The following is a 101,255-nucleotide window of genomic DNA, read 5'->3' on the forward strand; positions in this document are numbered from 1 at the left end:
AAATTAAGGCTTTCAAGCAATAATGATGTTGCTTGAAAGCCTTAATTTTATCTATATATATTATTACTTATAAATCAGAAAAATACAAGGGATTTTAGCCAGATCGGGTAATTTACCCTTCCACTCTTTAATTGTCTTTGTGTGAATATATTCCCCTTCACAAGTGATATTGGCAGCAATACACAGCTTTGTCTGTGGTCGGCAGGCTTTTAAAATATCCTCCATCATTTTATTGTTACGATAAGGAGTTTCTATAAAAAGCTGTGTCTGGTTTTCGGTATAAATACGCTGTTCCAACTCTTTGATACGTTTCATTCGCTCGGAAGGTTCAATCGGCAAATAACCATGAAAAGCAAAACTTTGTCCATTAAAACCAGATCCCATCACCGAAAGAATAATAGAAGAAGGACCTACCAAAGGTACAACTTTCATATTGCGACGCTGGGCAATCGCCACCACGTCGGCTCCCGGATCGGCTACAGCCGGACATCCGGCCTCTGATATAACTCCCATAGCCTGTCCTTCTGCCAACGGCTTAAGATATCCGGAAATATCTTCCGGAGAAGTGTGCTTATTCAACGGATAGAATGTCAATTCATCAATATTGATGCCGGAATCTACTTTCTTCAGGAAACGACGGGCAGAACGCACATCTTCTACAATAAAATGCTTGATTCCTAAAATTATTTCTTTGTTATATGAAGGCAAAACCTTTTCGATAGCCGTATCACCTAATGTGACAGGCAATAAATATAAAGCAATATCCATGATTTGAACACTCGTTATAATCAGAATTTTACATTTCTAATATCTCTGAAATCAATGCGTGACAATAACTCTTCGATTGTCAAGTTGGGATGCTGTTGCATATACAAGTCCGTCAACTCCATTCCCATCCAAACTCCTATAAGAGGAGGAATCTTCTCTCCTTTAAACACCATACTGGGATCCGGATGTGTATAAGCTCGAATAATCATAGGATCTTTACTCCATAAATGTCCCTGATTGACCATCCAATCCCACAGTATTTTTTTATTTTTCCTGCACCAAAGTATTTCCTCTTTAGTATACCCCAAGAAGGACTCGTACGACTTACTTTTCTTGAGTAAACGACTTACAACCCAATGAATTTTCCCTCTATACATAATCACATCAAACAGGGTGCGATATTCCGTAAGCCATGGAAAAGGATACAAACTATACAGATAAGACGTCAGACAATCAGGAAGAATACGGTCGGGATTCATTGTACGACGCTGATAAGAATAATAATAGCGCTCATACAAAGGATAATCTTCACCAAGATACTTATCGATACTAAAGCCCAACAAACTATCCCCTACTACAACCGACTGATTTAACGCAGAAATCTGTGAATAAACAACCGGAATAGGGAAAGAAGGTATTTCTTTTTTTAATGTTTTAAATGCCTCGGTCAAGCCCTGTTCTATAGACTCCATATTTTTGAACTTACTTTCTGCGTCTGCCATCAACTGCAATAAAATTGTATCAGAATAATAGGCACACAAACGTTCATTAATATCCGGCTCGGATACATTGCCTATCATCAATACATCTTCTATCAGCAGTCTGGTAGCCTGCGGATACTCTAAATTCATTTTCTGTAAAGCCGAAAAGCTATTCAGAACCGAAGCTTCGTATTGTAAGCGATCGTAACGGACCACTTTAATATCCTTATTAAACAAAGTATCGCCCTTCTGCTTGTCGGACTGACAAGCAGAAAAGGCGATTATACTTAACAATAATATGGATACTATTCTAATCATCCGCAAAAGGGGATGGGATTATCCGTAAATAATATGACCGTTTTCGTCTTTGTATTCGTCAAGACCTTTTTCATATGTAGCCATTGCACGCAAACTCATACCGACGCTTGAGAAACCTCCATCGTGGAATAAGTTCTGCATAGTTACTTTACGAGTCAAGTCTGAGAACATTACGATACAGTAGTCAGCACATTCGTCTGCAGAAGCATTTCCCAGAGGAGACATACGGTTGGCAAAATCGAAAAGTTTATCCATACCTTTCACACCAGAACCGGCAGTTGTCATTGTAGGCGACTGAGAAATAGTGTTGATACGAACATTGTGTTCACGTCCATAAATATAACCAAAGCTACGTGCAATAGATTCCAACAATGCTTTAGCATCTGCCATATCGTTGTAACCGTAGAATGTACGCTGTGCTGCTACATAGCTCAAAGCCAAAATAGAACCGTATTCATTGATAGCATCCAACTTCTTGGCAGCCTGAATCATTTTATGGAAAGAAACAGCCGAAATATCCAATGTTTTATTCAACATATCATAATCCAAGTCATCATAAGTACGTTTCTTACGTACGTTTGGTGACATACCGATAGAATGCAATACAAAGTCGATCTTACCGCCCAATACTTCCATAGAACGTTTGAATACATTTTCCAAATCTTCTACGCTTGTAGCATCTGCCGGGATTATTTCACAGTTCAATTTTTCAGCCAATGCCGAAACTTCTCCCATACGTACAGCTACCGGAGTATTGGATAAAGTGATTATCGCTCCTTCTTCTACAGCCTTTTCTGCTACTTTCCATGCAATAGACTGTTCGTTCAGAGCACCGAAAATAATACCTCTTTTTCCTTTCAGTAAATTATAACTCATACCTTTTTTATTATAAATTCAGTGCAAAGGTACAAATTAATCTGTAACTAATTGAAAAAGTAACATTTATTTTTGTTTGCATACACTATAGTGAGGTTATATTCTTACTGTTTACAAGCTGTTTATTCATCTTTATTCAATAAAAAAAGTTCCGCAAGTCTTCTTTCCCAAGACTGCGGAACCTTTCACTTATCTGATATTATTCTACTGTTTTTCTCTTACTTTTCCGTACGAATATAGGCCTATTTGAAAAGTTTCTCCAAATCGTCTTCCTTCAGTACTGACAGAACAGTCTTGCCGTCCGGGGTATAGTTTGGAGTGGATACAGCAAATAATCCGTCCACCAAACTATTCATTTCTTCATTCGTCAGTACCTGACCTGCCACAATAGCTGCAGCCTTGGCCAACGATAAAGCCAGCATACTCTGCACTTCTTCTTTTACTTTACAGCCTTTCTCTATAGCAGTCTGCACCATATTGGTAACAAGTGTTTCCGGATTTAACCCTTCAATTCCTGCAGGAACTCCATTAATCGCATACGAACCACCTCCCAAACTGCTCAAGTCGAATCCTAAAGCATGAAGATCGTCCATTATTTCTTCGAGCACTGGTACTTCTGCCGGTGAAAAATGAACCATATCGGGGAATAACATTCGCTGTGAAGCATGTTGACTTTTCTCCATCTGCTCCATATATTGATCGTATAAAATACGTACATGAGCCCGATGCTGATCAATAATCATCAGTCCCGATTTTACAGAGGTCAAAATATAACTGCCTTTATACTGATAATGTTGAGCTGCTTTTTCTGCAATTGCTTCTTCTGGCTGTTCATCATACAAAGATGGAGCCTGAGGTTCTTCGACTGGTACTGCCGGCATTTCTTCTTCCGGGAAAGCAGAATATTGCCAGTCAGCTGAACCCGAACTCTTTTTATCAAGTCCCTGATAGAACGGCTCCCACCCTCCCTGCTGCTTAGGAGTATACGAAGCCGAAGAATAGGATGAAGGAGATACCGGTGAAGGGGTATTAAAGGGATTGTATGAAGGGTCATACGATGTTCTCGGAGGCTCTACCCCACTATACGGCAATGAATCGAACGCTGGAATATCTGGTTTTCCTTCCGTATCGAAATCAATAGAAGGAACTGCATTAAAACGTCCTAATGTTTCTTTCACTGCAGCCGAAAGTATCTGCCAAATCGCTTGTTCATTCTCGAACTTAATTTCAGTCTTTGTAGGATGAATATTCACATCGATATTGGCAGGATCTACCTCGAAGTAAATAAAATAAGAAATTTGCTCTCCTGTAGGTATAAGGTTTTCATATGCCTCGGCTACTGCTTTGTGGAAATAAGGGTGACGCATGTAACGACCGTTTACAAAAAAGAACTGACGTGCCCCTTTCTTACGTGCAGTTTCGGGTTTTCCAACAAAACCATGTATCTTCACCATCGTCGTATTGATATCAAGAGAGAGTAAATCTTGATTCAACTTTTTCCCAAAAACACCCATTATACGCTGACGGAGTTGAATAGCCGGAAGATTCAGCATTTCCGTATCATTATGGTGTAAAGTAAACGATACATCAGGATTTACCAATGCAATACGTTCGAACTCGGTAAGAATATTACTAAGTTCTGTTTGATTCGACTTCAGGAATTTACGGCGTGCAGGTATATTGAAAAAGAGATTCTTCACACTGAAGTTACTGCCTTTAGCACATGCCACAGCTTCCTGACTCTCTACTTTAGAACCGGAAATAATGATAGAAGTCCCCAATTGTTCTCCCTCTTGACAAGTACGTAATTCAACTTGTGCAACAGCTGCAATTGAAGCCAAGGCTTCACCTCGGAACCCCATAGTACGCAAAGAAAACAAATCGGCAGCCTCCCGAATCTTGGATGTAGCATGACGTTCAAATGCCAATCGGGCATCTGTTTCAGACATACCTTTTCCATCGTCTATCACCTGAATGCATGTCTTGCCGGCATCTGTCACTAACACATCAATGTGGTGTGCACCGGCATCTATCGCATTTTCGACTAACTCCTTTACAACAGAAGCCGGACGCTGTATCACCTCGCCCGCCGCAATCTGATTAGCTACGGAGTCGGGCAGTAAACGAATCACATCGCTCATAACAATCTTTTTAGAAAGAAAATTCTCCCGTCACCAAATAATGCAAAATATACAATAACACCGCAATAGCGATGAACAAAGCTCCATAGGTCAGCGGTTTTCGTCCACTTTCCTTACGGCGTTTCAGATACGTAGTACCTTCTATAAACTTACCCCGGATGTCTTCTGGAGAAAATTCTTTCGGAGGCGCCATACCTAAATCGCGCTTGGCATTCTCTTCTATTTTCTGCAATTTTTCTTTTCTCTCATCCACGTATATATATTCATGATGATATGCACGTGGTTTTCTCATCGTAAACATTCCCATAGCTACTGTTTCTTTTTGGAGTCAAACAAATGCTGATTTGGTAATTCAACTGGTTCTCTCGTATTCTTCTTCAACTGATCGCTAACTTTTTTAGCCCTCCAGTTGAATATATCCTCCTTATTCAACGGACGAATATAATCAAACCATACGAAATTCCCCAAACGGTCCGTACCTGGAGGTATCTGATTCATCGGATAAAGCGTACCATTTGATTTCGGACTCATCACCATTTTATCCAACTGCTGATTTACCAAATATATATCCAGTTTACTAGTCTCTGATACATTCATTCCAATCAATGTACTGTCTGAATCCATCGGATAATAAACAACACGCACAGAGCCTATCACTTCTGTTTTGTACATCTGACGATTCTTGAAATATGCCTTCATTTCTTTTCCAGTCACTTGATTGTAACGGGCAGAATCAAGTGCTTCTACCGAAAGTGCCTGATTGACGATATGAGCCCAGTCTATTGTACTATCGTTCATATACATCAACACCTTTTCACCCAACAACTGCTGATTATTATTCCAAAGGATTGGGTCCTTATACATAGTCAAGCAGCTGTCTTTCGAAGAAAAGACCAAAGAATCGGCTACACCTTGCAAATCAACACGATAAAAACGGACTTTATGAAAAGCTCTCATTTCCCGATACGTCGAATCTGTATCGAGTGCAAAAGTTTCCATCAATAAAGTATCAGCATGCAAGAATAAGCTATCACGCTGTGAATAATCAATTGCTACAGCACGTTTCGTAGCAAAAGCATATTTGGTCTTCTCATTGTAATAACCATAGTCACCCGTCATCATGTTTTTATTGATTGTATCCTTCAACTCCATGTTCCAGAAAGCCTCTCCCAATCCGTTATTACGGTCATAATATAAGGTATCTCCTGTCAACTGTTTTCCATCATTCATCAAAATAGAACGATCGAGCAATAACGCTTTTCCGGTAAAAGTATTATAAGTTCCTTTTTCCGAATAAATATGATTATTATCACTCCAAATATCCGAAGGTCCTACAATATTGGCCACTTTAGTAGCTGTATTATATTGCAATGTATCCGAAGTCAAGGTAAACTGTGCATTTACCAATTCCACATTATAATTAAACACCGACTGTTTTGTCGAAGGGTTATATTGTCCCCAGTCAGAAGTCAGTACATTCTGCTCATCCATCAATGTACCTCCATTGAAATAATAGCCTAAATTAAATACCCTGTCATAATTTAAGCTATCTGTAAGCAACGTTGTGGTACGGTTCTCCATACGCACATTCATACGCATCTCTGCAATCTGAGAGTTTCCATCATAATACAGATGATCTCCGTAAAGAAACAAAGTATCTCCCTGTTCCATACGCACATTGCTGAAAGCTTCAAATGAACTTATTTTATCATAATAATAAGCACTGTCGCAATACATATACACACTATCGTGGCGGAAAACTACATTCCCCACCACAACCTGTGCATCCGGATGTCGGGCATCCTTACGCAACAAATCCGAATGTATCAAATAAACCTTACTCTTAGGCTGTTTCTTTTTCTGAGTCGCAACTTGAGGTTCTTCTTTTTGCTGCACCGGTTGCTGTGCCAAAAGACAAAAGCCGAACAGGCACAGGATACTTAATAAAAGTACCCTATGCCCGCTCCAAATATATTTTCTATTTTTCTTTTCAAGCATATGGTATTATAAACATGCTGATTTATCACTTCTTAATCCATCCCGGATATTTAAAATCACAATTTCTCCAATTAGGATTAATGCGTACATATGTACTCTTCTGTTTATCTACAATCCACTTTTGGAGTTTTTCTTCGCTTCTTTTTGCAGTCACAATGCTCTTCAGACGCTGATAGTCTTCTGTAATAGTCGCTTTATGACCATCGATACGATTCTTCAGTTTCACAATAGCACAGACCTGCTTTCCGTTTTTTGCATTAATCATAGTAAAAGGTTTTGAGATTTCACCAATCTGCATACCTTCTACCACCTTTGCCAAATCTTGTGAAACCAAACCTGCCAATTGCTGCATTTCAAAACGAGATGTACTGGTCTGAGGATTTGCCAACAAACCATGGTTGTTTCTTGTATCTTTATCTTGAGAAATCCAAGTAGCAGCATCATCAAAAGAGAACTTCTCTTTACGGATATCATCTGCAATCGAATCCAAACGGCTCAAAGCAGCATTAATATCTTTCTCGTCTACTTTCGGTTTTATCAGAATATGACGGAAACTTACACGGTCACCACGCTTCTCTATCAACTGAGCAATGTGGTAGCCATATTCAGATTCGAACACCTTCGAAATCTTCTTATTATCTGTCATATTAAAAATCACATTCGCAAATGCAGGATCCAACTCTCCACGTCCGGTAAATCCAAATTCACCTCCACGACGTGCCGAGCCCGGATCTTCTGAATAGAAACGTGCCAAAGTAGAGAAAGTTGTTTCTCCTTTATTTATACGTTCAGTAAATTCACGCAACTGAGCTTTCACTCGTTCTATTTCTTCTTCCGGTATTTTAGGCTCCTGCGTGATGATCTGCACTTCTACCTGAGTTGGGACAAAAGGGATACTATCTTGCGGCAACTTACTAAAATAGTTTCTCACTTCAGCCGGAGTCAGTTTAATATCACCGACAATTTTCTGCTGCATTTGCTGCACGGTAAGCCCATCGCGGATATTCTCACGAAGCATTTCACGAATCTGGGTAGAAGTCTTGTTATAGTACTCCTCCATTTTTTCTTTCGATCCAATCTGATCAATCAACCACGCTGTACGTGCTTCCACCTGCTGAAGGACTTCCTGATCTGAAACGACCACACTGTCAATTTCAGCTTGGTGCAAAAACAATTTCTGCACAGCCAACTCTTCAGGTATCACACAATAAGGATCTCCTTCGAAACGACGGTTTTCATATTGGGCATTCAAACGTTCGTTTTCTACGTCCGATTTCAGGATAGCCTCATCTCCTACCACCCACACTACTTCGTCTATCACATTATCCTGTCCGTAAGCAGAAGCACCTACACACAACAGGAGCAGACACACACAGGTTCTGACAAACTTACATTTATTCATTTTGGATTCTAATAATAAATTACATCGTTATTTTCCAAAGCGTCCTGATACAAATCGTTTTTCATCCGATTAATAAAGGCAACCCGCTTCAAATTAATTAATATCTCTTTTATTTCACCTTTGGCATACTCCAACGGCAATTGCTGACCTTGCGGCAAGAATTTTTCCACATGCAAGAAATAACAAAAAGCAGAATCTTTCAATTCTATGTTCCGGTTACGATCCAAATACTCCAAGTCTGTATCCAACTGTTTCAAAGGCAATTTTACAGACAGTTCAGCTACAGGTTTCCAGGCATCATAAAAGTAATCATAACTAACCGCATGCCCAATACTGAATTTTTCCAGTTTATCTATCGCATCTGCCGAACTACTTTTATACCATAAACGTACCCTATTTAACTGAGGGGTATTAACCGGGACTTTCAAGAATAGGCCCTGAACATAAGGCTGATCTGCACGAAACATACCCACATTCTGCTGGTAATACTTTTCGATTTCCTCTTCTGTAATTTCTGTACCAAGCTGCTGATTCACCAATTCCTCCTGGTAAGTATGCATAATCAAAGCTTTCCGATAGGAAGCAACCTGTTCATCAATTTTCCGGCTATTAGGTATATTCCCTTCTGCTTTTTGGAAAAGAAGAGTTTCTTCTACCCAATTATGTATATATTTCTTAGCAAAAGAAGTACTGTCTTCCCCTCTTAACCCCACAGGTATTACTGCCTCCAAGTCCTCCTTATAAAGGAAATCCTTCCCGATACCCACCAATGGAGTTTTTCCATTGTGGTCTACCGCCTGGCTACACCCTGCCAATGTGATTAATCCGGCTACGACTATACTTAATTTTGTCATTTATTTCAATTACCTATAAATTAGTGAACGAAGATACATTATTCTTCATTATTTCTGTCACAATTAACTGTTTTTAAAACGTCTTGCTTTATTTCTACATGAAAACGCTGCATCAGATTTTCCAAAAAGACTGTTTCTTTTTCTTTCCGAAAATCTTTAACAACCTCATCGTATACATCCCGATAACTGTCCGGCCCCTTCTTCAACCGTTTTCCCATAACAAATGAATAAGCATAACGAGGATGTACAGGATACTCTCCACACTTAAAAGAGAGTTTATCGACATATGCATTCGTTCCTATCTGAAATAATCCCACTTCTATCTCCGAGCGGAAAATAGAGTCAGACTTTCCCCACCGTGACAGTTCATCCGCCCATTGCTCCATAGGAAGTTTCTTTAAACGCTTCTTTATCTTCGAAGCAACCTTTTTATTGGAACAATGTACAACGGCTCCCTTAAAATGAGGAAATTCCCATTGATACTTTTTCCGATTCCGATGAAAATAATCTTCCAGTTCCTGCTGAGGAAGTTCATCGGGCAAAACCTTTACTCGCTTGTCCCAATACGAAGCCAATAAGCCATCGTGTATTTCTTTCCAATATAGCGTATCCTCTTTTTCGGTTGAGTTTTCTACCGGCAAGCAGACAATATCCTCTCCCTTATGGCCTAAATAACGAATAATATGAAGCCCCATTGGAGAGAAGAAAGGGGAAGAAAAACATCCTTCGGAAAGAATGGACAACTGCTCTTTAAACTCATTCAGCAAACAAACCTCAGACTCCCAGACCTCTTTCCGGTAATCTATCCGATCCGACCATCGAGTGGCAATATCATCGAAAGAACCTCCCTGACGTAAAAAAGCATATACAGAATCCATACATGCACAAGCTTTTGCCTCTTCCTGTTTACTCCCCCGTTGTGGTAGCGGTAAAGTCAGACACGAAAAGCCTATTTTTTCTTCCTGTTCCACACTCTTCTGATACTTGCTACTCTGTTTCAACAAGTCCTCCCGAAGAGCCGTATACTGGCGTTTAAAGTCAGGCAATGTATCCCATCGATGCATTAATGCATCTGTTACTTTCAATTTGAAAAGGACAAAATCACTCAGATAATCCTGTGGTTTCACACGATGATGATAAGCCGCATATTTTTTCAAGTAACGGCCAAACTCATTCGTTGTCACATTTTCTCCGTTGACACGTAACAAGACCTCATTGTTTTCTCCATAAGCCAAACACGCCATGAACAATAACAATATTCCACATGATAAAGTCCGTTTCCACATAATCAGTCTAATATTCCTCTATGAACAAGCCATCCTGAACAAAACGGAAGCCTTTATTCAAACAATAAAGGTCACGCTTTATTCAGGATGACAAATATATAAAACTATAATATAATTCTATCCTTATTGCGGACGGCTATAGTTAGGAGCCTCGCTAGTAATAGCTACATCGTGAGGATGGCTTTCCAATACACCTGCATTAGTGATACGGGTAAACTTCGCATTATGAAGTTCTGTAATATTATGAGCACCACAATATCCCATACCGGCACGCAAACCACCCACCAACTGGTAGATTACCTCGTACAAACTTCCCTTATAAGGAACACGAGCAGCAATACCTTCTGGAACCAATTTCTTCACATCAGTAGTACCCCCCTGGAAGTAACGGTCTTTTGAACCATTTTCCATTGCTTCCAGCGATCCCATACCACGATAAGACTTAAACTTACGTCCGTTGAAGATAATTGTATCACCCGGTGATTCTTCTGTTCCAGCTACCAGTGAACCAATCATAACAGAGTAACCTCCGGCAGCCAATGCTTTCACTACATCACCAGAATAACGCAATCCACCATCAGCAATCAAAGGAACACCTGTACCTTCCAAGGCCTTAGCCACGTCGTATACAGCAGTCAGCTGAGGAACCCCTACACCTGCTACCACACGAGTTGTACAGATAGATCCCGGACCGATACCCACTTTCACTGCATCTGCACCAGCCTCAACCAAAGCTTTAGCAGCTTCTCCAGTAGCAATATTACCTACTACAATATCAATATTCGGGAAACGCTTTTTAGCTTCTTTCAGTTTTTCAATTACAGACAGAGAATGGCCATGTGCTGTATCAATTACAATAGCGTCTGCTCCAGCGTTTACCAAAGCTTCCATACGCTGTAATGTATCAGCAGTCACACCTACACCGGCAGCTACGCGCAAACGTCCTTTTGCATCTTTACAAGCCATCGGTTTATCTTTAGCCTTTGTAATATCTTTATAAGTAATCAAACCAACCAGTTTACCGTCTTTATCTACAACCGGCAGTTTTTCAATTTTATTTTCCTGCAGAATCTTTGAGGCAGTTTCCATATCGGTAGCCTGATCGGTAGTCACAATGTTTTCTTTTGTCATCACCTCATCGATACGCTTTGTCAAATCCTTTTCAAAACGAAGGTCGCGATTAGTTACGATACCAACTAGATAGTTTTCATCGTCTACCACCGGAATACCTCCGATTTTATAATCGGCCATGATATCCAATGCATCCTTTACAGTAGAACCTCTCTTTATGGTAACCGGATCGTAAATCATACCGTTTTCGGCACGTTTTACAATTGCTACCTGACGAGCCTGTTCTTCAATAGACATGTTCTTGTGGATTACACCGATACCTCCTTCACGAGCAATGGCAATAGCCATCTGTGCCTCGGTAACAGTATCCATGGCAGCGGTTACAAACGGAATTTTCAAATCAATGTTGCGTGAAAACTTTGTCGAGAGTTCGACAGCTTTAGGTAATACTTCAGAATAGGCAGGGATTAACAATACGTCATCGTAAGTCAATCCATCCATTACAACTTTATCTGCAATAAATGACATAGGGCTTTATGCTTTAGATTTTATTGCGTGCAAATATACATATTTTCTCCGATTTATAAAAATGCAGAAAAACTTTTTTATGTTATTTAAACTACAAGTTTAAATTGTAAATTATAGAATAATGACTGACATTTCTATATCCAAGCAATACTATTTCTTTATTAAACAACAAAATATCTTGTGGCTGCATACGAGAAGCAAACCGACGGTCTATTCTATACCAAAACAATACTAAAGTAAAACTAAACAATCCATATAAGAATATTCAGTAAACGCCTCTAAAACGTAAGATGGCATATTAAAGAAGATGGAATACTATCGCTTTATATGCCATTATTATCGTCATTTTTCAGTATTTTCTCATACAGTTCAATCCATCAAGACGTGAAGTTCCAAAACATTCGGAAAGTGTTTTGACAAAAAAAGAGCTGCAACTAAAAAAGGAGCAGCTCTTAATAAAATGTATTCTCTTAAATACTTAAAGTTTAATCTATTAAATAAACTTTTGTTTGTTATATTTAAATCCTATTAAAAACAAGATAATCAATTAGGACAACGAACCCCTTCCTTCCAAGTTATTTTACGATTATCTACCATATCATAGCCATGGCCTGTTAGATCTTTTACAATATCTCCCTCACCTTCATTAAATCTCCAATAAGCAATCAATCCATCGGCTGCCGGATCTACATAACACATGTTATTCAACAGATCACTTCCACTTAAAGCTTTACTCCATACCCGGACTTCACTAACCATACCATCCATATAGCGTCCTCCAGCAGACTTACCTACATTAAATCCATCGTGCAATCCCTCATTCAAAGCTATATTAATCGGACCACGAGGAGCATCTACAGAAGCATCTTCTACTCCATTGACAAATATGCGAATCTTAGCTCCATCATAGGTCACAGCTACATGATACCACGTATGTGTAGAGAATTTGAAAGGAGCAGTCACCTCATATCCACCACCGGCAAGATGCAACTGATTCATGTTATCCACAGTTCCATGACCAAAGCGCAGAAGGAAATGTTCTTCTATTCCAATTACAGAACTGATGTTAGGGAAGGAGCGCTGGAACTGATTCACATATACACGAGCCTCTAAAGTAAGATTCGGAACAGCACTCCATTTATTATCCTTGTCGAACGGAGCACGGAAATAATTCCATGTAGTAGAAGCTGCACTGGTTATGATCGTACGTACGAACTCTACATATACTGTTCGTGAAGACTCAAGCACAGGAGTTTCTCCATCAGTACTTACAATAGAAATCGGCATACAATATGTTACACCTTCTTCAAAGTCATCCAAAGAAGTAAGAGCCACCGTAACCTGTTCCGAAACAGTTTCTCCTGCAGCCAGATACAATTCATCTGTAGACAAATTATAGCTTCCCTCAGGCAAAGCCTTATAATTTTTCTTATACTTCATATTATACGCTTCCACCAGATCAGGATTTGCAGCAATCTTGATTCTTGTATCTGTCGGAGCCTTCACAGTAGAACTAACAGTAAGAGCAAAATCCGTAGGGCCTTCAACAGCTACTTTCATCAAAGGGTCTATTTCTGTTCCTGTAAAGTACAAGCCGGTATTTAAATCTTCTGCATTTTTACAGCCTGTTAGAAACAGTAATATTAAAAATAAAAAATTAAATATTTTCATAACTAATCTCTTTTAAAAAGTATTCTGATAATAAATAATTGGTTAATTATTTAGAAGCGGGATTGGCAATCTGTATACACTGACGCATATACTTGTAAGGTACATTATCATTATGATTATATTCATTTTCCATATGATAAGAACCAAATCCACCTTTTTTACCCTGCTCAGGCTGAAAACGCGCCATACCAATCAGTGAAGGCATATAATTTCCTTCGTTGTCTCTAAAATTTTCTCCACCTGTAGTCCAAAGTCTTTCAAAATCTTCAGTAAAAATATACTGCTCCGGCTTCCATCCTACTGCGGCAGCCTGATTAAAACGATACTGTAAGTTACTAGCGCTAGTACAATAATAAGCCTGAACTATACCATAATCAAACAATTCAGATAATCCTGGATTTAAATATCCTGGAACTCCATCAATACACAAAAGTTTTCCTGTTCCTGAAGCAGGCCCCACATATTTAGACATTTCACGTACAAACCGTTCCATATTACTCTTATTAATTAAGGGGCCAACACCACCAAACCCTGGTTCATAATCAAAGTCAATTCCGTCATAATTATACTTTACAATAGAATCATTTAAGGCTTTGGCATAACGTTCTATAACTCCCTCAGGAATATTATCATCCATAACATCTCCTTCTCCGTTTGGATAATATTCTACAGGAATCGTATGTGCAAATACTGTAAAAATCACCTTAGTTCCTTTTACTTCTTGTACAGTTCTCATATCCTCTCGCTGTCTATCAGTTAAGTCGTACCATTTTCCCCAAATAGAGATCAAATCCATACTATCAGGAGCTGATACCAAATACCTTGATTTATTCGGTCCAATGGCACTCCATCCTCCAAACCAACCAAAAGCCAGTTCATGCTTTGTCTTTTTGTAAGCTCTAAGGTTTTCATAATATTCAGCCGGACGTTCATAAGGAGTCAGAATTTCAATATTCTCAATCTCATTAGAACATGAATATCCTAACATAACAACCAACGATAGTACACAATATTTCAATAATTTTCTCATAATGCTTGATGTTTGATTATTTATAATTATTTCTTATCCCACCAAAGTTTAACACCACCATTATCAGCACCACCTAAAAGCCCTACAGCTTTTTCAACTTCAGCACGGTTATTATTATACTCCGTAGTAGGGAAAGGTATTCTTCGAATTTGTTCCTGAGTACTTACCACCCCGCTTTTATTAACAGCGACAGGGAAAATCTTAGGATAACCAGTTCGTCTAAACTCACTCCATGCTTCTTGACCATCAGGAAAGACAGCAAGCCACTTCTGCGTAATGATACGTTCTAGTTTTTCTTCAAAACCTGCACTTTCATTCCACTTTACAGTAATGGTAGGAAGAAGCGGATTTCCCTCTTTTATCGAATAAGACGGCTGTACAGCATCTTCAAAAGGTGCGGGAGTAGATTCATCATCAGCCAAATAGCCGCCTAATTCAGCTCCCCACTGAGCAAAAGAAAGTCTGATACCTTGTTCATAAAATTCTTGTGCAGTACCTCCCATATTCCATCCTCTCAAAGCTCCTTCCGCTCTTAAGAATGAAACTTCTGCTGCGGTCATAATCTGCACTGGAGTATTTGCAAAAATATTGGGAGAAGAATAATTCTTATAATTATTATGAGCTGTTGTATTAATCAAAATACCAGAACGCACACCACGATATTCTACATCATCAAAAGAAGATTTCGAAAAATATTTAGCTATACGGCTGTCATTATAACCTGTTAAATATGATTGAATGGTAGCCCCCATACGTATATCATTATAAGTATTCCAACATACAAAAATAGGATTAAACACTGATACACCGTTAGCAGAAGACAAAAAGACATTATCACCATTCTCAGTCATAATTAAACCCTTTACAGCTTCCTCTGCAAGACTCTTAGCTTTTTCCGGCTGTACATAAACAGTACGCATAGCAAGGCGAAGTTTTAAAGCATTAGCAAACTTAAGGCATTTACTCATATCACCTCCAAACATCAAGTCAAATTTCTTCAAAGGACGAGAATTGGGATACTTTGACACAAAATCCTCCAGTATTTCAATTGCCTCATTAAGTTCTTCAAAAAGATTATTGTAAACTTGCTCCTGAGAGTCATAAGCTGTAGTCAAAGAGCCTGTTCCAAATTTTGAATAAGGAATAGGACCATACATATCTGTTATACGATGCATAGCAGCAACTTTCAGAACTTGAACAAAAGCATAAGTAGAAGGATTTTGCCCTTTTGACAATTCAGCAACTTTTTTCCATGCAGGCATAACTTTTGTATAAGCAACACTAAATGCTTCATCCTGCCAACGAATAGAAAAATCATAAGTCGTTCCATTCGTATTACCATTGAAGCCTGTTATAGCTCCCATATAACCAGAATAAACATCACCAGCCAAATTCTGAGCACGCTGATATTCATTTGCACCTTCATCGCTTGTAGGAATAATATCTTTCTGAATCTGAGGTATAAAACCACCCACACGAAGATTATCGTAGTTCAACATTTCATCAGACACTTCCGTTTCATTCATATTATAATCCTTAAAATTGTCTGTACATGAATATATACAAGGAACAAATAATAAAGGAAGCAGATATTTACATTTTAGACTATATTTCATAATAATTGTCTTTAAACATTAATATTGGAATTTAAAGCTAAATCCGAAAGTACGAAGACTTGGCTGCATAAAGTAATCAAACCCCTGATAATATGTAGAGGTTGAAGCTGTAATTTCAGGATCAAACGGAGCTTTATGATAAAGCATTAGCAAATTTTTACCAATCAAAGAAATGGTTAAGTTCTCTATCTTATTATTGAACCATTTTTTTGGTAATGTATATCCTAATGTCATCTCCTGAAGACGTACATTAGTCATACTATATACATACTGTGATAAAACTCCTGTATGTCCACTTCCAACAACTTCATAATAAGTCTGAGCCGGATAAAGTTCCCCATTGACATAAGCTCCTCCTCGATCGCGAGCTTCAGCACTAGCTTGAGAAACGCCATATCTATCCATAAGAGCTTGAGTTGCCGATACTCCAACTCCACCGATACGGGCTGTTATCAAAAAGCTAAGATTTACCCCCTTGTAAGAGAAATTATTATTCCATCCCCAATTAAAACGAGGAGTAGCAGATCCTGCTTTAATCCACTTCGTATCATCTCTAGAGATTTTTCCAGTTCCAGCATTCACCAATATATGCCCTTGTTCATCCTGAACCAATCCTGTCACATAGATATCTCCCATTGTACCTCCTTTTTTCAGAAGCATTTTATACGACCCCTGCGGTCCAAATGGTTCCATCTCAGTTACATTCATGAGTTCACCCGTTATAGGGTTCTTTGTATTTTCCGGAAGCAGTTCTTTAATTTCATTCCTATTCATTGTAAAGGTTACATTAGAACTGAACTGAAAATCTTTATATTGTTTTTTTAGTCCAAGAGAAGCTTCAATACCCCAGTTGTTAACCTTACCTCCGTTGATATAGAACTGTTTGTATCCTGAGCTTGGAGGCATCACAAAAGTATAGAACTGATTGAATGTATTAGAATTATAATAAGTAATATCTAAATTGATAAGATCTTTAAACAAACGAATGTTTGTTCCAACTTCAATAGCCTTAGTACGTTCCGGTTTGAGGAATGTAGCAGGAATATTGGGGAGAGTTTCAATCACACCACCAGAAATAGGATAACTTAATGAAGTGATACCACGCTGTGGAGCATTACCCACTTCACTGTACGAAGCACGAATTTTCATGAAAGAAAGCGGAGTCTGAGACAAATCAAACATCTCAGTAAGCACAGAAGACAAACCAGTAGAATAATAGAAAAATCCTTTCTTCTCAGAGTCTGTATTTGCCAGTGATGAATACCAGTCATTACGTCCTGTCAAATCTAAAAAGGCCCAGCTTTTATATCCTAATTGTAATGTCATAAATACGCCTTGGTTTTCATCTGTATAACCTTTCTGGGTTGCAAACGTCTGAGCACCGTTACGGTCAATATTACTATATGTAAATAAGTTAGGTACAGTAAGAAGGTTTCCTTCATACCCGCTGAGATCCATACGCTGATGCGTAAAACTGGCTCCAATATTACTATCAATACGAAAATCACCAAAAGTTTTTTCTATTCTCGCAATAAAATCACCATAAGTATTTTTATATTCAGTACGCTGATCCATATAGTTACCATTTTCAGAAGAAAAAAGTAAGCTAGAAGAAGCAGATATCATACGCTGATAACGATCAATAGAATTATCAATTCTCAAACGAGCAGACAAACTTAACCAATCGGTAGGTTTATAATTCGCTGCCACAGTATACATATAGCGATGTTTCTTATTCATGAATTTCTCGCGATTAACAATCCAATAAGGATTCTGCATGGAAAGATCTTGTTCTCCATACGGCCAGAACTGAGTCAAGAAATTCCGCTCTGCATTATATCGCTCGTAAGCCTTATATTTATCAAAGTCATCACCACGGGGAAAAAGATATAAAGGAATCAAAGGATTATGATATTGCCCCTGTCCCAACATATTTTTAGAATCTGTTAAAATATAAGAAGCTCCCAAGTCAAGAGTCAGTTTATCTTCCAATAAATCGGTAGTATTTCGAATTGTGAGATTGTACCTATTGTATGTATTATTAGGAATAATTCCTCTGGAGTTATTGCTAGAAACAGAAGCATAAGTCTGATTATAGCTGTTACCTACAGATAAAGACAATGAATTTGATTCTACATACCCTGTTTGGAAAAAATCTTTGGGTTCAAATGAGGTTGGAGTATCAAGTTTATCTCCCCAACTTGAATAAGAACCTTTCACAGAGCCATAAGTGTTTTGAAACTTCGGCATGATAAAAGGATTCATAAACTGAGTATCGTTTGCATAATTCACACGAAGTTTCCCTTCTTGACCTTTCTTTGTTGTAATAAGAATAACTCCATTAGCTCCTTGAGTTCCGTATAGGGCAGCAGAAGCAGCGCCAGTTAAAACAGACACAGATTCGATATCCTCAGGGTTAAGACTAGAAATTGCATCACTGTCTCCTCCATCAGGATTCTCATAATACTGCTCAGTTTGTTCGGTGCGCATCGACATCATTGGTATACCATCTATTACATACAAAGCATTATTATCACCGAACAAAGACTTGGTACCACGCATAACAACACGTGAAGAGCCACCAATCCCCGAAGCGCTTGGATTAATAGTTACACCAGCTATTTTACCGGTTAAACTATTAACCAAATTAGCGTCTTTCACTTGGGTTAAAGTAGAAGATTTTACTTCCTGTACATTATAAGTAAGAGATTTTGTCTCACGCTTGATACCAAGAGCAGTCACTACAACCTCGTCAAGCATCTCATTATCCGATTTTAGAATAATATGAAAAGTTTTCTTATCCTCCACTTTCACAATTTGAGTCTTATACCCTATATAAGAAACCTTAAGTAAAGATTCAGGAGAAACTTCCAAAACAAACTTACCGTCAATATCGGTTATAGTTCCCGATGTCGTTCCATCGACAATCACATTCACACCAATTAAGGGTATTCCCGCCTCATCAACAACAGTTCCTGAAATCGACGTTACAGTAGATTGAGCAAAGCCTGCAGTCTGAAATACCAGTAAAATATAAAGCAACAAGTATCTAAGCGCAGACCACCTTAAAATTGTTTTTACATAACTTTGTGTCATTTTATTAGAATTTTAATTAACATAAATATAAAGCATTAAATAACAGGTAAAATATACCTAACATCACTATTCAAATAAAAATGATTTCGCATCTACCAGAAAAGGATTTACCGGAATATGCTTTTTTTCATAAATATTATAGTTTAATTTAAGATTAATATCAAAGGTTATTTTTGTTGTAAAAATTCCGTACATTTATCTATATTACAATTAACTTAGAAAAAGTACTTAAACAAAAAGCAAAAAATTTTTAACCGGTTAAATCGACTATGTAAAAAAATAGAGAAAAACTTTTTAATAATTACCAAAAAGAAGAAACTTCGAACCTAACCAACAGACTCTTTCCCATTAAAAAAGAATACACTATGACACGATGGTTTTCAAAAAACTCAAAGTTAAATATATTTGATGCTCAACAGTTCTTACTGAAATATTCAAGGTATCAGCAATTTCTCTATTACTCATCTTGTATTTACGACTTAATAAAAAAATCTGTCGCCTCCTTTCTGGTAATTTCATCAAACTTATATTAATGGTTTCCAACAACTCTTCATAATATAAGTTTGATGAAATTCTTTCACTCAATACAATGTTTTTATTTTTCATCCTCAATAATAATTCCTCAGCATATTCCCTTTCTATAGCTTTATGCTTAAGAAGATTCAAGGATAAATTACGCACTGTAGCATAAGCAAAATTCTTTAATTTACATTTATCTTTTAACCAATCCTGATGCTCCCACACTTTTATAAAAACTTCTTGAGCTATATCATCTGCGACACATTCATTTTTCAATATGATATAAGCATATTTCCTAATTCTATTAAAGTTTTCTTTATAGAATTTATAAAAAGTAGATTCCAAAGAATCAGTAAATTCCGGCATGACAACAAGATTTTATACAAAACATGTTTTTATAAATGTAAATCTTCCTTCATTTCTTCTTTTCAGTCTTGATACTGATCTTTTGGCTCACTACCCATCTCTACTCTTAAAGTGCCTCCTTCGGTTACTTTATGGAAAGGTATGTATAAAGAAGAAAGCGGTTCACCATTCCACATATACTTTTGAGCATATTTGTTAGTCTGGCTGTTATTCACCGTTTCAATGACAAACTCTTTTCCTTTATAATAAGTAGAATCAAGCTGAATAGTAACCTTATCGAACTTCGGGCTACCCAGAGCAAACTGAGGATTGATATTACCCAGACCGGCCACATCAAAGATTCCCAGCGAAGAAATTACATACCAGGCTCCCAACTGTCCTTGGTCTTCATCCTGTCCATATCCATAGCCATGAATACCGTCGGTTCCATAAAATTCATCCAAGATAGCACGTACCCACTTCTGAGTCAAAGACGGACGTCCGGCCTCATTGAACAGCCATGAGATATGCAAACAAGGCTCATTTCCCTGATTGTAATACGTCTGCAAACCAGAGAAAGCATCAACAGTCGTACCTCCACTGAACAGTTTATCCTGAGACCATGTAAAAATACTGTCCAAACGGGCTGTAAACTCCTCTGCACCCATCTTGGCAATCAAACCTTTTGGATTGTGAGGTACATAGAATGTATACTGATATGAATTTCCCTCCTGAAATCCTCTCCAGACCTGCATCGGGTCGAAATCACCGATAAACTCTCCATTTTCCCAGCGTGGACGGATCAGATTCAATTCCGAATCGTATATTTTCTCCCAACCTTTGGACAATTCCATCAAACGTTCATAATCTTCCTGCTTGCCCATATCCTTAGCCATTTGTGCCACAGCATAGGCACCAAACGAATATTCCAATGTATGAGAAGCAGAGAACATCCACGATTCATCGGGCCATGGACCTTTATCCAAATGAGGTACATATCCGTATTTCAAGAATTTATCGGTATCCAGTTTTCCGGCTCCCATCGGACGGTTTGTTCCATCCAGTTCATTCTTCCGCGCTGCCTGATAAGCTGCCTCTACATCAAAATCACGAATACCGCACAAATAAGCAGCCGCAATCACATTACCCAACTGATTGGTTCCCACTCCCGATACATAACGGCTATTGGCAATGCCATCGCCCATCCAGCCTGCATCCTTATACACCTGCACATGCGTACTCACATAATCCGAAAGATAGTCAGGATAAGCCAAAGCCCATACCTGTACCAGTCCCCACTGGCCGCCCCATATACCATCGGTATTGTAGAACGAGAACGCAGGTTTCCCATCTTTCATCGGAAGTTGCCCTATCGTACCGTCATTCTTCGGATAAGCTCCATTTACATCACTGGCCAATCCTCGTCCCAAAATAGCATGATACAAGCCTGTGTAAAATTTCACTTTATCTTCTTTCGAGCTGGTTTCTACACGAATACGTCCTAAATAATCCTCCCAAGTCTGATTAGACATCTCTTTCACTTTATCGAAAGAAAGCTTTCCTTGTTCGGTTTCCACCTCTCTGTTCATTCTTGCATTCTCCACAGAAGTATACGAAAGGCCCACTTTGGCAGTCACCTCTTCTCCCTGTCCGGTTTCATATGTCAGATAAGCCCCGGCTCCCACTCCTTTTATGCTTTTCTGATTTTTAAAAATCTTCTCTTTCAGGAAGGTTCCCGAAGCCACAGGCTTCTTGTCCATTTCAGCAGAGAAATACATTTTGATACTGGCCCCCTTTTGATATTTGTCGCAATATAAGGGCAAAGTCTCTACCCATCCTTCAACCAATCCATTCTCTACGACATTCACTTCGGCATCCAATACCGGTCCGCTTTCTCCCTGACGATTACCTATATCAAACAAAACATTACTTTGCTTTCCTTCCGGGAAAGTAAATCGCATATAAGCCACACGCTGGGTAGCAGTCAGTTCTGTTTTTATATTATAATCCTTCAGCAAGACAGAGTAATAACCCGGACGTGCAATTTCATCAGCATGATCGAAAGAAGACCGATACCCTTCTCCTTTAGAGTTGACAGGACCCGGCACTGTTACCAGATTCCCTGTGGTAGGCATCAGTACGATACCCCCCACCTGAAATTCATGCAAACAGGGAAAACCCTCTATCGAAGTATCTCTGTAATCATAGCCTGTTGCCTCCCAACCTCCTTTATTTCCAACACTTGCATTGGTTGCTGATGCCGGCTTGGCCAAACCAAAAGGCAGTGCACCTGGAGCAAAATGAAACCACCGGCAATGCGCTGTACCAATCAGCGGATCAACATATTGCGTCAACGATTCGGCTGGAGTTTCTGTCAGTTGCTTCTGCCCTTGACACGAAGCCAACAAACAAGCCATCCCCAACAAGGCTAAAACTTTCTTCGGCTGCATTTTCATCTTTTTCATTTTTTTATTTTCAGTTTATAAGTTTCAATCGCATATTTACCCAGTACAATTTCATCTTCCGGCTGGATTTCCTCTTCAATCAGATTAGTCTTAATCAAATCGAAGGTCTGCCCCATGCATTCGAGTTTTACCTTTTGTTCTTCTGCAGAAGTGTTGCACAGACGAACAATAAAAGAATTATCGTCTTCACATTTTTTGAATGCAGTTACCTTTACAAGAGAATTATTCGTAGTCAAGAACGAAGTCTGTTCTGCCAACGCGGCGTTTTTCTGTTGCACAGGCTGATATACAGCCACTAAAGGTTCATTGGCAGATACGCCCTGTTCCTCGCGTGCAATGCTTCCACTCTCATGAGAAGTCAATGAAAAACGGAAAGAATGGTCTCCCGGCTGGAAATAAGAATTACCCTGATAGTGGCAACTCTGGCGGGAAGCCATCAGTATCGGTTGCAAAATGGTATAACCGACCGGATTTTCGGTTGGATCAATATAATCGGCTACTGCCACAGAAGACGACAAGGTGACCGCAACGTTTCCAGAAGAAGCACTAATCCAATTGCCGATGCCTCGTGGGTGCTGTTTACTGTTCTCTACATAATAACGTTCGCCTGCTGCTCCCGGCATTTCATCCTTACCTACTGTAAGTGCACCATAAGGTACTTCGTACGACACTTCAGCCTGGTTCAAGGCCAGTGGCATCATCATACGGAACTCACGGTACATCACTCCTTCCCAGTTCAACAAATCAACATCGAAGTCAATCCGCTTCACATCATGGTATACCCGTATTACCTGTTCTACTACTGCATGACGAATTGGAGTACGCATTTTATAAGAAGTATAAACAGGACCGTTCTCTACCATCTCCCAGTCGGCCGCATGAAGAGTGGTCTTGTCAAAGCCTTCCATATCCGGCTGCTGCACTGCATCAAACTCACCGGCTCCATTGCCAAAAGAGCGCATGGTTATAATCTCCCCTCCCATAAACTTATCGGTTTGAAGCAACGGTTGGTTCAACTCCTTATCCCAAATCTGACGAATACCTCCTTTCACTAATTCAATCTTATAGAAACGGTTTTCCAACTGATTATTTTCTGCATGATGTGACACCTGCACAGCCTCATCCGAAGGATTAACATAATATGTATTCAACCCCATAGAAGGCGTTTCCGCCACAAAATGCAATACAGCCGATTCGATACTGCCATCGGCATAATGCGTAACTTCTGACAATTGAACTGGTATCTTTCCACCATCGGAAGAAGCCAAGACAAGTCCACGGGCATATCCTTCTTCAAAACGTACAGGCACCTCAGCCGGCACATTACGGGCAAACGACAGGGTATTGAACAACACCACCGGACGTCCTTTTTCCTGCTGTGTTTTGACAGATGCAGCAAGGAAACCGGTCTGATCGGAAATCATATCCTTCGCTTCTGCATATGCAAATTCAAACTTACGGCGGAATTCATTGTCGGTCATTACTCCACCATTACCTCCCCAGCCATGGTCGGGGTAAATTTTAGCTTTCCATGCCTCATTGAGCCGCTCTACCGGATAAGCATTAAATGTACCTTCTACCAATGCCCGCGAAGCCGACAAAGCTTCTGCAGCCGGTAACATCCGGTCTGCTTCTCTGCTCTTGGTAATAGCCTGTTCGTGCGAAGGCCCGTGGATATAGATCCATACATTAGGACGCTCACCGTAAATTTCGGGCAGGTTCCGTGTAGACAAGTCCAAAGCATTGAAGAAGTTATCAGCAGTAGCATATTCAAATTTCGGAAGGTTTACTTTCTCCCACTTTTTCTCTCCATACTGGCGGATATATTCTACCTGATTCCACTTATCAATAAATACAGGTGTATTTTTTACAGGCTTCTGGTCCCACTTCAATTCGTAATTCAGCATGGCTGGCATCACGGTATGTGCTTTCTTCACATCATTGTATTTAGTATACCACAGTACAGCCTCTTTTCCAAGTTCTTTTACTGTAGCTGTATCTTCCTTGGCCATTACGTTATAGAAATAAATATAATGACCCGGGGTATAAGTCCGGACTTTCGACCCATCGGGGGCCTTCCAGTAAAACAACCCTCTTTCATGACGACTGATGACGAGATTATCGACTCCTGCTTTTTTCATAATCTGCGGCATTTGCAGCGTGCGCCCCGGCACATCCACATTGAAGTACGACAAAGTCTGATATCCGTCGAAGTTTTTTTTCAACCAACGTGCTCCCAAATAAAATTGTCGTGCCAACGATTCTCCGGCATACATTTCTTCGTAAGGCTGAATAAAAGTACCGCCAATACAGATACGTCCTTCCTTTATATATTTATCGAACAGAGGCTTCGATTCGGGATGCCGGTGCAAATACTCCATCACAATAGAAGTTTGCTCGATATCCATCTTAAAGGTAGGGTCTTCCTGCAGACGTTCCAAGAAAGGAGTCAGCCACAATGTATCACGGTCTGCAATACACGCATCAATATGATCCAACCAGGCCAAATCCTGATGTGTGGTCGTAAACAGATAAATACTCCCCTTGCCAAGTTGTGACTCGGACAGATTTTTCAACAGCGAATACGTTTCCTTATCGCAAGTATACAACTTATTCTCGAACTGTGCATGTGCAGCAGTCAGCGAGCATAGCCCCAATACAGCTAAATACAGTTTTTTCATCGTTCTAAATGTATAATTATATTTTCTATTCTTATGTTTAGTGCTCTATCATTCCATCTTATTTGAACAAGAGTTCAACCGGCGTCGACGATTATGCATCCAACGTCGCTGAATGTCCATTCGACGACGTTGGATATACATTCAGCATCGTCGAACATAACACGCAAAGTTCATCAGCATATAATGATTCTTCTACCGTTTCACTTTAACCCGTCTTCATATAGTCTTAAAAAGCGGTATTATTTCAAGACCAACTTAAACGTTTCGATAGCATGATGTCCTATCTTAAACCGTAAAGTCTTTCCAGACAAGTTCAACCGTTCTTCCTCTTCTTCAATCAAATTGGTACGTACTACTTCTTTTATTTCTTGAGGAAGCGTCACTTCTACTTCTTTGTCTTTGCCTTCCATCTCTACCAGACGAATAATCAGATTGTTTCCATCATCTGTCTTTTTAATCACAGATACCCCTACAAACGGATCGGATACTTGCAGGAAACTTTGGGCAGCAGGCAGGCTGCCGGCACCATTCCCTTTCCGGCAGCTGAACAGAGGATGATTTGCCTCCACCCCAAACTGATACCCCTTCTTCCACCCTTCCTGGTGAGAAGTCAGAGAGAAATGGAAGTGATGCGTTCCTTTCTGGTGATACCAGTTGCCTTCACCATGACAACTCTTATGAGAAGAAAGAAGTACTCCCTGCAATACAGGATACGATGCAATCTCACGAGAAGGATCCACCCAATCGGCTACAGCTACGCAAGATGACATTGTCACTCCCAAGCCACTGCCACTGGCAGAAATAAAATTCTGGATTTCACGCGGATGACTGTCTTTAGGATGATGTACATAAGTTCCCCCCCAGGCCCATCCACCGGGCTGAATGTTCAACTCATCTTTGCCGACTTGCGCCACTCCCATCGGGACCTCATAATGCACATCGGCCCCACTCATGATATTTACAGGGAATGCAATACGGTACTGACGGTTGTGCTCTCCATCAAAATCTTTCAAGGTAACATCAAAATCTATTTTCTTCTCGGTATGGTGGAAAGTAATAGTCTGTACTATTACTGCATGTTTGGTAGGCTGTTCATTCACAAAGCGGGTAAACAGTTCCCCCGAATCGCTTACCTTCCATCGGGCCGGCATCGAACTGAGTGGAGTAATATCTCCAGGAGTCACATCGGTGATACGGGTAAATTCTCCCGCTCCATTTCCTGTATATCCTAACTCAATCACATCACCACAAGCAAATTTCGAAGTATGCATCACTTCTTTTCCCAACTCTTTATCGTATAGAGAAAGAATTCCTCCATTGCCCAAAACGGCCTTGTAATACCGGTTTTCCAATGTGTTCGAATTATAACTTACTCCTTGATTTTCCATTTTGACACTCTTTCCTTCTTTCACGGTGTAAGTACGATACCCCATAGAAGGAACATTTTCTGCCATGAAAATCAGACGATATCCACCCTTTCCGTCCGAAAGAACCTGAGAAGCAACCTTACTTCCCTGCTCGTCTCTAACAAGAGCACGAGCCGAAGAAACAGGCACTTCTACCCACTTGCTCCGGTTCCAGGAAAGGTCATTAAATACCACATAATTCCCTTTACGGGTATTGACTTCCGAAACAATCTGCTCCAAAGCATCATTCAACATAGACTGACCCAAATCGCGTCCCACCTTCAGACTATCCTCAAAAATCGCATCTGTGATTTCTCCATTCTTGCCTCCCAAACCATGATCCGGATAGATAGAAGCCATCCAGGCACGATCGAATATATTACGGGGATATGTATCCAACTTACCTTTCTCCCATAAGCAGAAAGAGGTAAACGCTTCTGCTGCCGGAAGGAGTACCGCTGCCTCCCGCTTATAAGCAGTAGCCTGATAATGGGCAGGTCCATGAATATAAAGCCACAAATCGGGACGCTCGCCTTCTATCTTTCTGAAAGATGTATTTTCTCCCCGGACTGCCTCAAAATACTCTTCAGAGGTAGAGGCTTTAAGACGAGGCAATTCAACGCCGGCGGTTTCTGCAATCCGATTCCATTCATCAATAACAGGCTGGAAATCGACTGGCTTCGTTGCATCACAGCTCATCAGAATAGCATAATGAGGAGGAATGGCATGCTTCTTGAAATAGTCTCCCCACAACTGAGTGCGATGATGAAGCTTATGCAGCGCAGTAGGAGCATCCTGATCGAAGAATTTCCACATCAGAGAGGCCCAACCATAGTTGCCGGGAGTAAAAGTGAGCACCTTAGAACCATCCGGAGCATACCAGTCGTACAAACCTTCTGCCATACGGCTGACAAACAGATTAGGTATTCCACTCTTAGCCAAAATCTGAGGCATCTGCCAGGTACGTCCCGGCACATCGATGTTATTGGCTACCAAGTCATCACATCCGGGGAAATTCTCTTTCACCCATTTTCTTCCATAGTACGCCTGACGAACCAACTGTTCTCCACTAGAGAGTCCTTCGTAAGGTTGGTTGTAAGTAGCTCCCCATGTAAAGCGTCCTTCTTTGTACAATTGGGCAACTTCTTCTTTTCTTTCCGGGTGAGCTTCCAGAAATTCCATCAGATTCAATGTCTGCTCCATTTCAAACTTAAATGAAGGATTTTTCTTCATCATCTCTAAAGCCGGAAGAATAATATTGTCGATACGGTCTTTCCGACAATAATCCGGTGTATCCATCCATGCTATATCCTGATGTGAAGATTGAATAATATGGATAGTACCGTTTTTAAAGTATCCCCAATCCGAGGGAATATAGGGAACAATGGTCTGTTCGAGTATCTTCTGTTTCCCCTCCTTAATACTCAGCACTGCACGGTCTCCAATCATGGGCAGCCACACCAGAAAACTGTCCGGCCGTTCCGTAGAGATCACTTCACACGGCTTCCCGTCTAAAAAACCTTTCAGCTTACCTTCTGCCGGTTTATCTAATTTTACAAAAGAAAGTATCTTATATTCGTTTTCCTGCTTAAACTTCACCGGTGATACCGGATCAATCTGGGCTGCATTACTAAGACTTCCAAGTAAAAAGAACAAACTTATAAAGATTTTTTTTCGCATATACATCTGTGGTTTCATCTAAAATAAGATTCTATTTCTAAAATAATATTTCTTCTCGGATTACACACAGTTACAAACACTGTCAATCAAAGAATTTAAGCGTTGTATCGTTTTTTCTGACAAATAATAATATTCGAAATCCGACAAGTGAGTATTGCTATTTTCAACGATAAAAACCTCTGCATCTGTAGACAAAGCTATATTATGCCATACTCCCTTTGGAATATTGTACACAATCCCTTCTTTCATCTTTATTACTTCAAATTCTACATTTTCATTATCAAGTGTGGCAGAAATCAGTACAGCTACACCTTTTTTTAATATAAAGGCTTCGTCTGTAAACAGATGCTTGTCTATTTTTTTCAAATCGTGAAAACCCTGTCCCTCCTCAAAATTCAATTGGGCTATTTGCCAGTCTTTATCAATCAGGAAAGGATTATATCCTTTACCTGTATATGTATAAGTATCGATCTGTTTCATTTTACTTATCTGATATTAATCTTATAATTTACGTTTATAACAATTCTTATTCTTACAAATAGCACATCCATATGCTTTCTTCTGGATTTTCATTCCTGCTCCTATCAATGAACTAACCGATTTTATCGGAAGCATCAAACAAGAGTCAGTCAACTGAATATCACAAAATGCAGATGGTAACAATGAAAAAAACATTTTTTGCTCTGAAACATTCCAATCACAATACCCGGGACTATATGCATTACTTGCATTCAAGCCCCATTGTTGCAACAATTTTTCGATTTTCTTTTGCCCATAAGCAACAATTTCTTCAGCTAATGCCGATCCTATACCATCTGCAATAAAAGCTTCTACTACATCACCCGATTCTTTTTTGGCTTCTATCCAAGAATCCAGTTCTTTGCCTACCGTTGAAACCATTAAGATATAAAAATCTGCATTCTGTAATGTCTTGGTTATAATATAAGAAGGTTGAAAAGATATTCCTCCGACCTTAAGATGAGATTTATCTATCTTATTTCCAGTTACAAACCGAACTCCCAATCTTGGATTACATACAGCTAAAGCTTCTCTTTTCAAACGATATAGAATATCAGTCAAATCCGGAGTCAGCATTGATAAATCAAAATTTAAGAATTCACATAAACTTTCATTCTTCAATTCCAACTCTGTAACACTACAAGACAACTCCTGTGCATTAAGAAAAAAACTCAACCAACTATCAGGGCTATGTTTTACACTCGAATTCCACCAAATAGACAGAAAATTTTTTCCATCTGTATGAACATTTGGAAACTCCTTACTTTCCATACATCCATCTGCAAAATCATATTTCCTACTTACTCCTTGAGAGTCGGTCAAAATTCCTTTAGCTCGTATAATATCTCCTCCAAACAAGTTATTCAAACGAACAAAGTCATTCTCCCAAAAATCCCAATCTACTGGAGTTTTCAAATAAAAAGTATGAGTTTCAAACTGAGGTATACGTTGATTCCTAATAGCTGGTAAAAACAACATCTGCTGTTCCTTCCAGATTTTTTCAAAAGTTTGCCAATCTATATGCCGTAACTCTTCATAATCTCGTACAATATACAACGACGGCTGAAAAGACCATAAATCTTTAACGATATCTTCTACAAGTTCTACATCTATATTATCTGTTTTGGTAAGAAAAACGATGGAGGAAAAATAAAACTGCCGTCTGTAAAATACAGGATTCAATTTCATCAGGAACCGATACTGCATAACATCAAGTACAGAAATAACCCCATCCAAAGCCAAACCGGGTATACTTTTCAGGTCTTCCAATGAAGCAAGTCCTGAAGCCTCCATCCACACCATATCGGGATGATATTCTTGCTCTATCTTCTGTAACGTTTCAACAAGTGTCAAACGTAAAGTGCAACATACACAGCCTCCTTTTATATCTACCACCGTATACTGATAGGATTGCAGCATTGTACCATCTACAGATTCACTTCCAGATTCATTTTCCAATATAACTACTTTCTTCTGTTGGAAAAAACCGGTCGATAACAGATAATTAATCAGTGTAGTTTTTCCAGCTCCCAAGAATCCCCAGACTAAATATACCTTCATGACTCTATCTTATTTAAACAGAATACATCATTTTTATTTATCTCATTTTGTATTATAATCCTGCAAAGCCTTATAAAACATATCTATATTTTCAAAAGGTACTCTCGGAGGAGTATCGCACCCTGAAGATAATATAAAGTTACGGTATCCTGCAGTAGCTTGCAATAAGTCTGCAACCTTATTATACAAATCTTCTGAAGTATCCATTTTAAAGACTCCTACCGGATCAATATTTCCCATTACCAGTACATCAGACGGGCAACGTTGCAATGTTTCCACCATATCAATCGTATTACCAAAATGCAAACCTGCTGCTCCTGTTTCAAGCATAGCTCCAGTACACTGTCCCATATTTCCGCAATTATGTAAAATTACAAAGAACGATTCGTCTTGTACTTTCTCCACAATCCGTCGAACATATGCAGAAGAGAACTCACTGCAAGCCTCATCTGATAATAAACCTGCTGCAGGTTCAGCAATAAGTACACCATTTACTCCAGTTTCTTTCAATGCCAAACAATACTCCTCAATAAACTGAGTACATTTATCCAACAGTTTCTTTATATTTTCCGGTTCAATATAAATAGCCATCATGATTTCCGACATATCAAAAAGTCTTCCCGCCAGCGAATATGGCCCAATGCAACCAGAGAAAACAGGTCTATCTGAATGTGCAGCTACCAGTTTGTTTGCTTTCAAGTACTCAGGAATTCTTCCAGACAATAAAGAAGGGACCTTGAGTGCCTCAATTTCCTCCGCGTTAGAAACCAGTCTGCCCACTACAGTAGGAACCTCATGATCAGTAAAAACGATATCTGCTCCAAATGCTTCAGCTTCTACCGTCAAATCCATAATTACAGATGAAGCAGAAGAAGGATATTTCTCTGCCAAAGCCATAATAGCCTGATAATGTATTTCCCCATCTGTAACAGCTTCTTTTACTGTATGTCCTATCAATTCAATACCTGAATGTGTCATGATAGGAATTGCTATTCTCTTTTCTGAAGAAAGAACAGTATCTTTCCATTCATTCATATTGATCTTCATAACAGTTTCCTATTTAAGCAACCGACAACAATTCTTTAGCTTTCAAAACAGCAGCATTTGCGTTACTTGTATAAGCATCAGCACCTATCTGGTCAGCAAACATTTGATTGACTGGAGCACCTCCTACCATCACCTTTACTTGATCCCTTAAACCAGCTTGTTCCAATGCAACAATTACATCTTTCATATTATTCATTGTTGTAGTCAATAAAGCAGATAAACAAAGAATATCAGGTTTTTCTGTCTTCACAACCTCTACAAATTTAGAAGGCGGTACATTCACTCCTAAATTCACCACTTCAAATCCACACCCTTCAAACATTGAAGCAACCAAATTTTTTCCTATATCATGTAAATCTCCAAATACTGTTCCTATCACAATCTTCCCCACCGTAACCGTATTATTTCCTTTCATACAAGGCTTCAACAGTTCCAACGAACCTTTCATTGCTCTTGCAGCCATCAACAATTCAGGAACAAATGCCTTTTGATGCTGAAACCGATCTCCAATTTCTTCCATAGCCTTTATCATATATCCATTGATAATCTCTTGGATATTCAATTTTTCATCTATAATCTGATGAGTAACTTCTACAGCCGGTTCTAATTTTCCATTCAATATTGACTCATATAATCTATCCAAATCTGCCATAATTCACCTATTTATCTTATTTGTTTTGTAAACGAACAATCTCATCATGCGCTCCATATTTACGGGCCGCCTTTATAAATGCTTTAAAGTTTTCTGGAGGAGTATTTCTACCCATGGCACATCCTGAACTTATAATATGACGATATCCATTGGTAGCCTCTATCAGATTTTTAACAGCTTCATCTATCTGTTCCGGAGTACCTAAAACTAAAGGGAAGCTCGGGTCTATATTTCCCATTAATACCGTGTCTTTTGGAACTACATTACGAGCTTCCCTCATATCCAACATCCAATCAACTTCTAAAATTTTAGCACCTGTCGTACCCATATCACGGATAATACCATTGGTATTTCCACAAATGTGAATAGAGAAAGGGATTCCATACTCCTGCACTTCTTCTGCCATCAACTTCTCCGGCTCCCATGCAAACTCACGATACATATCTGGTGAAATTAAATTAGGACCGGCAAACGCATCCCCAATTGAAGTTGCATGAGCACCTGCATCTTTCTGCGCTTTTGCAAAAATGACACTTGCGCGTCTGCAATAATCTAACACATCTCGAATCAGGGCCGGATCTTCTGTCATTAAATCCATCATAAACTGTGTGGTTCCTCTCAATAAGCATGCAATACTAAAGGGACCTTGATCTGCACGCCCCATGATAAACACACGGTCGCCTATTTTTTCACGTAACCGGCTCGTTGCCTCTAACCATTCACAGATACGTCCCGATTTCATCGGATCAGGTAAAGGCAAGTCATACACATCTCTTAAATCTTTCAGCACAGGCTGTTCTTCATCCACTGTTGCCGGTTCATCTTCACGGAAAATTACTTTAGCTCCTACGGCTTCGGCAATTGTTGCATCATCAAAATCTACAACACAGCCATCATAACCATACTTTTCCTGCGATACAAGGTGAGCTTCCGCCATCTTCCTTCCACACTTATTCACATCACTGATTTTCATTCCAGCAGTTTCTACTGCAAACATAAAACTTTGAGGCACGACTGGAAGAAAATCAGGAATTTCTCCATTCAATACAGCCATGCATCGTTCCAAAGAAGTCATTGTTTTCATTATAATATCCTATATGATTAAATTTTATATAAAGCAATCCAAATATATACCAACACAGTAAGAGGAAGCAACAAACTGAAACACTGGTTACTTGCATCAGCTATCATCCCCATAAAAACCGGAAGTATAGCTCCACCAGCAACTCCCATAATCATCAGGGCAGAAGCCTCATTTGCCTTCTCACGATTAGTTTGTAACCCTTGAGAAAAAACAAATGGGAAAATATTGGCACAAGTCAATCCAATAAAGAAGAGAAGTACCATCATTCCTATCAAATTACCTAAAATGAGAAATAATCCCATAAATATAATTCCTCCCAATACACTCCAGGTCATCATCCTTTTAGCATTGAACCGGGTAAATAAAAAGCTACCTAAAAAAGTCCCCAGTGTACGTCCCACAAAATAAACACTACATCCAATACTTGCTTCTGCAATAGGAGAAGAACATCTTTCTACTAAATATTTGGGAACAGTTGTCATCAGACCTATTTCAAACCCAACACTCAACAATATCACAGAAAAAATCAGTAACATTTTACTCGATTTGAGCAATCCCAAAATACGAGATATCCCTTTTTGAGTTTCTACAAACTTTGTTTCCTCCGCCCGAACAGGTAACAAGCATAGAAAAGAAAACAAAGAAAGTATCGCATAAACCCAAAATATCAAATGCCAGTTCTGGAATTTACCAACGGCCATACTTACAATTAGCGGTCCCAACGTTGACGAAATTGCTTTCACAAAATTTCCTAACGTAATCATACTTGTAACTCTTTCCGGTCGTATCATATCCATTAACAATGGATTTAATGATACTTGCAACATAGTATTACTAATACCCAGTAGCATAAATGCTACAAGTACTACAGGAAAAGAATAACCTAATAAAGGAAGAATCATCGACAGAGAAGTCAATGCCAAACTATAAAGAACCATCTTTTTACGGCCAATCCTTCCCATAAGTACCCCTGTGGGTATTGAGCAGATTGCAAACCAAACAAACACCATCATTGGCAATAAATTTGCCAATGTGTCATTTAAAGCAAAATCACTTTTTACATAACTTGTAGATACTCCTACAATATCTACAAACCCCATTACGAAAAAAGCAATAAAAACAGGCAGTAGATATGCCATTTTAAATTTCTCAGAAATATTCATTGTATTTTTCAGTATTATAGTATTAACAAAGCTAAATTACTTCATATATATTTTTATCATCACTAAACACAAGTTTATTTAATCGGTTAAATAATATAAGAAAAAAATTACTCTTCCCCTATACTAGGCAAAAAAGTATTCTGCAATACCTTAGCTTGCAAAACAAAATCCTTTCCTTCGCGAATATTAGCTAACAAAATATTAACAGCCTCCGCGCCTAACTCTTCTATAGGAAACACCGTAGCAGACATTTCCGGAGCCAAGACATCAAGTCCTGCCATCGTATGAAAAACTCCCATTTTAAAACGATGATAATCAATACCACGCTTCACCATATAACGGATTGTAGCCATCGCTAGATAATGTGTCGTAAAGAAAAAACCATCCACATCAGGAATTTCCTGAAAAAGAAAATCTAATTTCTCATATATATCAACCTTATAATTCTGTCTATCTATAAAAACTTTCAACGCGAAGTCCTCCTTTATCCCTACTTCACGCAATGCTGCACTATAGCCTTCTACACGCTGCTTTATTACAAAAAGGTGAGCATCTGTCACCAAAGTAGCTATCTTTTTAGCTCCCTTATTTACTAAAGCCTCAACTAGTTCATAAGCACTTCCAAAGTTATCCACAATCACATAATTAGTTTCCATATTCTGATAATATCGATCAACTAATACAAAAGGAATATCCAACTTTTGTAAATACTTAATTCCTTTTACTTCAGTCTTAGTAGGAGCAATAATCAGCCCATCTACTCTCTTTGCTATTAACGTATAGATTAACTCATATTCTTTATTCCCATCTCCCTCGGAACTACATACAATTAAAGAATAACCATTCTTTGCAGCTTCTTTTTCTATATAATAAGCCATTTGGGCATAATAAGAGTCTCGCAAAAAAGGAATCACAAGCCCCAATGTTTTCGAAAAACCTAAAGACAGGCTACGTGCAACAAGATTTGGACGATAATTAACCGATTTTGCATATTCCTTTACCCGCTTAATCGTCTTTTCACTAAAACCCTTACTCTCTCCTTGACCTGACAAGATCCAGGAAACAGTAGCTTTTGACAGATTCAGCGCATTGGCAATATCCTTAATAGAAACACTCATATCGGTTATTATCAGTTACTTCAAAATACCAAGGTTAATGTTTGATACAAAAATAGATATATTTTATTTTAACCGGATAAATAACATCCTTTTATTTCCTATTTTAACAATATTTATCACATTATTTCAATAAGTTTAAAGGCATCCTCATTTCAAATATAAAAACTGCGTAACAATCTTGTCTGTTCTTTATACAAGACTGCTACGCAGTTTATATTATCACCCGAAAACAAGAATGTTTTCGAAGTTATTTTATTAATTAGCCATTTCTGAGATAAACTTGATGCGTACCAAGCGGATTTCCTCTTCAGTATAATCTGCGCCTAATTCATCCATTGCATCATCTATCTTGTCAGTAGTTGATTCCTTGAAGTAATCATAGATGTCCAACATATGATCTTCATCCATCACTTCGTTCAAGAAATAGTCGATATTCAGCTTAGTACCCGAATAAACAATTGCTTCTATCTCATCCAGCAATTCCCCGAATTCAATACCTTTTGCCACTGCAATATCATCGAGAGCCACTTTCCTGTCAATACTTTGAATAATCGAAACCTTTAATTTCGACTTATTGGCAACAGTACGTACTCTTAAATCTTCCGGACGGTCAATTTCATTTTCTTCACAGTGCTTCTTAATCAGCTCACAGAATTCCTGTCCATAGCGTTTTGCCTTTCCAGCACCTACACCCGGTATATTCTGCAACTCTTCTAAAGTAACAGGGTAAATCGTTGCCATTGCTTCCAAAGACGGATCTTGGAAAATGACATAAGGAGGAACATCCAAACGCTTCGACATTTTTTTACGCAAATCCTTCAGCATTGAGAACAATGCTGGGTCTACCGCACACGAAGCGCCACTTCGCATAGGAACTTCTTCTGCTTCCTCTTCATCGAAATCCGCATCTTCTACAATCTTGAACGATTTCGGTTTCTTCAAGAACTTATGTCCTTCAGGAGTTACTTTCAGCAGCCCGTAGTTCTCTACATCTTTTGTCAAATACCCAGCAATCAGTGCCTGTCGGATTACCGCATTCCACAACCGGTCTTCCTCTCCCATACCGGAGCCAAACACTTCCAGCTCTTCATGTTTGTGTGCCAGAACCTCAGAAGTTTCTTTTCCGAGCAGCACATCCACTATATAGTCTTGCTTAAAGTTTTCTTTTACAGCAATGATTGTTTCAATCACTGCACACAACGAATCTTGCGCCTCCACTTGTTTTTTCGGATTTAAACAATTATCACAATTTCCACAATTATCTTCAGTATATTCTTCCCCGAAATAATGTAGCAATATCTTTCTTCTACAAACAGATGATTCTGCATAAGCTGCAGTTTCCAGTAAAAGCTGTCGCCCTATTTCCTGCTCCGAAATCGGTTTTCCCTGCATAAACTTTTCCAGTTTCTGCAAATCCTTATTCGAATAGAATGCAAGACAAATACCTTCACCTCCATCTCGTCCAGCCCGTCCGGTTTCCTGATAATACCCTTCCAGGCTCTTTGGAATATCGTAATGAATCACAAAACGTACATCCGGCTTATCGATACCCATACCAAAAGCAATGGTAGCTACAATCACATCAATGTCTTCTTTCAAAAAGGCATCCTGATTGGCATTTCGCGTAGCTGCATCCATTCCGGCATGATAAGGACGAGCCTTGATACCATTTGCCAGCAGCACTTCCGACAATTCTTCTACTTTCTTGCGACTCAAACAATAGATAATTCCCGACTTCTCACTATTTTGCTTAATGAACTTGATAATCTCCTTATCTACGCTGTTTGTTTTCGGACGAACCTCATAATACAAATTCGGCCGGTTAAACGATGATCTGAACTCTACCGCATCCGTCATCCCTAAGTTTTTCTGGATATCCATCTTCACCTTCGGGGTAGCCGTTGCAGTCAAAGCAATCACCGGAGCTTTACCTATTTCATTGATGATAGGACGTATTCGCCGATATTCCGGACGGAAGTCATGTCCCCATTCCGAAATACAGTGTGCCTCATCAATGGCATAGAAAGAGATTTTTACCTGTTTCAGAAAATCCACATTTTCCTCTTTCGTCAACGATTCGGGAGCCACATACAGCAACTTGGTCTTACCGTTTACTATATCCGACTTCACCTGATCGATTGCCGATTTTGTCAACGACGAATTAATGAAATGTGCCACACCATCTTCTTCACTGAAGTTTCGCATGGCATCCACCTGATTCTTCATCAGGGCAATTAGCGGAGATATAACAATTGCCGTTCCCTCCATTAACAAAGAGGGCAATTGATAACACAACGACTTGCCGCCACCGGTAGGCATCAGAACAAAAGTATCCTTTCCGGCGAGCAAATTACGAATGATAGCTTCCTGATTTCCTTTGAAAGTATCGAAGCCGAAATACCGCTTCAGTTGCTCCGTTAAATTGATAGATTCCGTCATTGTCCTTAATATTTTGTGAATTTTAGTTGCAAATAGCTTATGTCTACTGTAACAAAGTTATAAACAACTTTCGATATTACACAAATATTCGGGATAATATTTTACTGAAAAAATATATTTTTCTCTACAAATCTCTCTTCTCAGCTCATTTGCAAACGAGACAGATTGGCCTTATTCATCTGTTCTTTGGCATACTCCAGCGTCACGGTGAATGTATCAACTTTCCGAGAAGGAATTTCAAACATTGTATCCATCATAATGGTTTCTACAATTGAGCGCAGTCCACGTGCTCCCAATTTATATTCCACAGCCTTGTCTACAATATATTCAAATACTTCAGGTTCGAACTCCAGTTTCACTCCATCCATTTCGAACAGTTTGATATACTGTTTTATGATTGAGTTCTTCGGTTCTGTCAGAATATTCCGTAAAGCTGTACGGTCCAAAGGATTCAGATAAGTAAGGATAGGCAAACGGCCGATAATTTCCGGAATCAGACCGAACGATTTCAAGTCCTGCGGTGCAATATACTGCATCAGATTATTACGGTCGACTTTTACCGTTTCCTTTGCAGCACTATACCCTACCACATTCGTATTCAGTCGTTGCGCAATCTTACGCTCAATACCGTCGAATGCTCCTCCACAAATAAAGAGAATATTCTTCGTATTTACCGGAATCAATTTCTGCTCCGGATGCTTACGGCCTCCCTGAGGAGGAACATTTACAATCGAGCCTTCCAGCAACTTCAGCAAGCCTTGCTGAACACCCTCTCCACTCACGTCGCGAGTAATGGAAGGATTGTCTCCCTTGCGGGCTATTTTATCTATCTCGTCGATAAACACAATTCCCCGTTCCGCTTCTTCCACATTATAATCGGCAGCCTGCAACAGTCGGGTCAAGATACTTTCAATGTCTTCCCCCACATAACCAGCCTCTGTCAGTACTGTAGCATCTACAATAGTAAACGGCACATGCAGCAGTTTTGCAATGGTACGCGCCAATAAAGTCTTTCCGGTACCCGTACTTCCCACCATGATGATATTCGACTTTTCAATCTCCACATCATTCTGGTCTTTAGGCTGGAGCAAACGCTTGTAGTGATTATATACCGCTACCGAAAGATAGCGTTTTGCGTCATCCTGTCCAATCACATACTGGTCGAGAAACTCCTTGATGTCCTTAGGTTTCGGAAGTTCCTTCAGATTCAAGTCTCCGGCAGCCGACGATGCATTCTGATGCATTGCTTCTTTCACAATCTCATAAGCCTGTTCCGAGCAACTGTCACAAATACATCCGTTTACTCCGGTAATCAGAAATCCGACTTCGTTTTCCGAACGCCCGCAGAAGCTACAACGTCTCTTTCCTTTCGATGATTTATTATTATCTTCCAACGTTATTTCTGTTTTAAGCGATTCTTTTATTCACTTCTTATAGACCCGGTTTACGTGAAAGCACTTCGTCTATCATTCCGTATGCTTTCGCTTCCTCGGCAGTCATCCAGTAGTCGCGGTCAGAGTCGGCCCAAACCTTGTCGAACTCTGTATGCGAATGATCTGCAATAATGGTATAAAGTTCTTTTTTCAACTTCTGTATTTCGCGGGCAGTAATTTCGATGTCCGAAGCCTGTCCCTGTGCGCCTCCCATCGGCTGGTGAATCATCACACGAGAGTGAGTCAGCGCCGAACGCTTGCCTTCCTTACCAGCTACCAGCAACACCGCAGCCATTGATGCAGCCATACCGGTACAGATAGTTGCCACATCACTGCTGATAAACTGCATCGTATCATAAATACCCAGTCCGGCATATACAGAACCGCCCGGAGAGTTGATATAAATAGAAATATCCTTGCCTGAATCTACAGAATCAAGATACAGCAACTGTGCCTGCAAAGTATTTGCCGTATAGTCGTCTATCTGCGTACCAAGAAAGATGATACGGTCCATCATCAGTCGGGAGAATACGTCCAGCTGTGTTACATTCAACTGGCGTTCTTCAAGAATATAGGGATTCAGATAACCAGCCTGCGACTTGATCACGTCATCAAGTACCATGCTGCTCATACCCAAATGCTTGGTCGCATACTTTCTGAAATCGTCCATAGTTTTCATGTGTGATTAATTAAAAAAAGACAGAGACACAAAGACACAGAGTTCGTTTTTCTTCGAAGAATAACTCTGGGCCTCCGTGTCTCTGCGTATGTTTTGTTTTAGTTTTTAAGTTCTTGAGCTTCCAAGTATTCAAGTCTGGCACTCTTACGTGTTTGCCAAATTCAATCACCTAAGAACCCAAGATACTCATCAACCCATTCTTAGTCCTGGAACATTTTGTTGAATTCTTCAGCAGAAACCTCTTTACGGTTCAAAGTAACCTGAGCTTTCAAAGCCTCAGCCAGTTTTGCTTCAATAGTACGGTTTACCAAAGCTTCTACGCTTTCGCGTTTCTTCAACATTTCTTTTGCGTAGTTGTCCAGCAATTCATCAGGTACGTTGATCATACCATACTGAGCAAACTGAGCACGAGTAGCTTCTTTTGCCATTTCGTTGATGTCAGCCTGTTCAACTTTGATTTCGTTTGCTGCAACCAATTTTTCTTTAATCAAGTGCCATGTCAGTTCTTCCAGGCTCTTTTCGTAGTGTTCTGCTACGAATTCTTCGCCTTTTTCTTTGTTGTTTTCCAACATGATACGCTTCATCAGTTCGTCAGCGAATTCCAACTTACCAACTTTGTTAGTCAAATAAGTACGAACATCGATCAGGAACTTATAGTCACTGTCAGCTTCAAACTGTTTTGCGATAGCTTCCTTCACCTGTGCACGGAATTCTTCTTCGCTGTGAGCCTTTCCTTCGCCCAATACAGAGTCGAACAGTTCCTGGTTCAAGTCACCCGGAATCATACGAGTGATTTCTTCTACCTGGAAGCTGAAGTTACCCTTGTGGTTTTCAACGTCTTCTTTCTGAACTTTCAACAAAGAAGCCAATTCTGCTTCGTTGTTATCGAATGCAGTAGCAGGGTTGAATACCAATACAGTGTTAGTCTTCACACCGTTGAAGATAGCCTTCTGGTCGTCGTTCTTCATGTATTTCGGCATCATCACAGCGCCTTCTACCTGTACGCCACCTTCTTTTGTGTTGCCGTTTTCATCCAATTCAGCCAACAGACCTTTCAGCATGTCACCATCCTGATATTCGTCTACCTTGTCGTATTTTGCGTTACGCTGAGCGTACATCTTCACCTGCTGTTCTACCATTTCGTCAGCTACAGTGATATCAAAGTAGTCTACTGTATCGTTTGCAGAAAGTTCTACATTGAATTCAGGAGCCAATGCAATATCGAAAGAGAATTCAAAGTTTTCTTCTGTAGTAAAATCTACTGCGTTTTCTTTCGGCAGCGGAGTACCCAGCATGTTCACTTTGTTTTCACGGATGTATTCGTTTACTTTTTCCTGCATCAGTTTATCTACTTCCTCTACCAATACAGAAGTTCCGAACTGTTTTTTCACCAAGCTCATAGGAACCATACCTTTACGGAATCCCGGCATATTTACTCTCTGACGGAGAGTTTTCAGTGCTTTTTCTACTTTTTCCTGATAATCAGCTTTTTCAATCTGAACAGTAAGTACAGCACTTACTTTGTCTACGTTTTGCAATGAAATATTCATTTCCTGACTTATTTATTTAATTATTACTATATTTCTCTCTATAGAAACAGGCTGCAAAAATAATGTTTAATCTTTCAATAACCAAAATGTCTGATTAAAAAAAACATTTATTCAAAGTTTGCCTTATTACTATCTGTTTCAAGGATTGTTATCGGAATTGTTTTTCCATTTTCTGAAGAAAGACAACAGACTATGCATCTTTTTTTCTTTGATATCTTCCCAAAAATTCGTTTTTATAAGTATAAACCGATATTAAAATATCAGGCTTATGTCATGCTGAAAAGATGCAGTTCCGCAATCTTTTGACTTCCATAATCGACGACGGTGTTTATGAAAACAACGACGCTGAATACAGATACAACGACGTCGGATATAGAGCCGACGACGCCGGATAAAGAATAAGACAAATAGCGAAAGACTTTACAGCCGGTATCAAGCCCTATAAATTCAGACATTCCAAAGGCAAATACACAATACGATATAGCCTGATATCCCCTTCGGCGATAAAAAGAGACAAAGAGACCTGCATATTTTTATATTTGTCTACTTCATCCAAACAAACACAGGGCTCTTTATCTCTTTCTGCTGTTATTCTCTGATTTCTCTTGCCTCAAAATCTTTTCTACGCAAGACGAAACTGTTACTCAAATACTTTTCACGCACAATCTGGTTTTCGGCAAGTTCTTCGGGGGTACCTTGGAACAGAATCTTTCCTTCGAACAGCAGATAGGCACGGTCGGTAATACTCAAGGTTTCCTGCACGTTGTGGTCGGTAATCAGAATACCGATGTTCTTATCTTTCAACTTCCAGACAATGTGCTGAATGTCTTCTACGGCAATCGGGTCGACACCGGCAAAAGGTTCGTCGAGCATAATGAACTTCGGGTCGATGGCCAGACAGCGGGCAATCTCCGTACGACGACGTTCACCTCCGGACAACTGGTCGCCCAGGTTCTTGCGCACCTTCTGCAAGCGGAACTCGGCAATCAGACTCTCCAACTTTTCTTTCTGATACTCTTTCGAGGTATTGGTCAGTTCGAGTACAGAAGCAATATTATCCTCCACACTCATCTTACGGAACACAGACGCCTCTTGCGCCAGATAGCCGATGCCACTCTGCGCACGCTTGTATACCGGATAAGATGTAATATCCAAGTCGTTGAGATAAATATGTCCCTCATTCGGCACAATCAGACCAGTGGTCATATAAAAGGAAGTAGTCTTTCCGGCACCGTTCGGTCCCAACAGCCCTACAATCTCTCCCTGTTTCACATTGATGGAAACGTGGTTTACCACCGTACGCTTACCGTACTTCTTCACCAAATTTTCTGTACGGAGCACCATTCGTCCGTCCGAAGGAAGCTGAAATACTTCGTTTGCTTGTTCTGCCATAAGTTTGCTTGTAGAAATAAACATTCTGTATTTACGGCAAAAGTAGTAAAAATCTTGGGTTATGTGGTCATTCGTCCGAAATTCATCCGGCCTTTTAGGATAATATTGCTAAAAAACGTACTTTTGCAGTAAAATATTCTGTAACAATATGGTTAAACCAATCACTACATTAGGAAAGTATCTAATGTTAATGGGCAGAGTTTTCGCCCGCCCGGAACGGTTTCGGGTCTATTTCAAACAATATGTCAACGAGATGGCACAGCTGGGAATCAACTCCATCGGCATTGTGTTGCTGATTTCTTTCTTTATCGGTGCCGTAATCTGTATTCAAATCAAGCTGAACATCGAGAGCCCGTGGATGCCTCGCTTCGTAGTAGGATATACTACCCGCGAAATCCTGCTGCTGGAATTTTCATCGTCTATCATGTGTTTGATTCTGGCAGGAAAAGTCGGCTCGAACATAGCTTCAGAAATAGGTACCATGCGGGTTACCCAGCAGATTGACGCACTCGACATCATGGGTATCAACTCGGCTTCGTATCTTATCCTGCCCAAGATTCTGGGTCTGATGACTATGATTCCGATACTGGTAATTTTCAGCATTTTTGCCGGAGTAATAGGAGCGTTCTGTACTGCATGGATTGCAGGGATTACGAATGCAACCGATTTGGAATTCGGTTTCCAATATAGTTTCGTGGAGTGGTATGTATGGTGCAGCTTTATCAAATCGCTGTTCTTTGCGTTTATCATTGCCAGCGTATCGGCTTACTTCGGCTATACAGTAGAGGGAGGCTCCATTGCCGTAGGAAAGGCAAGTACAGACTCGGTGGTATCGAGCAGTGTACTGATTTTATTTTCCGACTTAATACTTACTCAATTACTCAGTTAAAAGAATGATACAACTCGAATCAGTTTACAAGTCGTTCGGAGAACGTACCGTACTGAACGACATCAATTATACTTTCGAAAACGGAAAGACCAATCTGATTATCGGACAAAGTGGTTCCGGAAAGACGGTACTGATGAAATGTATCGTGGGACTGCTTACTCCCGAGCAGGGCAAGGTACTGTACGATGGACGCAACTTGCTCGATATGGGAAAGAAGGAAAAGAAAACATTGAGAAGGGAAATGGGAATGATTTTCCAGAGTGCCGCGTTGTTCGACTCGCTTACGGTACTGGAAAATGTGATGTTTCCGCTGGATATGTTTTCGAATGACACCTACCGCGACCGTATAAAGCGGGCACAGTTCTGTCTGGACCGTGTCAATCTGCTGGACGCACAGAATAAATACCCTGGCGAAATCAGTGGAGGTATGCAGAAACGTGTGGCAATTGCACGTGCCATTGTGCTGCAACCGCAATATCTGTTCTGCGACGAGCCTAACTCCGGACTCGACCCGAAGACTTCGCTGGTTATCGACGAACTGATACATGATATTACTACAGAATATAACATGACTACGGTAATCAATACACACGACATGAACTCGGTATTGGGAATCGGCGACAGTATTCTGTATATCTATCAGGGGAAAAAAGAGTGGGAAGGCACAAAGCACGAGGTTTTCTCTGCTACAAACGAACGCCTGAACAACTTTATCTTTGCATCGGATTTGCTGAGAAAGGTAAAAGACGAAGGAATAAAAGAAGAACAATTGGCATCGATGAGAAACGCACTTAAATAGTATAGTGCTACGACATAAAAAAGGAGATACAAACTGCTGCATCGTTTCCTTGCATAAGCTGTTTGTATCTCCTTTGCTTTTTATTATCTGCCGGTTCTTCTTTTAAAGGTATTCCGGAAGACGGCTGAGTTTCATGCTGTTCGACCCTTTTATCAAAATATAATATCCTTCGGGCTTGTTCTGGCTGAATGCGGCTATCACTTCATCGACCGACGCATAACAGCAACCTTCGTGACGGGTATTGGCAAATTCATTTCCTACCAATATAATACGTTCTATACCGCACTGCATCAGATAGTCTGCTATTTTCTGATGCTCTTCGTGACTGCCTTCTCCCAATTCTTTCATATCGCCCAGCACAACCATCTTGTGTGGTACTTCCATACGTCGGAAATTCTCCAAAGCGGCCATCATACTGGTAGGATTGGCATTGTAAGCATCTACAATGAGTTTGTTGGCAGAGGTTTCTACCAGCTGGGAACGATTGTTCTGTGGAACATACTCTTCGATAGCCCGACATGCCGATTCAGCGTCTACTCCGAAATAGCGCCCAATGGCAATGGCTGCCAAGGCATTGTCCAGATTATAAGTACCAATCAGATGAGTTTGTACTTCGTGTGTTTGGCCATCGGTTGTGCAACGGAAAGCAAGGAAAGGAGAGCAACCGCTTACTTCTCCACTTACATACAGCCCCGGCTCTTGTCCGTAATACACACACTGCAATCCTTCTGTCAGTTTGTTCAGATAAGGATTTTCATGTTGCACAAACACAGTAGCTCCACCCTTTTCACGCAGGAAATCATAGAGTTCACCTTTAGTACGTATTACCCCTTCGAAAGAGCCGAATCCTTCCAGATGAGCTTTTCCTACATTGGTAATAATTCCATAGTCAGGTTCTGCAATATGTACGAGGGTACGGATTTCTCCGGGATGATTGGCTCCCATTTCAACCACTGCAATATCATCTTTCTCTGTCAACTGCAACAGGGTAAGAGGCACACCGATATGATTGTTCAGATTGCCTTGTGTATAATGCACGGTAAACTTCTGCTTCAAGACTGCAGCAATCAGTTCTTTTGTTGTAGTTTTTCCGTTAGTTCCTGTAATACCTATAATACGTGTTCCCAAACGGCGGCGATGATAGTTGGCCAACTGCTGTAAAGTATGCAGACAGTCGTCTACCAAAATAATATTCGGCTCTGTGGCATATTCAGCCTCATCTACCAAGGCATAACGGCATCCCTGACGCAACGCCTGGGCAGCAAACGCATTACCGTTGAAGGTAGCACCTTTCAATGCTACGAATAAAGAGCCTTCGGTGCAACGGCGTGTATCGGTAGTTACTCCATTACAAGCCTGAAAGCGTGTATATAATTCTGACAGTTCCATATCACTTTTTTTAAGCGTTATTTTCGGGACAAAGATAGTTGAAAAATCGTTCGTGGAACAGTAATAAATAAATAATTGTGTGTACATTTGCATCACTGTTAATGACACATTGTAACATGAAACACCGTATTGCCCGATATATTAACGTAAACGGCAGGCTGATGGACTTATCGTGCCCGCAAGTGATGGGAATTTTAAATGTAACTCCCGATTCATTCTATGCCGGCAGCCGGAAGCAGACCGAAGAAGAAATAGCCGCACGTGCACAGCAGATTCTTGCAGAAGGAGGCAGCATTATCGATATAGGTGCATACTCTTCGCGCCCCAATGCCGAACACATCAGTGCAGAAGAAGAAATGAAGCGGCTTCGGAACGGACTGGAGATTATCGGACGGGAGCATCCCGATGCTGTTCTGTCGGTCGACACATTCCGTGCCGATGTAGCACGCATGTGTGTAGAAGAATATGGAGTAGCCATCGTAAACGACATTGCTGCAGGAAATATGGACAGTGAAATGTTTTCTACCATTGCACGTCTGGGAGTGCCTTATATTATGATGCACATGCAGGGAACTCCCCAAAACATGCAGCAGCATCCGCATTACGAAGATGTATTGCGTGAAGTGTTGTACTATTTTTCTGAAAAGGTACAGCGTCTGCGCGATATGGGAGTGAAAGATATTATCCTCGATCCGGGATTCGGATTTGGTAAAACCATCGAACATAATTACGAACTCTTGAACCAGATGGAAGAGTTTGCGATATTCGAGCTGCCTCTGCTTGTTGGAGTATCCCGCAAATCGATGATATATAAGCTGTTGGGCATTACTCCCGAAGAGGCACTGAACGGCACGACAGTACTGCATACCATTGCCCTGATGAAGGGAGCCAACATATTGCGTGTACACGATGTGAAAGAAGCGGTAGAGGCAGTACGGCTTACCACTGCCATGAGAGAACAATCATCTGCAAGTTTATAAAAACACGATTCATCTTATGCCTTTCGATATTAATATAATAAGTGTAAAAGATATCATCGACATCTTACTGGTGGCTTTCCTGCTGTATAAGACTTACAAACTGATGAAATCTTCCGGTTCCATCAATGTCTTTATCGGGATTCTGGTATTCATCGTCATTTGGGTCATCGTATCGCAAGTCTTGCAGATGCGTCTGTTAGGGTCTATTTTCGATAAGTTGGTCAGCGTAGGAGTCATTGCACTGATTGTCCTGTTTCAAGACGAGTTGCGTCACTTCCTTCTGACATTAGGTTCACGTCACCGCACCAGCAGCTTTCTCCGGTTTCTGAAAGGCAACCGCAAGGAAAACACACAAAAAGAAGATATCATGCCGATTGTAATGGCATGTCTGAATATGAGCAAAGGAAAAGTAGGTGCTCTGATTGTGATAGAAAAGGAATTTCCACTGGACGACATTGTACGGACAGGAGACCTCATCGATGCCAATATCAACCAACGCCTGATAGAAAATATCTTTTTCAAAAACAGTCCGTTGCATGATGGAGCGATGGTTATCAGCAACAAGCGGATTAAAGCAGCCGGATGCATTCTTCCCGTATCGCACAATCTGAATATTCCGAAAGAACTGGGATTGCGCCACCGGGCAGCATTAGGTGTCTCTCAGGAGACAGATGCCATGGCTATTATTGTGTCCGAAGAAACCGGAGGTATCTCAATCGCCTACAAAGGAGAATTTTATCTGAAACTGAATGCAGAAGAACTGGAACGCATGCTTACTAATACCGACGAAACATCTGCTTCTTAATTCAGCATCAGACTCATATAGGGAGACTCATTCTTCAGAAGAAAACTTGTCAATTCCGCAATGGTATAGACTGTACAGATTTGAGGAATCTCTGACAAGCGTCGGCATGTTCCTCCTTCAAGCAAATAATACCCTTTGTTCTCCGGAATAGCCTCATCGTTCTCTACATATATACAATGTACTTCATCAGGATGTATTTGTGCATATCGCCTAAGACAAGTTTCAACATGAATCACTCGCGCCATTCCCAAATCCAGTGAAGAAAACGAGGAGGGTTTCACAATTTCGATTGTCTCTTTACCGTATTGCATAGCCAATAAAGCAAGTACCTCATCGGGAGAAACACCGGAATCCAACAGTATTTCTTTTACTTCAAGACTGTGAGAATGGGGTACACAGCAAACAATCCCTACCCACCTGTCGGCATCACGAACCGCCCAACAGCCTCCTCCGGAAAGGTGTAAGTCGGCTAATACTACTTTGAAATCATCTAATGTATGCTGTATACAGCACGAACGCGAATGCATTCGTTCATTAAAAAATCTATAAACTTCTGAAAAATAAGAAGATGCAGGATCTGCCTCACAGGCATTCCACAAGGATTTTCCGTTATCAACAGGTTGCATAGACCTGTTAATAACTTTTTCTTCCACTCCGTAACGGAAGCAAACTGCATATCCGGAACGAGCATAATAAACTTTCAGCCATTCTTCTGCAGGAATCAAAGTACTGAAGCAAATCCCTTCATCGAACATACGACGATGTACCTGCTGCAACAACTTTCGCATACTTCCCTGATTGCGATAATCGGGGTGTGTACAGGCTCCCGAGATATAAGAAACCGGAAACAATTCTCCACCATACGTCATCGGATAAGGTATTGTCTGCAAGGCAGCTATTACCTTCCCCCCCTCTTCTATCACATGATTGATACGGTCTGTATAACGCATACGGAAATAAAGATCCACAAACTCTTCCGTATCCTCGAAGCAGAGTTTCCAAAGTGCCTTGACTTGTTCCTTGATGCTCATTTTAATTCGGCTATATACTTTTCAAGAAGCGTATCGGGCTGATAAGACAGTTTAGCTTTCCGAAGCCCTTCCAATCCCAAATCCTCTTCACGGTTAATATAAATATACTGTTCCGGCAGCCTGCTCACAAACTCATTATTAATCATGGTATACGAACCTTCAATATCAGTATTGGCTTTTTCTACACATACATCGAAGGTTTCATCATTAATTGGAGCTCCGAAGGTAAATGCCACAATATTCCCGTTCACATGTAGTACACCACCGGTCAACTGCAATTCTTCCATAGCAGCCAAAGCAGCCGTCATCGACTTCCTCTCTGCTTGCAGCGCTTCATTCTCTGCACAGTCGTTTGCCTTGCACCATTGATTTTCCAGTCGCAGACACTCTGCAACCAACTCAGGAGTCAACGGTTTATATTCATAATCCGGATAAGCACTTTTGAATCGGTTGATATGATTACGTTTAGGCTGATATTTTTTCCCTCGCAATGTAGCAAGGTCCGAACGCAGATAAATATAATCAAAATAATCCCGATCGGCAGTAAAGACAAACTTTCCCGGAAAAGCATCTTCCAATTCCGAGCGCATATCAGCACATACTCCTGCCAGCAGGAACCGTTTACCATCGGTCTGTGCATCTTCCATCAAAGCCTCAATAACCGGACGAACATCTCCTTCACCCACCGGCATCATGTAAGCCCGCTCGTCTTCCATATAAAAACGGAACAGCAGAAAGCCATTCATTTCGGCTATCTGTGTACGATACAGAAAACGCCAGCTATATAAATTGGCAAACGAAAGATCACAGTTCCGGCGCTTGCTTTTCAGTGTATAACGTTGTACTCTTTCTCTGTCTTCGACTTCTATCGGTCTGAACGCAATCATAAAATCTGTTTTAATATAAACCTAACAAATGCAGGATAGTAGGAGTAAGCAAAGCTGTAAGAATCCCGTTCAAGGTCAGTCCCAGACTGGCATAGGCTCCATACTTTCCGCTGACTTCCATGGCACGCGATGTACCCACTGCATGCGAAGCGGTTCCCATCGACAAACCTTGTGCAATAGGACTTCCTACCCGGCCTACCTGTAATACCTTAAATCCGCAAATAGCTCCAAACAGTCCTACTACAATCACCACCGCAGCAGTCAAAGAAGGAATTCCTCCTACTGCATTCGATACCTCCATGGCAATCGGGGTAGTAACCGATTTTGGTGCCAGTGACATGATAACCTCGGGCGAAGCTCCCATCACCTTAGCAATGATGGTTACACTAACCAGTCCCACCACACATCCTGCTAATTGAGAAACAATAATCGGGAGCAATTGTTTTTTAATCATACGCAATTGTAAATACAAAGGAACTCCCAATGCCACCACAGCAGGCTTCAGCCAAAACTCAATCAGACCGCCGGCTTCATGATATTTTTCATACGATATATTGCTTACCTTCAAAAAACAAATCAACAAAGCTATCGCTATCAGAATAGGATTCAACAACACCCATCCTGTTTTTTTCTGCAACAATTTGGAAAAGAAGAAGGCTCCAAATGTGATAGCCAGCAGAAAAAACTCATTTTCTAAAAAATCCATACTTACGCACTAACTGATGAACCCAACCTGTAACTACTAACACCAATACGGTACTGACAAAAGTCGCAATGACGATGGGCCAGAACTGTGCTGCAATAATATCGAAATACAACATCAGCGCCACACCGGAAGGAACGAAGAAAAATCCAAGATTAGCGACCAGAAAATCAGACAATCCCTGCACCCAGTGCAGTTTTACCCAACCCAGTTTGAGGAAAAGAGTCAACAGCAGCATGCCGATAATACTGGACGGCAACTTCACTCCTGTCAGATAAACAATCAATTCGCCCAATGCCAGACATCCGAAAAGAATAAAACATTGACGTATCATACCTTAAAAACTTTATTGAAAACTGATGCAAAGTTATACTTTCATCTACAACCTATTCATAAATGCCCCCATTTTTCCTTTCCAAGTTTTTAAAGAAAGAGATTTAGCATACTTTAATCTCAAATATTTCAGATTTTGCAAACTACATATTGCAAAAATACCTACCTTTGCAAAGTGAAACAAAACTTCATAACGATTTATTCAATAAGCAATAATCTATTTAAAATAAATATTTATGGACTTAATTAGTCAAATCGTAGAACGCGCTAAAGCAAACAAACAGCGCATTGTGCTTCCGGAAGGAACTGAAGAACGTACTTTAAAGGCTGCTAATCAGATTCTGACAGATGGTGTAGCCGACTTGATTCTCTTGGGTAATCCTGATGAAATTATGAACTTGGCCAAAGAATGGGGCTTGGGTAACATTCATAAGGCTACCATTATCGATCCGGAAAATCATCCGAAACAAGAAGAATATGCACAACTGTTGTGCGAGCTTCGCAAGAAAAAAGGAATGACTATCGAAGAAGCACGCAAACTGGTGCTGAATCCATTGTTCCTTGGCTGTTTGATTATCAAAGCAGGCGATGCAGACGGACAGTTGGCCGGTGCACGCAACACTACAGGCGACGTATTACGTCCGGCATTGCAGATTATCAAGACTGCTCCGGGTATCACTTGCGTATCGGGTGCAATGCTGATGCTGACTCACGCTCCTGAATGTGGTGACAACGGTGTATTGGTAATGGGTGACGTAGCCGTAACTCCAGTTCCAGATGCAAGCCAGTTGGCACAGATTGCCGTTTGTACAGCACGTACAGCACAGGCTGTAGCAGGAATTGATCCGCGCGTTGCAATGTTGAGCTTCTCTACAAAAGGCTCTGCAAAACACGAAGTAGTAGACAAAGTAGTGGAAGCATTGAAATTGGCTAAAGAATTAGATCCGGAATTGAAGATCGACGGTGAACTGCAGGCTGATGCTGCTCTTGTACCAAAAGTAGGCGAAAGCAAAGCACCGGGTTCTGCTATTGCAGGTAAGGCAAACGTATTGGTTGTTCCTTGTCTGGAAGTAGGTAACATCTCTTATAAACTGGTAGAACGTCTGGGACATGCAACTGCTATCGGTCCTATCTTGCAGGGTATTGCACGTCCGGTAAACGATTTGTCTCGCGGTTGCTCTATCGACGATGTTTACAAAATGATTGCCATTACAGCAAACCAGGCTATTGCTGCCAAAGCTCAGTAACTTATCAATTTTAAAAACCCGTAAAAAACATATATGAAAGTATTAGTACTCAACTGTGGTAGTTCTTCAATCAAGTACAAACTGTTTGAAATGACCAACAAGGAAGTTCTCGCTCAAGGAGGACTTGAAAAAATCAATCTTCCAGGCTCATTCCTGAAAATTACATTGCCTAACGGAGAGAAGAAAATTCTCGAAAGAGACATCAAGGAACATACAGCCGGTGTACAGTTTATTTTCGAAACACTGACTCACCCGGAATTCGGAGCTGTAAAATCATTGGAAGAAATTGATGCTGTAGGTCATCGCGTACTGCACGGAGGAACAAAATTCAGTGGTTCCGTACTGATTGATGACGCTGTAATCGCAGCTGTTGAAGAATGCTGTGACCTGGGTCCGCTTCACAACCCAGCCAACTTGAAAGGTATTTATGCTGTAAAAGAGCTGTTGCCTAACATTCCTCAGATTGCCGTATTCGATACTGCATTCCATCAGACTATGCCGGAACATGCTTACATGTACCCGATTCCTTACGAATATTACGAAAAGTACGGTATCCGCCGTTACGGTTTCCACGGAACTTCACACCGTTACGTTGCAAAACGTGTGTGCGAATTCCTGAATATTCCGGTAGAAGGTTCTAAAATCATCACTTGCCACATCGGTAACGGTGGTTCTATCGCAGCCGTAAAAGACGGTAAATGTATTGATACTACCATGGGACTTACTCCACTGGAAGGCCTGATGATGGGTACCCGTTGTGGTGACATCGACGGTGGTGCCATCTTGTACCTGATGAAAAAAGAAGGCTTGACTCCAGACCAGATGTCTGACATCCTGAACAAGAAAAGTGGTGTATTGGGTATTTTCCGCCGTTCAAGCGACATGCGCGAACTGGAAGATGCTTCAGCAAGAGGTGAAGAACTGGCAAAACGTACAGAAGCTATCTACTTCTACCGCATCACAAAATACATCGGTGCCTATGCAGCAGCAATGGGTGGTGTAGATGTAATTCTGTTCACTGGTGGTGTGGGTGAAAACCAGGCTACTGCCCGCTGGGGAGCTTGCGAAACATTAGGCTTCCTGGGTGTAAAACTGGATCCGGAACGCAACAAAGTACGCAGCAAAGAGGCAATCATTTCTACAGACGACTCTAAGGTAAAAGTTGTAGTTATCCCTACAGACGAAGAGTTGATGATTGCTACAGATACAATGGACATCTTAAACAACCTTAACAAATAAGTAATCTTTTAAGAAAGATTCTTCCTACAAAAATCCGGCTACCCCGTAAGGTATAGCCGGATTTTTTTATTTACACTGTGTCTCATCCCTCATTTTCTTTCCCTTGCAAAATAATCAATTAAAATAACTGCATCTGTACTGCCCGCAACAATAAAAATACGTACTTTGCATTATGTTTTAATTTTACTCCAACAACCATCTGTTATGCAAAAACATTTCATTGCCCAATGGGCACTCGGCACAGCCTTACTGTGCAGCCTCATGTCTTGCTCACAAAAAGACATCAGTACCGGAAATCTGAATGTCATTCCTCTCCCACAAGAAGTAACGGAATATACTCAGGATTCTCCTTTCGTCATCGACTCTTCCACCAAAATCTGTTATCCGGCCGATAATGAAAAACTGCAACGTACAGCACACTTCCTGGCCTCTTACATCAAAGAAATAACCGGAACAGAAGTCGGTCTTACCACACAGAGCGGAAAGAATTGCATTATTTTGTCCGTAGACAGTACAATTCCTCACCAGGACGGGTACGAACTTCTTATCAACTCCAGCCAGATACAGGTAAAAGGAGCAACCGAAGCCGGTGTTTTTTACGGCATCCAGACTATCCACAAAGCCCTTCCTGTTACTCAGGGAAAAACCTTAGCCTCTCTGCCAGCCGGTATGATAAAAGATTATCCCAACCTGCCTTACCGAGGATTTATGGTAGATGTAGGCAGACATTTTTTCTCTGTCGACTACCTGAAAGAAATCATCGACATGCTGGCATTGCATAATATCAATTATTTTCACTGGCATCTGACCGAAGATCAGGGATGGCGTATTGAAATAAAGAAGTATCCCAAACTTACTGAAGTAGGTTCTGTTCGCAAGGAAACCATCGTAGCACGCAACTCCGACCAATACGACGGTACTCCGGTAAAAGGATTTTATACACAAGAACAGGCACGCGAAATAGTAGCTTACGCAGCCGAACGGTTTATTACCGTCATACCCGAAATTGATATGCCCGGCCATATGCTCGCCGCCCTTGCTTCTTACCCTGAACTGGGATGTACAGGAGGACCATACGAAGTTGCCACCCGCTTTGGAGTATTCGACAAAGTACTATGCGGAGGAAATGAAAAGACCTTACAGTTTGCCAAAGATGTAATAAACGAAATAATGGATATTTTCCCCGGTCCTTATATCCACATAGGAGGAGATGAATGCCCCAAGAAAGAATGGAAGAAATGCCCGAAGTGCCAGGCAAAAATCAAAGAGTTAGGATTAAAAGACAGTCCCGAACGTACCAAGGAAAACCAGCTCCAGTCTTACTTCATGGCGGAAGTTGAGAAAGAGATCACCGCACGCGGACGTAAGGTACTGGCATGGGACGAAGTACTGGAAGGACACCCTACGGCAAGCACAACTGTCATGGCATGGACAGGAGTCAAAGCCGGTATCCGCTCTGCCCGCGAAGGTCACCAGACAATTGTCTGCCCCATCAGTCACCTCTATTTCAGCAATCCGGGATACAACCAGCTGAAAGGTGTGGAAAGTATCGGAAGAGTATACAACTTCAATCCGTTGTTCGAGGAACTGAATACGGAAGAAAAGGAACGTATTATCGGGGTACAGGCCTGTATCTGGACCGAATGGACCAAAGACAGCACCAAAATGGAATGGCAGATGATGCCGCGCATTGCCGCACTGAGCGAACTGCAATGGAGTAATCCGGACAAGAAGAATTTCGACTTCTTCCTGTCCCGCCTGCCGCATATGCTGGAACTGTATACCGCAAAAGGATACCATTACAAAACGGATATTTACGACGTAACACTGGAGGCTTCATCGGCTCAGGAAAACGGAAAACCGACCGTTTCATTAGCCACCTTCGACAAAGTGCCGGTATATTATACAACCGATGGAACTGAGCCTGACAGCACTGCTACCCTGTATACCTCTCCGTTTACTTTAACAGACAGTACCACGGTAGTAAAGGCAAAAGCAATGCGTAAAGGGAAACTGAGTGAAACATTCTCTTTCGATGAAGAAATAAAAGCTGCTTTCAGACAATAAAATTTATTTTCTCAGAAAATCCGGAAAAGGTTCTTACTATCTTTTCCGGATTTTTCTTTTTGCTATCATTTAAGACATTAATAATACATTTAGATAGAAATATCCTCTTTTCAATAACACACATTTACAACAAAAATGCTGCTCAAGGAAAATATAAGGTAGGAAAACAAGCCGAAAAACCGCTCTATACATGCTTTATAGCATAAAAACAGGACAAATTCCGGCAATATCTGTGACAAGAATTTTCCCTATACGATACAAGTATCGATAGCTTACGCGACTATTACCGTATGCAAACGCGACTATTCACGCAAGACGACGCTACTAATAATAAGTTTTCGCCCTGTTTGATATACCTATTTTAAATTATAAATACATTTATTAACTATTTCAACAATTTTCCGGGAGGTAAACATTAAAAATCACATTCTATCATAAAACAATAAATACTATAGAAACGAAAGCATTATTCGCACCACTACAACCATTCAGCATACAAAACGACAGAAAAACAGTTTCATACGTAACATTTCAAGACATGCCAACCTTCAAATTTGGCGATATTTCCAAAGACATTTTCCTTTGCTCCTAAAAACACAGATTTTCCCAGCCTTGATTTGACATTTTGTCAATTTATCAAATGGATATTTTCCCGATTTACCAAACGGATTCATCATTGAATTCACTACCTTTGTAAAAGACAAACAGACTAAAACCGATTCACTGAAAAATACACCTTTCTTATCTTTCAACCCATCCTGCATAATGGAAATAAACAACATCAAGAAGAGCATCAAACGCTATTACCCTGTAAGCGACGAATCCATAGACCTGCTTTGCAGACACTTCAAGCCTCAACATTTCCCTGCAAAACATCTGATTATACAAGGGGGAATCATCGACCGCAATGTATATTTCATAGAAAAAGGATTAACCCGCTCCTATTGTCTGATAGACGGACAGGAACATACTACATGGTTCTCTAAAGAAGGAGACATTACTTTCGGCCTGCTTTGTCTCTATCATAATAAAGCAGGATTCGAATATGTAGAAACCATAGAACCCACTCTCGCCTATTCCATTCCCATACAAGTCTTGAACAAACTGTATCAGACGAACATTGAAATTGCCAATTGGGGAAGAGTAATCCATCAGGAATGCCTGCTTACCATACAGTGCATTCGGATAGACAATCTTACCATGACGGCAAAAGAAAAATATGCTGCACTTCTCCAAACCTTTCCCGACATCTGTTCAAGAGTTAAATTGGGATACATTGCTTCTTTTCTCGGTATATCATTATCCACCTTAAGCAGAATCAGAGCGGAGAAATAAAGTTCTTTCGAATTTTGACTTATGTCAAAATGTATATCTCCCCTTGCTGTTATTTTTGCATCTAAAAAAAGATGAAGGAACAATTGACTACAAAAGACGAGAAGCGCATCATCTGGCTTGATCTCGTAAAATTTATTGCCATCTTTATGATGATAGCAGTCCACTGTACCGACAATGTAACTCCTGCCGAACGTTCGGAGCCTTGGTACAACCTTTGGGGAAGTTTCTACGGTTCATTCATGCGTCCGGCAATTCCTCTGTTTGTAATGGTCACCGGTGCTCTGCTCCTGCCTGTGAAGCAAAACAGCATTACCTTTTACAGCAAACGACTCATCCGAGTGGTGATACCCTTTTTAATCTGGTCAGTCCTTTACAATCTTTTCCCATGGTTTACAGGGCTGCTTGGACTCTCTCCTACTGTCATAAACGACTTCTTCGCTTGGGCAGAGCCGGATCAATCGTTCATGAGAGCCCTATACCACATTTTGATGATTCCTTTCAACTTCTCTCCTTTTGCTATCCAGATGTGGTATGTATATCTTCTGATAGGCCTATACCTGTATATGCCTATTTTCTCCGCATGGGTGAAACAGGCATCTGTAAAAGAGCAAAGATTTTTTCTGATAGTCTGGTTTGTTTCTCTATTTATTCCATATATAAGGGAATATCTCACCAAAGACCTATGGGGAACCTGCTCGTGGAATGAATTTGGACTGCTTTATTATTTTGCCGGTTTCAATGGTTACCTGCTTTTAGGATACTATATCATAAACCATCCGGCCGATTTAAGCTGGAAGAAATTAGCATTTACAGGGATTCCTTCGTTTACCTTAGGATATTGCATCACTTTCTTTGGTTTCAAATCGATAACCGCAACTCCCGGACAACCCGTCGAACTGGTTGAGCTGTTTTTTACATACTGTACCCCTAATGTACTGCTAATGACACTTCCTATCTTCCTGACTGCCAAAGAACTGACAGTCCGGTCACAAAAGGCCAAGCGTTTTTTAATAAACATCTCTACCTGTACATTTGGTATATGGATGTCGCATTATCTGTTTTTAGGTCCGTGCTATATGTTGATAGAATCACTTCCGATACATACCATGCTGAAAATGATTGTCTGTACAATACTGTTATTAACAGTAACATGGGCTTTTGTTCATATTGTCCGGAAATCGGGGAATATAGGAAAATGGATAATGGGATAGCGGGAAGAAAAAAGAATGGGAAGCAAAGTCGTAATCAGCAAACAAAAACAGGCAACCGGAAGATAAATTCCAATTGCCTGTTTTCGTGTGTTTATAAGAACCGGCTATCGGCGAGGAATATCCACCGATGTTTCTTTACGGCCTTTCAGATGTTCTGAGAAGAAGTCTACCATACGCCAGTAGAAATACTCGTCCATAGTGCCGAATCCATGACGCTGGCCAGGGAGCAGCAACATGTCGAAGCGCTTGTTGGCACGAATCAAGGCATCTACCACACGAATACTGTTGGCAGGGTGTACGTTGTTGTCGATATCACCATGTACCAGCATCAGATGTCCTTTCAACTGTTTTGCAATTTCCGGATTGGTTGCAATCTTATAGACAAAAGTAGTATCTCCTTTTTCACTCACTTGTTCCTTTACACCATGATGTGTTTCACTCCACCAGCGGTTGTAAATACGGTTGTCGTGGTTGCCGGCACACGAAACAGCTGCTTTATAGAAATCGGGATACTGGAAAATAGCTGCAGTAGACATGAATCCTCCTCCCGAATGTCCGTGAATACCTACACGGTTAATGTCAATAAACTTATAGCGGGCAGCCAACTGTTCTACCGCAGCCTTGTGGTCTGCCAATGGATAATCGCGCATATTACCGTATCCGTAATTGTGATACCATTTCGAACGGCTGGGGTGTCCACCACGCTGTCCGACTGAAATTACAATGAAGCCGGCCTGTGCCAGGCGGTCAGTACGTACACTCATACGAGTAAACGGATAGTATACAGCCTCTACCTGCGGTCCCGGATATACATAATCGATAATCGGGTACACCTTGGTAGAATCGAAGTTGAACGGCTTATACATCACTCCATACAAGTCGGTCACTCCGTCGGCAGCCTTTACGGTAAACAGTTCGGGGAACTGATAACCTGCTGCTTTCAGTTGCGAGAAGTCGCTTTCCTGAATAGTCATCACCTTTCTTCCGTTACGGTCCAGCAAGTCGGCACAAGGCACTGTGTTGACACGCGAATAATTGTCGACGATATAACGTGCCTCATCGTCTACTTCTACTTCATGGAAATAATCGCCTTTGGTAATCTGCTTCAAGCCGGTACCGTCTGCATTTACCCGATACAGATGTTCGTAGTATGGATTTTCCCCTTTCTCACGTCCGTTGGCCAGGAAGTATATTGTGCGCGCCTTCTCGTCTACTTTCACTACCTTTTCTACATGCCACGGACCTTTGGTAATGCGGTTCTTCAAGTTCCCTTTTTCATCGTACAGATACAAGTGCGCCCATCCGTCACGCTCACTCCACTGGATAAACTCTTTTCCCCCATCGAACACATGAATCGGTCGTGTTTCCTGATAGGTATTCATACGTTCCTTTACAATCGGTACAATAGAATCTTGTCCGATAGTGTACGTACATACATCAATACGATGCAAATCACGGCTGCCTCTTACAAGGTAGAAGCGGTTGTTATCGCCCTGCCAAACCAGCGATTTAAACTCCTGGTCGCGCTGCTTCTGTTCGAAAGGTCTGTATTCCATTCCAATGGTCTGGTTCTTCCATGCCGAAACCTTTACCTCCTTACGGGTATTGTTTGTCATATCGAACACATACAGATGATCTTCGGGAGCTGCCATTTCGCCCGGCATCTGATATTTATAAGTTTCCAGTGTAGGACGTGGAGTAGCAATGGAGTTAATCACCCACAATTCTTTTACTGCACGTTCGTCGGTCAGTGTCACTGCAAAGTGTTTGGAATCGGGCGACCAATAACCTCCCCATATCGCACGACGTTTTCCATTGCACAGCGTATCGGTATTCAGTGTACTATAGGGAATACCATATCCAAAGTCTTTGACACCGTCTGTAGTAAGCTGGATTTCTACAATAGTACTGTCTTTTTCGTTTTTCTGTGCCTTCCGGTAGTCGGCAATACTCATGCGGTACAAGTTATAGTCTTTGGCATATACCACAGTCTGACCATCAGGAGAAACAGAAGCCCAGTCTTTCTTTTCCGGTTCTTTTTCTTCATCTTTCAGATGTGTCAGCTTACGGGTAGGATAATCGTAAGAGAAATAGAATACCTTTTTCTCTTTCTTTTTATCCTTATTCGTTACCTCTCGGGTAGATACGACATTGAAAGTGAAGGTACGGCCATCTTCTTTGGCTTTCAGATTACGGATAGGAATATGACGTGCTTCAAACGGATCCTGTACGATTTCAGTCAGTTGTGCAGCCAATTCATCACGGTCGAACAACAATTCTTTACGACCTGCAGCCGGATCTACTACATACCAGAATACACCATCGCTGGTTTTATACTCAAACCAGAAACAATTTCCCTGTTGAAACCAATGAGGATCTACTTTGGTAGAGAAAAGCATGGTTTCAAGTTTGGCTTTGGTAAACTTCTCAGCCTGCAAATATTCAGGAAGACGTTCCTCCCCTACTGCCCCGAATACATTCGGCAGGCAAAAGCCACTGCACAATACAGTAGCCAACAATAACTTCTTCATATTCTCTTATACTTTATTTATGTGATATCATGGCACAAACTTAGATAAAAATATCAGATTATCATGTCCGAAGAACAAGAAAAGCAGTGCAAAACAATACAAAGAAAGAAAAACAATCCCCTTGTGTTTCCCTGTCCGACGAATTCGGGAATACACAAGAGGATTGTCTCTTTTATCTTTCAGAACAAATTATCTTATTCAGAAAAGGAATCTCAATACATCATTGAAATTAGCCCAGATGAGCAAGGCAAACAACAGGAACATACCTACCATCTGCGCCCGTTCGAGGAATTTATCGCTTGGCTTACGACGTGCTATGATTTCGTAAAGCAAGAACAGTACATGTCCACCGTCGAGAGCCGGAATAGGCAGAATGTTCATAAACGCCAGGATGATAGAAAGGAATGCAGTCATTTCCCAGAAACGCTGCCAATCCCATACTTTCGGGAAGATACTTCCGATGGTTCCAAATCCTCCTACACTCTTTGCCCCTTCGGCTGTGAATACATACTTCATATCATTGACATATCCTTTCAAAGTATTTACCCCCAAAGCTATACCTGCAGGGAATGAACCGAAGAAACTGTAAGAATGAGTTGTTACTTTATAATCGGCCAATCCGCCTATCGCATCGACTTTGAAATTCTCATTTGTCTGTACTGCAACTGTATCTCTTACACCGGCACGAGAATAAACCAATGAGAAAGAGGCTGTAGTCTGCTGAGCCAACTCTGCTTTCACACGTAAATCCGACATCTCGTTCATGAAATCATTCCAGGAATTCAGAGGAACATCATTGAATGCAATCAAAGAGTCTCCCTTCTGAATGCCAGCTTTTGCAAAACTTCCTCCGGCAAGCACAGAGTCAACTACATTAGGATAAAGTGTACCCATGAAGAGAGGATCTTCTTTTGCAATATCCAGCAAACTCAGTTCCGGCATTAAAATTTTCTTCTCCTGCCCATCGCGTAAAACGGTTACTTCACGTGCTTCTACAATATCACGCAACAAGTCCATGTTGAAACGCTCCAGTTCTTTACCATCGGCACTCTTCAGAATATCCCCATCACGGAAACCAATTTCCTGTGCGTGCTCGTTGAACTTCATTCCATATGTCATATCCTTCAGAGCCACATAAGAGTCTCCCCAAGTATACAAAATCATAGAATAAATGAACAGAGCCAAAAGGAAGTTCATCAACACTCCGCCAATCATCACCAGCAAACGTTGCCATGCTGGCTTAGAACGGAACTCCCACGGCTGGGCGGGTTGTTTCATCTGTTCGGTATCCATAGACTCGTCTATCATACCGGAAATCTTACAGTAGCCACCCAAAGGAAGCCATCCTACTCCATATTCTGTATCACTGTTCTTTGGCTTGTACTTGAAAAGTGAAAACCAGGGATCGAAAAAGATATAAAACTTCTCTACCCGTATCTTAAACAGGCGGGCAAAGAAAAAGTGTCCTCCTTCGTGAATGATTACCAACAGCGAAAGACTGAGAATCAACTGAAGGGCACGAATTAAAAATGTTTCCATTTACTGTTTACTTCTTTTATTTATTGTTATTACTTTATTTATTTCAATCCGTTTATAACCATTTCGGCTGCAATACGACGAGTTTCTGCATCTGTCGATACATAATCCTCATAAGTCGGCTTTTCAATGAATGCAACCTTCGACATGGTTTTTTCAATGACATCGCTCATACCCAGGAAAGAGATCTGGTCTTTCAGGAAAGAGGCTACTACAACTTCATTGGCAGCATTGACAATACAAGGCATGTTTCCTCCCTGATGCAAAGCTTCGTAAGCCAAGGCAAGGTTGCGGAAACGATGCGTATCGGGAGCTTCAAATGTCAATGTATTACATTTCATGAAATCGAGACGTTCGCCGGAAAGACTGACACGACGAGGATAAGAGAATGCATATTGGATAGGCAAACGCATATCGGGGACTCCCAGCTGGGCCTTGATAGCTCCGTCTTCAAACTCAACCATGGAGTGTACAACAGACTGAGGATGCACGACTACTTCAATCTGCTCCGGAGTAACTCCAAACAGCCATTTTGCCTCCATCACCTCAAACCCTTTGTTCATCATAGAAGCAGAGTCGATGGTAATCTTTGCTCCCATGCTCCAGTTAGGATGTTTAAGAGCCTGCTCTTTGGTTACGGTCTGCAACTGTTCCATTGTAAATGTACGGAACGGACCACCTGAAGCAGTCAGAATAATCTTCGATACCGGATTATTCATCTCCAGACACTGGAAGATAGCCGAATGTTCCGAATCGACCGGTAAGATAGGAGTACGATACTGACTGGCCAATGCATTTATCAACTCACCGGCCACTACCATTGTTTCTTTATTTGCCAAGGCTATTACCTTTCCTGCTTTAATGGCATTGATTGTAGGACGTAAACCCGAATATCCTACCATAGCAGTCAATACAATATCAATCGGTTTCGATTCAACAATCTGACACAATGCATCTGCACCGGCATATACTTTAATAGGAAGGTCGGACAACGCTTCCTTCAATTGCAAATATTTATCTTCATTGGCAATAACTACCGCTTCGGGCTGAAACTTACGCGCCTGCTCAATAAGCAAATCCACCCTGTTATTGGCAGTCAACGCATAGGCCTCATACAAATCCGGATGTTCCTCAATCACCTGTAAAGCCTGAGTCCCGATAGAGCCGGTAGAACCTAATATAGCAATCTGTTTCTTCATATTTTCATTAAAAAACAACGTATTTCACTGGATTGATTGGATTTCCCTTATGCCATAACTCAAAATGCAACTGGGGATTCTCCTTTTTTTCATTCGCGTTACCCAACAGAGCAATGACTTCTCCACCTTTTACTTTATCTCCTGTTTTCTTCATCAAAGAAGCACAGTACTTATATACAGTTATAAAATTCTGTGCATGCTGGATTTGAATTACATAACCGGCATCGGCTGTATAAGTGGCAAGAATAACAGTTCCATCAAGAGCTGCCAATACCCCTTCTCTCGGATCGGCAGTCAGATCCACTCCAAAATGACCTTCAGATGGATTAAAGTCTTTTGACATAATGCCTCGTGTAGGACGATAGAAAATAAGACCAGCTGCTTCACGGGTATAAGTCACTTCTGTCAGGTTATAGCGTTCCTTCTCTTCGTATTTCTTACGAAACTCTTCTTCCTCTTTCGAACGTTCCATCAGTTGCTCTGCTCTCAGAGTAGTCAGCGAATCAATAGACTGCACTGTATCAGTCTTTACCTGACCGCTCAGAATATCCTGGATATTCATTACGTAACGGCTCTGGCGTTCCAGTACCTGTTCCAATGAATCGGCACGCAACGCATTGGCTACAATTTGGGAACGAACTTCACTGTTCATATAACCAGGAAGATAGTTACGCAAAGGAGTGAAAGCAATAATCGCAGCAGCAATCAAAAAGATTACTGTACAGGTCGCAAGCAGCACCGACAAACCATTTAATTTAGAGACATGAATGGCTACTACCTCCTCCAAGGTATTTTCATTAAAAATCGTCAGTTTATACTTAAACTTGATATTATGCCAAAATACTTTACGACCTTTCTTTTTCATCTGCAATACTATTCTTCTAATAAGCCTTCGGGAATCTGTGCATACACAATTTTCCCTTTGGCATCTATATTTTTCAGAAACTCTTCATGAGCAGGTAAAAGCACTTCTTCTCCATCTTTCTCGATGACAAACAGTACATTCATCGTACTATCATCGACAGCAACAATTTGTCCCAAATTGCCGTGTATTTCGTCGATTACTGTAAATCCGACAAAGAAATTCCACGACCCCATGGCATCTTCTTCGTCCATGTATTTTGAGGGGAAAAAGACTTCTACATTGGTAAACATACGTGCTTTCTCTGCAGTATCTATCCCCTCGAACTTAACCAATGCAGCATTGTCCGAGCGGAAACGGTATTCCTCAATAAAGAAAGGAACGAAAATTCCGTCCAGCAAAAGAATCAGATAATCACAATCCACACGGTCGAAAATATCGTCTGTAAACGTAAACGATACTTCTCCCTTCACTCCATGAGGTTTGTTTATTACACCTATTTTAAATACTTCCTCTCTTTTTATCATAACTTTTATTCTATACGGGTAATACGAGCTCCCAACGCTGTCAAACGCTGTTCGATATTCTGATAACCTCTATCAATCTGTTCGATATTGTGAATACGGCTGATACCATCAGCACTCAGTGCTGCAATAAGCAAGGCAATACCGGCACGAATATCAGGAGAAGTCATATTACCTCCACGTAAACGGAAGTTACGGTCATGCCCAATCACTACTGCCCGATGCGGGTCGCACAATATAATCTGAGCCCCCATATCAATCAGTTTGTCTACAAAGAACAAACGGCTTTCGAACATTTTCTGATGAATCAGTACACTTCCTTTAGCTTGGGTAGCAACCACCAGAATCACACTCAGTAAGTCGGGAGTCAGCCCCGGCCAAGGTGCATCGGCAATGGTCATAATAGAACCATCAATAAACGACTCTATTTCATAATGATCCTGACGAGGAACAAAAATATCATCACCACGCTGTTCCAAACGGATACCTAACCGACGGAAACTATCTGGTATGATACCTAAATTATCGTATGATACATTCTTAATCGTAATTTCACTGCCCGTCATAGCAGCCATACCGATAAAACTTCCCACCTCAATCATATCGGGAAGAATACGATGAGTACAGCCTTTCAGCTCCTTTACTCCTTCAATGGTAAGCAAGTTTGATGCAATTCCCGAAATACGAGCTCCCATACGGTTTAGCATACGGCACAATTGCTGTATATAAGGTTCGCAAGCTGCATTATAAATCGTAGTAGTACCTTCGGCAAGTACTGCTGCCATAATGATATTGGCTGTACCTGTTACAGAGGCCTCATCCAACAGCATATCAGTTCCCTTCAAGTGAGTAGCTGAAATCTTAAAGATGCTTTCTGCTGCATTATAATCGAAAGCTGCACCCAATTTCTGTAAGCCGAAAAAGTGTGTATCCAAACGGCGACGACCAATCTTATCTCCTCCGGGTTTAGCAATCATTGCCTGACCGAAACGAGCTACCATAGGTCCCACCAGCATGACAGAGCCTCTCAGTTTGGAACAACGAGTCAGAAACTCTTCACTTTCCAAATAAGACAGATTCACTTCGTCGGCCTGAAAGGTATAAGTATCTACACCCTGTTTGGCAACTTTCACTCCCATATCTCTCAGCAATTGAATCAGGTTGTTCACATCCAGAATATTGGGAATATTACTGATGGTTACTTCGCCATTCGTCAGTAACGTTGCACACAACACCTGAAGAACTTCATTCTTTGCTCCTTGCGGAACAATTTCTCCATGCAGTCTGTGTCCACCTTCGATTACAAATGATGCCATAATACCCGAATTTATAAATTAATACTTTTTCTTTCCCTGATTGTTGTTATTATTCATCTGACGACGTCGAGGAATAAAGGTACGCTGTTCAGTCAGACGCAAATCTTCTGCAGACAATTTGATTTTACCCCCGGAGAGTTCACATAAATCATCCAAAATCTTCTGATCTTCCACTCCGTCTTTATTCCAGTTCAGATAATCCCTTTTCATATGATTGGCAATCATCCGAATCAACTGGTTCCGTTCCTCTCCTTCCTGATAATCGACAGCCAACTTAATCATATCCTGTACAAAACGTCCGTAATGACGGAAACGAATATCATGCTGTGAATACGGTATACGCTGCGGCTTGATTTCAAGACTTTCTTTTTTTACGATTTCCACCGGATAATCGATATCCAATTTAAAATCAGCCATTATAGCCAGATGATCCCAAAGTTTTTGCTTAAAATCGGCTACATCGCGCAAATGTGGAAACATACCTCCCATGATATTCACTATCGTGTTTGCACAACGCTGACGTTCTGCTCTATCCTCAATAGTCAAGGCATGATCTACCATATTTTGTACACTTCGTCCGTATTCGGGAAGCGGTAATCTTCGTTGCTGGGTATTGTATTTCATATTTTACGACAGGTCTGAATTAAATTAACTTCTTTGGGGTAGATGCAACGAACTCTTTCAAATAGAAAGGCTCAAAATATGCCACATCTTTAAAATCCTGTTTTGCCATTGCCTTTTCTGCCAAAGGGAACATCCATTTAGCCAACGGATGAATGTCTTCAATGAAATGTGCATTAGGATGAGCCAATTTCTCACGACATTTTCCAGAGCCGTTGCCAAAGAAATAAACCGGATGCTTTTCCAAGAATTCGGCATACGAATGTTCATCGATGATATCAGCACCAATCGCACGTTTTACATTCAATGCTCTATCGTAAATGGCAGCATATACTTCCATACGACGTGCATCAATCATCGGACACAACAAGGCATCTTCCGGAAGTTCCTCCGACAACAAGACAGGTACCGACATTACTTCTAAGGTAGGAAGTCCTATCAAGGGAATATTACGTCCATAACAAATTCCTTTTGCCATAGATACACCGATACGCAAACCGGTATATGAACCCGGTCCACAACTCACAGCCACAGCATCCAGCGGAATAGCATGATTATCGGCAAACGACAAAGCCTCATCGACAAACACACCTAACGCCACAGCATGCGACGGTCCTTTATAATCTTCTTTAGAAAAAATAGAAGCCCCATCCTGGCTGACAGAAACCGAACAAACCTCTGTAGAAGTTTCAATATGTAAAATGCACGACATAATTTATTTTTTATATTATAATGTGTGCAAATATACACTTTTATTTGCACTCGTTTTCCATTCCCATACGTTTTTTAGAAGCTCTTAATACAAATATTATTCCTTTCTGAAAAATTAAATACTCTTCTCTATCGGCTATTTTTTTCTGCTTAATCGACCAAGGCGGAATATTTTCCACAAAATCCCCCATGAAACAAAATCCGATTTTACCAGTCAATTTTTCATCTCTTCATTCAAAGATTGTATCACCTTTAATCAGATAATACATAGCTACAAAAATTTGCTCCAAAGAAGGACAAACCTTAATAATCTTTCCGATAATTTTTTTTCACATCATTCTATTACGATACCAACTCTAATACGACTTTATCGGATAGCTTTTTCATTTCTCCTTTTGAAAAGCCATTTTCCAAAGATAAATTATTATTTTTCACAAAATGCAAGCTCTATTTATACCTATCTTCAAAAGACAATACATTTTATTTTTTTAGCAAAAACAGCGATTTAATTTCAAAATATTACACATTTTCATTATAATTTTTGTAAATTAAAATATATAAATTGCATCCATGTCAGTTGTGAGGGAAACATGAAGCACACTGACAAATAACAGACTCTATGTTTAAGTTTAACAAATCTACGGTTTATGAAGAACAATAATTTTAAAGAGAGAAGAGTAAATCGGGAAACGCATCTTCAAAAAATGAGAAAAGGTCTGTGCCTGGTAGCCTTGGGCTGTGCGTTATGCACAGGAAGCTATGCACAAAAACAAACGACCTCTCAAAGTTCAACTCCCCGAAACTTTACAGGACAAGTATTCGACAGTAAAGACGGATCCTCATTGATTGGGTGTACCGTACGCGTAAAAGGCAAGCAAACAGCTACTATCACCGACGTTAACGGAAATTACAGCATTACAGCCAAACCGGGAGATATTTTAATTATTTCTTATGTAGGTTACGAAACGGTAGAAGTCCCTGTAGGAAGTAAAAAAGCAACACAAGTCTACATGACAGACGACAGTGTACTCATGGACGATGTAGTAGTAACAGGTTATCAGACATTGAAAAAGTTCAATGTAACCGGTTCCGTCAATACTATCAAAAATGATAAAATTTCTTTGAGAAGCAGTGTAGGGTTGGCAGGAATCCTTGAAGGCTCCGTACCTGGATTAAATATCTATAACGAACAGTTCCGTATCCGCGGAGGTGCTTCTATGAATGCCGGTAACGACCCTTTGTTTATCGTAGATGATTTCGAAGTGGAAGAACTTCCCGAAAACATGGACATGATAGAAAGTATCACAGTATTGAAAGATGCTTCGGCTACAGCTATCTGGGGTTCACGTGCAGCCAATGGTGTAATTGTCATTACTACCAAAAAAGGCAAAGCCAATGACTTCAAAATATCTTACTCCAACAACTTTAAGGTTTCAGCTAAGCCCAATTTTGATGACTTACACCGTGCAAACAGCGAACAAATCATTGACTACGACAGAGAAGCCCACCTTTACGGATACAATTCAATGATGGGAGGATTCGGCTATGAAGGAAGTGGCTATTCCTTATCTCAAGAAATTCTGAACGATTATTGGGAGGACGTCATTATCGATTGGGGAACTGGTGCCGTTTCACCGATGGATCCTCAAAAGTTGGCAGAAATGGACGCTCGTCTGAATAAGCTGAAAGCCTATTCCAACCGCAAACAGATAGAAGATTACCTGTTACGCAATGCCTTCCGCCAGCAACACATGATTTCCGTTTCCGGAGGCACCGACCGTGTCAATTATTTCCTTTCAGGAAGTTTTATCGGCGGCCATTCAGAATATGTAGGCGACCAAGAACGTTCTTACAATATCAATTCCCGGATATCATACAAGTTGTTGCATAACCTGACTTTGCGCTCAGACCTGTCTGCCACATTCGATAACAACGACAACGGATATCAAAGTCTTAGTAGTGACATTTATAGTCTTTTCCCATTTCAAATGCTCGTAGATGAAGCCGGAAACCGTATTGCAGACTATACACAATTCTCACGAATGGATGCCGACAAATATACCCAAGAATATGGTTATCTGAGTTTCGGTAAAAACCTGCTGGATGAAATAGATATGGCCAACAATACAACCAAAAACACCGATTATAAAGCACGGTTTGGCTTAGATTATCGTGTAATAGAAGGCTTGAATCTTTCTGCAGATTATCAGTACGAACGTTATCAGTCGATTAACAAAGACATTCAGTCTATAAACAGTTACGGTGTAAGAGAATTGATTAACCAACATACTGTCATCGGAGAAAACGGATTAAGCTATCGTATTCCTAAAGGAGATATCTTGGACCATTCTCAAACCGATGTCGAAGCATGGACCATGAAAATAGGTGCTACCTTAAACCGCAATTTCGGTGCAGATAAACAGCACTATGTCAATGCCACTGCCGGTTTCGAAGCGCGCAGCAAACATACTACCACAGAATCATACCGCAAGTTAGGTTACAACGACCAAACTTTATCATGGTCTCCAATCGATGCGATTGATCTTGCAACCAACGGAACAACTCCACCCTGGTCCAGTAACCCCATGCGTTACTATGCGAGCAGTTACGATAAGTTCAGTGATATCTTAAACAGAGAAATCTCTTATTATTTATCGGCAGTATACACCTACGATAACCGTTATACCGTAAGTGGAAGTTTACGAATAGACAAATCCAACCTGTTTGGAGTAAGCGATAAATACAGAAGAAACCCTATCTGGTCTTTTGGTGCCAACTGGAATATCAAGAATGAAAAATTCTTCAAATGTGATGCAATCAGTGCTTTGATGCTACGTGCATCATTAGGATTAACAGGAAACTTCGACCGTAGCGGAAGAACTTCTCCTATCATGGTGGGACAGTTTATCAGCAGTGATCTGGTAGACGGTGGCGGCTATATGCGTATTACGACTCCTCCCAATCCATTACTCCGTTGGGAGCGTACACGTTCTACCAACGTGTCTGTAGACTTGGGATTATTCGACCGCATTAACACCACCCTTACCTACTATCATAACAAAGGATACGATTTGTTAGGCGAAGCCCAGCTCGACCCTACAGTAGGATATAGCGAACAACTTATCAACTCAGCCGATATGAACAACAGTGGAGTAGAAGTCCAGTTGGACGCTGATTTGATCCGCACAAGAGACTTTACATGGAATGTAGGTTGGGTATTCGGTTACAATGAGAATAAGATTATACGAAACAGCGCTCACGATTCCAGCCCTGTACTGAACCGTGTACATGGTACAACCCGCTTTGTAGAAGGATATTCCCGCGAAGGAATCTGGAGCTATCGCTGGGCCGGATTGAACGAAATGGGATTACCTCAGGCATACAAAGCAGACGGTACCAAAGTTACAACTTACGAGGATCTTACTGTAGAAGACCTGGAATACAGTGGTACTTATCAACCTAAATACTCAGGAAGCCTGTCAACCGGATTCAGATATAAAAATCTACAAGCCAACTTCCTGTTCACTTACAATTTCGGACATGTATTCCGTGTAGAATATCCAGATATGAACCCCTTCGGATCTTCTCCGGCATTAAACGAAAGAATTGCCGATCGCTGGCGTCAACCGGGCGATGAAGCCAAGACAGACGTCCCGGCAATTTGTTCCGACATGATGAACTACCTGATGACTTATCAGACAGGAGCTTCCGAACTGGCTCAATATTCATCAAACAGCATCCGAAAAGGAGACATGATTCGCCTGCGTGAAATATTGCTGAACTACGACCTTCCTAAAAAATGGTTACGTAACAGCCCTGTAAAACGCTTGTCTATCACAGCCCAACTCAATAATGTATGGTTATGGACAGCCAATAAAGAAGGATACGACCCCGAAGCTGTATCTCCTGTAAGCGGTACATTCTCATTGACCGATCCGATAGCCTTTACCTGTGGTGTGAAACTTGATTTTTAGTATTAACTTCCTTAATGAACGATATAAGATGAAACGTATAAAGAATTTTTTCTTCTTAATAGGAACAATCGCTTTATTTTCCTCATGCAGTGATTTTTTAGATACACTCCCCAAAGGAAAGGTTATTCCAACAACGGTAGAAGATTACGGAAATTTAATGAAAGACATGACTTTATCTAATGGATATAATGCCTTACCCTATTATTGCTCCGACGATCTGATGATTCCCAACCGTGCCATCAATCTGACCAACGCCTCCAACAAAGCTTATTTTTGGATGGAAGCCTTTTATCTTGACAGCGAAGACGACAGTAATTGGAATCAGACTTATAACCATCTGTTTACCGTAAACGTAGTTCTTGAGAACATCGGTAATGCTACAGAAGGAACAGAAACCGACAGACGGCGTATCGCAGCAGAAGCAAAAATCTTCCGTGCTTACTATTATTGGTATCTGCAGAGCCTATATGGTCCGGCTTACAATGCCGCCACTGCTGCTACCGACTTAAGCGTTCCTTTGGTTACAGAGCCCAACCTTGAAGCAAAACACTCACGTGCCACAGTAGAACAAGTTACAGCCCAAATATTAAGCGACTTAGAGGGTATCGACCAGGATCTTCCTGTTTTAGGAAGCAATAACTATAAACCCACCCGTGCATCCGCTTATGCCATGCGTGCACGTGTGTTATTTTACATGGGACGATACGATGAAGCAGCCACAGAAGCAGAAAAAGCACTGGAGCTGAACAGCCAACTGGAAGATATGAGAGAATGGTCCTTCCCTACTGAATTTCCATCGGGAAGTATCAACGGAAAACCGACAGACATTTCTTCTCCACAAAAAATATGGTTCCACAATGTAAATGGCAGCAGCGCATTAAGACAAATGGCCATCGGCGAAGATTTGCTTGAATTATACAAACAGAATGAAAAAGATTTACGCTTTAAATTCTGGTTCTCGAATGTAGACAACAAAGGAGAGTATTTCTATGACGAAAATACATACTGCTACATCCAGACAACTCCAAACTACAACATCGGTGTTCCGGAAATGATGCTTATCAAAGCGGAAGCCTTAGCACGCAAAAACGACAGTCAAGCTCTTGACATTCTAAATGAATTGCGCAAGTACCGATTCACTGAAGAAGACTACACCATGTTGACAAAAGATGCAGACAAGAGTCTTCTTGACATTGTTTTGGAAGAGCGACGCAGAGAATTAGTTCTCTCCGGATTACGCTGGTTCGACATGAAGCGTTTAGTAAACGAAGGTATTTATACAAAGACGCTGACCCGAACCACTCCCGACGGAACAGTACATACACTGGCTCCGGGATCCAACCGTTATTTATTCCCTATTCCACAAAGCATCATCAACAAAAATAGTAACATTGTACAAAACCCTCGTTAATATAGAAATATGAAAAAATATCTTTTATTGGGAAGTATATTATTTACAGGTATAGCCTGTACCCAACAGACGGAAAAAGAGTTTAGCATAGAAGGAACATTGGAGAAGCCTTTTACCGGAACTGTTTACTTGGGATATATTGACCAGAAATACCAAAATATAGATTCAATTACTTTATCGGGAGCAAACAGTTTTTCTTTTACTCAAGCTATCGAACACCCCGACAAGTACTATATCCGGTTCCGTCCCTATCAGTCAGGATATGAATTTATAGCAGAAGCCGGAGGAAAATATACGGCTTCTGCCGGAGCCATCGGTATACAACAGGGCGTGGAACAGAAGCTGATGAATCAGTATCTGGAAACGGTTAAGCCCCTGGAAGAAGAAAACCAGTCTCTGATGAAACAAAACCCTTCTACTCCGGAAGCTTTAGCCACATTGCAGAAACAAATGAATGACAATTTCTTCAAACGCGAAAAAGCAACCATTGATTTCATCAAAGCGCATCCTCAAAGTTATACAGCAGTCGAATTGGCCGGCAACCTGCTACTTAGAGAATATCCGGAATGGAAAGAAGTATACGAAACCATTGACACTCTCAACTATACGTACTCTTATGCATTCAAGACACTAAAAGAAAAAATGGAAGACGCACGTGTAATATGGATTCAAAATACCCAGGCACCCGACTTTACAACAACCGACATTCACGGTAAACAGGTAAAGTTGAGTGATTTCAAAGGGAAATACGTCCTGCTTGATTTTTGGGCTTCCTGGTGTCGTCCGTGCAGAGACAAGGCCAAGGAGATAAAGGCCATCTACCCACAACTCCAGAAAAGAGGTATTGTAATGTGTGGTATTAACCTGGATGAGAAAAAAGAACAATGGGTAAAAGCGACAGAAGAAGATGGCATTATATGGACCAATACAAGCGAGTTGAAACCATTCAATGACAATGCCATTTCTCAAGCTTATAAAATACGGCAAATACCGGCTTTGTTCCTCGTCAGCCCATCGGGTGAAATCATCAAGCAAAATCCGGAGATTGAATATTTGTTGAATCTGCCGGAGGTAACAAATCCGAACAAATAAGAGACATCGGACAATAGGATACAGTCCTTATCCCCTGCAAAGCCAACTGAAACCAAAAGAAATATCAGTTGGCTTTTCTTTTTTCCCGGCTTTTTCCTACCTTTGCCCGATAAAAAACTGAATATTATGATACAATCGATGACCGGATACGGTAAAGCTACCGCCACATTCGGAGATAAGAAAATAAACGTAGAAATCAAATCGTTAAACAGCAAGGCAATGGACTTGTCTACCCGCATTGCTCCATTGTATCGTGAAAAGGAAATGGAAATCCGCAACCTCATCACCAAAACACTGGAAAGAGGAAAAGTAGATTTCAGTATCTGGATTGAAAAAGAAGCTGCAGAAGCTGCTACTCCCATCAATGCTGCGTTGGTAGAAAACTATTACCAGCAGATTAAAACAATTTCCGAATCTTGTCACATTCCCGCCCCCGAAGACTGGTTCGCTACCTTGCTGCGTATGCCGGATGTACTGACACGTGTAGATATCCAGGAACTGTCGGAAGAAGAATGGAAAGTGGCTTACACAGCTATTGAAACAGCACTACAGCATCTGGTAGATTTCCGCAAGCAGGAAGGTGCTGCCCTTGAAAAGAAATTCACTGAAAAGATAGACAACATCGAACGTTTGCTGCATTCCATCGAACCGTACGAAAAAGAACGAGTGGCCAAAATACGCGAACGCATTACCGATGCACTTGAAAAAACAATCAGCGTAGATTACGACAAGAACCGTCTGGAACAAGAGCTGATTTATTACATCGAAAAACTCGATATCAACGAAGAAAAACAGCGTCTGAGCAATCACCTGAACTATTTCCGCGAAACAATGGCCGGAGGACATGGACAAGGTAAGAAATTAGGATTTATTGCTCAGGAAATGGGACGTGAAATCAACACTACAGGAAGCAAATCGAACCATGCGGAAATGCAGAACATTGTAGTGCAGATGAAAGACGAACTGGAACAAATTAAAGAACAGGTATTGAACGTGATGTAAGGACCTCTTCGTCTTCTTCCTTTAAAATTCAACTCTTAACTATCAAAAATATGGGTAAACTCATCATATTCTCTGCTCCTTCCGGTTCAGGGAAATCGACTATTATCAACTACCTGCTTTCGCAGAATCTGAATCTGGCATTCTCTATTTCGGCAACCAGCCGTCCGCCCCGTGGCACCGAACAGAACGGAGTAGAATATTTCTTCCTTACTCCGGAAGAATTCAAACAGCGTATTGCCAACGACGAATTTCTGGAATACGAAGAAGTCTATCAGGACCGATTCTACGGCACACTGAAAGCTCAGGTTGAAAAACAGCTTGCTGCAGGTCAGAACGTGATATTCGATGTAGACGTAGTAGGCGGATGCAACATCAAGAAATTCTACGGCGAACGTGCGTTGTCGGTTTTCATCCAGCCTCCTTCAGTAGAAGAACTCCGCCGCCGACTGAACGGACGTGGAACTGATACTCCGGAAGTAATAGAAAGCCGTATTGCAAAAGCAGAATTTGAGCTAAGTTTTGCCGACAAATTCGATGTAGTCATTGTGAATGATGATTTAAGCAAGGCACAGGCCGAAGCGCTTCAAGTCATCAGCAACTTTATCAATCAATAATCCGAATTATGGCTAAAAATCCAAAGAAAACATTACAGATACTCATCCTACTCAGCATTCTCATCGGACTGGTAGCAATCGCAGTGGGTATAATAGCTCTTGCCAAACAGGAATATATCATTGCCGTAGCCATGATTCTCGTGGCAGCCTGGCAAGTCGTCAACTACAAGAAATGGAAAAAAATCCTATAAGAACCGGTATATTCGGAGGTACTTTCAACCCCATCCACCTGGGGCATCTGGCCCTTGCCAATTATTTGTGCGAGGAAAACTGGGTGGATGAGCTTTGGTTCCTGATTACTCCACAAAATCCGTTTAAACAGGAACAGACCTTGCTCGATAATCATCTTCGCATGAAAATGGTAGAAGCCGCCATTGCCGGTTATCCCCGCTTTAAAGCCTCCGACTTTGAATTTACATTACCCCGTCCCTCGTATACTGTCACTACTCTACAGAAACTGTCGGAAACTTATCCGGACAGGGAATTTGTACTCATCATCGGTGCAGACAACTGGGCTGCATTCGACAAATGGAAATCTCCCGAAGAGATTCTCCGGAATCACCGGATACTGGTTTATCCGCGTCCCGGATACGAAATCAATCCTCATGAGCTTCCCGCACAAGTCAAAGCTGTAAACACACCCTTGCTTGAAATCAGTTCTACTTTTATACGCGAAAGCATTGCTTCCGGTAAAGACATACGCTACTTTCTTCATCCTGAAGTGTACCGGTTCATCAAGCAACACCAGCTATACAACAAATAAAACGATATAACAACAAAACCATCAAAGTATGAAGACATCAAAACTACAAGCCTTTGCACTGGCCACTCTGTTGCTATCTGGAGCAGTAACCGGTGCAGAAGCTAAACTCATCAAGAAAAAAAGTAAGAAAGCCAAGACTGAAAAAGTCATGCCACCCAGACCTCAGAACATGATGAAGCCTGGTCCGAAACCTTATAACAGTATTATTACTCCCCAAGCTGCTTCTACAAACGGGTTTCTTACCGTGCACAAGGTAAACGGCAAATACTATTTCGAAATACCCGACTCTTTGCTTCAAAAGGATGTGCTGATTGTCAACCGAATCAGCAAAGCTCCTGCTTCAAAAAACAAATCGAAAATAGGCTATCCGGGAGATATCTTGAGAAGTAAAGTAATACGTTTCGAGAAGAACGGAGAAAACAGAATCTTCGTCCGTGAAATGTCGTACCGCGAACGTGCTACCGACAAAGAGGGGATGTATACTTCTGTCATGAATTCGAACATACATCCTATTGTCGCCACATTCAACATAGAAAGCATCCGAAAAGATTCTGTGCGCTGCAACTATGTAATAGAAGCCGGAAGCTTTATACAGAAAGAAAATCCGCTGTTCTCTATCGACAGCGATTCAAAAGAGGCTATCGGACTTCTTAACATGATTCCGACGGCCAGCTACATCAACAGTCTGACCGCTTTCCCTCAGAATATCGAAATCAAGACTACTGCCACTTATCTGTGTAAAAAAGAAAAAAGACCTATCAGTCCGCTGGAGACCGGAAGCCCCAACACTCCACTGACCTACGAGCTGAACAGTTCGCTGATTCTGCTTCCGGAAAAACCGATGAAGCCTCGTCTGTACGACCCGCGCGTAGGTTTCTTTACAGTAGGATATACCGATTTCGACTCTAATCCACAGGGTATTGAATACAAATATCTGATTACCCGCTGGAGACTGGAGCCTAAAGACGAAGAAGCTTATCTGCGCGGCGAACTGGTAGAGCCTAAAAAACCGATTGTCATCTATATCGACCCGGCGACTCCCAAGAAATGGGTTCCCTATCTTATTCAGGGTGTAAACGACTGGCAGGTTGCTTTCGAGCAGGCAGGATTCAAGAATGCTATCTATGCCAAGGAAGCTCCGGCAAACGACCCGAGCTGGAGTCTGGAAGATGCACGCCATTCGGCTATCGTCTATAAGCCGTCGGATATCCCTAATGCAAGCGGACCACACATCAACGACCCCAGAAGTGGAGAAATTATTGAAACCCACATCAACTGGTATCACAATGTGATGAGCCTGCTGCGCGACTGGTATATGATTCAGGCAGGTACACTCGACGAAGCTGCACAAAAAATGCAGTTCGATGATGAACTGATGGGACAACTTATCCGCTTCGTTTCTTCACACGAAGTAGGTCACACTTTAGGTTTACGCCATAACTTCGGAGCGTCTCATACCATACCGGTAGAAAAACTGAGAGACAAGGCATGGGTAGAAGCCAACGGACATACTCCTTCCATCATGGACTATGCCCGCTTCAATTATGTAGCCCAACCGGAAGACAGTATCGGCCGCAGCGGTATTTTCCCACGCATCGGTATGTACGACAAATGGGCCATTGAATGGGGATACAGATGGTTGCCTCAGTTCAAGACTCCCGAAGAGGAAACAGCCTTCTCCAACCAGTCTATTATCGCCAAACTGAAAGAAGATATCCGCTATACATTCGGAACAGAGAGTGACTCGAACGATCCGAGAAATCAGAATGAGGATTTGGGAGACGATGCAATGCTGGCAAGTGCATACGGTATCAAAAATCTTCAGCGCATCGTACCGCAGATATTGAAGTGGTCTTACGAACCCAACAAATCGTATGCCGGTGCAAGAACGATTTACCAGAATGTTGTCAACCAGTATTCACGATACATGGGACATGTGACCAAAAACGTAGCCGGTATTTACAGCAATCCGATTATGGTAGAACAAACCGACATGGTAGCTCAGGAATTCGTACCTGCTTCTATCCAGAAACGGGCTGTTGCGTTCCTCAATGAACAGTTGTTCACAGCTCCTACCTGGCTGATTAATCAGGAATTAATGGAAAAAGCAGGCATCAACCCTATCAATACCATCTGTACGATACAGGCCAATATCCTGTCGCGTCTGATCAGCAAAGCTACGCTCAACAAGATGATGATGAACGAAGCTGCAAACGGACGTAAAGCCTATACGGCACAGCAGATGTTCAGCGATTTGAGAAAGACTATCTGGACCCGTACTGCACAGGCCGACCTCTACAAACGCAATACCCAGCGTGTATATGTAGAATCGCTGATTAAGTTGTTGGATAAATCACAAGCTCCTGCCAAACCCGGAGTACAAAGAAACTATTTCTACTCGGAAGCTCCTGCCATGGCACGTGGCGAACTGATTACCATTAATTCTATCGTCAAGAGCGCAGCTGCTTCTTGCAGTGGCATACAGAAAAGTCACTACCAGAATCTGCAGGCTATGATTGAAGAGGCACTGAGCAACAAATAAAAACCGTTGCTTTTCCTTATACCAAAGACCGTATTTCTATCGTATCTTACCGGTGGAATACGGTCTTTTTTATTTCACCGACTCCTGCTACTCCAGCTCAAATTCCGAATCAGAAAGATACTGAAAAGCCTTTCCGGCTGACACAAATCGAAAAAACAGGCATTACTGCTAACGCAACTTTTTATCAAAACAAAGCTTCACGATGAAAAACAGCGAAAAATCAGGACAAAAAACGTCCATAAAACATGCTGCTCAACATATTTACACGACTGTTCACAGCCGGAAACGATACAGGTAAAAGAGGCTGATGATACAAGTATCGATGGGTTACGCGATTAGTCGCGTTGTACTGCGTGACTATTCGTGTGAAAAACCGCAACAAACGGGAGTTGTTTCTCCCTTTGAGTGCTCCTTTTTATACAAAAATTAACAATCGGAATTCTTTTTCGCCTCCCTGTCAGTCTCAACCACAATCTGACAAAAACATACGAAATAAGAGTATTCCATTACAAAAGAAATAAATACATCAAATTATCCCTTCATATACACAGAGAAAAGCGTAGTATGCTATCTTTTCAAATTCTGTCAATCGCGAAAAAAGCGCATTTTTTTCACCAACTATTTACCGGGGTACAAATACAGCCGTGTAGAAGCATCTGATTTGACAGATTGTCATCGGGCAACAAAGCCTTTGGATTACAAGAACCGAAGTAACATTCTGTCACTTCTTATGCAGTACCACCACTACCACCTCACTCGGTGTAAACAGGCGTATATCCTTGCGCGAAGTTCCCAGGCCATTGCTGATAATTACCGGTATCCCTTCCGAATTATGTTTCAATCCGGTAAGAAAACGGTTGCCGTATTTGGAGAAATGAGCCGGAGTATACCGGCGAAACAAGCTGACCTGTCCTCCATGCGTATGACCGGCCAATACCACATCGGTATTCGAAACATCGACATCTTCCACATAGTCGGGTGTATGCACCAGCATCACCACAAAATCGTCGGGACACAAAGCCAAGGTGGGCGATACTCCGTTCTGCTTCAAATCGAAGGGATTCCGTACTCCGCTAAGCAAAATGAACGCATTCCCCCGAAACAGCGTATCGGTCTGATGCTCCAGCAAGCAGATTCCTGTACGCTCCATTTCGCGCCGTACCCATTCTCCGTTTTCACCTCTGTCGTGATTTCCCATTACTGCATACGTACCATAAGGAGTCTTTACCTCAGACAATGCATCGAAAAGCTCCGTCAGATTACCGCCGTTGCGCCCACGGTAGTCTCCTCCCAGCAGCAAGACATCGGCATCTGCAGCCTGCAAGGCACGCACCATCCCTTGCAGACGTTTTGCTGTAAAACGGCTTTCATAATGGAAATCCGTAGCAAAAGCGATACGGAATCCATCGAACGAATCGGGCAACTGTGTACTGTATATGTCATACTGCTTGATACGGCCTACTCCCTTATAACGGGAAAAAGAGGCTGTAGCACAAGAAGAAAGCAGGACAAGCGTCAAAAAGAAGAATAAGACTTTTTTCATGCAGCAAAAGTAGTGAAAAAATCCTACCTTTGTCTTCGTGAAACTATTATAAAAAAACAATGAAACAAAACTCGATAAAGGCATGGCTGCTGGCTTCCCGCCCCAAAACACTGACCGGAGCAGCCATTCCGGTCATGACGGGATGTACACTGGCATACATCTACGGTTTCTTCAATCCGATACCGGCTGTGCTCTGTTTTCTGTTTGCATTCCTTATGCAGATAGATGCCAACTTTATTAACGACTTGTACGACTTTCTGAAAGGAACCGACCGTGCCGACCGGTTAGGACCGGAACGTGCCTGTGCCCAAGGATGGATTAGCCCCGAAGCCATGAAAAAAGGAATTCTTGTGACTACCATCCTTGCTTCCCTCACCGGCGTAGGATTGCTTTGGTACGGAGGATGGGAAATGATTCCGGTAGGTGTATTGTGTATACTCTTTGCTTTTCTTTATACTGCAGGGCCTTATCCGCTGGCCTACCATGGATGGGGGGATGTACTGGTGCTGATTTTCTTCGGTTTTGTACCGGTAGGATGTACGTTCTATGTCATGGCACACAGTTGGAACCTTTCTGTAACCTTTGCTTCTTTGGCCTGCGGACTCCTTATCGATACCCTGCTGATGGTAAATAACTTCCGCGACAGAGAGCAGGATGCCATCAGCGGAAAAAGAACACTGGTAGTACGGTTTGGTGCCCGTGCAGGATTAATTGCGTACTTCCTGCTTGGAGTCATAGCCTGCTGGTGCTGTTTCTATTTCCTGTGGATAGGGAAAATATATGCGGTGATACTCCCTCAGCTTTATCTGCTTCTGCATATTCTGACCACAATGAAAATGGCACGTATCAACCGCGGAAAAGAGCTGAATCTGATTTTGGGAGAAACATCCAGAAACATGTTTCTGTTTGCCTTGCTGCTCACCATCGGGCTGCTATTGTAAACAGACTCTGTCTTCATAAAAAACTCAGCATTCATTCCCTCACCGGAAATGAAAGCTGAGTTTTCTGTTTTTTATCGCAATAGCTATCAGTCTTTTTCTATCAGCACAGTAGCATAGGCCGAAATACCTTCTTCACGTCCGGTAAAGCCCAGCTTTTCGGTTGTAGTAGCCTTGATGGAAACATCTTCCACATCAATATTCATCGTTTTGGCAAGTACCTCCTGCATGGTTGGAATATGTGCTTTCAGCTTCGGGCGCTCGGCACACACTGTAGCATCTATATTTCCCACACGATACCCTTTTGTGGCAATCAGCTCCACTGTCTTGGCCAGCAAAATCTTACTGTCTATATTTTTGAATTCACCGGCATTGTCGGGAAAATGATAGCCAATGTCGCGCATATTGGCAGCTCCCAGCAACGCATCGCAAATTGCATGAATCAATACATCGGCATCAGAATGTCCGAGCAATCCCAACTCATGCTCCAGCTTGATACCTCCCAGCCACAAGTCGCGTCCTTCCACCAGACGGTGAACGTCAAAACCAAATCCTACCCGTATTTTCATCGTATATAAAAATCTAATACTTTCTTATCTTCCAAATATCCTTCCAAATGATTTCCTATCTTCACCTGACCGATACCAACCGGAGTTCCGGTAAAAATTAAATCGCCTATCTTCAAGGTCATAAAACGGCTGATATAGGCAATAAGTGTATCGATATGGAAAATCATGTCTTTGGTATTTCCGGCCTGCACGGTCTGTCCGTCGATATCCAGATGGAAGCCCAACTGCTGCACATTATCCAGTTCGGTGACAGGAATAAAATCGCCGATAGCAGCCGAATTGTCGAACGACTTGCACAGCTCCCAAGGCAAGGCTCCGGCACGAAGTTTTTTCTGTAAGTCACGAGCGGTAAAGTCAATACCTACCGTCACCGCATCGTAATAACGGTGGGCAAACCGTTCGGAAATATTCTTTCCCAAGCGGTTGATACGTACAACCAACTCTGTTTCATAATCTACCTGCTGGCAGAAATCCGGAATAAAGAACGGTTTGCTGTCTTTCAGCAAAGCCGAATCGGGCTTCATAAAAACCACCGGTTCCTGAGGTACAGGCTCATCAGCATGCAATTCCTTGCAATGCAATGAATAGTTCATGCCTATCGCTATAATTTTCATGAGAATTATTTCTTTATAGTTTCATTCAAACGATTGAACATCACGGCCAAATGAGCATACAATGATGTATTTTGTACGACAATATGTTCGGGCACCCGGATACGGAATGGAGTAAAGTTCCAGATGGCACAAATACCTCCCTCTACCATCTTGTCTGTGATTTCCTGCGCAATGTTAATGGGGACTGTCAGTATTCCAATATAGACTCCATCCTGCTGTCTTCTGCTCTCGAATTCCGAAGAGTGATAAATAGGAATACCGTTGATCTCTGTTCCTACCAGATTAGGATTCACATCGAAAGCTCCTACAATCTCCAGTCCGAAATGAGACAGACCGGAATCACGCAACAAGGCTCCTCCCAGACTTCCTACTCCGAACAAGTAGGCCTTGTGAGGATTGGTAAACCCCAGAAAGTCTTCCAGCACCTGAATAAGGCGGTCTATTTCATATCCTACTCGCGTGCGGCCGGTAACGGCTACATACGACAAATCCTTCGCGATTTGTGAAGCATCGATATTAATCTGCTTGGATATTTGTGTAGACGAAACATACTTTTCCCCTTTCTCTTTCATCAGTTTTACATTCGAAAGATACCAGGGAAGTCTGCGCAAGGTAGGCTCCGGAATTTTATCCATATTTTTACGTATACGTTCCGCCATATAGATTTGCTGTCTTCATCTGCAAAATTAATCTATTTATTTGTAACGCTACATAGGTTTTCGAAAATATTCTTAAACGAAAACGACCTGTAATATTGAAAATAAATACATCTTACAAATAAAAACGGCCGGCAGATATCAATGCTTCTTGCTTCATGATAAAGAATCAAGTATATTTGAAGCCGTAAAAACAACATGTATATGAAAAATAACGATTGGAAAGAACGGTTGAATATAGTATATTCTACCAATCCGGACTTCAACTACGAAACAAACGAAGAAGACAGTTGCGAAACCCTCGACAAGAAGCAACAGAAGCTCCGTGTATCTATTGAGAAGAAAGGGCGTGGCGGAAAAACAGTCACACTCATCACCGGCTTCATCGGAAAAGAAGAAGACCTGAAGGAACTGGGAAAACTGCTGAAGACCAAATGCGGTGTGGGTGGTTCTGCCAAAGATGGAGAAATTATTATTCAGGGAGAATTCAAACAACGCATCATCGAGTTATTGAAAGCAGAAGGATACTCACAGACAAAATAGACTGATGTTTCCATAAAAACAGAGCAATAAAAAACTGAGAGCTATTCACATAGCCCTCAGTTTTTTATTGCTTAACCTTATCGTATAAAAGTTGTTTAAAAAATATCAGAACGGACATTTCTGGTTGTCCACCCATTCAATAGCCTTATACGGATGAGCATTGTAACCGTGACCGGTCATATCGAGCACAGTACCGTCATCCTGAGTTTCTCCATTGAAACGCCAGTACGCCACCAGTCCTTCGCTTGTTGGATCTACATAACAGATACCGTCTTGCAGTTCGGCCGGAGTACGTGCCACATTCCAAACACGGCACTCACTGATATAACCGTCGAAGAAACGCTGATAACCTACAGAACGACCAATAGCGAATGTATCTTCCCAAGTATGTCCATCGTATGCCATACTCAAGTTAATGGTACCACCGTTATTGGTTTCCACAAAGTGAATCTGTTCACCGTCCAGGTATACACGGAGATACTGACCGTCGTACACTGCAGCAAAGTGCAACCAATGTCCGGTTTCAAATTCTTTTTCTACCCATGATTCATAATGGTCTTTCTTGTCAGGATGAGAAGCAGCACCAATAGAACCTTTACACAACTGCAATTTGTTGGTCGGGTTACCGGCACCATCTCCAAAACGGAACAGGAAGTTTTCTTCACATCCGCACAAAGAACTGATACCGTTTGCACTACTTGGTGTATTCGGGAAAGATACCGGAAGCACCTTCATTTCCAATGTCATTTGGCTCAAAGCTTTTACCGGACTATCTTCTCCGGCAAAACCCGGAATGTCGAAACAATTGTTTCTATGCAAGTAAGCAGCTTTCACAGTGATTACTTTAGTCAGCATGACATACGCAGTACGAGAAGTTTCCAACACTTTCAAGTCTTCTCCTTCTACAGAAGTGATAGAGATAGGCAAACAGTAGGATACTCCTTCCTGCAACTGTTCAGAATCGGCACTGATTTTAATCTGAGTAGACTGTGTCTTTCCTGAATTGATTACTACTTCTGTACCCTCGATGGTATAGCTGCCTTCCGGTGGCAATATACAATTTCTACCAGTAGATGCATTGAAATCGGCAAGTAACTCAGGAGCTTCTTTCAAACCAATCTTTACATCGGCACCTGTTTTATTGGTAGAAGTTACGGTAAGTCCCATACTAGACTGCCCGTCCACCAGGAAACGGATATTAGACGATTGCAAAGTACCTGTCATATAAACCGCATCACCGAAATCGGGTGCCTTTTTACAGCCGGTTACTCCTAAAAGTAATACTAAAAAACAAAAATATATATACTTTTTCATACCTAAAAAACCTTTTATTTTACATATACATTAAATTCTCCAATTGTAATTGAAGCTTCCTCACCATACCAATTAGAAATAACAGGAATTTCTGCCCGAATATAACGCATAGGAACAGGAGCGTACAACACCACATTTTTTCCATTTACAGATGGTACTGTTCCCAATTCCTCCCAGTCTGTTCCGTTTTGGCTATATTCCATCTTAGTTCCTTGAGAGAAAGAACAATAATCATACCAGCCATAATAAGAATACCATGCAGTAACAGCAGTTACATTCTGAGTTTTCTGCATATCGAATACAATATGGAATGGCTGACTGGATGATGCAGACCATTCAGAAGAAGAATTTCCGTCAAAAAGCGAGGAAATTTCACCATTAACAGTGACTCCATCTGATTCTTCAACATATGCAGTCCATCCGGTACGTTCTGAAACTAATGCACCTTGTGTATTTTGATCTGAAGCACTATCATCAATCATTCCGGTTTTCACTTCTACCCCTGCAACTAAATAGGAATTACCCATATTAGTACTTACAGCAGTATTACCACCTTCCGCACTTACCAGTTTTACAGGAATAAGATATCCCGTTTCACTACGCAACTGTGACACAACCTCTTCATTGATGGCTAAATGTAAAGAATCAGCAGAATAATATGATCCAGCCGGTATTGTAACGGTTTGATTTTCTATAACTAAAGCCTGTTCAGGTAAAGCCTCATAATTGGTTCCATTAGCAATATTATAGGCATCAATAAGAGAATTATCAATAGCTAAAGTTGCTTTTATAACTTCCGAATGTCCCCGAGTTACATAAGCCGGAATTTTCAAATCAAATGAACTGGTACTCATTACCGGAGTATGCACAATCAGAAAATCATTACCTGTATACGGCTTGATGTATACACGATTCATAGAATCACCGGGAAAGTCGTAAGACTCATCATCGTTACAGGAGGTAGTACCCAATACAGAAAGTACACCTGCAACCATATAAAATAATATTCTATTCTTTTTCATAAGTTTCTTTCAAGCAATGAAATTAATAAACTGCAGGATTTTGAATTTGAATACATTCACGGAAACGTTTGTAAGGATACGGATTGTTTTCATGCACATTATAATCTCTATGAATAAAGAAAGCACCGAATCCTCCCTTACGACCTTTAGAAGGCTGATAACGTGCCTGCTCATACATATCACTCATTGTACCTTGCCAGCCATCTCCCATATTACAGCAGAACACAACCTTTTCAATAGGCCATCCACTGCTGGTACCTCCACCATACGCTTGTTTAAAGTAATAATTGCAGATATCATACAGTTCGGATGAAGGATCACCCGGTGCGTCTACACACAGCATTTTGTTAGTATCTGTTATACCTGTACCGTATCTTTCCTGAATAAGTTTCAAGCGTTCTTCCTTTGTAATATCAGGGTTAGGTCCCATGTATTTAGACAGATACTTCATAAAATGTACGAAGTAATCTCCACTCAGGAAGTCGCCTTCCGGTTCATAGTCAGCATCAAAACCATCCAGATCATTCAAGAACACCTGATCAAGGAAATACTCTGCATACATTTCAATCGCTCTCAGAAGAGCTTGTTCTCTTTCTTCACCGGCCGGCATCTGCTTTGCTTCGTTATAAGCTTGTTTAAATGCATGGTCGTCTGTTTCTGCATCAATACGTGTAATGGCAACAGCCAACATTTTAGTACCTTTCACCTTCTGAACGAAACGAAGTTCTTCCCAAATATCCGTTCTCTCTTTGGCAGGAATACCTCCCCACAATGAACAGATATCCAAGCTATCAGGCAACCCCATAAAACGAACGGCCATAGAATTCTGCTGCCCATATTGAGAAAACCATCCGAAAGAAATGGAATGATCGCTGGCTTTGTAATCACGTAAATTCTGGTAATATTGATCACCGTATGTATAAGGATTCTGAATTGAAGTAGATTCTATATCTGTATCGCATGAAGATATCAGTCCACATGCCACAGCAGAAAGAAACAAGGTTTTTATCGTTTTCATCATAATTTCATCTAATTAATTGTACATCCATTATTATCTTCTTACATCCCACCAGAGACGAGTACCGGCACTATCACCACCACCGCCTAACAAGGATACAGCATTCTGAGTATTCTGGCTATTATCTGAATATTCGGTTGTAGGGAATTTCAGGCGACTGATCAACTCACCTTCTGCTACTTCCGACTGGTATCCGTAAGAAGCAATTCGAACGAATCCCGGATATCCGGTACGACGCATTTCACTCCAAGCTTCCTGACCGTCTGGATAAAGAGCAATCCACTTCTGAATCATGATACGTTCCAGTTTCACTTCATCAGAAGCACTGTCATCCCATGCAACGCATAAATTCGACAAATAACTCTTTACATTAGTAGAGCGGTTGGTTACCGGGTCCATATACGATTCAAGAGGAAGACTTTCATTATCTGCAATATAACTATCATATCCTGTAGCACCTTTCGACTGGAACGAAGTCTGTATACCCTTTTCGTAATAAGTCTGCACAGTTTCGCTTCCCAATCCAAGTCTCAACTTAGCCTCAGCAAGCAAGAAGTAAGCTTCCGATGCATCCATCCACTGCATATTGCTGTTTTCATTAAAGTTCAATCCAGATGCAGCAGCAATATAGTTATCCTTAGAAATGTTAGTCATTCCATTTCTCACTCCATGATATTTACCGTCATTGGATGCAGAACGGAAATAACTGGAAACACGCGGGTCGTTATAGCCATTCAAATAACAGTCCATTGTAGCTCCCATGCGAATATCCTGGAAACTTTCACTGATTTCCCACAATGGATTGACAAAAGAGAATGATGTAGTCTGATGCAAAATAGCAGAATCATCTGCAGAAGTCATCAATCCAGAAGCATGATTGATAGCTTTCTCTGCTTCCAAGCGTGCTTTAGCCTCATCCACAAAAGATACACGCATAGCCAGGCGCAAACGCAGTGTATTGGCAAACTTAATCCACTTGCCTACATTTCCACTATAGATATAATCATATTGCTCCATGTATGCCGATGAATTACTATTATTATAATCAGTCAATATAGTAATGGCATCATCCAACTCATCGAAGAACTGATAATATATATCTTTCTGACTGTCGTAAGGAACCTGAGTAGTTGTACCGAACTGACTGTAAGGAATTGGTCCGTACATATCAGTTATTCGGCTCATACCCAAAACTTTCACAATATTAGCCAGTGCTCTGGTCGGAGATGTTTCCTCTGTGACATCAGCAATCGACTTCCAGGGCTGCATGATATAAGTATATGCATCTTTAAAAGCTGCATTATACCAGTCTTTATAAAGAGCATAATGGTCGTTGTGATAAGTGGTATAACTAAATGTATTGATATTGGCTACAAAACCAGAAAAGATATCTCCAGTCATCACTTCTGTGATCTGATACTCACCTCCCAATCCTGTTCCATCCGCACTTTTTCCAACAATAAATACTCCTCTCAACATTTGGGTGAAATAAGCTCCGGTGTTCAGATTATCCTGCTGCATTTGATCCGGAGTTACTTCATTGGGGTTTATATTCCAGTTTTTGAACTGATCGGTACAAGAAGACAAAGAAAGTATACCAGCCAACATTATACTGCTCACAGTTCTTGTGTGTTTTGATATATGTTTCATTTTCATAATACTAAAAATTAAGTCTAACAGAAAAACCTAGATTACGCAAACTCGGCAACATAAAATAATCCATACCTGCAAAATGAGTAGCTGTACTTGCTGTCAGTTCCGGGTCGTAAGGAGCCTTGCAATAGAACATGAAGAGATTATGACCTGTTAAAGCCACATTCAAGCCTTTGATCCAAGGAACAACCTTAGAAACAGGAACATCATATCCCAAAGACAATTCGGCAAGACGCACGTTGGTTGCACTATACACATACATTGAACCAGCTCCGGTACCTACTGTCTGATAATATTTCTGAGCTGCAGGAACCAATGCGCCATTAATCATTACACCACCTGCATCACGTGCATCAGCAGAAGCCTGAGAAGTTCCATAAGCATCCATCAAGGCTTGTGTCATAGAAACACCAACACCACCTACACGTGCATTAATCAAGAAGCCCAAATTCAAACCTTTCCAGCTGAATGAGTTGCGCCATCCCAAGGTATATTTAGGTTGTGCATTTCCTGCATAGACCCATCCGTCTTTACGTTCTCCGGCATTCTTGTCGACTGCCACAGTATTATTTACATAGTCGACATCGATATATCCATGCTCATCGGTACGCAAAGCTGTAACATACAAGTCACCGATAGAACCACCTTCTGTAAGACGTGTCATCACATTACCAACACCTCCCAAATCCAAAACATCCTGTTGAATAGTGAGTCCGGAAGCCAAAGTGGTAGGTTTCAACAGTTTTTTAATTTCATTTCGGTTAAGAGTATAAGTAAAATTAGAATTCCATTTTACCGGTCCTAAATCCTGATTCAACGACAATCCTAATTCAATACCTTTATTGTCGACCTGTCCACCATTGATATAAATAGAAGTATAACCTGAAGATGCAGACAAAGACGGATTAAACAACTGATTGTAAGTTGATGTCTTATACAAAGACACACTCAAACTCAATTTATCTCCCCAGAAATTAGACTGCAAACCCACTTCCCACGCTTTTGTTCTTTCCGGCTTGATATCGGAGTTAGGATAAGTAGATGCTGTAGTAGGTGTACCAGACTGATATGGGAAAGTCTGATAAGCAATATAACGAGTCGGTGCATTACCAACCTCACTATAAGAAGCACGAACTTTCAAGAATGTCAGGACATCACTCTTTATTGGGAACAAATCTGTTAAAATTGCCGATAAACCCACAGAAGGATAAGCCACATTCTTCGAGTTAGTCCATGCCAATGCAGAAGACCAGTCGATACGTCCTGTCACATCCAGGTATAATTTACTCTGCCATCCCAACTGTGCAGTGGCAAACAATGATTGTGTCTGGTCGTGATAACCATCCTGATCATGTTCTGCATTTGCCAAATTAAGGTTCTTCAATGTAAAGCTATTGGCAACTGAGTTCAAGTCGCCACCTACACTATAATAAGCATAGTTTACATCCTGGATACTTGCACCCAAAGTAGCAGTCAACGAGAAATCGCCGAAATACTTATCGATATTCAACATCAAATCCCCATAAAGCTGACGAGTAGAAGCATCTGCTTTATAATAAGCTCCATAACGCTGAGCAAAAATAGCGTCTGTAGATGCAGAATACTTCTTTTCATTAATGGCTGCAGTATAATCAACTTTTGCACGTCCTCCCAATGTGATACCTTTTGCAATATCCCAGTTCAAGCCTCCGCTTACAAGGAAACGGTTCTTGGTATTGATAAAGTTATCACGATTGGTAATCCAGTAAGGGTTCTGCATGGCAAGTCCCATATTTCCCCAAGGCCAATACTGTGTTTTAAAGCCACGGCTTTCATCGTACATTTCAAACAACTGATATGTTTCAAGACTATAGCTCGGAGACATCAGATAAACCGGAACAATAGGGTTAAAATATTGTCCCTGTGATATCATATTCTGTTCACGAATATTTACATAACTGGCACTCAAGTCAAGACGAAGTTTATCGTTCAGCATACTTGTCGTATTGCGAATAGTAAAATTGTAACGATCGTAAGTATTATTCTGAACAATACCTTCTGCATTTGTAGCAGCCATAGAAAGGAATGTCTGATTCTTCTCTGTACCATTACTCAACGTAATAGAGTTTGTTTCATTCCATCCTGTCTGGAAGAAATCCAAAGGATCATAATCACTCGGCTGAGCTAATTTTTGTCCCCAACTTTGGAAACTTCCTGTTGCAGCTCCATAAGTATTCTGGAAATCAGGTGTCACAAAAGGACTATAGAAAGAAGTATTGTTGGCATAGCTTACATGTAACTTATCGGCTGTTCCTTTTTTGGTAGTAATCATAATTACACCATTGGCTGCCTCACTACCGTACAAAGCAGAAGCGGCAGCACCACTCAGTACAGACATGCTTTCGATATCTTCCGGGTTAATCATGGAAACTCCATCACCAGACTGCCCCATACCAGTGAACTGGTCATCCGGTTGTGCTGTATCCAACACGGGCATTGGAATACCGTCGATAACATACAGTGCATTGTTATTTCCCGAAATAGATTTGGCACCACGCATTACCACTTTCGCGCCACCACCAATACCGGAAGAACTTGTATTAATAGACACACCGGCAATCTTACCCGAAAGACTGTTTACAAAGTTTGCGTCTTTTACTCCAATGATTTCACTTGCCGATACTTCCTGCACATTATAAGACAAAGCTTTTGCTTCTTTCTTTATACCTAAAGCTGTAACCACAACTTCATCCAGCATTTCATTGTCCTGTGCTAAGGCAATATCATAATGATTTTTAGCAGAGATTTTTACAATCTGCGTTTTGTATCCAATGTAAGAAACTTTCAATTTGGCATCAGAAGCAACGTCTAAAGTAAAGTTTCCGTCAAAATCGGTAATTGTACCTATAGTAGTTCCGTCTACCGAAACATTAACTCCAACCAAGGATTCACCCAATTCATCGACAACACGTCCACTAATCTTTTTAACTGGAGCTTTTCCCTTTTGACCGACAGGTACGATCATAATGCAATTATTCTTAATCTGATAAGTGAATCCACTTTCTTTTAAGATTTCATTCAAAGCTACATTCAAAGGTTGGTCATTGATATCCAATGAAATAGTCTTATCAGATAATAAAGATTCGTTGTAAGCAACCGACAGTTTAGACTGGTTTTCTATTTCAGTAAGAGCCTTTTTTAAGGTTATATTATTACTTTTGATTGTAATGCGCTCATTATTTTGAGCAAAAAGAGCTGTACCAATAAATGCAAGACAGCTAATTAATACATATTTTCTGGCTTTTATCAGATATAAATTCATATCTTTATAGCGTTTTTAGTGTTAAACTCATAATATTATTACTTTAAGACAATTGTGCTTTTACAGCACGAATACTAAAGACATTTCACACCCGAATCTGGAAGGCAGCCCGATTCGGGTATTTTTTTTCATAGGCACAAAGGTTTAAACTCAATAATATTTATCTTCTAGACTTAATATAACATATATGTTCACCAACCTGATAATCGAAATTTCCAATTACAATCTGCAATACCTCAAGTATATCTTCCATGCTGGCATTACGCTTAAACTTAAAGTTATACTTGTCTTCATTAAACAGATTGGGATTATATCGGAAAGTGATACCATAATATCTTTCTAACTGCTGAAAGACTTCTCCCGCAGTACATCCGCGAAAAATAATCTCTCCACGCTGCCATGCGGTAACATCAGACAAACGCGCCATGACGAGTTGGCTTTGAGCTGTTTTCTTATTATATACTACCTGTTCCCCCGGAGAAAGGACATAAGAAGTAGTATCCATAGTTGTTTCAACTTTTATTTTTCCATTCAGCAAAGTAGCTACAATTTCATCTTCTTCCGGGTAGGCTTCTACATCAAACTCTGTTCCCAAAGCCGTTACCGAAACATCAGCCGATTTAACAATAAAAGGTTTATTCGGATTTTTCACAACTTTAAAGTTGGCCTCTCCTATTAAATGAACCACACGCGTATTGCCTTCAAAGTTGTCTGGATAAAGAATATAAGAACCGGAATTAAGATGTGCCACACTTCCGTCCGGCAAATTTATAACTCCTGTTTCTCCATATCGGATGTATTTTTCTACCATCGAAACACTAGGCTGTTCCACATAATGTTTAGTCAGCCAAAAAGTAGAGACTATCGAAACACAAAGAACTGCCACAGCTGCTGCATATCGCCATACAGACATTTCATAAGTACGAGAAACAGGAGAAACCTGTAAACGATGTAATACTTGCTGGAGCGATTCCTCTGTACGGGAATCAGACTTCGCTTTCGTTTCATTCCAAACTTTTCTCAAAGCTTCCTCTTTCAAATCCTCATGACGATTTTGAAGCAACCAACGATGGACTTCATTCGTCAGGGAGCCTGAATAATTAAAACGTGTAAAGCGATCTATTAATTTTTGTATGTAATTTTTCATAAGTTATCTATGTTGCTTTTAATAATAGACAGCTTACTCAAAACAATTACTCAACGCAAACTCAAAAAAAATAAAAATAAAATGATTTTTTTTAAATCTTGCAAAGCCAAATATAAATGACGTTCTACTGTACGCACAGAAAGTTGCAGTTTATCAGCTATTTCCTGATTGGAGAGTCCACGGTATCGACTTAAGACAAATATTTTCCGACGCTGCTCCGGCATCTGTTCTACAGCCATTTTCAGCAAAAGATTTATTTCTTTTGCATACAACTCCTCTGTCATATCATTTTCAACATCCAATTCGGAAAGACGTATTTTCTCTGCAGTGTCTTCTATATAATGTAGTTCGACCGATTTATGGGCTAAGAAATTATAGATGTAGTTTTTTAGCATAGAAAACAGATAGCTATCCCATCGGTCACGGTCAATCCATAATTCCGGCTTATCCCACAACTTCACAAATATATCCTGAGCTATATCTTCGGCATCGTCTTCCGATTTCAGAATCTTCCACGCAAAAGCCTTCACCTTGGGAAAATTCTCAAGGAAGAACTTTCTGAAACGCAATGTTTTTTCATTATCTGTAATCATTCTACCGTTTCCGTTTTCTAAAAGATTCTATGTGCCATGGATTTTAAACGACTAACAAAAGTATTACTTAATTTCAAAAGAAGCCTAATTTTACCCACTTTTTCCTTCTCTTATCAATACTTTGGAAATTCCTGAAATAAAAAAAGCCCAACTAATAGTTGAGCTTTTGTCGGAATGAGGCGACTCGAACGCCCGACCCCTACGTCCCGAACGTAGTGCGCTACCAACTGCGCTACATTCCGATTGCAACACTTATCTTTCGTTTGCGAGTGCAAAGGTAGATATATTTTTTGATACCATCAAAAGAAATGATTGTTTTTTTCAAAAAAGTTTCTTTTTCTCAAAATTTAATGATTTCATAAAGATTCTTGAAGCAAAAATTTGCAGAATAAAAAAAAATACGTACCTTTGCATCACCAAAATAAAACGGTGCCATAGCTCAGTTGGTAGAGCAAAGGACTGAAAATCCTTGTGTCCCCGGTTCGATTCCTGGTGGCACCACAAAAAACAATCGCTAATAGATTATTAAACAATCTGTTAGCGATTTTTCTTTCTATCATATTTACTTTTTTATTTCATTTCACCCTTTCCTTTTTCCTTATATCAATAAGTCATATTTGAAAAGTTCATAAATATAATTTATTTCAAAAAACAGCTCCAATAAAGAAATCTGATACCTATACCCAAAAAAGACTTTCAAAATCATCCCGATGTAAAAGAAATACCTATCTTTGCCGCACTAAGAATTATCCATATAAATAACTATACACTATGAAGAATCTGAATAAATGGATTGCAGGAGCATACGCATGCTGTGCTTTGGCTGTATTTCCAACTTCAACCACCGCCCAATCTTTATCGCCTTCTACAGAATGGCACTGGGAAAAAGGAACAATCGTTATAAATACTCCAGAACGCCCGGCCGGCCAAGAAAACGTAATCGGACTGACTGTACCTAAAATGAAAGTGGTACGTGTAGCATTTGTCGGTCTTGGAATGAGAGGACCGGGAGCTGTAGAACGTTTTACCCATATTCCGGGAGTAGAAATCGTTGCCCTTTGTGATTACGAAAAAGAACGTGCAGAAGCCTGTCAAAAATATCTGGAAAAAGCATGTCTTCCCCAAGCAGCAATCTATTCTGGAGCTAAAGGATACGAAGAACTCTGCCAACGTGATGATATTGACCTCGTTTATATAGCTACAGACTGGGATCATCATTTTCCCGTTGCAAAATGTGCCATGGAGCATGGCAAGCACACTGCCATTGAAGTTCCATCGGCTATGAATCTGGAACAGTGCTGGGAATTGATTAATCTCAGTGAAAGAACCCGCAAACACTGCATGATTCTGGAAAACTGCTGCTACGACTGGTTTGAAATGAATACACTCAACATGGCTCAACATGGAGTTTTTGGCGAAGTATTGCGTGCTCAAGGAGCTTATATTCATAATTTGGACGATTTCTGGAGCTACTACTGGAAAAATGGAAAAGAAGATAAATTAGGATGGCGCCTACGTTATAATAAGGACAACCGAGGAGATGTATACGCTACACATGGGTTAGGCCCGGTAGCACAAGCTTTGGATATTCACCGCGGCGACCGCATCACGACTTTGGTAGCAATGGACACTAAATCGGTTCACGGACGTGCTCTGGTAGAAAAAGCTACTGGCGAAAAATGTGAATCGTTCCGCAACGGCGATCATACTACCACATTGCTGCGTACCGAAAATGGAAAGGTTATCGAAATCCAACATAATGTAATGAGCCCACAGCCGTACAATCGTTTGTATCAGTTGACGGGTACAAAAGGATTTGCCAATAAATATCCGATAGAAGGATATGCCGTGGATGCCAGCCAGATGAAAGCTTCAGGAGTACAACCGCAAGTAGACAACTTGAGTACTCACACTTTCCTTCCTAAAGCGGAAATGGACGCTCTGATTCACAAATATCAGCATCCTATTTTAAAGAAATATGGTGAAATGGCAAAAGAAGTAGGTGGCCATGGAGGTATGGACTTTATTATGGATAGCCGTCTGGTATACTGCCTGCAAAATGGATTGCCTCTGGACATGGATGTATACGATTTGGCAGAATGGTGTTCATTGGCCGAACTGGGAGCTTTGTCTATGGACAATGGCTGTGCAGCAGTAGCCTTCCCCGATTTTACACGCGGACACTGGAATGAGGTAAAAGGCTTCCGTCATGCTTTTGCCACTCCGGAAGAAGAGTTGTATTCTCAATTGGCTGCCGAAAGTGGTACACTGCAACAAAAAATCAAAGGACTGAAAGAATGGCTGGCCAATGTAAAAAAAGGTACAATCAAAGCCAATGCAGAACAAATCAACAAGAAAAATAATCTGCTTATTAAACAGATGCAGCGCACTGTCAACCTGTTGCAAAAATTATCTGCTTCAGATTCAAAAAACGAATCACTGATTAAAGAAGTAGAAGCTGTAATTAAACAAGCTGATAAAGCTATTGCTCAGGGAGATAAAGCTTTCCGACGTGCAGAAAAAGCAGAAAAATAATATCTGCCGAATCCTTATAAAAAGAATAGACTATCTCAAAAACCAATTTAAGATAGTCTATTCTTTATTTTATTTGTAAATGTAAATCTATGTGACTATTTGCCGACTTAAGCCGACGTCGTCGGCTACACAATCGCCCACGCTGAATATACGGCCAACGACGGCAACTCTATAGCCAACGACGACAATTAAACGCTACGACATTTATCACTGCCTTCTATATTTCTGCAATATTATATACCCTATCAAGAAACAAGAGACCATCTCAAAGTTTGTTTTGAAACGGTCTCTTTTCGTAGTAATCAAGTTAAAATTATTTCTGACGTATAAATATATTTATCGGAGTTCCTGACAAATTCCAACGCTCACGGATTTTATTTTCCAGAAAACGTCTGTATGGCTCTTTTACATACTGTGGCAAGTTTGCAAAAAATACAAACGAAGGTACCTGAGTATTAGGTAGCTGAGTGACATACTTAATCTTGATATACTTACCCTTATTTGAAGGAGGTGGATATGCCTCAATCAAAGGAAGCATTTCTTCGTTCAGACGGGCAGTCGGAATTTTGGAAGTACGTGCCTGATATACCTCTTTGGCAGCTTCCAACACCTTGAATATACGCTGCTTGGTCAATGCCGAAGCAAAAATGATCGGGAAGTCTGTAAACGGAGCAAAACGATTACGAATCGCTTCCTCGTAGTTTTTCATGACTTTCACAGTTTTCTCTTCTATCAAGTCCCATTTGTTCACAACGACAACCAAACCTTTCTGGTTACGCTGTATCAGCGAAAATATATTCAAGTCCTGTCCTTCAATACCACGGGTAGCATCAAGCATCAGAATACAGACGTCCGAACTTTCAATAGAACGGATAGAACGTACTACAGAATAATATTCCAAGTCTTCGCTTACCTTATTTTTCTTACGGATACCTGCTGTATCAACCAAATAGAAGTCGAATCCGAACTTATCGTAACGGGTATAGATGGAATCACGAGTTGTACCGGCAATGTCCGTCACTATATTACGTTCCTCTCCAATAAACGCATTGACTATAGAGGATTTTCCTGCATTCGGACGGCCAACAACAGCAAAACGTGGAATATCTTCATCAAGAATTTCGTCGGTTTCTTTCTTGAACTTCGAAAGAATCAAATCCAACAGATCACCGGTTCCACTTCCGCTTAAAGCAGAGATACAGTAAGGATCGCCCAATCCTAACGAATAAAATTCAGCTGCATTATATTGCAAATCGTTATTATCCGTCTTATTGGCAACCATAATCACAGGTGTTTTCGAACGACGCAAGATGGAAGCAACTTCCATATCCAAGTCTGTCACTCCATTCATCACATCAACTACGAATAGAATAACATCCGCTTCATCCATAGCCAATACTACTTGCTTACGGATTTCTTCTTCGAAAACATCATCCGAGTTAACTACCCATCCACCTGTATCCACTACAGAGAACTCCTTTCCAAGCCATTCCGATTTACCATACTGGCGATCGCGGGTTGTACCGGCCTGTTCATTCACAATAGCCTGACGTGTTTTGGTCAAGCGATTAAACAGTGTCGACTTTCCCACATTGGGACGTCCTACAATTGCTACTAAATTTCCCATATATTTTATACATTTACGGCTGTCACAGCCGAAGATTTAATCTAATTGATAACCAAAATTCTTAAGTTCCTTGTCTGAACTTCTCCAATCCTTGTCTACCTTCACAAAGGTTTCCAAATAAATGGACTTCTGAAAAAAATGCTCCAACGTTTTCCGAGCTTCTGTAGCGACCTTTTTCAACGCTTTTCCCTGATGCCCAATGATGATACCTTTTTGCGAGTCACGCTCTACATAAATCACAGCATTGATATGAATACTTTTAGCATCTTCCTTGAATTGTTCTACTGCTACTTCTACAGCATAAGGAATTTCCTTATCGTAATACAACAGAATTTTTTCCCGGATAATCTCTGTTACGAAAAAACGTGCCGGCTTATCGGTCAACTGATCTTTCCCAAAATAAGGAGGAGAATCTGGTATAAGCTCTTTGATACGTTTCATCACCACATCGGCATTAAATTTAGCCTTAGCCGAAATGGGGATAATCTCCGCATCTGGAAGTTTTTCATGCCATTCTTCAACCAGTTTTACCAAATCTTCCTGGTTGGTTAAATCAATCTTATTAATCAGCAACAAAACCGGAACATTCAGCTTACGAACTTTTTCCAAAAATTCCGCATTCTTGTCTGTCTTCTCTACAGTATCTGTTACATACAATAACACATCAGCATCGACTAAAGCCGATTCCGAGAAGTTCAACATAGACTCCTGAAGTTTATAATTAGGCTTCAATACTCCCGGAGTATCAGAGAATACAATCTGCATGTCATCAGTATTCAAGATTCCCATAATACGATGACGCGTCGTTTGCGCCTTGAATGTGGCAATAGAGATACGCTCTCCTACCAACAAATTCATCAATGTAGATTTTCCGACATTCGGATTACCTACAATATTAACAAATCCGGCTTTGTGCATAGTGTTTATAGGTTGATATACGAAAAAACGCATCGGGTTGGGATGCGTTTTTTTGTATGTGTGAATATTCTCAATTATTTATTACCATCGTATCCCCACTTCACATAAGTAGCTCCCCAGGTAAATCCGGCACCAAATGCAGTAAAGATAATATTATCACCTTTCTTCAGTTGTTTTTCAAAATCCCACAAACAAAGAGGTAATGTTCCGGCACTAGTGTTACCGTAACGCTGAATATTAATCATTACCTTGTCCAAAGGTACTTCCAGACGAGAAGCTACGGCATCGATAATACGCATATTGGCCTGGTGAGGCACAATCCAGTCAATATTATCCTTATTCAATCCGTTGCGTTCTGCAATCTGAGCGGTTACATCAGACATATTTGATACCGCATATTTAAATACGGTTCTACCTTCCTGATACAGATAGTGCATCTTATTGTCTACAGTGAAATAAGACGGAGGACAAACAGAACCACCTGCTTTCATGTGCAGGAAAGGAAGTCCTTTACCATCTGTTCTTAAAATAGAATCCATAATACCATAATCTTCAGTAGTAGCTTCTACCATACATGCAGCAGCGCCATCACCAAAAATAGGACAAGTTGCACGGTCTGAATAGTTTACCATAGAAGACATTTTATCTGCTCCTACGATAATAATCTTCTTGTGACGACCAGACTGAATCATCGAAGCAGCTGTTTCCATTGCATAAAGGAATCCGCTACATGCAGCCTGCAAGTCGAAAGCATATGCATTTCTCAGTCCTAACTTATCGCACAAGATTGAAGCTGTGGAAGGGAAATGATAGTCCGGAGTAGTAGTAGCAACAATAACACAGTCAATAGAATCGGGATCCGAATTTGTTTTCTGCATCAATTGCTTTGCAGCCTTACGCGCCAAATAAGAGGTACCTAAACCTTCTTCATTCAGAATACGTCTTTCCTTTACTCCAATACGAGTCATAATCCACTCGTCGTTGGTATCTACCATTCTTGACAATTCATCATTTGTCAATACATAATCTGGTACATATCCACCAACACCAGTAATTACAGCATTAATTTTTTCCATCATTTCAAAATTTGGTTTGTATGTAAAAAAGAAGCCGGCAGAGCCGAAAGGCTCTCCGGCTTTATTCTTTAAAAACACACAAACATGTTCAATGAAGTGCTAAATTAAAGAGCAGCTTCTTTTTCAATTGCTAATTTACCTCTATAATAACCGCAAGCTCCACATACTGTGTGATATACATGCCATTCGCCGCAGTTAGGGCAGATAGCTAAAGTAGGAGCAACTGCTTTATCGTGAGTTCTTCTCTTAGCAGTTCTTGTTTTTGATTGTCTTCTTTTAGGATGTGCCATTTTTCTAAAACTTTATTTAATTATTATTTAATATTTTCTTTAATTCATTCCATCTCGGATCTATTTCCCGGTTATCATCATCCAAACTCTCGTCTTCCTCAACATAACCATCTTCCAGTCCATCCTCATCATCCGAAGTACGTAAATGTTTACTCAGAGCTCCCATCATACCCTTGTTACATTTGCCTGGGGCATGCACATGTTTCATTGGCAAACTCAATGCAATAAACTCATAAATAAACCAAGCTACGTTTATATAACCATCTTCTTCGGGCACTACTACAATATCATCCTCCTCAGAGAATGTCAAACCTAATTTTACCTTCAAGCTATCGTCTGTTTCAACTTCCAATTCCATATCATCCAAACAGCGATCGCAAGGCACAATTACCATTCCTTCTGTATGAAAGTTAAGGACATATACTCCTAAACTCTTTTTTACTGATAAATCCACCTTCAATTTTCCCTTCTGAATTTCTGGGGCATCTATATCAGCAAAAAATTGATTATCAAGCGTGTATTCATACTTAGCTGAATCCTCACGCATATTCTTTAATTCTACTTTATATATATCTAACTTTCCCAATGCAATAGTATATAAATCGGGCAACAAAGATACAAATAATAATTGAGAATCCCTACAATCAAAATACATTTTTTAATCAGAACGACTTATGGTTTATTTTTATCCCAGTCAGAAGTCGTTAAAACGCTTTTTCAATTAAAAGCATATTTCAAATTGAATAAAGTATAGATGAACCTTATTGAATTTACATCAGAAACCTAACCATACCTCTTTAAAGATTTATAAATTTCTTTTTAGGAAAAACCTCTAAAGAATTCACAGACCTCCATAGCACATAACATAAATCGTATATTAAAAAATATAGCTCTATCAATAAGAACAAAATTCAAACCTTGCAGATACGTTGTATACAATAGGTAAAAAAAGACACACGTCAAGCAGGAAACAAGCCTTCAGAAGCAGAGGATGCATATACATATCCCCCACGGCCGGACAAGCCATGATTCTAACCCGATGAAGATTTCCGCAGCTCTTGCATGATTCCGCCAATACAGCTGCCGGGAACCATGCATCAGACGGGATTTAAGAATAAAACAGGACGTACTCAGGATTTCTTTCTTTACATAAAGGGGAAGATTATCCTTCAGCTGTCAGACATGACGAATGAGGAA

The 101,255-nt window shown here is 40.8% G+C and carries 79 protein-coding genes, 2 tRNA genes and 1 pseudogene; 21 read left to right on the forward strand and 61 right to left on the reverse strand.

Features of this window, described 5'->3' with window-relative positions:
• Positions 1-63 precede the first annotated feature (63 nt).
• From WKU26_RS06490 to lptB, 30 genes and pseudogenes are all read right to left on the reverse strand, one after another.
• Entirely contained in the window at positions 64-768 is a 705-nt protein-coding gene (locus tag WKU26_RS06490; protein WP_338158698.1) for an SAM-dependent methyltransferase, read from the reverse strand.
• A 20-nt stretch (positions 769-788) separates the two neighbouring features.
• Positions 789-1,787, reverse strand: coding sequence for a gliding motility protein GldB-related protein (locus WKU26_RS06495; protein WP_340321338.1), 999 nt, complete (start codon positions 1,785-1,787; stop codon positions 789-791).
• Between the two features lie 18 nt (positions 1,788-1,805).
• Positions 1,806-2,663: an enoyl-ACP reductase FabI gene (locus WKU26_RS06500; protein WP_340321339.1), complete on the reverse strand. Its 858-nt coding sequence runs from the start codon at positions 2,661-2,663 to the stop codon at positions 1,806-1,808.
• Between the two features lie 242 nt (positions 2,664-2,905).
• A complete protein-coding gene (gene mutL / locus WKU26_RS06505; protein ID WP_340321340.1) occupies positions 2,906-4,804 on the reverse strand; it encodes a DNA mismatch repair endonuclease MutL in 1,899 nt (632 codons plus the stop codon).
• Positions 4,805-4,814: 10 nt separating this feature from the next.
• Complete coding sequence (locus tag WKU26_RS06510; protein WP_340321341.1) at positions 4,815-5,111, reverse strand: hypothetical protein; 297 nt, start codon at positions 5,109-5,111, stop codon at positions 4,815-4,817.
• 2 nt (positions 5,112-5,113) lie between these two features.
• A complete protein-coding gene (locus tag WKU26_RS06515; protein ID WP_340321342.1) occupies positions 5,114-6,802 on the reverse strand; it encodes an OstA-like protein in 1,689 nt (562 codons plus the stop codon).
• A 25-nt stretch (positions 6,803-6,827) separates the two neighbouring features.
• On the reverse strand, positions 6,828-8,204 hold the full coding sequence (locus WKU26_RS06520) for a peptidylprolyl isomerase (protein WP_340321343.1): 1,377 nt from the start codon (positions 8,202-8,204) through the stop codon (positions 6,828-6,830).
• 8 nt (positions 8,205-8,212) lie between these two features.
• Positions 8,213-9,058 carry a peptidyl-prolyl cis-trans isomerase gene (locus WKU26_RS06525; protein ID WP_269876740.1) on the reverse strand — a complete coding sequence of 282 codons (846 nt, stop codon included), beginning with the start codon at positions 9,056-9,058 and terminating at the stop codon, positions 8,213-8,215.
• A 38-nt stretch (positions 9,059-9,096) separates the two neighbouring features.
• Positions 9,097-10,344 carry a peptidylprolyl isomerase gene (locus tag WKU26_RS06530; RefSeq protein ID WP_340321344.1) on the reverse strand — a complete coding sequence of 416 codons (1,248 nt, stop codon included), beginning with the start codon at positions 10,342-10,344 and terminating at the stop codon, positions 9,097-9,099.
• Positions 10,345-10,467: 123 nt separating this feature from the next.
• Positions 10,468-11,943: an IMP dehydrogenase gene (guaB, locus tag WKU26_RS06535; RefSeq protein WP_340321345.1), complete on the reverse strand. Its 1,476-nt coding sequence runs from the start codon at positions 11,941-11,943 to the stop codon at positions 10,468-10,470.
• Positions 11,944-12,486: 543 nt separating this feature from the next.
• Positions 12,487-13,614, reverse strand: coding sequence for a DUF1735 and LamG domain-containing protein (locus tag WKU26_RS06540; protein WP_340321346.1), 1,128 nt, complete (start codon positions 13,612-13,614; stop codon positions 12,487-12,489).
• Between the two features lie 46 nt (positions 13,615-13,660).
• Entirely contained in the window at positions 13,661-14,644 is a 984-nt protein-coding gene (locus tag WKU26_RS06545) for a glycoside hydrolase family 18 (protein ID WP_340321347.1), read from the reverse strand.
• A gap of 26 nt (positions 14,645-14,670) precedes the next feature.
• Positions 14,671-16,170 (reverse strand): RagB/SusD family nutrient uptake outer membrane protein, encoded by a 1,500-nt coding sequence (locus tag WKU26_RS06550; RefSeq protein WP_340321348.1) that lies wholly within the window; start codon positions 16,168-16,170, stop codon positions 14,671-14,673.
• 108 nt (positions 16,171-16,278) lie between these two features.
• Positions 16,279-19,356: a SusC/RagA family TonB-linked outer membrane protein gene (locus WKU26_RS06555; RefSeq protein ID WP_340321349.1), complete on the reverse strand. Its 3,078-nt coding sequence runs from the start codon at positions 19,354-19,356 to the stop codon at positions 16,279-16,281.
• Positions 19,357-19,719: 363 nt separating this feature from the next.
• Positions 19,720-20,241, reverse strand: coding sequence for an RNA polymerase sigma-70 factor (locus WKU26_RS06560; RefSeq protein WP_340321350.1), 522 nt, complete (start codon positions 20,239-20,241; stop codon positions 19,720-19,722).
• Between the two features lie 62 nt (positions 20,242-20,303).
• On the reverse strand, positions 20,304-22,685 hold the full coding sequence (locus WKU26_RS06565) for a GH92 family glycosyl hydrolase (RefSeq protein ID WP_340321351.1): 2,382 nt from the start codon (positions 22,683-22,685) through the stop codon (positions 20,304-20,306).
• Positions 22,682-25,366 (reverse strand): glycoside hydrolase family 38 N-terminal domain-containing protein, encoded by a 2,685-nt coding sequence (locus WKU26_RS06570; protein ID WP_340321352.1) that lies wholly within the window; start codon positions 25,364-25,366, stop codon positions 22,682-22,684. The genes WKU26_RS06565 and WKU26_RS06570 overlap by 4 nt, the downstream gene beginning before the upstream one ends.
• Before the next feature lie 239 nt (positions 25,367-25,605).
• Positions 25,606-28,452, reverse strand: coding sequence for a glycoside hydrolase family 38 N-terminal domain-containing protein (locus WKU26_RS06575; RefSeq protein WP_340321353.1), 2,847 nt, complete (start codon positions 28,450-28,452; stop codon positions 25,606-25,608).
• 60 nt (positions 28,453-28,512) lie between these two features.
• Positions 28,513-28,932, reverse strand: a complete 420-nt coding sequence (locus WKU26_RS06580) for a hypothetical protein (protein ID WP_340321354.1) — start codon at positions 28,930-28,932, stop codon at positions 28,513-28,515.
• Between the two features lie 21 nt (positions 28,933-28,953).
• Positions 28,954-30,531: a GTP-binding protein gene (locus WKU26_RS06585; protein ID WP_340321355.1), complete on the reverse strand. Its 1,578-nt coding sequence runs from the start codon at positions 30,529-30,531 to the stop codon at positions 28,954-28,956.
• A gap of 42 nt (positions 30,532-30,573) precedes the next feature.
• Positions 30,574-31,578, reverse strand: coding sequence for a uroporphyrinogen decarboxylase family protein (locus tag WKU26_RS06590; RefSeq protein ID WP_340321356.1), 1,005 nt, complete (start codon positions 31,576-31,578; stop codon positions 30,574-30,576).
• Between the two features lie 13 nt (positions 31,579-31,591).
• A pseudogene (locus tag WKU26_RS06595) lies at positions 31,592-32,212 on the reverse strand (corrinoid protein); the annotation flags it as partial.
• A gap of 34 nt (positions 32,213-32,246) precedes the next feature.
• Positions 32,247-33,314, reverse strand: a complete 1,068-nt coding sequence (locus tag WKU26_RS06600; RefSeq protein ID WP_340321357.1) for a uroporphyrinogen decarboxylase family protein — start codon at positions 33,312-33,314, stop codon at positions 32,247-32,249.
• A gap of 17 nt (positions 33,315-33,331) precedes the next feature.
• Positions 33,332-34,477: an MFS transporter gene (locus tag WKU26_RS06605; protein WP_340321358.1), complete on the reverse strand. Its 1,146-nt coding sequence runs from the start codon at positions 34,475-34,477 to the stop codon at positions 33,332-33,334.
• A gap of 107 nt (positions 34,478-34,584) precedes the next feature.
• A complete protein-coding gene (locus WKU26_RS06610) occupies positions 34,585-35,595 on the reverse strand; it encodes a LacI family DNA-binding transcriptional regulator (protein WP_340321359.1) in 1,011 nt (336 codons plus the stop codon).
• A gap of 255 nt (positions 35,596-35,850) precedes the next feature.
• Positions 35,851-38,034, reverse strand: coding sequence for a DNA helicase RecQ (recQ, locus tag WKU26_RS06615; RefSeq protein WP_269876712.1), 2,184 nt, complete (start codon positions 38,032-38,034; stop codon positions 35,851-35,853).
• A gap of 140 nt (positions 38,035-38,174) precedes the next feature.
• The gene (clpX, locus tag WKU26_RS06620; protein ID WP_269876711.1) at positions 38,175-39,428 is read right to left on the reverse strand and encodes an ATP-dependent Clp protease ATP-binding subunit ClpX; all 1,254 of its coding nucleotides are present in this window, start codon (positions 39,426-39,428) and stop codon (positions 38,175-38,177) included.
• 37 nt (positions 39,429-39,465) lie between these two features.
• Positions 39,466-40,137 carry an ATP-dependent Clp endopeptidase proteolytic subunit ClpP gene (gene clpP, locus WKU26_RS06625; protein WP_338157909.1) on the reverse strand — a complete coding sequence of 224 codons (672 nt, stop codon included), beginning with the start codon at positions 40,135-40,137 and terminating at the stop codon, positions 39,466-39,468.
• A 209-nt stretch (positions 40,138-40,346) separates the two neighbouring features.
• Positions 40,347-41,696 (reverse strand): trigger factor, encoded by a 1,350-nt coding sequence (tig, locus tag WKU26_RS06630; RefSeq protein ID WP_338157894.1) that lies wholly within the window; start codon positions 41,694-41,696, stop codon positions 40,347-40,349.
• A 588-nt stretch (positions 41,697-42,284) separates the two neighbouring features.
• Positions 42,285-43,088, reverse strand: coding sequence for an LPS export ABC transporter ATP-binding protein (gene lptB, locus WKU26_RS06635; protein ID WP_269876708.1), 804 nt, complete (start codon positions 43,086-43,088; stop codon positions 42,285-42,287).
• A gap of 148 nt (positions 43,089-43,236) precedes the next feature.
• Here lptB and WKU26_RS06640 point away from each other — a divergent pair, with 148 nt between their 5' ends.
• Together WKU26_RS06640 and WKU26_RS06645 are read left to right on the forward strand one after the other, a co-directional pair.
• The gene (locus WKU26_RS06640) at positions 43,237-43,977 is read left to right on the forward strand and encodes an MlaE family ABC transporter permease (protein ID WP_269876707.1); all 741 of its coding nucleotides are present in this window, start codon (positions 43,237-43,239) and stop codon (positions 43,975-43,977) included.
• A gap of 4 nt (positions 43,978-43,981) precedes the next feature.
• Positions 43,982-44,776: an ABC transporter ATP-binding protein gene (locus tag WKU26_RS06645; RefSeq protein WP_269876706.1), complete on the forward strand. Its 795-nt coding sequence runs from the start codon at positions 43,982-43,984 to the stop codon at positions 44,774-44,776.
• 102 nt (positions 44,777-44,878) lie between these two features.
• On the opposite strand, the gene WKU26_RS06650 is transcribed toward WKU26_RS06645, so the two are convergent.
• A complete protein-coding gene (locus WKU26_RS06650; RefSeq protein WP_340321360.1) occupies positions 44,879-46,165 on the reverse strand; it encodes a UDP-N-acetylmuramoyl-tripeptide--D-alanyl-D-alanine ligase in 1,287 nt (428 codons plus the stop codon).
• A gap of 116 nt (positions 46,166-46,281) precedes the next feature.
• Here WKU26_RS06650 and folP point away from each other — a divergent pair, with 116 nt between their 5' ends.
• Entirely contained in the window at positions 46,282-47,145 is an 864-nt protein-coding gene (folP, locus tag WKU26_RS06655; RefSeq protein WP_340321361.1) for a dihydropteroate synthase, read from the forward strand.
• A gap of 16 nt (positions 47,146-47,161) precedes the next feature.
• Positions 47,162-47,950: a diadenylate cyclase CdaA gene (gene cdaA, locus WKU26_RS06660; RefSeq protein WP_269876703.1), complete on the forward strand. Its 789-nt coding sequence runs from the start codon at positions 47,162-47,164 to the stop codon at positions 47,948-47,950.
• Here the strand turns inward: cdaA and WKU26_RS06665 are convergent.
• From WKU26_RS06665 to WKU26_RS06680, 4 genes are read right to left on the reverse strand one after another with little or no spacing between them, the layout of a single operon-like run.
• On the reverse strand, positions 47,947-48,981 hold the full coding sequence (locus WKU26_RS06665) for a GNAT family N-acetyltransferase (protein WP_340321363.1): 1,035 nt from the start codon (positions 48,979-48,981) through the stop codon (positions 47,947-47,949). The genes cdaA and WKU26_RS06665 overlap by 4 nt on opposite strands.
• A complete protein-coding gene (locus WKU26_RS06670; protein WP_340321364.1) occupies positions 48,978-49,868 on the reverse strand; it encodes a DUF2156 domain-containing protein in 891 nt (296 codons plus the stop codon). Before WKU26_RS06670 ends, WKU26_RS06665 begins: the two co-directional genes overlap by 4 nt.
• A 10-nt stretch (positions 49,869-49,878) precedes the next feature.
• Positions 49,879-50,574, reverse strand: a complete 696-nt coding sequence (locus WKU26_RS06675) for an LrgB family protein (RefSeq protein ID WP_269876700.1) — start codon at positions 50,572-50,574, stop codon at positions 49,879-49,881.
• Complete coding sequence (locus tag WKU26_RS06680; RefSeq protein ID WP_269876698.1) at positions 50,555-50,905, reverse strand: CidA/LrgA family protein; 351 nt, start codon at positions 50,903-50,905, stop codon at positions 50,555-50,557. The genes WKU26_RS06675 and WKU26_RS06680 overlap by 20 nt, the downstream gene beginning before the upstream one ends.
• A 235-nt stretch (positions 50,906-51,140) precedes the next feature.
• Between WKU26_RS06680 and pta the strand changes: the two genes are divergently transcribed.
• From pta to WKU26_RS06705, 5 genes are all read left to right on the forward strand, one after another.
• The gene (gene pta / locus WKU26_RS06685; RefSeq protein ID WP_340321365.1) at positions 51,141-52,151 is read left to right on the forward strand and encodes a phosphate acetyltransferase; all 1,011 of its coding nucleotides are present in this window, start codon (positions 51,141-51,143) and stop codon (positions 52,149-52,151) included.
• Positions 52,152-52,184: 33 nt separating this feature from the next.
• Positions 52,185-53,390, forward strand: coding sequence for an acetate kinase (locus WKU26_RS06690; protein WP_340321366.1), 1,206 nt, complete (start codon positions 52,185-52,187; stop codon positions 53,388-53,390).
• 204 nt (positions 53,391-53,594) lie between these two features.
• Entirely contained in the window at positions 53,595-55,457 is a 1,863-nt protein-coding gene (locus WKU26_RS06695; protein WP_340321367.1) for a beta-N-acetylhexosaminidase, read from the forward strand.
• Between the two features lie 765 nt (positions 55,458-56,222).
• Positions 56,223-56,792 carry a Crp/Fnr family transcriptional regulator gene (locus tag WKU26_RS06700; protein WP_269876694.1) on the forward strand — a complete coding sequence of 190 codons (570 nt, stop codon included), beginning with the start codon at positions 56,223-56,225 and terminating at the stop codon, positions 56,790-56,792.
• A 71-nt stretch (positions 56,793-56,863) separates the two neighbouring features.
• On the forward strand, positions 56,864-58,003 hold the full coding sequence (locus tag WKU26_RS06705; RefSeq protein ID WP_340321368.1) for an acyltransferase: 1,140 nt from the start codon (positions 56,864-56,866) through the stop codon (positions 58,001-58,003).
• A 104-nt stretch (positions 58,004-58,107) separates the two neighbouring features.
• Here WKU26_RS06705 and WKU26_RS06710 read toward each other — a convergent pair whose 3' ends face one another.
• The 9 genes from WKU26_RS06710 to WKU26_RS06750 all read right to left on the reverse strand — a co-directional run bounded on the left by WKU26_RS06710 (position 58,108) and on the right by WKU26_RS06750 (position 67,521).
• Positions 58,108-60,534, reverse strand: coding sequence for a S9 family peptidase (locus WKU26_RS06710; RefSeq protein WP_340321369.1), 2,427 nt, complete (start codon positions 60,532-60,534; stop codon positions 58,108-58,110).
• A gap of 198 nt (positions 60,535-60,732) precedes the next feature.
• On the reverse strand, positions 60,733-62,073 hold the full coding sequence (rseP, locus tag WKU26_RS06715) for an RIP metalloprotease RseP (RefSeq protein WP_340321370.1): 1,341 nt from the start codon (positions 62,071-62,073) through the stop codon (positions 60,733-60,735).
• A gap of 38 nt (positions 62,074-62,111) precedes the next feature.
• Positions 62,112-63,269 carry a 1-deoxy-D-xylulose-5-phosphate reductoisomerase gene (locus WKU26_RS06720; RefSeq protein ID WP_340321371.1) on the reverse strand — a complete coding sequence of 386 codons (1,158 nt, stop codon included), beginning with the start codon at positions 63,267-63,269 and terminating at the stop codon, positions 62,112-62,114.
• A 7-nt stretch (positions 63,270-63,276) separates the two neighbouring features.
• Positions 63,277-64,134, reverse strand: a complete 858-nt coding sequence (locus tag WKU26_RS06725; protein ID WP_340321372.1) for a murein hydrolase activator EnvC family protein — start codon at positions 64,132-64,134, stop codon at positions 63,277-63,279.
• A gap of 8 nt (positions 64,135-64,142) precedes the next feature.
• Entirely contained in the window at positions 64,143-64,658 is a 516-nt protein-coding gene (gene rimM, locus WKU26_RS06730) for a ribosome maturation factor RimM (RefSeq protein WP_340321373.1), read from the reverse strand.
• A gap of 5 nt (positions 64,659-64,663) precedes the next feature.
• Positions 64,664-65,971, reverse strand: a complete 1,308-nt coding sequence (murA, locus tag WKU26_RS06735) for a UDP-N-acetylglucosamine 1-carboxyvinyltransferase (protein ID WP_340321374.1) — start codon at positions 65,969-65,971, stop codon at positions 64,664-64,666.
• Positions 65,972-65,989: 18 nt separating this feature from the next.
• Positions 65,990-66,595, reverse strand: coding sequence for a DUF4290 domain-containing protein (locus WKU26_RS06740; RefSeq protein ID WP_269876684.1), 606 nt, complete (start codon positions 66,593-66,595; stop codon positions 65,990-65,992).
• A gap of 19 nt (positions 66,596-66,614) precedes the next feature.
• Positions 66,615-67,304 (reverse strand): tRNA (adenosine(37)-N6)-threonylcarbamoyltransferase complex dimerization subunit type 1 TsaB, encoded by a 690-nt coding sequence (gene tsaB, locus WKU26_RS06745; protein ID WP_340321375.1) that lies wholly within the window; start codon positions 67,302-67,304, stop codon positions 66,615-66,617.
• 40 nt (positions 67,305-67,344) lie between these two features.
• Entirely contained in the window at positions 67,345-67,521 is a 177-nt protein-coding gene (locus WKU26_RS06750; protein WP_340321376.1) for a hypothetical protein, read from the reverse strand.
• 429 nt (positions 67,522-67,950) lie between these two features.
• Here WKU26_RS06750 and WKU26_RS06755 point away from each other — a divergent pair, with 429 nt between their 5' ends.
• From WKU26_RS06755 to WKU26_RS06790, 8 genes are all read left to right on the forward strand, one after another.
• Positions 67,951-71,277, forward strand: coding sequence for a SusC/RagA family TonB-linked outer membrane protein (locus WKU26_RS06755; RefSeq protein WP_340321377.1), 3,327 nt, complete (start codon positions 67,951-67,953; stop codon positions 71,275-71,277).
• Between the two features lie 28 nt (positions 71,278-71,305).
• Entirely contained in the window at positions 71,306-72,688 is a 1,383-nt protein-coding gene (locus WKU26_RS06760; RefSeq protein ID WP_340321378.1) for a RagB/SusD family nutrient uptake outer membrane protein, read from the forward strand.
• 9 nt (positions 72,689-72,697) lie between these two features.
• Positions 72,698-73,780: a TlpA disulfide reductase family protein gene (locus WKU26_RS06765; protein WP_340321379.1), complete on the forward strand. Its 1,083-nt coding sequence runs from the start codon at positions 72,698-72,700 to the stop codon at positions 73,778-73,780.
• Positions 73,781-73,906: 126 nt separating this feature from the next.
• Positions 73,907-74,782: a YicC/YloC family endoribonuclease gene (locus tag WKU26_RS06770; RefSeq protein ID WP_340321380.1), complete on the forward strand. Its 876-nt coding sequence runs from the start codon at positions 73,907-73,909 to the stop codon at positions 74,780-74,782.
• 50 nt (positions 74,783-74,832) lie between these two features.
• The gene (gene gmk, locus WKU26_RS06775; RefSeq protein WP_269876677.1) at positions 74,833-75,396 is read left to right on the forward strand and encodes a guanylate kinase; all 564 of its coding nucleotides are present in this window, start codon (positions 74,833-74,835) and stop codon (positions 75,394-75,396) included.
• Positions 75,397-75,404: 8 nt separating this feature from the next.
• Entirely contained in the window at positions 75,405-75,587 is a 183-nt protein-coding gene (locus WKU26_RS06780) for a hypothetical protein (protein ID WP_269876675.1), read from the forward strand.
• Positions 75,569-76,159 (forward strand): nicotinate (nicotinamide) nucleotide adenylyltransferase, encoded by a 591-nt coding sequence (gene nadD / locus WKU26_RS06785; protein ID WP_340321381.1) that lies wholly within the window; start codon positions 75,569-75,571, stop codon positions 76,157-76,159. Before WKU26_RS06780 ends, nadD begins: the two co-directional genes overlap by 19 nt.
• Before the next feature lie 28 nt (positions 76,160-76,187).
• Entirely contained in the window at positions 76,188-78,701 is a 2,514-nt protein-coding gene (locus WKU26_RS06790) for a zinc-dependent metalloprotease (RefSeq protein WP_340321382.1), read from the forward strand.
• A gap of 721 nt (positions 78,702-79,422) precedes the next feature.
• On the opposite strand, the gene WKU26_RS06795 is transcribed toward WKU26_RS06790, so the two are convergent.
• Entirely contained in the window at positions 79,423-80,244 is an 822-nt protein-coding gene (locus tag WKU26_RS06795; protein WP_340321383.1) for a metallophosphoesterase, read from the reverse strand.
• Positions 80,245-80,303: 59 nt separating this feature from the next.
• Between WKU26_RS06795 and WKU26_RS06800 the strand changes: the two genes are divergently transcribed.
• A complete protein-coding gene (locus WKU26_RS06800; protein ID WP_269876670.1) occupies positions 80,304-81,185 on the forward strand; it encodes a 1,4-dihydroxy-2-naphthoate polyprenyltransferase in 882 nt (293 codons plus the stop codon).
• Between the two features lie 86 nt (positions 81,186-81,271).
• On the opposite strand, the gene ispF is transcribed toward WKU26_RS06800, so the two are convergent.
• From ispF to WKU26_RS06815, 3 genes are read right to left on the reverse strand one after another with little or no spacing between them, the layout of a single operon-like run.
• The gene (ispF, locus tag WKU26_RS06805) at positions 81,272-81,751 is read right to left on the reverse strand and encodes a 2-C-methyl-D-erythritol 2,4-cyclodiphosphate synthase (RefSeq protein ID WP_340321384.1); all 480 of its coding nucleotides are present in this window, start codon (positions 81,749-81,751) and stop codon (positions 81,272-81,274) included.
• Positions 81,748-82,365 carry a fumarylacetoacetate hydrolase family protein gene (locus WKU26_RS06810; RefSeq protein ID WP_340321385.1) on the reverse strand — a complete coding sequence of 206 codons (618 nt, stop codon included), beginning with the start codon at positions 82,363-82,365 and terminating at the stop codon, positions 81,748-81,750. The genes ispF and WKU26_RS06810 overlap by 4 nt, the downstream gene beginning before the upstream one ends.
• Before the next feature lie 5 nt (positions 82,366-82,370).
• Positions 82,371-83,024, reverse strand: coding sequence for a redox-sensing transcriptional repressor Rex (locus tag WKU26_RS06815; RefSeq protein ID WP_405371515.1), 654 nt, complete (start codon positions 83,022-83,024; stop codon positions 82,371-82,373).
• Between the two features lie 201 nt (positions 83,025-83,225).
• Here WKU26_RS06815 and WKU26_RS06820 point away from each other — a divergent pair, with 201 nt between their 5' ends.
• Positions 83,226-83,564, forward strand: a complete 339-nt coding sequence (locus WKU26_RS06820; RefSeq protein WP_178265806.1) for a translation initiation factor — start codon at positions 83,226-83,228, stop codon at positions 83,562-83,564.
• Between the two features lie 105 nt (positions 83,565-83,669).
• On the opposite strand, the gene WKU26_RS06825 is transcribed toward WKU26_RS06820, so the two are convergent.
• From WKU26_RS06825 to WKU26_RS06860, 8 genes are all read right to left on the reverse strand, one after another.
• Complete coding sequence (locus WKU26_RS06825) at positions 83,670-84,878, reverse strand: DUF1735 and LamG domain-containing protein (protein WP_340321386.1); 1,209 nt, start codon at positions 84,876-84,878, stop codon at positions 83,670-83,672.
• Positions 84,879-84,892: 14 nt separating this feature from the next.
• A complete protein-coding gene (locus WKU26_RS06830) occupies positions 84,893-85,900 on the reverse strand; it encodes a BT_3987 domain-containing protein (protein ID WP_340321387.1) in 1,008 nt (335 codons plus the stop codon).
• 22 nt (positions 85,901-85,922) lie between these two features.
• Complete coding sequence (locus tag WKU26_RS06835; protein ID WP_445323222.1) at positions 85,923-86,918, reverse strand: glycoside hydrolase family 18; 996 nt, start codon at positions 86,916-86,918, stop codon at positions 85,923-85,925.
• Positions 86,919-86,951: 33 nt separating this feature from the next.
• Entirely contained in the window at positions 86,952-88,538 is a 1,587-nt protein-coding gene (locus WKU26_RS06840; RefSeq protein WP_340321389.1) for a SusD/RagB family nutrient-binding outer membrane lipoprotein, read from the reverse strand.
• 40 nt (positions 88,539-88,578) lie between these two features.
• Positions 88,579-91,872, reverse strand: a complete 3,294-nt coding sequence (locus tag WKU26_RS06845; RefSeq protein ID WP_340321390.1) for a SusC/RagA family TonB-linked outer membrane protein — start codon at positions 91,870-91,872, stop codon at positions 88,579-88,581.
• 160 nt (positions 91,873-92,032) lie between these two features.
• A complete protein-coding gene (locus WKU26_RS06850; protein WP_340321391.1) occupies positions 92,033-93,019 on the reverse strand; it encodes a FecR family protein in 987 nt (328 codons plus the stop codon).
• 50 nt (positions 93,020-93,069) lie between these two features.
• Positions 93,070-93,612, reverse strand: a complete 543-nt coding sequence (locus WKU26_RS06855) for an RNA polymerase sigma-70 factor (RefSeq protein WP_340321392.1) — start codon at positions 93,610-93,612, stop codon at positions 93,070-93,072.
• Between the two features lie 169 nt (positions 93,613-93,781).
• A tRNA-Pro gene (locus WKU26_RS06860) sits at positions 93,782-93,854 on the reverse strand.
• A gap of 186 nt (positions 93,855-94,040) precedes the next feature.
• On the opposite strand from WKU26_RS06860, the gene WKU26_RS06865 reads away from it, so the two are divergent.
• Both WKU26_RS06865 and WKU26_RS06870 read left to right on the forward strand, forming a co-directional pair.
• Positions 94,041-94,113: transfer RNA gene (locus tag WKU26_RS06865), tRNA-Phe, on the forward strand.
• 270 nt (positions 94,114-94,383) lie between these two features.
• Positions 94,384-96,147: a Gfo/Idh/MocA family protein gene (locus WKU26_RS06870; protein WP_340321393.1), complete on the forward strand. Its 1,764-nt coding sequence runs from the start codon at positions 94,384-94,386 to the stop codon at positions 96,145-96,147.
• A 313-nt stretch (positions 96,148-96,460) separates the two neighbouring features.
• Here WKU26_RS06870 and der read toward each other — a convergent pair whose 3' ends face one another.
• From der to WKU26_RS06895, 5 genes are all read right to left on the reverse strand, one after another.
• On the reverse strand, positions 96,461-97,774 hold the full coding sequence (der, locus tag WKU26_RS06875; protein WP_340321394.1) for a ribosome biogenesis GTPase Der: 1,314 nt from the start codon (positions 97,772-97,774) through the stop codon (positions 96,461-96,463).
• Between the two features lie 36 nt (positions 97,775-97,810).
• Positions 97,811-98,692, reverse strand: coding sequence for a GTPase Era (gene era / locus WKU26_RS06880; protein WP_340321395.1), 882 nt, complete (start codon positions 98,690-98,692; stop codon positions 97,811-97,813).
• A gap of 74 nt (positions 98,693-98,766) precedes the next feature.
• The gene (locus WKU26_RS06885; RefSeq protein WP_178265820.1) at positions 98,767-99,768 is read right to left on the reverse strand and encodes a beta-ketoacyl-ACP synthase III; all 1,002 of its coding nucleotides are present in this window, start codon (positions 99,766-99,768) and stop codon (positions 98,767-98,769) included.
• Positions 99,769-99,872: 104 nt separating this feature from the next.
• Positions 99,873-100,058, reverse strand: a complete 186-nt coding sequence (rpmF, locus tag WKU26_RS06890; RefSeq protein WP_007559879.1) for a 50S ribosomal protein L32 — start codon at positions 100,056-100,058, stop codon at positions 99,873-99,875.
• A gap of 16 nt (positions 100,059-100,074) precedes the next feature.
• Positions 100,075-100,605 carry a YceD family protein gene (locus tag WKU26_RS06895; RefSeq protein WP_178265821.1) on the reverse strand — a complete coding sequence of 177 codons (531 nt, stop codon included), beginning with the start codon at positions 100,603-100,605 and terminating at the stop codon, positions 100,075-100,077.
• Positions 100,606-101,255: the final 650 nt, after the last annotated feature.

The sequence above is a fragment of the Phocaeicola sp. HCN-40430 genome, from assembly GCF_037890285.1.
Lineage (GTDB): Bacteria > Bacteroidota > Bacteroidia > Bacteroidales > Bacteroidaceae > Phocaeicola > Phocaeicola acetigenes.

Bases quoted from the DNA above. Each gene is read 5' to 3' on its own strand.
- WKU26_RS06490 (WP_338158698.1), bottom strand. From the start codon at position 768: ATGGATATTGCTTTATATTTATTGCCTGTCACATTAGGTGATACGGCT.
- WKU26_RS06495 (WP_340321338.1), bottom strand. From the start codon at position 1,787: ATGATTAGAATAGTATCCATATTATTGTTAAGTATAATCGCCTTTTCT.
- WKU26_RS06500 (WP_340321339.1), bottom strand. From the start codon at position 2,663: ATGAGTTATAATTTACTGAAAGGAAAAAGAGGTATTATTTTCGGTGCT.
- mutL (WP_340321340.1), bottom strand. From the start codon at position 4,804: ATGAGCGATGTGATTCGTTTACTGCCCGACTCCGTAGCTAATCAGATT.
- WKU26_RS06510 (WP_340321341.1), bottom strand. From the start codon at position 5,111: ATGGGAATGTTTACGATGAGAAAACCACGTGCATATCATCATGAATAT.
- WKU26_RS06515 (WP_340321342.1), bottom strand. From the start codon at position 6,802: ATGCTTGAAAAGAAAAATAGAAAATATATTTGGAGCGGGCATAGGGTA.
- WKU26_RS06520 (WP_340321343.1), bottom strand. From the start codon at position 8,204: ATGAATAAATGTAAGTTTGTCAGAACCTGTGTGTGTCTGCTCCTGTTG.
- WKU26_RS06525 (WP_269876740.1), bottom strand. From the start codon at position 9,058: ATGACAAAATTAAGTATAGTCGTAGCCGGATTAATCACATTGGCAGGG.
- WKU26_RS06530 (WP_340321344.1), bottom strand. From the start codon at position 10,344: ATGTGGAAACGGACTTTATCATGTGGAATATTGTTATTGTTCATGGCG.
- guaB (WP_340321345.1), bottom strand. From the start codon at position 11,943: ATGTCATTTATTGCAGATAAAGTTGTAATGGATGGATTGACTTACGAT.
- WKU26_RS06540 (WP_340321346.1), bottom strand. From the start codon at position 13,614: ATGAAAATATTTAATTTTTTATTTTTAATATTACTGTTTCTAACAGGC.
- WKU26_RS06545 (WP_340321347.1), bottom strand. From the start codon at position 14,644: ATGAGAAAATTATTGAAATATTGTGTACTATCGTTGGTTGTTATGTTA.
- WKU26_RS06550 (WP_340321348.1), bottom strand. From the start codon at position 16,170: ATGAATGAAACGGAAGTGTCTGATGAAATGTTGAACTACGATAATCTT.
- WKU26_RS06555 (WP_340321349.1), bottom strand. From the start codon at position 19,356: ATGACACAAAGTTATGTAAAAACAATTTTAAGGTGGTCTGCGCTTAGA.
- WKU26_RS06560 (WP_340321350.1), bottom strand. From the start codon at position 20,241: ATGCCGGAATTTACTGATTCTTTGGAATCTACTTTTTATAAATTCTAT.
- WKU26_RS06565 (WP_340321351.1), bottom strand. From the start codon at position 22,685: ATGAAAAAGATGAAAATGCAGCCGAAGAAAGTTTTAGCCTTGTTGGGG.
- WKU26_RS06570 (WP_340321352.1), bottom strand. From the start codon at position 25,366: ATGAAAAAACTGTATTTAGCTGTATTGGGGCTATGCTCGCTGACTGCT.
- WKU26_RS06575 (WP_340321353.1), bottom strand. From the start codon at position 28,452: ATGCGAAAAAAAATCTTTATAAGTTTGTTCTTTTTACTTGGAAGTCTT.
- WKU26_RS06580 (WP_340321354.1), bottom strand. From the start codon at position 28,932: ATGAAACAGATCGATACTTATACATATACAGGTAAAGGATATAATCCT.
- WKU26_RS06585 (WP_340321355.1), bottom strand. From the start codon at position 30,531: ATGAAGGTATATTTAGTCTGGGGATTCTTGGGAGCTGGAAAAACTACA.
- WKU26_RS06590 (WP_340321356.1), bottom strand. From the start codon at position 31,578: ATGAAGATCAATATGAATGAATGGAAAGATACTGTTCTTTCTTCAGAA.
- WKU26_RS06600 (WP_340321357.1), bottom strand. From the start codon at position 33,314: ATGAAAACAATGACTTCTTTGGAACGATGCATGGCTGTATTGAATGGA.
- WKU26_RS06605 (WP_340321358.1), bottom strand. From the start codon at position 34,477: ATGAATATTTCTGAGAAATTTAAAATGGCATATCTACTGCCTGTTTTT.
- WKU26_RS06610 (WP_340321359.1), bottom strand. From the start codon at position 35,595: ATGAGTGTTTCTATTAAGGATATTGCCAATGCGCTGAATCTGTCAAAA.
- recQ (WP_269876712.1), bottom strand. From the start codon at position 38,034: ATGACGGAATCTATCAATTTAACGGAGCAACTGAAGCGGTATTTCGGC.
- clpP (WP_338157909.1), bottom strand. From the start codon at position 40,137: ATGGACGATTTCAGAAAGTATGCGACCAAGCATTTGGGTATGAGCAGC.
- tig (WP_338157894.1), bottom strand. From the start codon at position 41,696: ATGAATATTTCATTGCAAAACGTAGACAAAGTAAGTGCTGTACTTACT.
- lptB (WP_269876708.1), bottom strand. From the start codon at position 43,088: ATGGCAGAACAAGCAAACGAAGTATTTCAGCTTCCTTCGGACGGACGA.
- WKU26_RS06640 (WP_269876707.1), top strand. From the start codon at position 43,237: ATGGTTAAACCAATCACTACATTAGGAAAGTATCTAATGTTAATGGGC.
- WKU26_RS06645 (WP_269876706.1), top strand. From the start codon at position 43,982: ATGATACAACTCGAATCAGTTTACAAGTCGTTCGGAGAACGTACCGTA.
- WKU26_RS06650 (WP_340321360.1), bottom strand. From the start codon at position 46,165: ATGGAACTGTCAGAATTATATACACGCTTTCAGGCTTGTAATGGAGTA.
- folP (WP_340321361.1), top strand. From the start codon at position 46,282: ATGAAACACCGTATTGCCCGATATATTAACGTAAACGGCAGGCTGATG.
- cdaA (WP_269876703.1), top strand. From the start codon at position 47,162: ATGCCTTTCGATATTAATATAATAAGTGTAAAAGATATCATCGACATC.
- WKU26_RS06665 (WP_340321363.1), bottom strand. From the start codon at position 48,981: ATGAGCATCAAGGAACAAGTCAAGGCACTTTGGAAACTCTGCTTCGAG.
- WKU26_RS06670 (WP_340321364.1), bottom strand. From the start codon at position 49,868: ATGATTGCGTTCAGACCGATAGAAGTCGAAGACAGAGAAAGAGTACAA.
- WKU26_RS06675 (WP_269876700.1), bottom strand. From the start codon at position 50,574: ATGGATTTTTTAGAAAATGAGTTTTTTCTGCTGGCTATCACATTTGGA.
- WKU26_RS06680 (WP_269876698.1), bottom strand. From the start codon at position 50,905: ATGATACGTCAATGTTTTATTCTTTTCGGATGTCTGGCATTGGGCGAA.
- pta (WP_340321365.1), top strand. From the start codon at position 51,141: ATGGACTTAATTAGTCAAATCGTAGAACGCGCTAAAGCAAACAAACAG.
- WKU26_RS06690 (WP_340321366.1), top strand. From the start codon at position 52,185: ATGAAAGTATTAGTACTCAACTGTGGTAGTTCTTCAATCAAGTACAAA.
- WKU26_RS06695 (WP_340321367.1), top strand. From the start codon at position 53,595: ATGCAAAAACATTTCATTGCCCAATGGGCACTCGGCACAGCCTTACTG.
- WKU26_RS06700 (WP_269876694.1), top strand. From the start codon at position 56,223: ATGGAAATAAACAACATCAAGAAGAGCATCAAACGCTATTACCCTGTA.
- WKU26_RS06705 (WP_340321368.1), top strand. From the start codon at position 56,864: ATGAAGGAACAATTGACTACAAAAGACGAGAAGCGCATCATCTGGCTT.
- WKU26_RS06710 (WP_340321369.1), bottom strand. From the start codon at position 60,534: ATGAAGAAGTTATTGTTGGCTACTGTATTGTGCAGTGGCTTTTGCCTG.
- rseP (WP_340321370.1), bottom strand. From the start codon at position 62,073: ATGGAAACATTTTTAATTCGTGCCCTTCAGTTGATTCTCAGTCTTTCG.
- WKU26_RS06720 (WP_340321371.1), bottom strand. From the start codon at position 63,269: ATGAAGAAACAGATTGCTATATTAGGTTCTACCGGCTCTATCGGGACT.
- WKU26_RS06725 (WP_340321372.1), bottom strand. From the start codon at position 64,134: ATGAAAAAGAAAGGTCGTAAAGTATTTTGGCATAATATCAAGTTTAAG.
- rimM (WP_340321373.1), bottom strand. From the start codon at position 64,658: ATGATAAAAAGAGAGGAAGTATTTAAAATAGGTGTAATAAACAAACCT.
- murA (WP_340321374.1), bottom strand. From the start codon at position 65,971: ATGGCATCATTTGTAATCGAAGGTGGACACAGACTGCATGGAGAAATT.
- WKU26_RS06740 (WP_269876684.1), bottom strand. From the start codon at position 66,595: ATGAAATACAATACCCAGCAACGAAGATTACCGCTTCCCGAATACGGA.
- tsaB (WP_340321375.1), bottom strand. From the start codon at position 67,304: ATGTCGTGCATTTTACATATTGAAACTTCTACAGAGGTTTGTTCGGTT.
- WKU26_RS06755 (WP_340321377.1), top strand. From the start codon at position 67,951: ATGAAGAACAATAATTTTAAAGAGAGAAGAGTAAATCGGGAAACGCAT.
- WKU26_RS06760 (WP_340321378.1), top strand. From the start codon at position 71,306: ATGAAACGTATAAAGAATTTTTTCTTCTTAATAGGAACAATCGCTTTA.
- WKU26_RS06765 (WP_340321379.1), top strand. From the start codon at position 72,698: ATGAAAAAATATCTTTTATTGGGAAGTATATTATTTACAGGTATAGCC.
- WKU26_RS06770 (WP_340321380.1), top strand. From the start codon at position 73,907: ATGATACAATCGATGACCGGATACGGTAAAGCTACCGCCACATTCGGA.
- gmk (WP_269876677.1), top strand. From the start codon at position 74,833: ATGGGTAAACTCATCATATTCTCTGCTCCTTCCGGTTCAGGGAAATCG.
- WKU26_RS06780 (WP_269876675.1), top strand. From the start codon at position 75,405: ATGGCTAAAAATCCAAAGAAAACATTACAGATACTCATCCTACTCAGC.
- nadD (WP_340321381.1), top strand. From the start codon at position 75,569: ATGGAAAAAAATCCTATAAGAACCGGTATATTCGGAGGTACTTTCAAC.
- WKU26_RS06790 (WP_340321382.1), top strand. From the start codon at position 76,188: ATGAAGACATCAAAACTACAAGCCTTTGCACTGGCCACTCTGTTGCTA.
- WKU26_RS06795 (WP_340321383.1), bottom strand. From the start codon at position 80,244: ATGAAAAAAGTCTTATTCTTCTTTTTGACGCTTGTCCTGCTTTCTTCT.
- WKU26_RS06800 (WP_269876670.1), top strand. From the start codon at position 80,304: ATGAAACAAAACTCGATAAAGGCATGGCTGCTGGCTTCCCGCCCCAAA.
- ispF (WP_340321384.1), bottom strand. From the start codon at position 81,751: ATGAAAATACGGGTAGGATTTGGTTTTGACGTTCACCGTCTGGTGGAA.
- WKU26_RS06810 (WP_340321385.1), bottom strand. From the start codon at position 82,365: ATGAAAATTATAGCGATAGGCATGAACTATTCATTGCATTGCAAGGAA.
- WKU26_RS06815 (WP_405371515.1), bottom strand. From the start codon at position 83,024: ATGGCGGAACGTATACGTAAAAATATGGATAAAATTCCGGAGCCTACC.
- WKU26_RS06820 (WP_178265806.1), top strand. From the start codon at position 83,226: ATGAAAAATAACGATTGGAAAGAACGGTTGAATATAGTATATTCTACC.
- WKU26_RS06825 (WP_340321386.1), bottom strand. From the start codon at position 84,878: ATGAAAAAGTATATATATTTTTGTTTTTTAGTATTACTTTTAGGAGTA.
- WKU26_RS06830 (WP_340321387.1), bottom strand. From the start codon at position 85,900: ATGAAAAAGAATAGAATATTATTTTATATGGTTGCAGGTGTACTTTCT.
- WKU26_RS06835 (WP_445323222.1), bottom strand. From the start codon at position 86,918: ATGAAAACGATAAAAACCTTGTTTCTTTCTGCTGTGGCATGTGGACTG.
- WKU26_RS06845 (WP_340321390.1), bottom strand. From the start codon at position 91,872: ATGAATTTATATCTGATAAAAGCCAGAAAATATGTATTAATTAGCTGT.
- WKU26_RS06850 (WP_340321391.1), bottom strand. From the start codon at position 93,019: ATGAAAAATTACATACAAAAATTAATAGATCGCTTTACACGTTTTAAT.
- WKU26_RS06855 (WP_340321392.1), bottom strand. From the start codon at position 93,612: ATGATTACAGATAATGAAAAAACATTGCGTTTCAGAAAGTTCTTCCTT.
- WKU26_RS06870 (WP_340321393.1), top strand. From the start codon at position 94,384: ATGAAGAATCTGAATAAATGGATTGCAGGAGCATACGCATGCTGTGCT.
- der (WP_340321394.1), bottom strand. From the start codon at position 97,774: ATGGGAAATTTAGTAGCAATTGTAGGACGTCCCAATGTGGGAAAGTCG.
- era (WP_340321395.1), bottom strand. From the start codon at position 98,692: ATGCACAAAGCCGGATTTGTTAATATTGTAGGTAATCCGAATGTCGGA.
- WKU26_RS06885 (WP_178265820.1), bottom strand. From the start codon at position 99,768: ATGGAAAAAATTAATGCTGTAATTACTGGTGTTGGTGGATATGTACCA.
- rpmF (WP_007559879.1), bottom strand. From the start codon at position 100,058: ATGGCACATCCTAAAAGAAGACAATCAAAAACAAGAACTGCTAAGAGA.
- WKU26_RS06895 (WP_178265821.1), bottom strand. From the start codon at position 100,605: ATGCGTGAGGATTCAGCTAAGTATGAATACACGCTTGATAATCAATTT.